Source organism: Rhodococcus sp. 15-725-2-2b (genome assembly GCF_002259075.1).
Taxonomy (GTDB): Bacteria; Actinomycetota; Actinomycetes; order Mycobacteriales; family Mycobacteriaceae; genus Rhodococcoides.
The window spans coordinates 1-112,700 of record NZ_NPFL01000028.1 but is presented as its reverse complement, the minus strand read 5'-3'; the positions used below and the strand labels follow the sequence as shown (position 1 = coordinate 112,700).

Genomic DNA, 112,700 nt, shown 5'->3' with positions numbered 1-112,700 from the left:
CGTTGATGATCGTCGGAGAGGGAACCAACGAGATTCAGCAGGGTGTCATCGCAAAGCAGCTCGTCAGGCGTGGCGGACTCGCGATCTGATCACGTCCTCACCCCCCCCCACGACTGCCGACGATCGGCAGAAGTGGGGGGTCACGGACGCGGTTCGTGCTCGAATACTTTCAGGGACAGACACTTCCGCCCACCTTGGGACGCCGTGACGGTAACGGAACCGGCCTCGCGTCCGTCGATCTGGAAGTCGATCCGCTGACCGCAGTATGCGGGCGCGAGGAGCCGATAGCTGCTGAAGACGACATGACTTCCACTGTCGCGACGGGCAACTTCCAATCCCATCAGAGCGATCAGCGGACCGTGAACTACAAGTTCGGGATGCCCTTCCACCTCGGTCGTGTAGGTCCGGTCGTAATGAATGCGGTGGACGTTGTAGGTGAGCGCGCTGAACATGAACAGCAACCGCTCGTCGGGCAACAAACCTATCGACGCCTCCGGCGCAGGAACGCTGCGCGGGACAGTGGCAGTGCCTGCTTCGACGCCGGCAGGCAACCGGTACACGATGTCGCGTTCGTCGGTCACGCACAGCTGTCCGTCGACAAACAGCTGATGCCGTTCCGTCACCAGAAGCATCCAGCCGGAGCGCCCCTCGCGGATCTTCATCGAGTCGATCTCGCTGACGCGACGAACGCTGTCGCCGATCCTGATCGAACCTGTCACGGCGATGCGCCCGCCGCCGAACATCCTGCGGCGATTGGCGATATCGGGAACCAACATGTCCTGAGCAGGGTGGCCGTCGGGACCGAGTTCCGCGGCAGTGAGTGCCGGTCGCAAATAGACCTCGTGCCACAACGGCGGGAGGACGTCGCCCTCTCCTACCGAAGGAGACCCCAGGAGTGCCGCCAGTGCCACCGCCGGCCAGGGACCGAGGACGCCATCGATCACGACTGGTTTCGGCTCCCAGGAACCGACCACTTTCCGAAAAACCGACGGGGCTTCACTCGTCGTCATGTTCACAATCCCTCGTTGGTTAGGCACCTACCACTGATAAAAATATAGTATATAGAATAGGATCAACCGTGACCGCCGACTGAGGAACCGACCCCACGCATGAACGACTCGACAATCAGTGACGCACGCACCCTCCTGTTCGTACCCGGCGACAAACCGGAGCGTTTCGACAAGGCCGTCCACTCGGGTGCGGATCTGACCGTTCTCGACCTCGAAGATGCAGTGGGATCCACCGACAAAGCGTCGGCCAGAGTCAACACCGTCCGCTACTCGTCCGGTGGGATCCACGTGGCTATTCGAATCAACGACGCGTCGACTCCGCACTTTCGCGACGACATGGACGCTGTCATGGCGCTCGAGTGCACCGTTGTTTTGGCCAAGTCGACCGCCGAGTCGGTGACCACCCTGACGAAAGCGCTTCCGACACACCGGGTCATTGCCCTGATCGAGACCGCCCGAGGCGTCCTGGACGCGGGTGCCATCGCCGAGACAGCCGGCGTCGCTCGACTCGCACTCGGTGCTATCGACCTCGCTGCCGAACTCGGCGTCGATCCGAACCGATCACCGCTGATCGACCGAGCGCGAAGCGACCTCGCATACGCCTCCGCCGCCGCGGGACTCCCAGGCCCGATCGACGGTGTCACACCCTCCATCGGCGACGATGCAGCCCTCGATCATGACATCGCGCGCGCGCAGGAATTCGGATTCACGGGCAAGCTGTGCATCCACCCACGCCAAATCGAGGCGACCCATTCCGCTATGGCTCCGACCGATGCCGAGGTGGCATGGGCACGTCGAATACTCGGCGAAGCGGCCGACCCGAGCAACGGATCGGTGTTCACCGTGGATGGATGCATGGTCGACAAACCGGTGATGGACCGCGCACGAGCGATCGCCGCACGAGCAGGAAGAACACGATGACCAAAACATCGCCATGACCTGTGAGATCCAGCAGACGACTGCGCTGGCATCACTCTCAGTCGGCGGCGACCGTGATTGTACGCGTTGATGTTTCGGACTCTCACATCGGATTCATCCGCCAGGGCCGTAGCCGTAAACCGCATGTGCGACCAGTTTGTCACCATCGTGAGCGACGTCGTGGGCGTCTCCGACGCCCCAGCGCTGCGCAGCCATCCTCCTGACCGGCGCACACGGAGTGCCTCGTCCGCTACCTGCCTCCTGCAATATCCCGGCTTACTTTCCTCGCTCGAGACGTTCAGACAGCACTGAGGCCCACCCAATCCGTCCGAGGTTCCCCGGATGGTGGACTCCGAGATAGCGAAACCGAGGGTTCCGTTGGAAGGATGCCTCATGTCCCGCACACGCAGGTCGTTCACGACCGAGTGCACGGTCGAGTCCGCCCGTAGAGTGATCGATTCCGGCCACACCATCGCCGAGGTCGCCCGTGAACTGGGCACTAACGAAGCTTCACTCTCAGCCCGGCCATCACCCGCCCAGTCCGAGCGCATCCACCTGCGTCCACACGAATGCTCACCGATGAGTTAGCAACGAGTTGTGACAGCTTGTGACATCGAGCAACATATCCTGCCCACGACCCGGCAAATCCCCAGGTCACAAGCGACACATAAACCCAGGTGGACGAACCGAGCTCGCACAAGAAACGAGCGGCCACAACAGGCCAAAAAGAGACGGCCCCAACCGTTTTCGCTGGTCAGAGCCGTCCGAAAGAGCCTCCTAACGGGATTGAACCGTTGACCGCTCGCTTACAAGGCGAGTGCTCTACCGCTGAGCTAAGGAGGCAGTGAAGCGAGGCAATCATATCCGTTCATCGGACGCTCAGTGTCAACAGGTACCTTGTCGGTGGATCACCCCAGCAACGTGTAAAGACGGTCATGACTTTCCTGCAAGACCTGACGGCTTCGCTGAGCCGTCTCACCGGTGAGCGTCGGGCCACCATCGATACACCGACCGCAGCACCGTCGCCCCTTCGTCCGATCGATCTGACCGACGATGCGTCGGTTGCGGAGGTCCTCGATCTCGCGGTTCGCGTCGGCGAAGTTCTGTTGGCCTCGGGCACGGCAGCGATGGATACGGCGACTCAGGTGCAGTTCATCGCCGCGACGTACGGCCTCGCTCGGTGCGATGTGGACGTCACGTACAACTCGATCACCCTCAGTGCGCACCGCGGCCCGACGCGTCCCCCGGCGTCGACGATGCGCATCGTGCATTACCGGTCGATGGATTTCACGCGGCTGGCCGAGGTCGACCGTCTCATCCGCGCCGTGCGCGTGAAGATGGTGCCGCCTAGTGCGGCGCTCGAGCGGCTCGACGAGATCACCAAGGCTCCGCACCCGTACAACCGGTGGATTGCGACTCTGGCGTGGTCTGGGATGGCCGCGGCCATCAGTGTGCTGCTCGGCGGTGGCGCGCTGGTTGCTGTGGTCAGCTTCCTGACGACGATGGTGATCGACCGCATCGGACGCGTACTCAACCGCGCGGGCCTGCCGTTCTTCTTCCAGCAGGTCGTCGGAGGCTTCGTGGCTGCGACACCGGCGATCACCCTCTACAACTTCCAGGACCAACTGAACATCGACATCTCGCCGTCGCAGATCATCGCGGCCGGTGTGATCGTGCTGCTCTCGGGTCTCTCGCTCGTCGGCTCGGTGCAGGACGCGATCACCGGCGCCCCGATCACCGCGGTGTCCAGATTCTTCGAGGTACTGATGATGACCGGCGGCATCATCGCCGGCGTCGCGACATCTCTGCGGTTGGCTGCGCTGATCGGCAGCGATCTACCGCAGATCAGCAATCTGGCCCCACCGGACATCCTGCAGGTCCCCACCAAGGTGATCGCCGGCGCGGCAGCGTCACTGTTCTATGCATTGGCCTGCTACGCAGAACGTCGTGCGCTGACGGCTGCATTCATGGGCGGCTTCGCGGGCTCGCTGGTGTATCTGCTCTCGCAGACTCTCAATGTGGGACCGATCATCGCCTCGGCCATCGCCGCTACCGTCGTCGGATTCGCAGGTGGTCTGTTGGCACGTCGTGCGCTGATTCCGCCGCTGATCGTCGCCGTCGCGGGCATCACTCCACTGCTCCCCGGCCTGGCGTTGTATCGCGGTCTGTACGCGATCCTCAACGACCAGCTACTGCTCGGCATCAGCTCGTTGTTCGCAGCGTTCGGCGTCGGCTGCGGTTTGGCCGCGGGTGTGACACTCGGTGAGTGGGGTGCCCGAACCCTGCGTCGACCACGCATTCTCGCGCGCACCGAGGAACTACTGCGCCCGACGCTTCGCCGCACAGAAGAACCGCGCCGACCGACAGTTCGTCGGCGGCGCGGTACGAGTCCTTCGTAGAAGGCGGAACTCAGGCCTCGGTGCTAGGGGTTCCCTCAGCGGATGCGCGTGCAGCAGCGTCGGCCTCCATGGCCTCACGCAGGCTGCGCGGACGCATGTCGGTCCAGTTCTTCTCGACGTACTCCAGGCACGCGGCGCGGGTGTCTTCACCGAAGACGACACGCCATCCCTGAGGGACCTCGGAGAACGTCGGCCACAGCGAATGCTGGTCTTCGTCGTTGACCAGCACGAAGAAGCGTCCGTCTTCGTCATCGAACGGGTTGGTACTCATCTCGCCTCACTCGTCGCGAACGTTTGGTTGGTAAGTCTGCACCGTGAGGTGCCACACGACCCTAGCAACGCAGGTCGGGCCGTGGTGCCGTCAGGCCTTCAAGAAGCCGAGCAGTTCGGCGTTGACGGCCTCGGGACGCTCGAGATATCCGTAGTGCCCGGCGTCCGCGATCTCCACGTACCGGGCACCGGGGATGGCGTCGGCCAACTCCTTGCCCAAGTAGGGCGGGATCATCCGATCGTCGGCGAATCCGACCGACAGACACGGCACTGCCACCCCGCGATAGGCGGCAGTTCGATCGAAATCGTCGTCCATTCCCAGCTGAGCGCGCACTCCGGCGGACGGTGAGGAGGCAGAGAACTCGAACAGGTCCAGCCAGTCACGCGCCCCGCGAGAATCGCGCAACGTCGCAGGCGACAGGTTCATCACCGCGGTCACCGCGGCCGAGTAGGTGCCGGGAAGCTCCACGCGCTTGTCGTAGAGGGCTCGTTCACCCTGTGCAAGTGTTTTCTGGAACTCGTCGACCCGCGCGTGGCCGGCGAGGAACACCGCTTTGCGAACCAGGTCGGGCCTGCTCAGCGCGAGCTCCTGCGCGACGCGTGACCCCATCGACGTTCCGACGACGTAGGCCTTCTCGTCACCATTGCGGACGAGCTCGATCAGACCGGCGGTGTCGGCGACCATGTCCTTCATGGTGATGCCGTGTGTGCTCTCCGACGAGGGAGCGATGCCGCGATTGTCGAACGTGCACACCCGGTAACCCGCTGCTGTGAGCGCCGGCACCTGATGCAGCTCCCACACACGACCGGGGCTGCCGGTGCCCATGACGAGAACGACCAGGTCTCCACTGCCTTTGACCTGGTAATTGATGTCGATGCCGTTGATCTTGGCGATTGGCATACGTCTCCTTACTGCTGATTCGTCCGTCGGGGATCGTATCGTCCGATACCGACGTGGGGTTACTCGAACAGCCAGTGGGTACCTGGTGTTACATGACTGACGAGAACGTAGCGGGCGAAGCACGCAAGGGACTGCTCGACGGAATCAAGGGCAAGGCCAAAGAGGTCGCGGGTGCGGTGACCGGCAACGACTCGTTGACAGCCGAGGGCCAGTTGCAGGCCGCGCAGGCCCGCGAGCGCAAGGAGGCCAATGCCACGGAGCGGGTCGCCGAGGCGCAGGCCACCGAGGCCGCCGAGGAGCTGGCCGATGTGCGCACTGCAGCGGAGCGCCGTCGGGAAGCCGCAGAAGAGAACGCCGCGGTCACCGAAGCCAACGCCGATCGGGTTCGCCAGACTCAGCTCGCCGCCGCCGAACAGGAGAAGCGTGAGGCAGTGGCGCAGGAGCGCGCTGCAGCCGAGGTCGACGCGACCGCCGAACAGATCGAAGCCGACGAGGACCGTCGCATCGAGCAGGCCGCAGCCGATTCCGACGAGATGGTGGCCGCACAGAAGCACCAGGAAGCACTTCGTCAGGCCGAAGCCGATCGCAAGAAGGCCGAAGAGCTCCGCAACCAGGCCTGAACCACTACCTCATACCAGGAGTTTCGCTTCATGAGCGTTTTAGCCATACCACTGACCATCCTCCGCATCCAGTACAAGATCGCCCGAATTCCGTTGCAGCTCATCGAAACCAACGTCGTCGAGAAGATGAATGCAGAAGCACCCGCGCGCCTGGTGTACGAGCACACGCTCGGATCGCTGGACCGCGCCGTCGGAAACCTGTTGGGAGACAAGAGCCTCGCCGACCGCGGCGAGACCCTCGTCGACAGCACCGAGAACCGCGCCGAGGCAGCCCGTCTCGACGCCGAGGCTCGGGCCAAGAAGGCCGCGGCCGACGACGAACTGAAGGTCGCTCGCGAGACGGCCGAGAAGGATCGCCGCGCAGCCGACGCCGCCGCTCAGGAAGCCGCACGTGACGCCCGCCAGGAGGCCGAGCAGCGCAAGCGCGAGGCCGCTCAGGACGCCGAGCGCAAGGCCGCTGCGGACAAGAAGAAGGCCGACGAGCAGGCCGCTGCCACCGCGAAGGCAGCCGAGGATCGCAAGAAGGCTCAGCAGGCCCAGGTCGACAAGCAGGAGAAGCTGGCCGCTGCGCCGTCCGAGGCCGAATTGGCCGAGGCCGCCGAGCGTTCCGACGAAGCCGCCGCCAAGAAGGACGAGGCGGAGCGCATCGAGAAGCTGTTCATCGCGGAGAAGAACAAGGACTGACTTCGGTCTTGTCGGCGAATGACGTCGGCCGGTCCTATCTCCGACAGGACCTCACACCCTTTTTGCCGACTGCGCGGCCCCTACTCGCATAGAGTAGGGGCGCGCAGTCGTCGATCGGGGCGCGCGGTCCCACCATCAGTTGATCAATCGAGGACGCGAGCGAGAAACGCGGCGATGTTGTCTTCGACTGCTGCGGTTCGCGTCGGGACGTCGAAGTCCTCTTTGAACTGACGGCCCAGCGCCGGGGTCTTCTTCTTGCGTGCGTAGAGCGAGCAGGCGAGGTCCGAGCAGATGTAGGTGCCCACCGTGTTGCCGCGCCTGCCGGATTCGCCTGCTTTCGCGGCAGCCATCAGAGACACTCCGCCGTTGGCGTGCGTGGTGAGGCAGATGCTGCACATCTGCGCTGTGCGCGGACCACCGACTTTGTAGCGCAACGAGATTCCGCGCAGGCGATCCTCCGAAGGAACGACGATGTAGCTCCTCCCGGCGAGCTTGGGATCGACCCAACCGAAGAAGTCGAGATCGTCCCACGGCACAGCGTCGAACATGTCGGGAAGGGAGAGCCGACCGGCGTCGCCCTTGGACGAGTTGACGAACGACGACCTGATGTCGCGTTCGGAGATCGGTTCCATGTCACTGCCTCCAGTGCTGTAAGAGTGTGTCGATTCCGTCGAGGATGCGGACCCAGGACTGCTGCGAGTCGGGGGCACTGTGAGCGAACGAGCCGGCCGCATCGAGGCTCGCGTAGCCGTGAAAGACACTGCCGAGCAATCGAACTGCGTGGACCTGATCCTCTTCGCCGAGGTCGTACCCGCGGAGAATCGCCTTCATCATCGCCGAGTGACGCACGCCCGCACTCGCGAGAGCGGTCTCGTGATCGAGTGGAAACTGCGTCGCTGCATAGCGACCTGGATGTTCGCGCGAATAGTCGAGATACGCGTCGGCGACGGCAACCAGAGCGTCCTTGCCCGCTCGGCCTGCCAGGGCATCGGACACCCGATCGGCCAGTTCCTCCAACGCCAGCAGCGCGATCCCGACGTTCAACTCGTGCGAGTTCTTCAGATGCGAGTACAGGCTCGCAACCTTCACGTCGAAGCGTCTGGCTATCTCGCTGGCAGTCACGCGATCGAAGCCGACCTCATCGGCCAGATCCGCTCCTGCTGCCACGATGCGCTGCGCGGTCAATCCTGCGCGTGCCATGCCGGCCTCCTCGTCGATTCGAGGACACCGTAACCAAAACTAATAGCTTTAGGCAAATCCCTATATCGATCAGCGGCCCTGCCACGCCTCCCACAACTGTGCGTATCGTCCACCGGCCGCGACCAGCTCCTCGTGCGGACCCTGCTCCAGAATCCGGCCGTGCTCCAACACCACCACGCGGTCGGCCGCAGCGGCCTGCGTCAGGCGATGCGCGACGATCAATGTGCTGCGTCCCTTCGTGGCCGCCTCGGCGGCGGCCTCGAGATCGCGAGCACCGGAACTGCCGGCTTCCGCGGTGGCCTCGTCCAGCACCGCGACGGCGGGATCGGCGAGAACCAAACGTGCCAAGGCCAATTGCTGCGATTGTGCCGCGGTCAACTGGTGCCCGCCCTCCCCGACGGCGGTGTCGAGTCCGTTCTCGAGCGCCTCGACCCACCCCCACGCTCCGACGGTGCGCAGCGCGGCTTCGACGTCGTCGCGACCGGCAGCCGGTGCGGCGAGCCGCACGTCGTCGATCAATCGGCCGGCGAACACGTGGACCTCCTGGCTGACGATCGCCACATGTCGTCGTAACCCGTCGCTGCCCAGCGCATCCAGTGATGCTCCGCCGACACGAACCGTCCCCGCCGTCGACGCCATGGAACCGGCCGCGATCGCCGCGATCGTGGATTTGCCTGCACCGGTGGATCCGACGAGTGCGACGGTCTCGCCGTCACCGACCCTCAGGTTCACCCCGTGCAGCACCTCGTGCCCGGACTCGTACTCGTGCCGCAGATCGGTGACGTCCAATGTGGCGTCGGCGGGCACGGAACCGTCGCCGACGGGTCGCTCGTCGGGGATGTCGATGACTCCGACCAGACGCGCCAACGACGCACCGGCGGACTGGATGTCGTCGAACGTGAACAGCAGGGTGCCGATCGGATTGAACAGGCGATGGAACAGCAGTGCCGCGGCCGTCGTCTCGCCTACGGTGACGTAATCGCCTCGTACGAGCAGGAATCCGGCCAGCAGGATCACCGACAGTCCGACGCACTCGGCGCGGTTGCTCCGAGATCCGAAGCGGGTGAACAGGCGGAACACGTCGACGCCGATGTCTCGGGCCTTCGCCGACGCTCTGTCGATCTCGCTCAGGTGCGCCGACTCGAGTCCGTACGCACGAACGGTTTTCGCGCCCTGCATGCTGCTGACGAACGACTGTGCTCGCTCCCCCATCGCGACGCGTTCGGCCGCGTACTTCGGCGCCGAGCGCGGCAGATACCACCGCAGCGCGAGGACGTACATCGGCAGCGCGACGAGCCCCGCCAGGCCGAGCCGCCAATCGATGCCGAGCATCGTGATCATGCTCAGACACACGAGCAGGATCGCACCGACCAGCTGTGGGATCACCTCACCGATCGACTTGGCCATCACAGCGACGTCGTCGCCCACCCGGGAGAGCAAGTCGCCCTTGCCCACTCGCTCCAACGTGGCGACGGGCAGATGCAGCGCGCGGCGCACGACGGCCTCGCGCAGCGACGCCAGAATACTCTCACCGAGAGTGCTGATGAGATAGCCGCTGAAACCGGTGACGATGCCGCCGATCACCGCGGCCACCGAGATCACGACGACGACACCGATGATCGTCGACGTGTCGGCGCCGTCGCGGACACGGTCGACCAGAACACCCAGCACGTAGACGGGTACCAGCGACATGGCCGCGGCAACCGCGCCGAGCAGCAGCGTCACCGCGGTGCGAACTTTCCGCAGACGCAGCTGTTCGAGCAGCCACCGACCTGAGCGAGCACCGGTGGCGATGGGAAGAAGTTCGGGGGTGGTCATCGCAGCACCGCGTCCTTGTACTGCGCGTCCGAGGACGCGAGATGGTGGTGCGTGCCCTCGGCGACGACGCGACCGTCGTCGACGACGAGAACGCGATGGGTCACCGACAGCAACGCGGGGCTCGTGGTGATGAGGATCGTTGTCTGCGAGCCTCGTTCGGTATGTCGAAGTTCGGCGATGCCGCGGGCGATGGCGTGCTCGGTGACGGCGTCGACGGCCGTGGTGGGGTCGTGCAGCACCAGGACCGGGGCGTCGACCGACAGTGCGCGCGCCAACGCCACTCGCTGGCGTTGGCCACCGGACAGGCTGGCTCCGCGGTCGGTGACGGCGTGATCGAGACCGGCCTCGTGCAATTCGACGACGTCGGTGGCCGCGGAGGCGTGCAGCACGACGTCGAGTTCGGCGTCGGGCCGCTCCCGGCCTGCGGTGACGTTGCTGCGGACGGTTCCCGCGAACAGGTCGGTGATGTGGGGTTCGACGAGCACGGTCTCTCGGGCGCGTCGAAGATCGATCTCTCCCGCCGAAATACCGCCGATACGAACCGATCCGGTGTAGTCGGCGTCGGAGATCTGACCGGACAGCAGCGTAGCGAGCGCTTCCCCGTCCTGCGGCCGGTATGTGACCACGCCGAGCATCTCGCCCGGTTCTGTGTGGAACGTGAGACCGTCGAGCGATCGGAACCGAACGTCGTCGACGGCAAGATCTGTGTCTACCGGAACCGTTGACTCGGACTGCGGTAGAACGTGTTCCGCACCGAGTACGAGGGCGAGCCGATCGGCGGATCCGCGCACCATCGCCACCACGCCGGGGATCTTCGACAATCCGGTGAGAGGTTCGATGACGAACTGCGCGAGGCCGATGACGGTGATCAACTCGCCGACCGAGATCCGGCCCTGCAGCGCGAACCACCCGGCGGTACCGGCGATCCCGACGGCCAGCAACGCGTTGACCGTTGCCGACAGGCCCTGATAGACGTTGTTCGCGCGAGCGAGCTTCAGAGTCGCGGCCAACGCTGTTCGACTCGATGTCACGAATCGCTGCGTCGCGGCATCCTCGGCACCGATTCCGCGAAGCGGCCGGACACCGCTGACCAGATCGGTTGCCATACCCGACACCCCGGCCACCTCGGCCTGCTGCGCAGTGGCAGCACGGGTGAGCAACGGAGCGAGTCGTTGCAGCGCGATGAGGATGACCGGTGTCCCGATGACGACGGCGAGACCGAGCGGAACGTCGATCACGATCAGCGCGACGGCGGACGCGACGACCGCCACCGCGGACGCGAAGACCCGTGCGATCAGATCGAGAATCCAGGACTCCTTCTCGGCGTCGGACGTCGAGACCGTCAGCAACTCGCCCGCCGACAACTCGGTACGCACACCCCGCGGATCGAGGACGCGACCGGCGACCTCCACGCGCACCAGGTGCGCCTCCCGCTCGATGGCGACCACGATGATGCGGGCACCGATCCGCCACGCGTACGACAGGGTGACGAACAAGGCCGCCAGACCGACCAACGAGAGCACCATCGCGGTCACATCACCGGTGTCGATGGCCCGCGAGACGATCAGTCCGATCGCCACCGGGACCATCGTTTCGCACAGTTGATGTACCCCGAACAGCAGCGACGAGACGATCAGGCGGGTGCGATGCCGTCGAACGGTGCGACGCAGAATTGCGGAGCCGGTGGCCGGAGAGGGCACCTCCACCACTGTCCGAGCACGGCGGAGCGGCACAGAAACGGTCATTTGCTGCAGCCTAGGGCATCGGGAACTGGCGATGGGGTGCCACATTTACATAGAGTCGGGACCAACGAACACCATGTAAGCCCAGCAGAGAGTACGGAGAACACCATGCCTGCCAAGACCTCCACCGACAACGACATCGCCGACGAAGACATCGTCCCACTCGAATACGAGACGGCCAGCCAGGCTCAGCGCGTCGTCGCGGCCTACGCGACCGATGCCGACGAGTGCCGCATGTTGCTGTCGATGTTGGGTATAGATCCCGTAGCGAAGACCGACTGACGCTCTTCGCAGGACTGTTTACCCAAGGATCTACAAGCGGATTGGACAGTTGTGGCTGACGCCTCGCAGGGTTCGGATTTTGTCGTCGTAGCCAACCGGTTGCCGGTCGATCTGGAAAAGCTCCCGGACGGGAGCACACGATGGAAGCGAAGCCCTGGCGGGTTGGTCACCGCTCTCGAACCGATTCTGCGTGCCAACAAGGGCGCGTGGGTGGGGTGGGTCGGCGTCTCGGACGTCGACGTCGAGCCGTTCGTCGAGGACGACCTGCAGCTGCGGCCGGTGCCGATCAGCGAGAAGGAGTACACCCAGTATTACGAGGGCTTCTCCAACGCGACACTGTGGCCGCTCTACCACGACGTCATCGTCAAGCCGGAGTACGACCGCGACTGGTGGAACGCCTACGTCGAGGTGAACCGTCGCTTCGCCGAGAAGACATCCGAGGCCGCGGCACAGGGCGCGACGGTCTGGATTCAGGACTACCAGCTCCAGCTCGTCCCGAAGATGCTGCGGATGCTGCGCCCCGACCTGACCATCGGATTCTTTCTGCACATCCCGTTCCCGCCGATCGAGCTGTTCATGCAGATGCCGTGGCGCACCGAGATTGTCGAAGGACTGCTCGGTGCAGATCTGATCGGGTTCCACCTGTCCGGCGGTGCCCAGAACTTCCTCTACCTTGCCCGACGCCTCGCCGGGGGAACCACGTCCCGCGGAACCGTCGGAGTGCGGTCGAAGTTGGGCGTCGTGCAGGTCGGCTTCCGGACCGTGCGAGTCGGCGCGTTCCCGATCTCCATCGATTCCGGTGACCTCGACACCAAGTCTCGCTCCAAGGCCGTCCGTGATCGGGCCAAGCAATTGCGCAAGGACCTGGGCAACCCCAAGCGCATCATGCTCGGCGTCGATCGCCTCGACTACACCAAGGGAATCGACGTTCGGCTCAACGCGTTCCGCGAACTGCTCGAAGAGGGCCGCGTCGATCCGGCCGAGAACGTCATCGTGCAGTTGGCGACGCCCAGCCGTGAGCGCGTCGAGAGCTACGTCGCCATGCGCGGTGAGATCGAGCAGCAGGTGGGCCGCATCAACGGCGAGTACGGCCAGGTGGGCCACCCCGTTGTCCACTACCTGCACCGTCCCATCCCCCGCGACGACCTGCTGGCCTACTTCGTCGCCGCCGACGTCATGCTGGTCACCCCATTGCGCGACGGCATGAACCTGGTCGCCAAGGAGTACGTGGCCTGCCGCAGCGATCTCGGTGGGGCACTGGTGCTCAGTGAATTCACCGGTGCCGCAGCCGAATTGCGACAGGCATACCTGTGCAACCCGCACGACCTCGACAGCGTGAAGGACGCGATCATCGGAGCCCTCGAGCAGGACTCGGAGTCGGGCAAGCGTCACATGCGCGCCATGCGCAGGCAGGTTCTCGCCCACGACGTCGATCGCTGGGCGCGCTCGTTCCTCACCGCGCTCGCAGCGCCGGCGGAGGGCACCAACCTCACCCGATAAATTCGCTTTCCTTCGACCCGTCGACGGCTGTAACTTTGCCGTCGACGGTTTCTTTTTGTGTATTCCAACAGTGAGGAGGTGGGCATCGTGGCCACCTGGACGAGCGCACACCCGAGCCCACGTCACTCCTCTCCGGAGGAACCCTCGCATGTCCTCTCTACTTCACTACGGCCTCGATCGGCACTGGCTCGATGAGTTCGAAAAGCATTCTCAGGACGCAGTTCTCGCCCGCATAGTTCGCGTCGACCGCGGCGGATTCGACGCCGCCACCGAGAACGGAATCGCTCGATGTACGGGCGGTGCCGTCTGCACCGGGGATTGGGTGGCACTCGACGGAGAATCGTTCCGGCTGATCGCCATCCTGCCCCGCCGCACGGCCGTCGAACGCGCCTCCGCCGGAACCACATCCGACACACAGGTTCTCGCAGCCAACGTCGATACCGTCGTCGTCACGGTCGCGTCGGACACCGACCTCGACCTCGGTCGCGTCGAGCGCTACATCACCCTCGCCTGGGGCAGCGGCGCTGTTCCCGTCCTCGCGATAACCAAGACCGACAGCGGAAGCGTCGCCGAAGAAGTATTGTCGTCCGCCGCGCCGGGCGTCACCGTGTGCAGCACCAGTGCAGTCTCGGACGGCGGAATCGATTCGCTGGCAGCACATCTGCGCGGCACGGTCGCCCTGATCGGGCCGTCGGGATCGGGCAAGTCGACACTCGGCAACGCTCTGTTGGGCGGTGCGGTTCTCGCCACCGGGGCGACCCGCGAGGGCGACAGCAAAGGCAGGCACACGACGGTGCATCGGGAATTGGTGCCCATCCCGGAGAGAGAACTGGTGCTGCTCGACACGCCTGGACTACGTTCGGTGGGCGTCCAAGGATCGGAAGACGCTGTGGCGAGCGCCTTCTCCGACATCGACGAACTCGCCGCGTCGTGTCGATTCGCTGACTGCGCGCACGAACGCGAACCCGGGTGCGCGGTACTCGCCGCCGTCGACGCGGGCGAGCTCACCGAGAGACGGTTAAGCAACTACCGAAAACTGTTGCGAGAGAACGCCTGGGCCACCTCCAGGCACGATGCACGAGCACGCAGCGAGAAGCTACGCGAGTACAAGCAGATCTCGAAGTCGCTGCGCCAGAAGTACGCCGCCGACGGTAGAGGGCGGTAGGTCAGCTCTCGTCGAACAGTGAGGGGCTGTCGGTCTCCGTCTCGGCCTGCCGAGCCGAACCTTCACTGTTCGACGCCTTCCGCACCACCTCGACCGTGGTAGTGCGTACCGACAACCGATGACCGTCGTGATGCTCGAGCAACGCCAGACCCTGACGGATCTCGAGCACCTTCCACGGGCCGGCATGCCCGGACGCCTGAACCAGGTCGCCTGGTGCGATCTCGGAAGCCACTGTTGTTCTCCATTCAGCGAGCAATCGGGTTCGAGCAAGTCTGTGACACACACCCTATCGGGCCTGCCCGGCCCGCATCTCACTTGCTCGTCGAACAATTTAGGAGTACTCATGTAATAGTTGTAGATATACAAGCATTATCGTGGAGGTGAACGTGGCCGAGTTGACTCGACGACACCGGTATCTCGTGCTCGGCATCTGCTGCCTGAGCCTGTTCCTCGTCAGCACCGACAACACGATCGTCAACGTCGCGCTGCCGTCGATGCGCGCGGATCTGAACGCATCGGTCTCGGGTCTGCAATGGATCATCGACGCATACACGCTGGTCGTGGCATCACTGTTGATGCTCGGCGGCTCGATGGCCGACAAGTACGGCCGCAAGCGCTTCTTCCTGATCGGCACCGGAACGTTCGTCCTCGGCTCCCTGCTGTGCAGCATCGCACCGTCGCTCGGCTGGCTCGTCGCCTTCCGCATGCTCCAGGCAATCGGTGGCTCGATGATGAACCCCGTCGCGATGTCGATCATCACCAACACCTTCACCGATCCGAAAGAACGCGCAGGAGCGATCGGCATGTGGGGTGCCGTCGTCGGCATCTCGATGTCGGCCGGCCCCGCCCTCGGCGGCGTCCTCGTCACCGGTGCCGGTTGGCAGTCGATCTTCTGGATCAACGTCCCGATCGGAATCTTCGCGCTGGCGATGACACTGAAGTTCGTCCCGGAATCCAAAGCCGAACACTCACGCAAATTCGACCCTGCAGGCCAGTTCCTCATCTTCGCGTTCCTCGCGTCCCTCGTGTTCACCATCATCGAAGGTCCCGCGAAGGGTTGGGGATCCCCGCTGATCGTGTTCACCGGCGCCGTCGCCGTCGGCTCTCTCGTCGGACTACTGCTGGTCGAGTCGCGGATCGAGGAACCGCTCATCCAACTGAAGTTCTTCAGGAGCGCACCCTTCAGCGGAGCGACGGTGATCGCCGTGTGCGCGTTCGCATCCCTCGGCGGATTCCTGTTCCTCAACACCCTCTACCTGCAGGACGTGCGCGGATACTCACCACTGCACGCCGGTCTCTACACCCTGCCGATGGCGTTGATGACCTTGATCTTCGCGCCGATCTCCGGTCGCATCGTCGGCACCCTCGGAGCGCGCATTCCGCTGCTCGTCGCCGGAGTCGGCTTCGTGGCCTCGGCACTGATGCTCACCCGACTGACTCCGACGACGTCGTTCGCATGGCTGGCCGTCGCGTACGTGATCTTCGGAATATCCTTCGGCATGGTCAACGCCCCGATCACCAACACCGCGGTGTCCGGAATGCCGCGCAGCCAGGCCGGAGTGGCGTCCGCCATCGCATCGACGAGCAGGCAGGTGGGCCAGTCGCTGGGCGTGGCCGTCGTCGGATCCATCGTCACGGCGAGCATCGTCGGGGAGATCTCCGACGGCTTCACCGCCGCCGCGGTCCCTGCCTGGTTCGTCATCGCAGGCGCAGGCGTGATCGTCACCGCGCTCGCAGTGGTCACAACCGGCCGATGGGCACGCGCAACCGCCGATCGAATCGACCAACCGGTGCTCGTATGACCGGCGATGCAGCACACGTCTGGCGCGAGATGCGCGCACTGATGCTCGAGAAGCACGACACCCGACGAGCCGTCGCCGACGCCACCGGGATGAGTTTCCTGCGAGCAAAGCTGCTGACCAAGTTGCTCACCGGCGATCGGACGATCACCGAGCTGGCCGAGATCCTCGCCTCCGACGCGCCGTATGTCTCGCTCAACGTCCGCGAACTCGAGAAGCGCGAGCTGGTTCTGCGTACCGAAGATCCCGAGGATCGCCGACGCCGCATCATCGGACTCACCGACACCGGACGTCTCCTCGCCGAGAAGGCCCGAGCGATCGCCGACGCCCCGCCGCCGGAATTCACGACAGTCTCTGCCGAAGACCTGGCGCATCTGCGTCGGATTCTGCGACTGCCCTGATTTTCAGAGGACAGTGCTCGAGCGACGGATGGTGTCGAGTGGGGTGCCGATTTCGACGAGCGCACGCACGGTCGCTGCTTCCATACCCGGTGAGCCGCAGACCAGGATCTGGCGATCCGGGAACGGCCCCTGCGTTGCGACGACGTCGGCCACACTGCCCTCCCAGCAATGCTCCGGCTCGAAGAACGATGCGCTGGAACCGATCTCGGCATGAATGCGGTCGTTCCATCGATCCGACGCCCACGGCTCGTGCAACTGATCGACCACGGGTACCACCGTCAACCACCGGAACTCCGCCGCCATCAGCCACAGCATGTCGCCCGCATACAGGTCACGAGGCGACTTACCGCCGACGAAGAGCGTCACGTTCGGCGGCTGCTCGCGACGTGTGAGGTCGAGCAGAATCGCGCGCAACGGAGCGAGACCGGTCCCACCCGCGATCATGACCACATCGCGCCCCGAATCGTCGACATGGAGACCACCCTGCGGATCGCTGATCTGCCACACATGACCGGGCCGCGTCTCGTTGACGATCGATCCGCTCACCCAACCGGCAGGCACGGCTCGAATATGGAATTCCAGCTTGCCGTCTCGAGAAGGCGGCAACGCAGGTGAGTACCGCCGCGTCAGAGCAGTGTTCTGAGGAACCGTGACCGACACCGACTGGCCCGCCCGAAACGGCACCGCGTCGCCCTCGAGTCTGATCACGGCGAGATCGTTCCGAAGACGGTGATACTGAACGACCGTCGAACTCCACGCCTGCATGCCGACCAGAATAGGGGTCGACGCCGGGGGTCTCGCAAACGCGCGCGCGTTTGCGAGACCCCCGGCGTCGACCCCTATTCTGGTCGGCATGCAGGCGTGGAGTTCGACGGTCGTTCAGTATCACCGTCTTCGGAACGATCTCGCCGTGATCAGACTCGAGGGCGACGCGGTGCCGTTTCGGGCGGGCCAGTCGGTGTCGGTCACGGTTCCTCAGAACACTGCTCTGACGCGGCGGTACTCACCTGCGTTGCCGCCTTCTCGAGACGGCAAGCTGGAATTCCATATTCGAGCCGTGCCTGCCGGTTGGGTGAGCGGATCGATCGTCAACGAGACGCGGCCCGGTCATGTGTGGCAGATCAGCGATCCGCAGGGTGGTCTCCATGTCGACGATTCGGGGCGCGATGTGGTCATGATCGCGGGTGGGACCGGTCTCGCTCCGTTGCGCGCGATTCTGCTCGACCTCACACGTCGCGAGCAGCCGCCGAACGTGACGCTCTTCGTCGGCGGTAAGTCGCCTCGTGACCTGTATGCGGGCGACATGCTGTGGCTGATGGCGGCGGAGTTCCGGTGGTTGACGGTGGTACCCGTGGTCGATCAGTTGCACGAGCCGTGGGCGTCGGATCGATGGAACGACCGCATTCATGCCGAGATCGGTTCCAGCGCATCGTTCTTCGAGCCGGAGCATTGCTGGGAGGGCAGTGTGGCCGACGTCGTCGCAACGCAGGGGCCGTTCCCGGATCGCCAGATCCTGGTCTGCGGCTCACCGGGTATGGAAGCAGCGACCGTGCGTGCGCTCGTCGAAATCGGCACCCCACTCGACACCATCCGTCGCTCGAGCACTGTCCTCTGAAAATCAGGGCAGTCGCAGAATCCGACGCAGATGCGCCAGGTCTTCGGCAGAGACTGTCGTGAATTCCGGCGGCGGGGCGTCGGCGATCGCTCGGGCCTTCTCGGCGAGGAGACGTCCGGTGTCGGTGAGTCCGATGATGCGGCGTCGGCGATCCTCGGGATCTTCGGTACGCAGAACCAGCTCGCGCTTCTCGAGTTCGCGGACGTTGAGCGAGACATACGGCGCGTCGGAGGCGAGGATCTCGGCCAGCTCGGTGATCGTCCGATCGCCGGTGAGCAACTTGGTCAGCAGCTTTGCTCGCAGGAAACTCATCCCGGTGGCGTCGGCGACGGCTCGTCGGGTGTCGTGCTTCTCGAGCATCAGTGCGCGCATCTCGCGCCAGACGTGTGCTGCATCGCCGGTCATACGAGCACCGGTTGGTCGATTCGATCGGCGGTTGCGCGTGCCCATCGGCCGGTTGTGACCACTGCGAGCGCGGTGACGATCACGCCTGCGCCTGCGATGACGAACCAGGCAGGGACCGCGGCGGCGGTGAAGCCGTCGGAGATCTCCCCGACGATGCTCGCCGTGACGATGGATCCGACGACGGCCACGCCCAGCGACTGGCCCACCTGCCTGCTCGTCGATGCGATGGCGGACGCCACTCCGGCCTGGCTGCGCGGCATTCCGGACACCGCGGTGTTGGTGATCGGGGCGTTGACCATGCCGAAGGATATTCCGAAGATCACGTACGCGACGGCCAGCCATGCGAACGACGTCGTCGGAGTCAGTCGGGTGAGCATCAGTGCCGAGGCCACGAAGCCGACTCCGGCGACGAGCAGCGGAATGCGCGCTCCGAGGGTGCCGACGATGCGACCGGAGATCGGCGCGAAGATCAAGGTCATCAACGCCATCGGCAGGGTGTAGAGACCGGCGTGCAGTGGTGAGTATCCGCGCACGTCCTGCAGGTAGAGGGTGTTGAGGAACAGGAATCCGCCGAGGGATGCGAACGCGCACACGGCGATCACCGTCGCTCCGCTGAAGGGTGCGCTCCTGAAGAACTTCAGTTGGATGAGCGGTTCCTCGATCCGCGACTCGACCAGCAGTAGTCCGACGAGAGAGCCGACGGCGACGGCGCCGGTGAACACGATCAGCGGGGATCCCCAACCCTTCGCGGGACCTTCGATGATGGTGAACACGAGGGACGCGAGGAACGCGAAGATGAGGAACTGGCCTGCAGGGTCGAATTTGCGTGAGTGTTCGGCTTTGGATTCCGGGACGAACTTCAGTGTCATCGCCAGCGCGAAGATTCCGATCGGGACGTTGATCCAGAAGATCGACTGCCAACCGGCACCGGTGACGAGGACGCCGCCGAGGGCGGGGCCGGCCGACATCGAGATGCCGACGACGGCACCCCACATGCCGATCGCTCCTGCGCGTTCTTTCGGATCGGTGAAGGTGTTGGTGATGATCGACATCGCGACGGGGTTCATCATCGAGCCACCGATTGCCTGGAGCATGCGGAAGGCGACGAGCCAGCCGAGCGACGGTGCGATGCTGCACAGCAGGGAGCCGAGGACGAACGTTCCGGTGCCGATCAGGAAGAAGCGCTTGCGGCCGTACTTGTCGGCCATCGAGCCGCCGAGCATCAACAGTGATGCCACGACCAGCGTGTATGCGTCGATGATCCATTGCAGACCCGAGACCGATGCGTTCAGATCCGCGCGCATCGACGGCAGCGCGACGTTGACGATCGTGTTGTCGGTGCTGACGAGGAACAGGCTCAGGCAGCAGATGCCGAGCACGAGATACCGGTGTCGTCGAGTCAACTCGGCCACGTTCACCTCCACGATAATGCTTGTATATCTACAACTATTACATGAGTACTCCTAAATTGTTCGACGAGCAAGTGAGATGCGGGCCGGGCAGGCCCGATAGGGTGTGTGTCACAGACTTGCTCGAACCCGATTGCTCGCTGAATGGAGAACAACAGTGGCTTCCGAGATCGCACCAGGCGACCTGGTTCAGGCGTCCGGGCATGCCGGCCCGTGGAAGGTGCTCGAGATCCGTCAGGGTCTGGCGTTGCTCGAGCATCACGACGGTCATCGGTTGTCGGTACGCACTACCACGGTCGAGGTGGTGCGGAAGGCGTCGAACAGTGAAGGTTCGGCTCGGCAGGCCGAGACGGAGACCGACAGCCCCTCACTGTTCGACGAGAGCTGACCTACCGCCCTCTACCGTCGGCGGCGTACTTCTGGCGCAGCGACTTCGAGATCTGCTTGTACTCGCGTAGCTTCTCGCTGCGTGCTCGTGCATCGTGCCTGGAGGTGGCCCAGGCGTTCTCTCGCAACAGTTTTCGGTAGTTGCTTAACCGTCTCTCGGTGAGCTCGCCCGCGTCGACGGCGGCGAGTACCGCGCACCCGGGTTCGCGTTCGTGCGCGCAGTCAGCGAATCGACACGACGCGGCGAGTTCGTCGATGTCGGAGAAGGCGCTCGCCACAGCGTCTTCCGATCCTTGGACGCCCACCGAACGTAGTCCAGGCGTGTCGAGCAGCACCAGTTCTCTCTCCGGGATGGGCACCAATTCCCGATGCACCGTCGTGTGCCTGCCTTTGCTGTCGCCCTCGCGGGTCGCCCCGGTGGCGAGAACCGCACCGCCCAACAGAGCGTTGCCGAGTGTCGACTTGCCCGATCCCGACGGCCCGATCAGGGCGACCGTGCCGCGCAGATGTGCTGCCAGCGAATCGATTCCGCCGTCCGAGACTGCACTGGTGCTGCACACGGTGACGCCCGGCGCGGCGGACGACAATACTTCTTCGGCGACGCTTCCGCTGTCGGTCTTGGTTATCGCGAGGACGGGAACAGCGCCGCTGCCCCAGGCGAGGGTGATGTAGCGCTCGACGCGACCGAGGTCGAGGTCGGTGTCCGACGCGACCGTGACGACGACGGTATCGACGTTGGCTGCGAGAACCTGTGTGTCGGATGTGGTTCCGGCGGAGGCGCGTTCGACGGCCGTGCGGCGGGGCAGGATGGCGATCAGCCGGAACGATTCTCCGTCGAGTGCCACCCAATCCCCGGTGCAGACGGCACCGCCCGTACATCGAGCGATTCCGTTCTCGGTGGCGGCGTCGAATCCGCCGCGGTCGACGCGAACTATGCGGGCGAGAACTGCGTCCTGAGAATGCTTTTCGAACTCATCGAGCCAGTGCCGATCGAGGCCGTAGTGAAGTAGAGAGGACATGCGAGGGTTCCTCCGGAGAGGAGTGACGTGGGCTCGGGTGTGCGCTCGTCCAGGTGGCCACGATGCCCACCTCCTCACTGTTGGAATACACAAAAAGAAACCGTCGACGGCAAAGTTACAGCCGTCGACGGGTCGAAGGAAAGCGAATTTATCGGGTGAGGTTGGTGCCCTCCGCCGGCGCTGCGAGCGCGGTGAGGAACGAGCGCGCCCAGCGATCGACGTCGTGGGCGAGAACCTGCCTGCGCATGGCGCGCATGTGACGCTTGCCCGACTCCGAGTCCTGCTCGAGGGCTCCGATGATCGCGTCCTTCACGCTGTCGAGGTCGTGCGGGTTGCACAGGTATGCCTGTCGCAATTCGGCTGCGGCACCGGTGAATTCACTGAGCACCAGTGCCCCACCGAGATCGCTGCGGCAGGCCACGTACTCCTTGGCGACCAGGTTCATGCCGTCGCGCAATGGGGTGACCAGCATGACGTCGGCGGCGACGAAGTAGGCCAGCAGGTCGTCGCGGGGGATGGGACGGTGCAGGTAGTGGACAACGGGGTGGCCCACCTGGCCGTACTCGCCGTTGATGCGGCCCACCTGCTGCTCGATCTCACCGCGCATGGCGACGTAGCTCTCGACGCGCTCACGGCTGGGCGTCGCCAACTGCACGATGACGTTCTCGGCCGGATCGACGCGGCCCTCTTCGAGCAGTTCGCGGAACGCGTTGAGCCGAACGTCGATTCCCTTGGTGTAGTCGAGGCGATCGACGCCGAGCATGATGCGCTTGGGGTTGCCCAGGTCCTTGCGCAATTGCTTGGCCCGATCACGGACGGCCTTGGAGCGAGACTTGGTGTCGAGGTCACCGGAATCGATGGAGATCGGGAACGCGCCGACTCGCACGGTCCGGAAGCCGACCTGCACGACGCCCAACTTCGACCGCACTCCGACGGTTCCGCGGGACGTGGTTCCCCCGGCGAGGCGTCGGGCAAGGTAGAGGAAGTTCTGGGCACCGCCGGACAGGTGGAACCCGATCAGATCTGCACCGAGCAGTCCTTCGACAATCTCGGTGCGCCACGGCATCTGCATGAACAGCTCGATCGGCGGGAACGGGATGTGCAGAAAGAATCCGATGGTCAGGTCGGGGCGCAGCATCCGCAGCATCTTCGGGACGAGCTGGAGCTGGTAGTCCTGAATCCAGACCGTCGCGCCCTGTGCCGCGGCCTCGGATGTCTTCTCGGCGAAGCGACGGTTCACCTCGACGTAGGCGTTCCACCAGTCGCGGTCGTACTCCGGCTTGACGATGACGTCGTGGTAGAGCGGCCACAGTGTCGCGTTGGAGAAGCCCTCGTAATACTGGGTGTACTCCTTCTCGCTGATCGGCACCGGCCGCAGCTGCAGGTCGTCCTCGACGAACGGCTCGACGTCGACGTCCGAGACGCCGACCCACCCCACCCACGCGCCCTTGTTGGCACGCAGAATCGGTTCGAGAGCGGTGACCAACCCGCCAGGGCTTCGCTTCCATCGTGTGCTCCCGTCCGGGAGCTTTTCCAGATCGACCGGCAACCGGTTGGCTACGACGACAAAATCCGAACCCTGCGAGGCGTCAGCCACAACTGTCCAATCCGCTTGTAGATCCTTGGGTAAACAGTCCTGCGAAGAGCGTCAGTCGGTCTTCGCTACGGGATCTATACCCAACATCGACAGCAACATGCGGCACTCGTCGGCATCGGTCGCGTAGGCCGCGACGACGCGCTGAGCCTGGCTGGCCGTCTCGTATTCGAGTGGGACGATGTCTTCGTCGGCGATGTCGTTGTCGGTGGAGGTCTTGGCAGGCATGGTGTTCTCCGTACTCTCTGCTGGGCTTACATGGTGTTCGTTGGTCCCGACTCTATGTAAATGTGGCACCCCATCGCCAGTTCCCGATGCCCTAGGCTGCAGCAAATGACCGTTTCTGTGCCGCTCCGCCGTGCTCGGACAGTGGTGGAGGTGCCCTCTCCGGCCACCGGCTCCGCAATTCTGCGTCGCACCGTTCGACGGCATCGCACCCGCCTGATCGTCTCGTCGCTGCTGTTCGGGGTACATCAACTGTGCGAAACGATGGTCCCGGTGGCGATCGGACTGATCGTCTCGCGGGCCATCGACACCGGTGATGTGACCGCGATGGTGCTCTCGTTGGTCGGTCTGGCGGCCTTGTTCGTCACCCTGTCGTACGCGTGGCGGATCGGTGCCCGCATCATCGTGGTCGCCATCGAGCGGGAGGCGCACCTGGTGCGCGTGGAGGTCGCCGGTCGCGTCCTCGATCCGCGGGGTGTGCGTACCGAGTTGTCGGCGGGCGAGTTGCTGACGGTCTCGACGTCCGACGCCGAGAAGGAGTCCTGGATTCTCGATCTGATCGCACGGGTCTTCGCGTCCGCGGTGGCGGTCGTCGCGTCCGCCGTCGCGCTGATCGTGATCGACGTTCCGCTCGGTCTCGCCGTCGTCATCGGGACACCGGTCATCCTCATCGCGCTGCAACGACTCGCTCCGTTGCTCACCCGTGCTGCCACTGCGCAGCAGGCCGAGGTGGCCGGGGTGTCGGGTATGGCAACCGATCTGGTCAGCGGTGTCCGGCCGCTTCGCGGAATCGGTGCCGAGGATGCCGCGACGCAGCGATTCGTGACATCGAGTCGAACAGCGTTGGCCGCGACTCTGAAGCTCGCTCGCGCGAACAACGTCTATCAGGGCCTGTCGGCAACGGTCAACGCGTTGCTGGCCGTCGGGATCGCCGGTACCGCCGGGTGGTTCGCGCTGCAGGGCCGGATCTCGGTCGGCGAGTTGATCACCGTCATCGGCCTCGCGCAGTTCGTCATCGAACCTCTCACCGGATTGTCGAAGATCCCCGGCGTGGTGGCGATGGTGCGCGGATCCGCCGATCGGCTCGCCCTCGTACTCGGTGCGGAACACGTTCTACCGCAGTCCGAGTCAACGGTTCCGGTAGACACAGATCTTGCCGTCGACGACGTTCGGTTCCGATCGCTCGACGGTCTCACGTTCCACACAGAACCGGGCGAGATGCTCGGCGTGGTCACATACCGGCCGCAGGACGGGGAAGCGCTCGCTACGCTGCTGTCCGGTCAGATCTCCGACGCCGACTACACCGGATCGGTTCGTATCGGCGGTATTTCGGCGGGAGAGATCGATCTTCGACGCGCCCGAGAGACCGTGCTCGTCGAACCCCACATCACCGACCTGTTCGCGGGAACCGTCCGCAGCAACGTCACCGCAGGCCGGGAGCGGCCCGACGCCGAACTCGACGTCGTGCTGCACGCCTCCGCGGCCACCGACGTCGTCGAATTGCACGAGGCCGGTCTCGATCACGCCGTCACCGACCGCGGAGCCAGCCTGTCCGGTGGCCAACGCCAGCGAGTGGCGTTGGCGCGCGCACTGTCGGTCGACGCCCCGGTCCTGGTGCTGCACGACCCCACCACGGCCGTCGACGCCGTCACCGAGCACGCCATCGCCCGCGGCATCGCCGAACTTCGACATACCGAACGAGGCTCGCAGACAACGATCCTCATCACCACGAGCCCCGCGTTGCTGTCGGTGACCCATCGCGTTCTCGTCGTCGACGACGGTCGCGTCGTCGCCGAGGGCACGCACCACCATCTCGCGTCCTCGGACGCGCAGTACAAGGACGCGGTGCTGCGATGACCACCCCCGAACTTCTTCCCATCGCCACCGGTGCTCGCTCAGGTCGGTGGCTGCTCGAACAGCTGCGTCTGCGGAAAGTTCGCACCGCGGTGACGCTGCTGCTCGGCGCGGTTGCCGCGGCCATGTCGCTGGTACCCGTCTACGTGCTGGGTGTTCTGGTCGACCGTGTCCGCGACGGCGCCGACACGTCGACGATCATCGGTGTCGTCGTCGTGATCTCGGTGGCCGCGGTGATCGGCGGCATCGTCACCGGTTTCAGCGGCTATCTCATCAGCACTCTCGGTGAGAGTATTCTGGCGTCGCTGCGCGAGGCCGTCGTGCGCCGCGCGCTGCATCTGCCCGTCGCCACGTTGGAGCGAGTGGGCAAGGGCGACTTGCTCTCCCGGGTGGGCGACGACGTCGCTGTGATGGCCAAGTCGATCGGTGAGGTGATCCCACAGCTGGTCGGTGCGATCCTGCTCGTGTGTCTGAGCATGATCACGATGCTCGGCATCGATTGGCGGCTCGGCCTGGCGGGGCTCGTCGCGCTGCCGATGTACGTCCTCGCGCTGCGGTGGTATCTGCCGCGCTCGGCGCCGAAGTACGCGGCCGAACGCGTCGCGATGGGGGAGCGAGCACAGTCGTTCGTCAGCAGCATGCAGGGCGCGAAAACCGTTCGTGCGTACGGACTCGAGTCGGCGCACCTGAGCGAGATCGACAGAGCGTCGGCGAAGGCCCGAGACATCGGCGTCGACGTGTTCCGCCTGTTCACCCGCTTCGGATCTCGGAGCAACCGCGCCGAGTGCGTCGGACTGTCGGTGATCCTGCTGGCCGGATTCCTGCTCGTACGAGGCGATTACGTCACCGTAGGCGAGACGACGGCCGCGGCACTGCTGTTCCATCGCCTGTTCAATCCGATCGGCACCCTGCTGTTCACGTTCGACGACATCCAGTCCGCCGGTGCGTCGTTGGCGCGTCTGGTCGGAGTCATCGACATCCCCGACGAGCGACCCGTCGGCGACGGTTCCGTGCCCGCCGACGCCACATTGGACGTCACCGATCTGCGGCACGAGTACGAGTCCGGGCACGAGGTGCTGCACGGGGTGAACCTGAGGGTCGGTGACGGCGAGACCGTCGCACTCGTCGGATCCACCGGTGCAGGCAAATCCACGATCGCGGCGATCGCGGCCGGTTCCATGGCGTCGACGGCGGGGACGGTTCGTGTCGGCGGAGCATCACTGGATGCGCTGGGCAGCGACGGGTTACGACGACATGTGGCGATCGTCAGCCAGGAGGTCCACGTGTTCGCCGGCCGATTGATCGACGACGTGCGGCTCGCCGCACCGGCTGCCGGTCGCGACGACGTCGAAGCCGCGCTGCGCACCGTCGGAGCGTGGGGGTGGGTCGAGGCGCTCGAGAACGGACTCGACACCGCCGTCGGGGAGGGCGGGCACCAGTTGACCGCGGCACAATCGCAGCAATTGGCCTTGGCACGTTTGGTTCTCGCCGATCCCGCCGTCGCGGTGCTGGACGAGGCCACCGCGGAAGCCGGCAGTTCCGGTGCTCGCGATCTCGAGGCCGCCGCCGAGGCGGCCACGAAGGGACGCAGCACATTGATCGTCGCGCATCGCCTGACGCAGGCCGCTGCGGCCGACCGCGTGGTGGTGTTGGAGCACGGCCGGATTCTGGAGCAGGGTCCGCACGAGGAGCTGGTCGCGGCCGGTGGACGATACGCACAGTTGTGGGAGGCGTGGCAGGGCCGCTGATCGATATAGGGATTTGCCTAAAGCTATTAGTTTTGGTTACGGTGTCCTCGAATCGACGAGGAGGCCGGCATGGCACGCGCAGGATTGACCGCGCAGCGCATCGTGGCAGCAGGAGCGGATCTGGCCGATGAGGTCGGCTTCGATCGCGTGACTGCCAGCGAGATAGCCAGACGCTTCGACGTGAAGGTTGCGAGCCTGTACTCGCATCTGAAGAACTCGCACGAGTTGAACGTCGGGATCGCGCTGCTGGCGTTGGAGGAACTGGCCGATCGGGTGTCCGATGCCCTGGCAGGCCGAGCGGGCAAGGACGCTCTGGTTGCCGTCGCCGACGCGTATCTCGACTATTCGCGCGAACATCCAGGTCGCTATGCAGCGACGCAGTTTCCACTCGATCACGAGACCGCTCTCGCGAGTGCGGGCGTGCGTCACTCGGCGATGATGAAGGCGATTCTCCGCGGGTACGACCTCGGCGAAGAGGATCAGGTCCACGCAGTTCGATTGCTCGGCAGTGTCTTTCACGGCTACGCGAGCCTCGATGCGGCCGGCTCGTTCGCTCACAGTGCCCCCGACTCGCAGCAGTCCTGGGTCCGCATCCTCGACGGAATCGACACACTCTTACAGCACTGGAGGCAGTGACATGGAACCGATCTCCGAACGCGACATCAGGTCGTCGTTCGTCAACTCGTCCAAGGGCGACGCCGGTCGGCTCTCCCTTCCCGACATGTTCGACGCTGTGCCGTGGGACGATCTCGACTTCTTCGGTTGGGTCGATCCCAAGCTCGCCGGGAGGAGCTACATCGTCGTTCCTTCGGAGGATCGCCTGCGCGGAATCTCGTTGCGCTACAAAGTCGGTGGTCCGCGCACAGCGCAGATGTGCAGCATCTGCCTCACCACGCACGCCAACGGCGGAGTGTCTCTGATGGCTGCCGCGAAAGCAGGCGAATCCGGCAGGCGCGGCAACACGGTGGGCACCTACATCTGCTCGGACCTCGCCTGCTCGCTCTACGCACGCAAGAAGAAGACCCCGGCGCTGGGCCGTCAGTTCAAAGAGGACTTCGACGTCCCGACGCGAACCGCAGCAGTCGAAGACAACATCGCCGCGTTTCTCGCTCGCGTCCTCGATTGATCAACTGATGGTGGGACCGCGCGCCCCGATCGACGACTGCGCGCCCCTACTCTATGCGAGTAGGGGCCGCGCAGTCGGCAAAAAGGGTGTGAGGTCCTGTCGGAGATAGGACCGGCCGACGTCATTCGCCGACAAGACCGAAGTCAGTCCTTGTTCTTCTCCGCGATGAACAGCTTCTCGATGCGCTCCGCCTCGTCCTTCTTGGCGGCGGCTTCGTCGGAACGCTCGGCGGCCTCGGCCAATTCGGCCTCGGACGGCGCAGCGGCCAGCTTCTCCTGCTTGTCGACCTGGGCCTGCTGAGCCTTCTTGCGATCCTCGGCTGCCTTCGCGGTGGCAGCGGCCTGCTCGTCGGCCTTCTTCTTGTCCGCAGCGGCCTTGCGCTCGGCGTCCTGAGCGGCCTCGCGCTTGCGCTGCTCGGCCTCCTGGCGGGCGTCACGTGCGGCTTCCTGAGCGGCGGCGTCGGCTGCGCGGCGATCCTTCTCGGCCGTCTCGCGAGCGACCTTCAGTTCGTCGTCGGCCGCGGCCTTCTTGGCCCGAGCCTCGGCGTCGAGACGGGCTGCCTCGGCGCGGTTCTCGGTGCTGTCGACGAGGGTCTCGCCGCGGTCGGCGAGGCTCTTGTCTCCCAACAGGTTTCCGACGGCGCGGTCCAGCGATCCGAGCGTGTGCTCGTACACCAGGCGCGCGGGTGCTTCTGCATTCATCTTCTCGACGACGTTGGTTTCGATGAGCTGCAACGGAATTCGGGCGATCTTGTACTGGATGCGGAGGATGGTCAGTGGTATGGCTAAAACGCTCATGAAGCGAAACTCCTGGTATGAGGTAGTGGTTCAGGCCTGGTTGCGGAGCTCTTCGGCCTTCTTGCGATCGGCTTCGGCCTGACGAAGTGCTTCCTGGTGCTTCTGTGCGGCCACCATCTCGTCGGAATCGGCTGCGGCCTGCTCGATGCGACGGTCCTCGTCGGCTTCGATCTGTTCGGCGGTCGCGTCGACCTCGGCTGCAGCGCGCTCCTGCGCCACTGCCTCACGCTTCTCCTGTTCGGCGGCGGCGAGCTGAGTCTGGCGAACCCGATCGGCGTTGGCTTCGGTGACCGCGGCGTTCTCTTCTGCGGCTTCCCGACGGCGCTCCGCTGCAGTGCGCACATCGGCCAGCTCCTCGGCGGCCTCGGTGGCCTGCGCCTCGGCGACCCGCTCCGTGGCATTGGCCTCCTTGCGCTCGCGGGCCTGCGCGGCCTGCAACTGGCCCTCGGCTGTCAACGAGTCGTTGCCGGTCACCGCACCCGCGACCTCTTTGGCCTTGCCCTTGATTCCGTCGAGCAGTCCCTTGCGTGCTTCGCCCGCTACGTTCTCGTCAGTCATGTAACACCAGGTACCCACTGGCTGTTCGAGTAACCCCACGTCGGTATCGGACGATACGATCCCCGACGGACGAATCAGCAGTAAGGAGACGTATGCCAATCGCCAAGATCAACGGCATCGACATCAATTACCAGGTCAAAGGCAGTGGAGACCTGGTCGTTCTCGTCATGGGCACCGGCAGCCCCGGTCGTGTGTGGGAGCTGCATCAGGTGCCGGCGCTCACAGCAGCGGGTTACCGGGTGTGCACGTTCGACAATCGCGGCATCGCTCCCTCGTCGGAGAGCACACACGGCATCACCATGAAGGACATGGTCGCCGACACCGCCGGTCTGATCGAGCTCGTCCGCAATGGTGACGAGAAGGCCTACGTCGTCGGAACGTCGATGGGGTCACGCGTCGCGCAGGAGCTCGCGCTGAGCAGGCCCGACCTGGTTCGCAAAGCGGTGTTCCTCGCCGGCCACGCGCGGGTCGACGAGTTCCAGAAAACACTTGCACAGGGTGAACGAGCCCTCTACGACAAGCGCGTGGAGCTTCCCGGCACCTACTCGGCCGCGGTGACCGCGGTGATGAACCTGTCGCCTGCGACGTTGCGCGATTCTCGCGGGGCGCGTGACTGGCTGGACCTGTTCGAGTTCTCTGCCTCCTCACCGTCCGCCGGAGTGCGCGCTCAGCTGGGAATGGACGACGATTTCGATCGAACTGCCGCCTATCGCGGGGTGGCAGTGCCGTGTCTGTCGGTCGGATTCGCCGACGATCGGATGATCCCGCCCTACTTGGGCAAGGAGTTGGCCGACGCCATCCCCGGTGCCCGGTACGTGGAGATCGCGGACGCCGGGCACTACGGATATCTCGAGCGTCCCGAGGCCGTCAACGCCGAACTGCTCGGCTTCTTGAAGGCCTGACGGCACCACGGCCCGACCTGCGTTGCTAGGGTCGTGTGGCACCTCACGGTGCAGACTTACCAACCAAACGTTCGCGACGAGTGAGGCGAGATGAGTACCAACCCGTTCGATGACGAAGACGGACGCTTCTTCGTGCTGGTCAACGACGAAGACCAGCATTCGCTGTGGCCGACGTTCTCCGAGGTCCCTCAGGGATGGCGTGTCGTCTTCGGTGAAGACACCCGCGCCGCGTGCCTGGAGTACGTCGAGAAGAACTGGACCGACATGCGTCCGCGCAGCCTGCGTGAGGCCATGGAGGCCGACGCTGCTGCACGCGCATCCGCTGAGGGAACCCCTAGCACCGAGGCCTGAGTTCCGCCTTCTACGAAGGACTCGTACCGCGCCGCCGACGAACTGTCGGTCGGCGCGGTTCTTCTGTGCGGCGAAGCGTCGGGCGCAGTAGTTCCTCGGTGCGCGCGAGAATGCGTGGTCGACGCAGGGTTCGGGCACCCCACTCACCGAGTGTCACACCCGCGGCCAAACCGCAGCCGACGCCGAACGCTGCGAACAACGAGCTGATGCCGAGCAGTAGCTGGTCGTTGAGGATCGCGTACAGACCGCGATACAACGCCAGGCCGGGGAGCAGTGGAGTGATGCCCGCGACGGCGACGATCAGCGGCGGAATCAGCGCACGACGTGCCAACAGACCACCTGCGAATCCGACGACGGTAGCGGCGATGGCCGAGGCGATGATCGGTCCCACATTGAGAGTCTGCGAGAGCAGATACACCAGCGAGCCCGCGAAGCCGCCCATGAATGCAGCCGTCAGCGCACGACGTTCTGCGTAGCAGGCCAATGCATAGAACAGTGACGCTGCCGCGCCGGCGATCACCTTGGTGGGGACCTGCAGGATGTCCGGTGGGGCCAGATTGCTGATCTGCGGTAGATCGCTGCCGATCAGCGCAGCCAACCGCAGAGATGTCGCGACGCCGGCGATGATGCCGCCGGTCATCATCAGTACCTCGAAGAATCTGGACACCGCGGTGATCGGGGCGCCGGTGATCGCGTCCTGCACCGAGCCGACGAGCGAGAGACCCGAGAGCAGCACGATCACACCGGCCGCGATGATCTGCGACGGCGAGATGTCGATGTTCAGTTGGTCCTGGAAGTTGTAGAGGGTGATCGCCGGTGTCGCAGCCACGAAGCCTCCGACGACCTGCTGGAAGAAGAACGGCAGGCCCGCGCGGTTGAGTACGCGTCCGATGCGGTCGATCACCATCGTCGTCAGGAAGCTGACCACAGCAACCAGCGCGCCACCGCCGAGCAGCACACTGATGGCCGCGGCCATCCCAGACCACGCCAGAGTCGCAATCCACCGGTTGTACGGGTGCGGAGCCTTGGTGATCTCGTCGAGCCGCTCGAGCGCCGCACTAGGCGGCACCATCTTCACGCGCACGGCGCGGATGAGACGGTCGACCTCGGCCAGCCGCGTGAAATCCATCGACCGGTAATGCACGATGCGCATCGTCGACGCCGGGGGACGCGTCGGGCCGCGGTGCGCACTGAGGGTGATCGAGTTGTACGTGACGTCCACATCGCACCGAGCGAGGCCGTACGTCGCGGCGATGAACTGCACCTGAGTCGCCGTATCCATCGCTGCCGTGCCCGAGGCCAACAGAACTTCGCCGACGCGAACCGCGAGATCGAGGACCTCCGCAACCGACGCATCGTCGGTCAGATCGATCGGACGAAGGGGCGACGGTGCTGCGGTCGGTGTATCGATGGTGGCCCGACGCTCACCGGTGAGACGGCTCAGCGAAGCCGTCAGGTCTTGCAGGAAAGTCATGACCGTCTTTACACGTTGCTGGGGTGATCCACCGACAAGGTACCTGTTGACACTGAGCGTCCGATGAACGGATATGATTGCCTCGCTTCACTGCCTCCTTAGCTCAGCGGTAGAGCACTCGCCTTGTAAGCGAGCGGTCAACGGTTCAATCCCGTTAGGAGGCTCTTTCGGACGGCTCTGACCAGCGAAAACGGTTGGGGCCGTCTCTTTTTGGCCTGTTGTGGCCGCTCGTTTCTTGTGCGAGCTCGGTTCGTCCACCTGGGTTTATGTGTCGCTTGTGACCTGGGGATTTGCCGGGTCGTGGGCAGGATATGTTGCTCGATGTCACAAGCTGTCACAACTCGTTGCTAACTCATCGGTGAGCATTCGTGTGGACGCAGGTGGATGCGCTCGGACTGGGCGGGTGATGGCCGGGCTGAGAGTGAAGCTTCGTTAGTGCCCAGTTCACGGGCGACCTCGGCGATGGTGTGGCCGGAATCGATCACTCTACGGGCGGACTCGACCGTGCACTCGGTCGTGAACGACCTGCGTGTGCGGGACATGAGGCATCCTTCCAACGGAACCCTCGGTTTCGCTATCTCGGAGTCCACCATCCGGGGAACCTCGGACGGATTGGGTGGGCCTCAGTGCTGTCTGAACGTCTCGAGCGAGGAAAGTAAGCCGGGATATTGCAGGAGGCAGGTAGCGGACGAGGCACTCCGTGTGCGCCGGTCAGGAGGATGGCTGCGCAGCGCTGGGGCGTCGGAGACGCCCACGACGTCGCTCACGATGGTGACAAACTGGTCGCACATGCGGTTTACGGCTACGGCCCTGGCGGATGAATCCGATGTGAGAGTCCGAAACATCAACGCGTACAATCACGGTCGCCGCCGACTGAGAGTGATGCCAGCGCAGTCGTCTGCTGGATCTCACAGGTCATGGCGATGTTTTGGTCATCGTGTTCTTCCTGCTCGTGCGGCGATCGCTCGTGCGCGGTCCATCACCGGTTTGTCGACCATGCATCCATCCACGGTGAACACCGATCCGTTGCTCGGGTCGGCCGCTTCGCCGAGTATTCGACGTGCCCATGCCACCTCGGCATCGGTCGGAGCCATAGCGGAATGGGTCGCCTCGATTTGGCGTGGGTGGATGCACAGCTTGCCCGTGAATCCGAATTCCTGCGCGCGCGCGATGTCATGATCGAGGGCTGCATCGTCGCCGATGGAGGGTGTGACACCGTCGATCGGGCCTGGGAGTCCCGCGGCGGCGGAGGCGTATGCGAGGTCGCTTCGCGCTCGGTCGATCAGCGGTGATCGGTTCGGATCGACGCCGAGTTCGGCAGCGAGGTCGATAGCACCGAGTGCGAGTCGAGCGACGCCGGCTGTCTCGGCGATGGCACCCGCGTCCAGGACGCCTCGGGCGGTCTCGATCAGGGCAATGACCCGGTGTGTCGGAAGCGCTTTCGTCAGGGTGGTCACCGACTCGGCGGTCGACTTGGCCAAAACAACGGTGCACTCGAGCGCCATGACAGCGTCCATGTCGTCGCGAAAGTGCGGAGTCGACGCGTCGTTGATTCGAATAGCCACGTGGATCCCACCGGACGAGTAGCGGACGGTGTTGACTCTGGCCGACGCTTTGTCGGTGGATCCCACTGCATCTTCGAGGTCGAGAACGGTCAGATCCGCACCCGAGTGGACGGCCTTGTCGAAACGCTCCGGTTTGTCGCCGGGTACGAACAGGAGGGTGCGTGCGTCACTGATTGTCGAGTCGTTCATGCGTGGGGTCGGTTCCTCAGTCGGCGGTCACGGTTGATCCTATTCTATATACTATATTTTTATCAGTGGTAGGTGCCTAACCAACGAGGGATTGTGAACATGACGACGAGTGAAGCCCCGTCGGTTTTTCGGAAAGTGGTCGGTTCCTGGGAGCCGAAACCAGTCGTGATCGATGGCGTCCTCGGTCCCTGGCCGGCGGTGGCACTGGCGGCACTCCTGGGGTCTCCTTCGGTAGGAGAGGGCGACGTCCTCCCGCCGTTGTGGCACGAGGTCTATTTGCGACCGGCACTCACTGCCGCGGAACTCGGTCCCGACGGCCACCCTGCTCAGGACATGTTGGTTCCCGATATCGCCAATCGCCGCAGGATGTTCGGCGGCGGGCGCATCGCCGTGACAGGTTCGATCAGGATCGGCGACAGCGTTCGTCGCGTCAGCGAGATCGACTCGATGAAGATCCGCGAGGGGCGCTCCGGCTGGATGCTTCTGGTGACGGAACGGCATCAGCTGTTTGTCGACGGACAGCTGTGCGTGACCGACGAACGCGACATCGTGTACCGGTTGCCTGCCGGCGTCGAAGCAGGCACTGCCACTGTCCCGCGCAGCGTTCCTGCGCCGGAGGCGTCGATAGGTTTGTTGCCCGACGAGCGGTTGCTGTTCATGTTCAGCGCGCTCACCTACAACGTCCACCGCATTCATTACGACCGGACCTACACGACCGAGGTGGAAGGGCATCCCGAACTTGTAGTTCACGGTCCGCTGATCGCTCTGATGGGATTGGAAGTTGCCCGTCGCGACAGTGGAAGTCATGTCGTCTTCAGCAGCTATCGGCTCCTCGCGCCCGCATACTGCGGTCAGCGGATCGACTTCCAGATCGACGGACGCGAGGCCGGTTCCGTTACCGTCACGGCGTCCCAAGGTGGGCGGAAGTGTCTGTCCCTGAAAGTATTCGAGCACGAACCGCGTCCGTGACCCCCCACTTCTGCCGATCGTCGGCAGTCGTGGGGGGGGGTGAGGACGTGATCAGATCGCGAGTCCGCCACGCCTGACGAGCTGCTTTGCGATGACACCCTGCTGAATCTCGTTGGTTCCCTCTCCGACGATCATCAACGGCGCGTCCCGAAAGTATCGTTCGACGTCGTACTCGGTCGAGTAGCCGTATCCACCGTGAACGCGAACGGCGCCGAGCGCAATCTCCATGGCGGTTTCGGACGCGAACAGCTTGGCCATGCCGGCTTCCATGTCGCAGCGCTCGCCGGAGTCCACACGTTCGGCGGCATCGAAGAGGAGGCTGCGTGCGGCATACAATTTGGTTCCCATATCGGCCAAAAGGTTTCCGACCGACTGATGCTGCCAGATGGGCTTTCCGAAGCTTTCGCGTTCCTGCGCATATCGAAGCGCATCCTCGAACGCTGCGCGTGCCACGCCGGTTGCACGCGCTGCTACCTGCATCCGGCCAACCTCGAGACCTTTCATCATCTGGGCGAAGCCCTTGCCTTCTTCGCTGCCGAGGAGCGCGTCGGCAGGCACCCTGCAGTCGGTGAAGTTCACCTCGCAGCTCTCCACGCCCTTGTAGCCCAGCTTGGGAAGGTCCTTGGAGACGGTCAAGCCGGGAACCTTCTCGACCAGCAGAATGGAAACTCCTCGGTGCGCCGGTTCGGCCGACGGATCGGTCTTGCACAACAGGGCGATCAAGCCGGCGCGACGGGCATTGGTGATCCATGTCTTGCTTCCGTTGACGACGTAGCCGTCACCCTCGGGTCTGGCGACGGTACGCATCGCCTGCAGGTCCGATCCTCCGCTCGGCTCGGTGAGCGCCATCGTGGCTCGCAATTCCCCAGTTGCCATGCGCGGCAGATACTTCTGCTTCTGTTCCTCGGTCCCGAACTGCACGATCAGCTTGGCCACAACAGTGTGTCCACCCATTGCGCCCGCCAGGCTCATCCACCCTCTGGCGAGTTCCTCGGTGACCTGCACGTAGCAGGGCATCGACACTGTGCCGTAGCCGTACGGTTCGGGGATCGCGAGACCGAAGATACCGATCGCCTTCATCGTGTCGATGAGTTCTTCCGGGTACTCGTTGGCGTGCTCCAGGTCATGCGCAGTGGGCTTGACCTGCTTCTCGACGAAGTCCTTGACGGTCTTGACCAAGGCGGATTCCTCGGCATTCAACGTGAACATTGGTGACCCTTTCAACAGAAAATATAATTTGCTCAGACATCGAGACCCGCTGTCTGGCTGTGGTTCGACGGTCATTTGGACGGAGGAGGCGACTCATCTGCCTCGAAACCTCAGTACGATTCTATACAATGTCGTACAGTACCGTTGCGTTCTCGAGTCGACCAGAAGGAGATTTCCTTGACGCTGTTCATAGTCACGTACGCGCACCCCGACCCAGAGGGCTGGCGACAACATCTCGCTCCACATCTGGAGTGGATAGCCGAACAAGTCAGCGAGGGAACTGTTCTGGCGTCGGGGCCGACACCGCCGGACGATGATTCGTCCCGCACTGCCGCGTTGCTGTTTCGCAGCGAGGACGAAGAAGCCCTCGATCGATTGCTTCGGACCGACCCGTACGTGATACGCGGACAGGTGGCGAATTTGACGGTAGTGCCTTGGGATCCCATCTTCGGCGTCTTCAACGACCTGTCGACCAGGGCAGGAGAATCTGCGAACGCGATCATCGAAAGCGTCGTCGATCAGTTCGGTCCTGAACATACGACTCGACCCGGGTCGAAGTAACTTGCCCAGCGCTCTCGCGCTCCGACCCATACAAGATCAGGAACTTTGACAATGCCTACCGACACCATGCGCCAGTTCTCCCTCGACGATCGCTATCTTCGCCAGGAAGGAGGTATCTACCTCACCGGAATCCAAGCTCTCGTACGCACACTTCGCGACCGTGCACTACTCGACAGTCGGCGCGGCCTGGTGTCCTCGAGCTTCGTTTCCGGGTACGAGGGCTCACCTCTGGCCGGATACGACCTCGAGATCATGCGACGACAGAAGTTCCTCGCCGACTCGCGAGTGGTGCATCGACCGGCCGTGAACGAAGAGCTGGCGGCGACATCCGTCGCCGGAAGCCAACTTGCACGACAAGCCGGTACGTTGAAAGTCGACTCCGTCACCGGATATTGGTACGGGAAAGCGCCCGGGCTCGATCGCGCCAGCGATGCCATTCGCCACGCGAACTTGATCGGGACCGATTCGAAAGGCGGCGTGGTCGCGCTCGTCGGCGACGATCCGGCAGCGAAGTCGTCCACCTATCCCTGCTCGTCCGAATCTGCTCTTGCGGATCTGTACATCCCTACGCTGTATGCGGCTGATTCCCAGGACATGCTGGACCTCGCCGTGCACTCGGTGTTTCTCTCTCGGTTCACCGGCCTGTGGTCGGCGCTGAAAGTTGCCACTGCGGTGGCAGACGGTGCCAGTACTGCAGATGTACATCCGCTTCGACTCGACCCCACCTTCGGCGAACTCGGTGCGAGCACCCATGTCCCATCGGCCAAGCTCATGGGCACAAACCTCGCGGCTCTGGAAGAGAGTCAGATCTCGACCAGATTGCCCCGAGCAGTCGAGTACGCGCGTCTGAACGACCTCAATCGTGTCGTCGTGAAAGGTGCCTCGGACCGAATCGGCATCATTGCCAGCGGCAAAACGTACCTCGATGTGCGCGATGCACTGACAATACTCGGTCTCGACGATGGGGCTCTGAACAAGTTCGGTATTCGCATTCTAAAATTGGGCATGATCTACCCACTCGATCCTCGAGTGGTCAGCGAGTTCGCCGACGGTCTCGACGAAATAATCGTGGTGGAGGAGAAGCGGTCCTTCATCGAAACGGGCGTCAAAGAGATTCTCTACGGTCGCGTGAACGCGCCCGCCATCACCGGCAAGATCGATTCCTCCGGTCTCACCCTCTTCCCTGCCAATGGTGAACTCGATGTCGACTCGGTGACCACCGGACTCGCCCGAAGGCTCGGCAAACAGTACGAGATCGAGCCGGTATCGAAGTGGCGGGACAGACCACGGAACCGCAGGATCATGCTGCCGATCATGAACCGGACGCCGTACTTCTGTTCGGGGTGCCCACACAACTCGTCGACCAAAGTCAATGAAAACACCATTGTCGGTGGCGGAATCGGTTGTCATGCAATGGTTCTGGTCATGGACGAGAGCCAGGCGGGCGACGTTCTCGGAGTCACCCAGATGGGTGGCGAGGGTGCCCAATGGATAGGGATGGCACCCTTCCTGGAAGAGGATCACTTCGTTCAGAACGTCGGTGACGGTACCTTCATGCACTCGGGAAGCCTTGCGCTTCGCGCCGCTGTCGCATCCGGAGTGAATGTCACCTACAAGATTCTGTTCAACGCCACCGTCGCCATGACCGGAGGTCAGGACCCCACCGGTGGTATGCCGCTGGATCGTTTGGTCCAGTTGCTTAAGGCCGAGGGCGTGTCGAAAATCGTCGTGACAACCGAAGATCGACGCCGAGTGAAATCCTTCAAGCTACCCAAGGACGTCGGTGTTCGCGATCGAGACGATCTCGCCGAGGTCCAACGCGAATTGGCGACGGTCAGCGGTGTGTCCGTACTTATTCACGATCAGGAATGCGCTGCTGAAAAGCGCCGTAAGCGTAAGCGTGGGACCATCGACACCCCGGCGGAACGCGTCGTCATCAACGAACGGATCTGCGAGGGCTGCGGCGACTGCGGCGCGAAGTCCAACTGCCTGTCCGTTCGACCGATTGCCACCGAGTTCGGCCGCAAGACCGAGATTCACCAGTCGTCCTGCAATCTCGACTTCTCCTGCTTGGACGGTGATTGCCCATCGTTCGTCACCGTCGTTCCGGGTGTGGCCGAACAGAAAGCACCGGTGGCCGACCTCGATGCAGGCCACCTTCCTTCACCCGAGCGCAAAGAGAAAATCGACGAATTCGACATGCGCATTATGGGCGTCGGTGGAACGGGCGTCATCACCGTGGCCCAGATTCTGGCCACTGCAGCCGTGCTGGACGGGCTCGATGTGCGGAGCCTCGATCAGACGGGTTTGGCGCAGAAAGGTGGTGCGGTGATCTCGGACATCAAGATGTCGGCGACGGCGCACGAACGCTCCAACAAAGTCGGTGCGGAATCGTGCGACCTGTATCTGGTGTGCGATTCTCTTGTCGGAACCGAACCGGGAAATCTCAAAGTGGCGTCGCGGCTGCGAACATCGGCCGTGGTCTCCACCACCGAGATCCCCACCGGTAAGATGATCGTAGACACGTTGGTGTCGTTTCCGGAGCAGTCGACCATTCGGTCGACAATCGAGAATGCCTGTGCGCGAACGTTCTACCTCGATCCAGGCACACTCGCAATCGAGCTCTTCGACGACGAGCAGTACTCCAACATGATTGCTGTCGGTGCAGCATTTCAAGCAAGCACGATGCCGTTGAGCACCGAGGCCGTGGAACAGGCGATCACCCTCAACGGTGCATCGGTCGCGGTCAATCTGCAGGCGTTTCGGCGGGGACGGCAAGCCGTTGCCGATCCGGATGCTCTGCGCCGTGATCTCGATGCTCGCACGCACAGCGCGGCTTCGAGCATCCCGATGGCGTTGTCGAATTTCGCCCTCGAGGCGATCGGCTCGATCACGCAGGAACGAACGGGTCCACTGGTCGATCTTCTGGAGGCCCGTGTCGATGATCTCGTGGCATTCCAGAACCATGACTACGCAACTCGTTACTGCACAACGATTGCGCAGGTACGCACCCTGGAGAACGCGGCCGTGTCTGGCTCGGAAGATCTGACCCGGGCCGTCGCCCGCTACCTGTACAAGCTGATGGCGTACAAGGACGAGTACGAGGTGGCGCGCCTGGCACTGGATCCACAGTTCGATGCCGAGCTTGCTGCCGGTTTCGGGCGTGGCAACAAGGCCGCCATCAGGCTGCACCCGCCCGTTCTTCGTGCCCTGGGAATGAAGAACAAACTCTCTCTCGGACGCAACTTCCGCCCGGCACTGCGAACGCTCGTCGCACTGCGACGCGTCAGAGGAACCAAGCTCGATGTGTTCGGCTACGCACACGTTCGGCGGCTCGAACGTGAACTCGTTGTCGAGTACACCGACACCGTGCTCGAGCTTGCTCGTCATCTCACCCCAGAATCGTTGGCCACTGCGGTCGCGATCGCCGAGTTGCCGGACATGGTGCGCGGATATGAAAGCATCAAGACCGACAATGTCGCGCGTTACCGAAGCGCCCGCGCAGAACTGCTCACGTCGCTCTCAACTTCCGTCCCTGCTCTGGCCGCTCTCGCCGCCGGCTGAGATGTACTTTCCGGCATCGAGCCCGCTCGCTGTGAGCAGCAAGCGGGCTCGATGCCGAAGAGATCGGATCAGAAGACTTTGCCCGGATTGAAAAGTCCGAGGGGATCCATGGCGGTTTTGATCGCGCGATGAATGTCCATCACTGGGCCGGGCAGCTCCTGCGCCAAACCGTCCTTCTTCAACAGCCCGACGCCGTGTTCACCGGTTACGGTACCCCCGAGCTCGAGCGCTTCGGTGATGATGTCGGAGAACGCGGCTTCGGCGCGGGTCCTCCCGTGTTCGTCACCGTGCCGAACCAACAGCATCGGATGAAGGTTTCCGTCGCCCGCATGGGCGACGTTCGCGATGACGGTGTCATGTCGCTGTGCGATCGCTTCGATCCTCGCCAACATGTCGGGCAACGCCATTTTCGGGACGCACACATCCTCGGTCATCACACGCCCCAACCGTTCCATCGCCGGGTACGCGAGCCGCCGCGCCTCGAACAGCGCCTCGGCTTCGTTGGGATCGGTGGACACCGCTGCCCAGGTCGCACCGGACTTCTCGAAGCACTCGAGTATCGCCTGTGCCTCCTGGTCTCCTTCGACTCCGGGAGTGTCGCTGCGGCCCAACAGGATAGCGTTTGTCTCGGTGGACAATCCCATCTTCTTCCACTCGTCGACGGCGACCAGGCATTGGCGGTCGATCAGTTCGAGCGCCGCCGGCGTCAGCCCTGAAGTCGCAATGGCAGCGACTGCGCGTCCTGCGTCGACCAGTGAATCGAAGTACCCCGCAACGGTGCGAGAGGGAGGAGGAGCCGGCAACAGCCGGACCGTCACCTCGGTGATGATGCCGAGCGTCCCCTCCGACCCCACCAGCAAACCCACCAGGTCGTACCCGGCAACGCCTTTCGCTGTTCGTCTACCGACGCTGACCACATCACCTGTACCTGTGACCATTCGAAGACTGAGAACGTAGTCACGGGTGACTCCGTATTTGACGCAGCAGATCCCGCCGGCGTTGGTCGCGACATTACCGCCGATGTTCGACCAGGCGGCACTCGCCGGGTCCGGCGGGTACCACAGACCTTGCTCGAGACATGCTCGACGTAGATCGTTGTTGATAACTCCGGGACCCACTACGGCCAGTCGCTCGTCGACGTTGATCTCTTTGATGTCGTCGAGTTTGTCCAGGACCAGCACGATGCATCCCGGTGTGGCGTTCGCGCCACCGGACAAACCCGTTCCTCCCCCACGCGGCACGATGGAAATCGAGTACTGCAGACACACTTTCACCGCCTGCTGTACTTCGAGTTCGGTGTGCGGGCGAACCACTGCCAACGGTGTCACGAACGGTGCCCACTGTGCTTCGTCGTGCGCGTAGGCGTTCATCACGTCGGCATCGTCGATGACGCGGCCGGCCGGCAGGGTTGCCGTCAGCGCATCGATCGCTTCTACGTCTCGAGCAACGTCGACGCTCATCGAAGGACACCGACTGTGTCTTCGTCAGTCTCATATGCCTGCGGTGGTGGTGGCACCGGGCAACCGAACGCAGCGAAGGCCCACGGTGAGGCTCCGACGAACAGTGGATCGTGCCCATCTCCTCGGGTAGAGGTGATCAGGCTGATGTCACCCGCCTCGGCGCGGCAGAGGTTCTCCGCATCGCGGATGTACGCCGCACCCGGTACTCCGGATCGATGGAACATCAGTGTCCATGCACGAGTGGGGAGACGACGTGTGCGATCCTCGATCCATCGTCGCAGTAAATCCCGATTCGCCGTTCGTTCGGCATTGGTGACGAATTCGATGGGGGCCGCCGAGTTCCCGTGAGGTTCCAGCACGGATTGCAGTGCGGCCCACTCGTGATCGTTCCGCACGTCGAGCGCCACCCACCCATCCTTGGTCCGGTATGCCCCTGCGGGGGCGTACTCGGCTCGCTCGCTGAGATTCGTCGGTTCCTCGGCACCCGCGAGCGCCGAGGCCATGGCGACCTGCTCGGCGAACAGTGCGGTACCGAGCATGGTGTTGGACACCGTGGTGCCATTGCCGGTGCGGGCGCTGTGAACCAATCCCGCGATCATTGCCACCGCGTTCATCGTTGACGTCAATAGATCGAGAAAGCCGTTGTAGCGCAGCACTTCCGGCGTGGATCCGCGTCCGTTCGCCGCTGCGAATCCGCTGAGCGCTTGAATGTGGCCGTCCGTTGCCCGCCGCTCGGTGAATGGTCCCTCGGTGCCGTAGCCGGTAGAGCTGAAGGTGACGATCCGAGGATTCAAGGCCACGATGTCGGCCGGGGTCAGACCGAACCTCGCCATGACACCTGGCCTGAAATTCTCGGTGATGACATCGGATTCCCTTATGGCGCTTTCGAGTGCCGCCAGGCCGTCGGCCGTCTTGAGGTCGAGAACTCGTACTCGTTTGCCGAGATTGAGCGCAGCGTAGGTGGTGCGGCGCCCGTTTTGGTCGGGTTCGACCTGCTGAATCATGTCACCGGACGGGGACTCGATCTTGACCACATCTGCACCCAGGTACGCGAGCAGCGTGGCACCCCAAGGGCCCACGCCCGCAATGCCGAGATCGATGACCTTCACGCCGGCAAGAGGCCCCCCGGCCCCCGCCGAATCGAGTGGCTCGGAACTCGTGTGTCTGCCGGATTCAACCGGTGCCGTCGCGCAAGCGCTGCGAATCGGCGTCTTGACGGCCACGCCCACTGAGTCGGTCGTTGTGTGAAAAGGCTTCAGGCACTGTACTTGCGCAACATCGGGAATGTGAGAGAGCTGGGTATACGGAACCGAGATACCCCTTGCCCGCTGGACCGCCAGACCCACGTCGTGTGCACTCATCGTCCCTATGGCAGCGTTGATCGCGTCCCGGTATCGAGTTGCATCGTCACCGAAGCCGGCAATGTCCGACGGTGTCAGATCGGTCATGTCGATGTCGAGCCCAAGCTCGCCTTCGAGCAGATCGTAGGCGGGCATCGACACGGCGCCCAGATCGAACGAGATCGGACCATCAGCGGCTCGATACGGAACTTGCACCGGTCCCGTCTCTGCGTTGCAGTGAAATCCGGTCCACGCGTCGGGACAATGTTGTGCTGCCCACGTCAACGATTTGATCGACGCGATCGATCGGGTAGCGGACACGTCGACGACGGTTCTGACTCCGGTCCGCTCTCGCGCGAACAGCGCGGCGAGGATGGCCTGGGCGGCGAACGACGCCACCGCCAGCGAGGCGACATCTGCACGTACGCTGCGGGGGGAGTCCTCCACCGAACCCAAGTACCCGCACAGGCCGGTTGTCGCCTGTATTCCGTTCTCTCCCAGTCTCGTCGTTTCCCCGAATGCGCCATCGTGGATGTCGCACAGCACCAGATCCTCACGGCTGCGAAGCCACGCGAGCGATGTCGGATCCTGATGGGACTGCGGATGGTCGAACACAGCATCCGCAGTGGCCGTTGCCGCTGTGACAGCATTCTGGTACTCGACTTCCGACCGCGTCGTCACGATCTCCTTGCCCATCGAGCAGTGGCGGTGGGCCAATGACACATCTTCGTGACGTGGCTCGAATCGGCGAAGCCAATCTCCCTGCGGAGGTTCGATCTTCACCACTCTCGCTCCTAGATCCACCAGTATTCGACCGCAGAGCGAACTTGCGAGCCCCTCTCCGAGCTCGATGATTTCGAGCCCTTCCAGCAGGCAATTGTCGGCGTGCAATTCGTTCATTTATCGGCCCGGCCTTCCATCAGCGGCGTCCACGCGGAAACGGCATGTGCCAGTCGTGTGACCCGTACCGACAAATCGGTCCGTGAAGTCAACGACGGCACTGTGTCTTGAATCACTACTAGAATGATACAATCATATAGAATCTAGCCCTCGCAACCCTGGAAGTGCCAGCTCTAACCCCGCAGAGGGTGAGCGTGTTGTCTAGTTTCTATACAACTCCCGAAAATCCCACACAGGAGGAACCATGTCCGCAACGTTCGACTCGACTGTCGAGACGGATCGCACCGCATTCTTCATCGACGGCCAGTGGGCCTCGCCGGCGTCGGACCGGTCGCACGTCGCTATCGAGGCCGCTACCGGCGATGCCTTGGGAACGGCAAGTCTCGGAACAGAATCCGATATGGACGCAGCCGTCGGCGCGGCGCGAGCAGCCTTGGACAACGGTCCATGGTGTAGAACCAGCGCTGCAGAGCGGGCCGCTGCGATGAATCGATTTGCAGACGCACTCGATGCACGTGCCGATCAGATCAGCGCCCTCGTCAGCCGCGAGAATGGAATGCCGATCGCACTGTCCTCGGCGTTCAATGGCGCAGCGCCCGCGGGACTTCTGCGGATGTACGCCGGTTGGATCACCGACTTTCCGCTCGAGGAAGTTCGGGTGAGTGCAGCCGGTTCGACGATCGTCCGGCGTGAACCTGTTGGCGTCGTCGCCGCGATCACACCGTGGAATTATCCTCAGATCCTGGCCATGACAAAGATTGCCCCCGCGCTGGCAGCCGGCTGCACGGTCGTCCTGAAGCCTTCCCCGGAAACAGCACTGGACTCCTACCTCCTTGCCGACGCCGCAGTCGAAGCGGAGCTGCCACCCGGCGTTCTGAACATCGTGCTGGCAGGCAGAGAAGTCGGAAGCTATTTGGTATCGCATCCGGGAGTCGACAAGGTCGCCTTCACCGGCTCGACTGCCGCAGGCCGAGTCATCGGAGCTGAGTGCGGTCGGCTGATCCGCCGTGTGACGCTGGAACTCGGCGGTAAGTCGGCATCCATCGTCCTCGATGACGCCGACCTCGGCACCTTCGTGCAGGGCTTGGATGGTGCGTCGTTCATGAACAACAGCCAGACATGCACCACGCAGTCCAGAATCCTCGCTCCCCGATCCCGCTACGAAGAGGTCGTCGATGCCGTCGCCGGCTACGCGTCTGCAATGACCGTCGGCAACCCCCTCGACCCCGCTGTCACCTGTGGGCCGATGGCGAGTGAGTCGCAATTGGCTCGCGTGCGGCACTTCATCGACGTGGGAATCGCCAGCGACGCTCGTCTGATCACCGGTGGCGGGACACCTCGCGGCGATGGCCGCGGTTGGTTCGTGGAGCCGACCGTGTTCGCAGACGTGCAGAACTCCGACGAGCTGGCTCGGGAGGAAGTGTTCGGTCCTGTGCTGGCGATCATTCCCTACGATGGCGACGACGAGGCGGTGAAGATCGCCAACGACAGCAACTACGGGCTTGCGGGCTCGGTGTGGACCACGGACGAAAGCCGTGGCCTCGACGTGGCCCGACGAGTACGTACCGGAACGATCGGAATCAACTACTACAGCCTCGATCTGGGTGCTCCGTTCGGGGGAATGAAAGACAGCGGTATCGGACGGGAGCTCGGTCCCGAAGCGCTGAGCAACTACCTCGAATACAAGTCGATCTTCGCCAGTTCGGCGATGGTCGGTCAGTGATGACCGACTCGACGACAATCGGACAAAATGGATGAACGGACAACGCTGATGGGCACGCTCGATGGTGTGAAGATCGTGGAGTTGGCGGGCCTCGGCCCGGTTCCCTTCGCGGCCATGATGATGGCCGACATGGGCGCGGACATCGTCAGAATCGATCCCCCGACCCAACCTCCGTCGGGGGACACCGAGGACATCGCGTGGATGGGAGACAAAGAAACCCCAATCTGGCGCGGTAGATCGGCTGTTCAACTCGACCTCAAGACCACTGGCGATCGAGAGCGCGCGATGGAACTCATAGCGAACGCCGACGTGATCCTCGAAGGATTTCGTCCGGGCGTCATGGAACGGCTGGGTATAGGACCGGACGACTGCCATGCTCGCAACGAAGGCCTGATCTACGCCCGCATGACAGGCTGGGGACAGACAGGACCGATGAAGGATGCTGCAGGCCATGACGTGAACTACTTGGCCCTCAGCGGGGTTCTCCGGTACATCGCTCGCGAGGGCGAGCGTCCGCTCCCACCACTCAACCTATTGGCCGATTTCGGGGGCGGCGGAATGCTGTTGACCGTCGGGGTGCTGTCCGCGCTGATCGAACGAAACCGATCGGGCATGGGACAAACGATCGACGCCGCGATGCTGGACGGGTCGGCACTGCTGATGACCTCGATCATGGGGTGGATGAATCGCGGTTCATGGGTCGAACCACCCGGCACCAACGTCATCGATACAGGGGCACCGTTCTACGAGGTGTACACCACCAAGGACAACCGCCACATGGCCTTCGGTTCGGTCGAGCCCAAGTTCTATCGGGAATTGGTGCAAGTGTTGGACATAGACCCCGAGGTGCTCTCACCTCAATTCGATCGATCGCGTTGGCCCGCAATGAAGCTCGTTTTTGCCAATGCGGTTGCACAACGAACCCTCGAAGAATGGACCGAAGCCTTTCAAGGGCACCAGGCCTGTGCGACAGGAGTGTTCGACATGAAAGAAGCTGCGGCACATCCGCACAACGTCGCTCGTGGTACTTTCCTCGAGATCGACGGTGTACTGCAACCGGCACCCGCTCCCCGGTTCGATCGAACGCCGAGCACGGTACAGCCGCCACGAACCGATGAAACAGTGGACACGGTGCTGTCACGGTGGTCCGAACACCGATAACGCTTCGGTGCGGGTTGCTCCGGCGAAGCAACCCGCACCGATAGCGCTTACCGTGGGAAGTGCGCCTCGATACGACCGAGGTCAGAACGGAACGAGAACAGCGCGACCGACAACGTCGGAATTCCCGATTGCTCTGTGCGCCCCGTCGGTCTGCGCCAGTGCGAACGTTCGGGTCACAGGCCGCACCGCCCCGGCGGCTACCAGATCCAGTGCCCGACGGAAGCTCGCCGTAGTGGTAGATGCGGACCCCGTGACAACCGCTTCCTTGAAGAACACAAACGCGGGATACAGCGAAATCTTCTCTCGTTCCAGTTGCCCGGTGAACACATACCGACCACGCCGGCGCAATGACCTGAAGCAGCCGTCGAAAACGTTCGCGAGTCCGACGTTGTCCAGAACCACCTCGGCACCCGCACCGCCGGTGAGTTCGAGCACCTGTTCTGCGATACCGGCAGACGCGACCACCACGTCGTCGGCACCGTATGCCGTGAGTAGGTCGGATTTGGCGGGGGAGGAGGTCACTGCAATCACCCGGGCACCGAGATGCCGTGCGATCTGCATGGCGTGCAGGCCCAGTCCACCCCCCGCGCCGGTGATCACGACTGTTTCACCCGGCTGCACACGGGCGACGTCCTCGAGCGCCTGGACACAACTTCCGACCGCGCAGGCCGAGACCGCAGCCGCAGCCATATCGACGCCGTCCGGGACCTTCATCAGGACGTCCTGTTCCAGCGCGACGTATTCGGCGTACCCGCCGTAGACGAAATTTGCTTCGGAGCAGGCCAATTCGTCTCCGGAGCGGCATTCCCGACAGGTGCGGCACGTATGATGCTGCTTGCCGGCCACGAGATCACCGGCAGTGAAACCACGGACAGCGGCGCCGGTTGCAACCACCTCTCCCGCAATTTCGTGACCGAGAACTACTCCCGCGCCCACTTTCGTCAAGCCGGCGCGGTCGGCCACGTCATGGCCGCAGACTCCGCAGGCCAACACGCGCACGACCACCTGACCGGGCGTGGGAGTCGGGTCGGCCACCGTGCGATAACTCAGCACATCCGGACCACCGTTACCGGTCATGACGACAGCATGCATGTCATCTCTCCCTTCATTTCTTCTTGGAGGCATGTTCTCGCTGGGAGGCAGATGTCAGCGCGACTGGTCGGCGGTCTGTCGACTGTCGACATGGCGCTCTCCGATCAACCGTTTGCTCACCTTGCCGGTCGCCGTCAACGGCACCTCGCCGGGTGCCATCACCACGAAGAGCCCTGGCACCTTGTAGGACGAAACGCGTTCGCGCAACCAAGACCGCAACATCGATTCTGCGCCCTCCGAGTCTCCAGCTTTCCCGCTCAGAACGACTGCGCAGCAGAGGGTTTGTTCGCTGTCCGACTCCAGGGTCCAGCCGAACGCGTAGGCTTCGTCGACCCATGGGTGGCTCTCGACGAACCCCTCCACCTCGGCGGGGGAAATGGTGATCCCGTTGATCTTGAGGACTTCTTTCAGTCTCCCGGCGAAGTGCAGGCGACCATCGTTGTCGATCCAACCCAGATCACCGGTTCTGAACCACCCGTCCGCCGAGAACGACGAAGAATTGGCGACGTCGTCGTCGAGGTAGCCTGGCGTGACACATCCTGACAGTTGGATCTCGCCCAGTAGCTGCGAGTCACCCGGCACCACCTCCATGTCGGTCACGGGATCGATGCAGCGAATCTTGTGTGTGGAGTTGATCGTGCCCTGAGTGTGCAGAACGACATCCAGAGGATCGCCGGGCTCGGTGACGTTGCAGTTCCCGTACGACTCTGTGAGTCCGTACACGCTGGAAGCGCCTGTGACGCCCAGAGTTTCGACTGCAAGGCGCTTGTCCTCCGCACTGAACCCCACCGGCCCGGTCCGCAACGAAGAGATATCGAATTTGTTGTGAGCGTCCGCGGCGACGAGGGCCCTGGTCATCGGCCCCAGCCCGTAGTACACGGTACATTTGTGGTCTTCGATGAACTGTGCCGATGCCGCGGCATCGAACCGCTCCTCCAGACACAACGGCACTCCGTGTGTCAGCGCCACCGGCAGTGCATTGACACATCCGAACCCGAAGAACATCGGAGCCGCGAACCAGATCTTGTCTTCGGGCGTCAACGTCCACCGGCGGCCCATCTGATACGGATTGGCAACCAGGCCGTCATGATTGACGACGACAACTTTCGGCTCAGCACTGCTGCCGCTGGTGAACACGTACATCGATACATCACCGGGTGACACCAGCGTCGAATGTTCCGGAGTCAGGCGCGGGAGCTGCTCGAACCCGTCGGGCAACTCACCCTTCGTCCAGAAGAATGTTCCGAGCCAGCCGTGGGAAACATCGGCTTCGAGTAGGTCGGCATCGGCCAACATCCCGCGATAGTCGGTGCCGTAGAACTCGGGTGACGCCACGATCGCCGTCAACTTCGCCTTCCGACGCGCTGTCGCGAGCTCCGCGGTTTTGTACCAGGTGTTCAGTGGCGCAGCAACGAGCCCTGCGTAATTCAAGGCCAGCATCGCCGCCGTCATCTTCCAGCCGTTGGGCATCAAGATGCCCACCGCCGAACCCCTCGGCAATCCCAAAGCGTGGAACGACGCGGCCAGGCTGCGGACGCTCTCGGCGAATTCGGCAGCGGTCATGGTTCGGTCCTTGGTCACCAACAGTGTGCGACCGGGGTACGCCCCCGCATACGCGTCAAGCACTGCAGGAAGGGTCGCCGACCTCGTGAGCTCGTACGGAGTCAGCGCCTCGCTGACGTGTCCGGTGTTCATAGTCGTCATCTTTCTGAAGAGATCGGTCAACGGATCACGCGCGGGAGGCGTCGTGCCGGGCCATCGGAAATCTGCGGGAAACTTCTTGGCTCCCATACTCAGCGATTCTATATAATAAAACCAGTTGCGAGGTCATTTTGGACATAAACCTCATCCAGTCCCGCTCAAAGCAGTGCTTGACAAGCATAGTGATACACACCACTATATAGAATCGTAGCTCCGAAGCGGCATTCACCTCCGGACCGCTGCCCTCCTCGACCTCGGCCAGCCGAGCATCATCTGCCACGAACCATCCTGCTCAAGGGGACCTCCTATGGGATCACAGCCACCGAATCCGCCCGCCACGACAGCAGACCGACGTCGACTGGTCGTAGCCGGGTTAGCAACAAGTACGATCGAGTTCTACGACTTCATGCTGTACGGAACCATGGCCGCGCTCGTGTTCAACCAGGTCTTCTTTCCGTCTTACAGCCCCGCGACAGGCACGCTCGCGGCATTCGCAACCTTCGCGGTCGGCTTTGTTGCGCGTCCGATCGGCAGCATTGTGCTCGGCCGGATCGGGGACCGTGTGGGCCGAAAGAAGACCGTCATGCTCACACTCCTGATGATGGGCGGTGCCACCGTCGCCATCGGTCTGATACCCAGTTTCGAGAGCATCGGCATCGCTGCACCACTGATCCTGGTGACGCTGCGGTTCATTCAGGGTTTTGCTCTCGGTGGCGAAGTGGCAGGTGTTGCTTTGCTTCTCGTCGAGCATTCGGGCAAGTCCACGCGCAACCTTCTTGGAAGCATCGTCCACATGGGCGCTCTCGGGCTCATCCTGTCATCGGTTGCAACCTCGTTCTTCTCCCACATATCCGGCGATGCATTTCTCGACTGGGGATGGCGCATACCGTTTCTTCTCAGTGCCGTTCTGTTCGGTCTGTCGTTCTGGCTCCGCCGGTCCATCAGCGACAGCCCACAGTTCATCGCGTCCAACACCGATTCGGTACAGCAGCCCCGCCTGAGCCTCTCCGCCACCTTCGTTCGATATTGGCAGCCAATACTGTTGGCCACAGGGATCACCGGAGCCGGTGGTGTCGTCTATTACACCGTCTTCACCTACAGCGTGGGATACGCAACGGGCTCACTGGGTTACGACAGAAACTCGATTCTCAATGCCCTGATCGTGGCTGCTCTGCTCTATACGATCGCCGTTCCCTTTGCGGGCTGGCTGGCCGACAGATCCAGCGCCCGCACTGTTGTCCTGTTCGGCCTGACGTTCTCGATCGTCTTCGTGTATCCATTCTTCCTGCTGTTCGAGGCCGGCCCGATCGGCGTGTTCGTCGCGATGTCGGTGTACCTCTGCTTCACTATGGCACCGGTCAATGCACCACAGTTCGCGTTGTATGCGGGACAGTTCCCAGCACTGTCGCGATACACCGGAACTGCGCTGTCTCAGGCTATTCCAGCCGCTGCTATCGCTGGAACCGCCCCATTCGTGGCGCAGTATCTGCTCGGAGTAACCGGATCGAATACCTCGGTTGCCTGGTACATCGCGTTTTTGTCGGTGATCGCCCTCGGATGCATATCGGTACTCGGGGGCCGCCCCTCGCATTTGGACGACGACCTCACCGCGTCGCCGGTGTCCGCGGCACGGGCAAACTCCAGGCGTGTTCGGATCGAATCCGGCGAAGCGGACGGTATCGCATGACGAATCGTGGACAACGGCAGACAATACTGGCGATCTGCTTTCTAGGGCTCGCGTTCGAGGGTTACGACCTGGTCGTGTACGGAACGGTCCTACCCCAGCTGATTGCATCCGACGAATGGAACATCGGCCCGACACAGGCCGGACTGATCGGCACCATGACCGTGATCGGGATGCTGATCGGATCCATCATCTCGGGCACTCTGTCCGACATGCTCGGGCGACGCAGGCTCACCATCGTCTCCTGCGTGTGGTTTTCGATCTGGATGCTTGCATCGTCCATCGCACCGAATGCGCAGGTCCTCGGCGGAATGCGATTCTTCGTAGGACTCGGAGTAGGGGCGTTCGTACCGTTGGTTGCCGCACTGGCCGTGCAGTGCGCGCCTGTAGGAAAAGGTAACCGCTACAGTGCGATCGCGTGGTCCGGCTACCCTGTCGGCGGTGTCATCGCCGCACTGATCGGCTATTTCGTTCTCGAACCCCTCGGTGCCCGATTCCTGTTCGCACTCGGAGGGTTGCCGTTGCTGACGATCGTTCCGCTGATGATTGCTCGCCTACCGAAAGGTGACGTAGCTCTCGGCGTGAGTCGCGAATTCGACTCCGGCGCAACCAAGCCCATATCGACGGTGGTGTCAGGCTTGTTCACCCGTACCGTCCGACTGCGTACCGCCTTGTTCGGCGCGGTCAGTGCAGCGGGTCTGATCCTGACCTATGGACTGAACACCTGGCTTCCGCAACTGATGCGCGCCAACGGGTACGAACTCGGTTCCGCCCTCACCTTTCTCATCGCACTGAACCTCGGCGCAGCGGTGATGCCACCCCTGCTCGCAAAACGTGCCGACATCTCCGGCCCGGGCATCGTGATAATCAGTGTTTTTCTGGCCGCGTCGGCCAGCATTCTGGCGTTGTCGATTCCCATGCCCATTCTGATCGTGTATTGCTTGGTGTTCATCGCTGGCGCGGGAACCCTTGGTGCACAACTCCTGTTGCCAGGATTCGTTGCCACCGACTACCCGCACTCCACACGCGTCGCAGCATTGTCCTGGATCTCGATCGCAGGCAGAATCGGCGCGTTGGGCGGTCCGACACTGATCGGATTTCTGATCGCCAGCGGCAGCAGCACATCCACGAGCTTCTTCGTATTCGCCGCGTTCGGAGTCGTGGGTGCATTCCTCACCGCCCTGCTGAGCCGCCGCAGGCAGCCCGCTGCCCGACAGGTCTCGGCAGTACCGGCGACAACCGACAAAAGGAGTAGCGCACAGTGAACACACCGACAACATCCACCACCGTCGTGAGCGGGTTCGCCTTCACCGAGTGTCCACGATGGCACGAAGACCGACTCTGGTTCGTCGACATGCATCTCGAACAAATCGTTGTCGCGGACGTGCGAACTGGTGTCCACACGGTCATCGAGGTGCCCGGATCACCCGGTGGGATCGACTGGCTCCCGGACGGTCGACTTCTGGTGGTGATGATGGAGCAACGGCAGATCCTTCGGCGCGAGAACGACGGCTGGGCTATCCACGCGGACCTGTCGGCCACCGTGCCGACCACGCTGAACGATATGGTGGTCGACGCTTCCGGACGCTGCTACGTCGGCGAAACAGGATTCGATCCCCACGACCATCTCTCCGGCCCCGACGACATCGCACGGGTATCGGCAGGCACCTTCGAATGTCCAGTCCTCAGTCGAGTGTTCGTGGTGGACCTGGACGGGAGCTACCGAGAAGCGGCGTCCGGAATCGCATTCTCGAACGGAATCGTCATCGATGATCGAACCCGACAGCTGTTCGTCGCCGAGTCGTTCGGTTCGCAACTGAGCAGGTTCGATATTGCGCCCGACGGGACTTTGATCGATAGGGTGCGTCTTCCGCTCGGGTTCGCTCCCGACGGCATCGGCCTGGACGGGTGGGGGTGTATCTGGGTGTCCGATGTCTTCGGCAATGCAGCCCAACGCGTCACCGCGGCCGGAACGTTACTCGAACGTGTTCCGACTCAACAGCTCTGCCTTGCTTGTGTGGTGGGCGGACCGAGCGGCAACGACTTGCTGTTGTGTAGTTCACCGACGCTCGACCGCACCGAATGCCTTGAGAAGCTCGAGTCACATATCGAGTCGACAACCATCGGGCCGCCCGAGACGGCATGAAGTCAGCTGCCGAGAATTCCCTTGTCGTCCAGAAATTTCTGGAGAACCACGCCCGAGCGCTCGATGTGGACGCGCATCGCGGCCGCTGCCCGCTCGGGGTCCCTGGTCTTCATCGCCTCGAGGATTTCGGTCCGCTCGTCGGTCGGTGGGTACAGTCCGGTCGTCTCGTAGAACCTGTTGGGGACGTAGGACAGAGCGACAGCGAGCAGCATGGCGATCTTCGGCGAGTCGGCACTGTGGTTGATGAGGCGATGGAAGTCGCTGTTGAGCCGTTGCACTGCGACCCCGTCGCTAGCGTCGACGGCGACCACGAGCTCGTCGTGTACCCGCGCGAGTTCGTTCACCTGCTCCCAGCTCAGACGCGTCGCGGCACGCCTGGCGAGCTCGGCGGCGAGATCCGCTTGCACGCCGAAGATGTCGTCGATGTCGGACCGGCGCAGCTCCAATACCCTGAAGCCCTTCCGTGGTTCGAGGCGAAGGAAACCTTGACCTCGCAGCGCCTGCAGCCCTTCTCTGACCGGCGTTTGACTGACACCCAAGTGCGCCGCCAGAGTCTCCGTTCGAATGTACCGGCCGGCCTCGAATTTCCCGGTCATGATCTCCTCGCGCACGAAGGCCTCGACCTCGGCGGAGAGTTGCTTCCTCCCACCCACCTGCGCTGCGGCGGGCGACACTTTCTCGCTGTTCACACTCGGCCTCCTCGGCGCTCCGGCGACACATTCTTCGGGCTTGCGCCATCGAAAGCGCGCTCAGGAGGCATTCTATACAAAAGGAGGGATCATCGCTCAAAGCTTCGCCGCAGGCTTCGAAAGGTTACGCTCCTGGGGATTATTATATATAATATTTTTACTGAGCTCCGTGATCACTTGGTCGGTCCGGTCGACTACGAGAGAAGAGATGCGAGAAAAATGACATCAGCCAACGGACCGAAGGGAACAAGCGCCATCGTTGGCGTCGGCACCACGCCCTTCGGCAAACTACCCGGATACTCCGCCGACGACCTCGGCAGCTGGGCTCTGTACGAAGCGCTCAGTGATGCAGCGTTGACGGTCAAGGACATCGATGGACTCATAGTGAACCGCGTGAGTTCATACGAGGCTGTCGCCGCCAATCTCGGCATCCAGCCCAGCTGGATGGCTCAACTCCCATCCGAGGGAAGGATGTCCGGCACGTCGATCGAGATGGCAGCCATGGCGATTTCTACCGGTCTGTGCAGGCGTGTTGCGTTGGTGTACGGCAACAACGGGCGGTCGGCAGGTGCCACCTACGGAGGCGTTGTCGGCGAAGCTTACGGAACGTCTGCGGATCTGACTGCCCCGTACGGCTTCACATCCCCCGGCGCGTTCTACTCCATGATGTACCAGCGTCACAAATACTTGTACGGCACCACCGACGATCAGCTGGCGACAGTGGCGATGACATTCCGTCACAATGCCTCACTGAACGAGAATGCCGTCATGCGGAGGCCGCTCAGTCTCGACGAGTACCACAATTCCCGCTATATCGTCGAACCCCTGCACGTCATGGACTATTGCCTCATCAACGACGGCGGCGTGGCCTTGATCATGTGCGCCGCAGACGAAGCCGCCGACTACCCGAACCCACCCGCTTATGTCCTGGGTTATGGACAGCAAGGGCAGCTGATCAATTCCGACTTCCCTCCCGGGGACAATTGGTGTGATGCCACCCGAGCCGTCGGGGAGCGCACCTACCGCATGGCGGATGTGAAGCGCGCCGACGTGGATGCATTGATGGTGTACGACAACTTCAGCCCCAATGTGTTGTTCGCGCTCGAAGGGCTTGGATTCTGCGAACAGGGCGAAGGTGGCGATTACATCCAGGGCGGCCGAATCGGTATCGGAGGCGAGCTACCTCTCAACACCAGCGGCGGCCATCTCTCCGAAAGTTATATGCAGGGATGGGGACTCACGGTCGAGGCAGTGCGTCAAATACGGCGGACGTGCGGTGCGCGTCAATTGGAACGGACCTCGATCATCCAGTACGTCTGCCCCTCGCCGGTCGTTTCCTCGATAATCTACGGATCGGATTATTAGAATGAATTCTCCAACAGTGCCTTTCACTCCGGCATCCAAACTGCTGAAACCGTACTTCGAGGCTCTCGATCGGCACGAACTGATGACCACTCGTTGCTTCGGGTGCGGGGTGACCCAGTTTCCCCCTCGGGCGGCCTGTAGCAGTTGCGGGGCTTTCGGTTCATTCGAGTGGATCGAATCGACAGGGAGAGGAGCGATCTGGACTTTCGGTGTATTTCACAAAATGTACTTTCCGAATTTCGGTCCGCTGCCGTACAACGTGGCCGTGGTCGAGCTCGACGAAGGAACCAAACTCATCACCAACATCGTCGGATTGGACAACACGGAACTGACGATAGGCATGCGTGTCCGCGCTGCATTCGTGGACATAGACGGCCACACGGCCGTCCGGTTCGAGCGCGACCAGGTTGGCACCGACCCCAAGGAAAGTAGGACCCGATGACGATGCAGGAAGCGCCAGCGTCGCTCGAACTTCCCGATGGCGCGATTGTGCTCGCAAGCGGTGTCGGATTCACCGAAGGACCGGTCAAGATCGACGACACCTCGATTGCGGTGACCAGCATCAATCGCGGTCACGTCTATCAGGTTCCCTTGGATGGATCCGGGCCCACACTGTTGTGCGAAACCGGAGGTGGTCCGAACGGACTCGCCCTTGGCCCCAGCGGTGAATTGTGGATCACCCAGAACGGCGGAACTGCGATGCCTTCGCGCTCGAAACTCCCGGCCGCGCCTTCGCTGCAGCGATGGGCAAACGGCACTCTGAGCGTCGAACTGTCGGGAACGGTGTCTGCGCCCAGCGACTGCGTTATCGGTCCTGATGGTCGACTGTGGTTCACCGACACCGCCGAGCATGCAATCGGCGAGGTCAAGCCCGGGCGGCTGCACGCATACGATCCGAAGACCGGCGATCTCGAAACGCAGTTCGATGGACTCATGTTTCCCAATGGCCTGGCTTTCGACAGCACCCGTGGCAAGTTGTACGTCGCCGAAACGGCAACCGACTCCGTTCGCCGTTACGACGTCACCGAGAAAGGATGCACGCCGGACGGATGGGCCGTTACCCTTGAGCGAGGCCGCCCGGACGGCATGGCAGTCGATTCCGCCGGTTGGCTCTGGATCGCCGGCAGCTCCGGCGACAACGTTGTGGCCGTTGATGATCAAGGCGAGATCTGTCATGAAATTCTGTTCGGCAACCGCGTGCTCGTGACCAGCGTGTGCTTCGCAGGCGCAGCGCTCGACCAGATGATCGTGACCATCGCAAAAGGCGGAACCGTCGTATCGATCCCTGCCATTCACACCGGCCTTCCGCTCCCGGTCACTGCACTGTGAGCGCCGACGATGTCCGCGGCAAAGTCGAACGGGTGTACGGGAGCGTCAGTCGGCAATGGGAACTGCTGATCGAACTGGACCTCGTATTCGCCGAGGCCTATGCCGAGTACCTGGACGCTGCGTTCTCGGCCGCTGAGCTCGATCCTCACATTCGCGAGCTTCTGCTGCTGGCCCACGACGCATCGATGACAGTGCTTGACCAGCACGGGGTCGACGAGCGAATTCGGAGAGCACTCCAACTCGGAGCGAGTCGACGCGAGATACTCGATGTCCTCGAGCTTCTTTCGATGATTTCCACGCACAGCCTCGCTATCGGCTTACCGCTCGCCTTCGACCCAGAGGACTACGGTGTTCCAGAATCGACGAGCGGAGGGTATTGGGACGCATTCGAGGCCCCATTTCCCGGTGTACACGGGATGATGAGCACGCACACTCCACGCCTGTTTTCTGCCTATCGCTCGATGGGAAAGGTGCTGTGGCGAAAGGACGGGCTCGCACCGAAGTGGCGCGAATTGACGTTGGTGGTTGCCGATCTCTCGACCACCCACTTGTACGGTGCCGGTGCGAAGCTTCACATCGACAATGCCCGACGCTATGGCGCTACAGATTCGGAAATCGTTGCTGCAGTTGCCCTTACCATTCCTTTTTCGGCCAACACCATCGAATTGGGTCTGCGCGCGCTGAGCAACGTCGAGAGCGCGGCTGCATCCGTGTCGAGCGTCGGTCCTGAGGATTGGTAACGCCGGAAAACGACGCTGAGGATCGTCCGAAGCCGCCACAGAAGTGTTCTGGGCAGTCTGCGACTCGCCATTTCCTGAGGTCGGTGCCGGGGTGTCGATGAGTTCGCGAATTTTCTTTACCCGGTCTATCAAACACTCGTCGTATTCTCGGTACCCGTTGTCGAGTCGACGCGGGCTGATCAGGCCCTGTTCTTGGTAGTAGCGAAGAATTCTCGGCGGGACGCCTGTCGTGCTCGCCAGCTCTCCGATGCGCATTGCTCCTCCTGACGATTTGACCTTCGCACTAATGGCACGTTGACGATGGGTGAGTCGGTAGTTGCGTGCGGGGTGGGGTCGCTGATGCCTTGCTCTTCGGTGTCACGAGCGTGTCACATGTCGGTACGAACGGACCTGGATTCGGGTGGTGCTGCCTGGACGATTGACACAGGTCAGAGCCTCTGTGGTGGTTCCATGCGGACGTATCCGGTTGTCTCGCAACATACTTGTGAGCGAGCGGTCAACGGTTCGATCCCGTTGGGAGGCTCCACTGCTCCGATCCCGCTGCTGGGGTCGGAGTTTTTGTCTGTGGTGGCCGGTGCGGACGGCTCGCGCGCACATACGCCCCTCGTGGGAATTCACGGTGCCTGTAGGAGGTGCGAATTCCGACGAGGGGAGTGGATTGCCGGCTACGCCGACCGTTTCGGTCAGGGCGTACGCGTGGCGGCCAGTCGATGCTGAACGATGGCGACCACAGCCACGACCGCAACTCCGACGGCGAAGAGGCCCGCGGCGGCGGGCCATTCGTTGCCGACAGCCAGCAGTTCTCTGTTCTCGCCCTGCCACGGCCACAGTGCACGCAACGACCCCAACAGCAGGCCGGCAGCGGCGACCATCGCCAGGTCGTGGTAGTTCGCCAGCAACCGTTCGAGCACTCGAACGAAGCTGACCAACCCCACCAGAGCACCTAGGGCGAACACGGCCAGGTACGTCAGGTTCCGCTCGTCGACGGCCGTGAGCGTCGGCGCATACAGGCCGATGACCAGCAGAAAGAACGAGCCAGATACACCTGGCAGCACGAGCGCACATATTGCGATCGTCGCGGCGAAGAACACCAGAATCAACGACGGATTCGACGCCTCGACCCCGGGTAGCGACGTGAGAACGACGACCGCGACAGCGAGAACGACGAACAGAACCACGGCGGACAGTCGGGACCTGATGGTGGGGAAAGCTCCACGACTGATCTCCATGAACGGGATCGCCACCGACATCGCGATCATGCCCATGAACAGTGCCTTCGAGTAGACGGGCTGATCCGTGACGAAATCCGCCATGATCCCCGCCACCGAGAACACCATCAACAGCATGCCGACGCCGACCGTGACGAGCAGCCACCAATCGACCTGGCGGACCTCGGCACGCACGTCGGACCGCGTGAGCACGGCCTTGGGGATGTCCGTCAGATGCTTCGCCGACGCGATAGCCCTGGTGTAGATCCCGGTGACCAGGGCGACCGTGCCGCCGGAGACCCCGGGAACCGTTTCCGCCAGACCGATCAGACCGCCGCGAACGACGTTGGCCGCCAATTCCGTCGCCGGCGGCCGCCCCCTGACAACGTCATCGAGTCCGGGTCGATCCTGCTCCTTGTCACCATGTTCGGAGGGCGTCTGCCGGTTCGTCGTCATGCCCGAATCGTCCCAAACGCCGCAATGCCGCTCGACACCGGCTCGACAAGCTCGGGTGTGATCGCACCCGCTTGCGAGCGTTCGACGGTTCGATCCGCCCTCCCCATACCGCCGTCACGAATCAGCTCCCCGTTCTTGTGAACCCGACGCCGATCGGAGTCGGGTATCCGAAACGGAGGAGCCGATCCGAGGTCGTCGGTCGCAGAGACGGCCTCCGCGAACATCGGCGTGGATCCGAGTATTCAGCGGACGATCAGCTCGTGCCAGAACCGATCACGTCCAGTCCAGTCGAGAGCGGTTGTCCCAGTACATCTCTGGCGATTCTGCAAGATCCGGATCGCTCGCTGCGATCAGTTCGCGGTCGATCGACAGAGCAGCGACATTCTGCTCGAGTTGTGCCGCTGTGGCCGCGCCGGAGAGCACGACATCGGCCCAGGGTTGGGCGAGTGCACGTGCCAGCGCCAGTGCGTCGCGGCCGATTCCGGCGGAGTCCGCGACGCGGGCGAGTGCAGAATCTTCGGCCACCAGTCGGCCGTTGGCCATGGCCTCTTTGACGACGACGAACCAGCCGGCTTCGTGTGCTCGTGCCAACGCCGGGCCGACGGACGGCTCGAGGGGGTTCCACGTCGACTGCACCGAGCTGAACACCCCGATCTCCAGCGCTGCATGCACCACGTCGGCTTGATGTGGCCCGCTGGTGCTGATGCCGATTCGGGTACCACTCTCGGCTAGGGCACGTAGGTCGTCGAGCAGGGCAGTGTCGCTCAGGGCTGGACTGTCCGGGGTGACGCTGTGGATCAGGTAGTGGTCCGGTGCACCGCCGAGGTCGCGCAGAGTCTGCGGCCACTGCTCGGCCAAGCGGGCAACCGAGTGCTCTTTCACTTCGTGCACCTCGGCACCCCGCTGGAAATCGGCGACGTACGCGTATCCCCATTTGGAGCCGATCACCAGCTCGTCTCGCCGAGAAGGGTGTCGCGACAACCAGCTGCCGAGGAAGCGCTCGGCAAAGCCGTAGGAGCGCGCGACGTCGAAGTGTCTGATTCCGCTGTCCCATGCGGCGTCGAGTACTGCGTGGCACAGCTGCTCGAGGGCTGCCGGATCGAATCGCCCGTCGACGGCATCGGAGTGCCCGACCGTCAGGTACTCGGGGCGTCCGAGGGCGGCAAGGCCGAGACCGAGTTGGGTCATGTCGTCAGTACTTTCGTTGTGCCGTGGCGGAAACAACCACCATATCTGCGATCGGACCGTGCTCGCGTGATCGATACCAGATGTTGCGAGGCAGGATCATCGAGCTGAGACTGTGAACTCGGGGCGCACTCGGTGTGCGCCTGCAGTACGGCCACGAAGGAGAGAGCTGTTGACCGATTTTTCAGGTAAGCCATTGATCGGCGAGATTCGGCTTGCACGAGCTCGAGCCGGATTGAGTTGGGCCGCTGTGGCCGAGGCCATCGACATGCCGGTGGCATGGACGGTGTCGGCACTCTACGGACAGCATCCCCTCAGCCTCGCCCAGGCCGACCTCCTTGCCGAAAAACTGGGCATGCCCGACGGTTCGTTGTTCGAGCTGACCCTGGCCCCCTATCGCGGGTCGCTCGGCATCTCCTCGGACCCCACGGTCTACCGATTCCACGAGGCGCTGCAGGTGTACGGCCCTGCGCTCAAAGAACTGATCGCCGAGGAGTTCGGCGACGGCATCATGAGTGCCATCAACTTCACGATGAACATCGAACGACGCCCGCACGAGGACGGAGATCGTGTCGTGGTGACGTTCGACGGGAAGTTCCTCGACTATCGATGGACCGAGTAGGCCGAAATCGACAGTCAGGGGGACGATTCGGAAGATGGGCCGACCAGTGCGCGTCGCATCCATTCGTACACTCTCTCGTCGTTGAGGAGGGTGAAGTGGTGTGCGCTGTTGATCGCCAGACCGTCGTCCGGACGAAGTCCTATGTCACGCAGCTTGTTCCGCCCTCCGGCGCTGTCCGTACGGACCAGGCCGTCGCCCACGAAGATTCCGATCGGGTGTCGCGGGTTTCCTGTGATGACGGCGGACGCGTGATGATGCCGCACCCCCTCCGGAACCGAGATGTCCGCGGCCGCTCCGACGTCGAATCCGTCGGCGTAGCTGGCATGTCCCTCGTCCTCGGTGATCGATCCGTGAATCAGGTCGCGGACTCCGGCGCTTCGACGCGCCAACAGGTTCGCGAACGGACGGGTCTCGGGCGCTATTGCCAGCGCTGCCGTGGCGACGTGAACGCCGCGCGCAAGCGGCGCACCCAGATGTGGTGTCCCCAGGGTGAATACGTCCGTCAACAGCTCCACCCATCGGCGGCCGCTCTCCGCAGCGTGGTGTGCGGCGCTGCGCGAGACCAGCCCGCCCATGGAATGACCGACCAGGGTGATGCGGTGAACCCTGACGGGCCAGGCCAGCACGAGCTGTTCCAACAGGTCCGACAGGTCGGCACCGTTGGTGGCAATTCGACGACCGGTGTTGTAGCGCAGAAAGATCGAGGTCGTTCCGGATTCTGAGTCCAGGCGCTCCCCGTACGTGGGTCGCCCACCGAGCCGCCATGCCGATTCGGTCTCCACGAGCCCGTGCAGGAACACCACGAGGTGCGCTCCCGCGTCGGGAAACGCCGTGGCCAGGGCGCGGTACTTGGTAACTACCGGGCGTCCGTCGACACGTATCGACATCGGGTAGGCGAGGACCCGGGAACTGCGCTCCATGTCGTCGCCGATGAGACCGTGCAGGACGGCGATGGTCTGAGCGCCGCGGGTGGTGTGCGACGGTGACGGCCGCGCATCGTCCTCGGTGACCTCGTCGCCGGTCACGTCGGAACTGCCGGTCAGTGCACCGACTGCTGTGGCTGCGCCGGTGCAGGCGGCTGTGATGGTCGCGTAGGTTCCGGCGGCGATCGCGTCGTGCATCAGCTGCGTCGGCACGGCGGCCGGCCCGACGCCGAGTTTCACGGCGGCAAATGTGCGTCGTGCAATGGCCGAGTGAACTGCGCGAACACCACCCGTGGCCGATGCCAGCTCGCGAAGCGCGATTTCTGCGAGTTCACCCAACTCCTGTGTGCGCTGAGTTCTCTTCCCCACTCGATTCAGTGTACGTGTGTCCACTGGATCCGTCAGGGCTGCGATGGTTGCGGTTGTCCCACGTCACCGTCGCTCGAAATACTCGTGGACCTGGCGTACCGACATCGCTCCTTCACCGACTGCGGATGCGACTCGCTTCACCGATCCGCTGCGGACGTCGCCCGCGGCGAACAGGCCGGGTCGGCTCGTTTCGAGCGTCCCGCACAGCGCTGCTCCGATCTGTAGGGCGCCGTCTCCACGAGCGAGAGCTGCGTCCGTACCGGTGACGACGAACCCGTGTTCGTCGAGTGCGATGGCGTCGGCAAGCCACCCCGTGTAAGGCGTCGCTCCGATGAACACGAACAGGGCGTGCGCTCTGATCGTGGCCTGTTCGCCCGTGCGGTTGTTCTCGACCACGACTTCGTCGAGGTACTTCTTGCCGCGGACCTCGCGAACCTCGGTGTGGCGGTGCACGGTCACGTGCGGGTGGTGCTCGATCTGGTCGACCAGGTAACGGGACATGCTCTTTCCGAGATCGTCATTGCGGATGAGCAAGTGGACGTCCGAAACATGTTCGGCGAGAAACACTGTCGCCTGGCCTGCGGAGTTACCGCCGCCGACGATGGCCACCGGGTCGGTCCCGCACATGCGGGCTTCCTGATGAGTGGCGGCGTAGTACACACTCGTGCCTTCCAGTTCCGCGATACCGGGAACGGTCAACTTGCGGTAGCGCGCACCGGTGGCGAGCACGATGGACCGGCCGCGAACCGTGCCGCCGTCAGAGAGCCGGAGCACGTGGTACCCGGCTTCGGACGTCAATCCGGTCACCTCTGCCGAGACCAGGATGCGGGCACCGAACTTGTCGGCCTGGATCACAGCCCGCTCGGCCAATTCGGATCCGGAGATTCCGGCCGGGAATCCCAGATAGTTCTCGATTCGGGAGGAGGTGCTGGCCTGTCCCCCTGCGGCGATCGTCTCCAGTGTCACCGTGTTCAACCCGTCCGACGCTCCGTATACGGATGCGGCCAGTCCGGCCGGTCCTGCACCCACGACGACGAGATCGAACACGTCCTGGGCAGCGTTCGGCACGGAAAGTCCGACGATGCGGGCGAGCTCTGTGTTCGTCGGATTGCGCAGTACCTTCTCGCCGTGCCAGATGACGACGGGAACGTCCTCGGGGGCGATGTCCAGGCTGCGCAACAGCTGCTCCGCCCGCTCGTCCCGCTCCAGATCGATCCATTTGTGAGGCAATCGATTTCGCATTGCGAATTCTCGAAGCCGCAACGTGTCCGGTGAATAGCAGGACCCGATGATCCGGAACCCCGAGCCGAGCCCGATCAGCAGGTGTCGACGCAGCAGGTAAGCCCGCAGGATCAGATCGCTCAGCACTGGATCGTGGGCAACCAGTTCGCGCACCCGTTCGGCGGGAGTGACGAGCAGCTCGCCGTCTTCGATCGCTTCGGCGGTGTAGAACGCCACCTGACCTTCGAGCAGTCCGAGCTCAACCAAGAAGCGGCCGGGTCCGTGCACGCGAAGTATTCGACGTTCACCGTCCCGGTCACCCTCGTCGAGAACGGCGACCTTGCCGGACAGAACGACGAAGAAGTCATTGCTGGGCGCACCCTCGCGTATCAGCACTTCTCCGGTACGAACCGATCGACGTGTGCCACCGACCTCGAGCACTGCGACCTGATCGTCCGTCAGCCGCGGGAACGCGCCGTGCTCGTCCGTGGTCTCGTCGACGACCGCTGGTCCGGCGTCCTCAGACGAAATTTCGGTCGACATAACACCACCTCCAATCTTCTCCGGGTTCCATCGACCGAACGATCGGATGACCGACGACATGTGCGTGCGCGCTCGCGTGTCTGCCCGGCGAGGAGTCGCAACACCCGACGTGCCCGCATGTCAGGCACAGCCTCAGGTGCACCCACGGGGTGCCGAGACGCAGGCATTCTTCGCAGCCCTGCGGAGTTCTGGGCACCACGGACCGGATTGCATCGACGTGCGGGTCCACTGGCACGAACGTCATGATGTCGCCTCCTTGCCTGCATTCTCCGAAAGCGCTCGATCGAGCCATGCGCGTAGCTGGGGTACCGGGGCTGCACCGGCCTGCCGAGCGAGGACCTCACCTCGATCCATCACCAGCAGGGTCGGCACGGCCCTGACGGTGAATCGTTCGGACGTCAGGGGTGCGGCATCCACGTCGACCTTGACCAGCTTGATCCGGCCCGCGCGTTCTCCGGCGAGCTGTTCGAGCGCCGGGCTGACCATGCGGCACGGTCCGCACCAGGTCGCCCAGAGATCGACGAGTACGGGCACCGAGGGGTGTTCGGCGATCTCCGCGAAGTCCTCGTCCCGTGCTGCGGCGATCCACGGCAGCGGCTCGTGGCAGTTCCCGCACCGGGGTGTCCCGCCCGCTGCGGCAGGCACCCTGTTGACCTTGCCGCAGTGCGCGCACTTCACCTTGTCCGATTCCATGGCGACATCTCCTCTCAGGCCGCCGCGACGGCGGGTTCCGCATACGCGACGACGAGTTCTCCGTCGACCACCGTGACGGTGATGGTGCCGCCTGGTTCGATGTCCCCTCGCAGTAACGCGCGACCGATCTTGGTCTCGACCTCGTGGGCGATGTACCGACGCAATGGCCGTGCACCGTAGACCGGGTCGAATCCGCGTTCGGCGACGAGCCTGCGCGCGTCCGGGGTGATGTCCAGATCGATCCTGCGCTCCGACAACCGGTTTCGAAGATCGGTGAGCTGCAACCCGACGATGTGCTCGATCTGGGGCAGGGTGAGTGGGGTGAACAGCACGATGTCGTCGACCCGGTTGAGGAACTCGGGACGGAAATGCCCACGCAGTTCCGCGAGAACCCGCTCGCGGGCGTTCGGCTCGATCTCGCCGTCGGGTGTGACTCCTTCGAGGAGATGCTGGGAACCGATGTTGGAGGTCATGATGATCACCGTGTTCCTGAAATCGACCTGCCTGCCTTGTGAATCGGTGATCCGGCCGTCGTCGAGCACCTGTAGCAGGGTATTGAACACATCTGCGTGCGCCTTCTCGATCTCGTCGAAAAGCACAACCGAGTACGGCTTTCGGCGCACCGCCTCGGTGAGCTGTCCGCCCTCGTCGTACCCCACGTATCCGGGAGGTGCCCCGATGAGCCGGCTCACCGTGTGCCGCTCCTGGTACTCGCTCATGTCCAGGCGCACCATGTTGTCTTCGCTGTCGAAGAGAGCGCCGGCCAATGTTTTTGCGAGCTCGGTCTTTCCCACGCCCGTCGGGCCCAGAAAGATGAACGACCCGATCGGCCGGCGTGGATCACGGATGCCGGACCTCGCCCGGATCACCGCGTCCGCGACCAGCTGCACCGCCTCGTCCTGACCCACGACCCTCTCGTGCAGAATCTCGTCGAGCTGCAACAACTTCTGTCGCTCGCCTTCCTGCAGCCGAGCGACCGGGATCGAAGTCCACGCAGCCACGATTTCGGCGATCTCGTCCTCGGTGACCACTTCGCGCAACAACGGGCTCCGGCCTTGTCTGGTGACCAGCTGCTCCTCTGCCGACTCGAGCCTGCGTTCGAGCTCGACGATCTCGCCGTAGCGCAACTCGGCGGCCCGATTGAGGTCGTAGGCGCGCTCCGCCTCCTCGGCCTCGTGGCGCAAGCGCTCGAGCTCACTCCGTAGCTCTTGCACCCGGCGGATCGCCTGTCGCTCCGCCTCCCACTGAGCGTGCCGGGCATCGGCCTCGGCCCGCAGATCGGCCAGCTCCTTGCGCAGCTCGTCGAGACGTGCCTTGCTCGCTCCGTCGGTCTCCTTGGACAGCGCGGCATCTTCGATCTCGAGCCGGGTCACCTTCCGGGTGAGTTCGTCGAGTTCGGCCGGCATCGAATCGATTTCGGTGCGTAACCGAGCGCACGCCTCGTCGACCAGATCGATGGCCTTGTCCGGGAGAAAGCGGTCGGTGATGTAGCGGTGCGAGAGGGTGACGGCAGCGACGAGAGCGCCGTCCTGAATCTTCACGCCGTGAAACACCTCGAGGCGTTCGCGGAGTCCGCGCAGGATCGAGATGGCATCCTCGGCGCTCGGCTCGTCGACGAGGACGGTCTGGAACCGTCGCTCCAGTGCCGCATCGGATTCGATGTGCTTGCGATACTCGTCGAGCGTGGTGGCACCGATCATGTGCAGCTCGCCTCGGGCGAGCATCGGCTTGAGCATGTTGCCGGCGTCGAGAGACCCCTCACCGCCCACTGATCCCGCACCGACCACGGTATGCAACTCGTCGACGAACAACAGAATCCGCCCGTCGGCTGCCTTCACCTCGGCCAGCACCGCCTGCAGACGCTCCTCGAATTCCCCGCGGTACTTCGCGCCGGCCACCAGGGAACCCATGTCGAGTGAGAAGATCGTTCTGTCGCGCAGGCCTTCCGGAACGTCGCCGCGGACGATCCGCTGGGCAAGGCCCTCGACGATCGCGGTCTTCCCGACGCCGGGGTCGCCGATCAGAACCGGATTGTTCTTGGTCTTGCGGCTCAGGATCTGCGTGACCCTGCGGATTTCGGCGTCTCGTCCGATCACCGGATCGAGTTTGCCCGCCCGCCCCTCGGCGACCAGATCGCGTCCGTACTTCTCCAGCGCGTCGTACGCACCTTCCGGGCTGGCCGAGGTGACGCGTTGATTGCCGCGCACCTTCGTCAGCGCTGTGAGGAAGGAGTCCCTGGTGATTCCGTGACGGGCGAGTACTCGCCCTGCCGCAGTGGCCGAACCCTCTTCGGCGAGGCCCATCAGGAGATGCTCCACCGACACGTAGGAATCCTTGAGCCGCTTCGCCTCTCGATCGGCGGCGTCGAGGAGCACGGACAAGCGTCGGGTGATCGTCACCTGACCGGTCCCGGCACCGGGGCCGCTGACCTTGGGCCTTCGCGAGAGTTCACGTTCCAGATCGGATTGCAGGGCATCGACCTCGGCACCGGCCTGCTCGAGCAATCGGGGCACCAAGCCATCCTGCTGACCGACCAAGGCGAGCAGTAGGTGCTCTCCGTCGACCTCGGTGTGACCCATTCTGGTCGCAAGGCTCTGGGCCTCCTGCAGTGCTTCGCGCGACTTCTCGGTCAGGTTGCTGATGTCCATGTGGTTGTCCTCCTTCTGCGGGAAGATGCTTCGAGTGTCTCGATTCGTTCCAGCAGGTCGAGCACGAGCCCGATTGCCGAGTAGTTCAGGCCGAGACCGGTCCGCAGTCGTCGAATGCGGGCTGCATGGGCCACTTCGGTTGATGCGAAGAACATTTCGCCACCTACGACGCGATCGGCGTCGAGCAGACCGAGGACCACGAGCTTCCGTGCAAGTTCCGGATGCAGCCCCGTACGTTCGGCGAAGGCGTCGGTCGACAATTCGGTGCGTCGAACCAGTACGTACCGGACCACCGGGTTCGGGTCGCTCATGTCTTTGTCCTCGGATCGAAGTTCGATTCTGCGGCCAACTGCTCGAACAGTGCGCGTTCGCGTGCTGTCGGTTTCGACGGCACCATCACCTTGATCTCGGCGTACAGGTTGCCGTTGGTGCCACGTGGATTCGGCATTCCTTCGCCGCGCAGTCGCAGCTTCCTTCCAGTCGACGAGCCCGGAGCCACTTTCACTTTCGCCTCGCCACCCGGGGTGGGAACGGCGACGGTCGCCCCGAGGACCGCCTCCCATGGCGATACCGGGAGGTCGACGTGAATGTCTCGGCCCTGTACTCGGAACCGGGAATGTGGCTCGATCCGCACCACGAGGTACAGATCCCCCGGCGGCGCGCCGCCGTTGCTCCGTCCGCCTTGTCCGGCCAACCGAATTCGCTGGCCGTCCACGACCCCGGCCGGAATGTCGACGTCGTACTGCCGTCCGTCCAGTCCGAGCGTGCGTGTGCCGCCCCGGTACGCCTCCTCGACCGTCAAGGCCAGTTCCGCTTCCTGATCGGCACCGGGAATCGGCCCGTACCCGCCACCGCCGCCGAACATCTGCCCGAAGAGGTCGTCGAGATCGACACCACCGTCGCCACCGGGACCGAAGTGCACGCGTCTGCTCCCGCGGTCGTATCCTCCGCCACTGTTCCCGCCACCGCGGTATCCACCCGAGTGGGTGCGGGTCCGTTCGTCGTAATCCTCGGGGACACGCCGAAAGTCGGCACCGAACCGGTCGTAGCGTTTCCGAGTGTCCGGGTCGGACAACACCTGGTAGGCCTCGTTCATCTCCTTGAACGTGTCTTCCGCTGCGGGGTCCTTGTTCACGTCGGGGTGATACTTGCGAGCCAGCTTGCGGTAGGCCTGCTGGATCTCGTCGGTGCTCGCACCCCGCGGGACTCCGAGCGATTCGTAGTGGTCACGCGCCATCGGTGCTCACCCCTCGGGGCGGCTGACGACCACCGACGCCGGCCGCAGTTGCCGTCCGTCCTCTCCGTAACCCGGACGGACGACGTCGATCACGGTCCCGGACGGAAGGTCGGGCCGGACCACCACGCTGACCACTTCGTGCAATTGCGGGGAGAACGGAACTCCGACCTCGTCGTGACGCTCGAAACCGAACCGTGACAGCACCTGCACCGCCTGATCGCGGATCGCCTTGACGCCGTCGACAACGGTCTGCGAATCGCTGTCCGCATGTGCCAACGCAAGTTCCAGATTGTCCAGTACCGGCAGCCACGCCGCGGACACCTTCGTCACCTCCGCGGCCCGTTCTCGCTCCAGGTCCTTGGCATACCGCTTGCGCAGGTTGTCCAGATCGGCAAGGGCTCTGCGCCAGCGGTCGTCGAGTCGAGCCTCCTCGGCACTCGTGGCGGCGTGATCCGGTACCGTCTCGGTTCGATCGCCTTCCGTGACGTCGGCCGCTGGTTCGGGTGTCGAATGATCTGCAGCCCTTTCCATCTCGTGCCTCAGCTTCGATCGAATTCGGCGTCGATCACGTCGTCGTCATCGGTCGAGGCCGCGTCCGCGCCACCGACCTGACGTCCGTCACCGCCGTCCTGTACCGGCACGAGCCCGTAGAGGAGCTGTTGGAGCTCGGAGGCGAGTGGTTGTACATCTGCAGGCGAAGCGCCGTCCTTCACTGCCTTTCTGGCATCGGCGATCAGCATCTCGGCCCGTGCCCTGTCGTGCGGTGGCGCGCTGTCACCGAGTTCGGCGAGTCGCCGTTCCACCTGATACGCAACGGAATCGAGTTCGTTGCGCGCGTCGACAGCTTTGCGCAGCGCCTCGTCATCGCCCCGATTCCGTTCGGCCTCGGCCAGCATGCGTTCGACCTCGCTCGGGTCCAGATTGCTCTGCTCACTGATCGTGATGCTCTGTTCCTTGCCGGTGTCCTTGTCCCTGGCCGTGACATTGAGGATGCCGTTGGCGTCGATATCGAACGTGACCTCGACCTGGGCGTCGCCGCGCGGTGCGGGCCGGATGTCTTCCAGACGGAAACGTCCGAGCGAACGGTTGTCGGCGGCCCGCTCGCGTTCGCCCTGCAGCACAACGACATCCACGGCGGACTGCTCGTCCTCCGCGGTGGAGAACACTTCGCTGCGGCGGGCCGGGATGGTCGTGTTGCGCTCGATGATCTTGGTCATCACCCCGCCCTGTGTCTCGACGCCGAGAGACAGCGGGGTGACGTCGAGCAGCAGCACGTCGGAGACCTCGCCCTTGAGCACGCCGGCTTGAACCGCCGCGCCGAGAGCCACGACTTCGTCCGGATTGACGCCCATGTGGGGGTCCTTGCCGCCGGTGAGCCGCCGAACCAGGGCTTGCACCGCCGGGATGCGCGTCGAACCACCGACCAGAATCACTTCGTCTATGTCGTTGGCGGTGACCTTGGCATCACTCATTGCCTGTTTCACCGGGTCGAGGCAGCGCTCCACGAGATCCGCCGTCAGATCCTCGAACTTCGATCGCATGACGGTGGTCGTGAGGTGCTTGGGACCGTCCGAATCGGCGGTGACGAACGGCAGGTTGACCTGGGCCTGGGTCACCGAGGACAACTCGACCTTGGCCTTCTCTGCGGCCTCGAAAAGGCGCTGCAACGCCTGTGCGTCCTTGCGCAGATCGATGTTCTCCACCTGCTGGAAGTCGTCGGCGAGGTAGTCCACCAGGCGTCGATCGAAGTCGTCCCCGCCCAGGTGAGAGTCGCCGGCCGTCGACCGAACCTCGACGACGCCCTCGCCGACGTCGAGCAAGCTCACATCGAAGGTGCCGCCGCCGAGGTCGAAGACCAGTACGGTTTCGTGGACCTGCTTGTCCATGCCGTACGCCAGCGCCGCAGCGGTCGGCTCGTTGATGATCCGCAGGACTTCGAGGCCCGCGATACGGCCGGCGTCCTTGGTGGCGTTGCGCTGCGCGTCGTTGAAGTACGCAGGAACTGTGATGACCGCTTCCTTGACCTTCTCGCCGAGAAACTTGCTCGCGTCGTCGACGAGCTTGCGCAGTACGAGGGCACTGATCTCCTCCGGCGCATACTTCTTGCCCCGCACATCGATTCGGGCCTCGCCGTTGTCACCGGCCACGATGTCGAAGCTGACCGCTCTTGCCTCATCGGAGATCTCGTCGTAGTGGCGTCCGATGAAGCGTTTCGCCGAGTAGATCGTGCCCTTCGGATTCAAGATCGCCTGCCGTCGGGCAAGCTGACCCACCAGCCGTTCTCCGCTCTCGGTGAAGGCCACCACCGACGGCGTCGTCCGCGCTCCCTCGATATTGGAGATCACCACCGGCTCGCCGCCTTGCCAGCTGGCGATGACGGAGTTGGTGGTGCCCAGGTCTATACCCACAGCAGTCGCCATGACTCGTTCCTTTCGATCGGTCCGGCCGGTGAGCATGTGGACAGCGGCGTCCGTTACCCCGACATCGGCGAAGACTTCGTAGTGAGGTGGTTGTACTGGTTGGTACGAGTCGAGATCGGCACGCCTGTTGGGAAATGCAGGTCGAGAAGGTGGCCGACGCACCCGCAGTGAAAAATGATGGGATGAGAACGAATGCGGCTGGTAGACAGCATTATTCACCGTACAACGGAGGTCGACCGCCTGAATCCCTGGTCGCGACTGTCGACGTCGGCCAGTGTCGGTCGTTCGATATTCTGTATCCGTGCAACAGATCGTGATGTTCGAGCCGATACGCGGTGTGGGCAGTTCGAAGCAGCACACTGAACTGACCGGTAACCCAAAATGTTGGCACATCAACATGTTTCGCGACGTGACCGAAATTCGGCCGGCGCTGCACCTGGCGTGCTTATTCCCTCTACCGGTCGAGTCTCCTCTCTCGGCTGCGAGATTACCAGGGGTAAAACCAAATTCGATCGCGCGCGGACTGCAGGCCCTTCCCTTTGCCGGTCCGAGGTGTGATGCTTGGCCGTGTCCACCACTTCGAACAGGAGAATCGTCATGGTCACCAAGGCACTGCTGGTCCGACTCGAAGCCAAGCCCGGCAAGGAAGATGCAGTCGAGGAGTTTCTCCGGTCGGCCCAACCGCTCGTCGAACAGGAGCCCGGCACCCGACCCTGGTTGGCGGTACGGTTCGGCCCATCGACGTTCGGCATCGTCGATGCTTTCCCGGACGACGCCGCCCGTGAAACGCATCTCAACGGACCGGTCGGCCAGGCTCTCGGCGAACGGGCGGACGAACTCTTCGCCTCGCCGCCTGAAATAAGCTACCTCGATGTACTCGCCGAGAAACTTTGACGGTTCCTCCGTCTGCGATGCAGCCCACCTCATTCGGAAGGGAGCGGTCGCATCGGTGCCGGTAGTGCCAGGGTCTGTTGCGCCACTACGGCAGCGTCGACCGATCCCATCGCATGGGGTCTCGGGCGAGCAGTCCGGTTCAGTCTCGGCGGCCGACCACCGGGTTCAGTTCGGAGGCCGCGAGGCCGCCGGGCTCGACACCGGGGAGGAACTCGCGCCACGTGCCACTGATCAGTGTCGGCGATTCCACGACCCGAGCCCCGTCGGCGAAATAGGTGGTGGCCAGTGCTCGGCGCGGCTGTGTCGTCCGATTCGGCCCGGCGGTGTGGAAGCACAGCGCGGAGTGGAACGACACGTCGCCCACTTCGAATGGCTCCGATGCCACCGCGACGCTGCGCTCGACGAAGCGCTGGGCGACGGCCTCGTCGTACGACGTGCCGACCTTGTCGAACTCCAGGTCTTCGACCTCGTCGAGCACGTCTGCTCCGCGCGCGAACGACAGCGGACCCATTCGGCCGGGGATGGCCGACATCGGCATCCACGCAGTGACCGCCTGGACGGTCTGCAGTGGGAAATGCTCCGCGTCGTGATGCCAGGGCGTGCGTCCACAGCCGGGCTCCTTGGACAGCGCGTTGTCGTGGTAGAGCCGCACGGCCGGTTCGTCCAGCAAGGCCGCGGCCAGGCCGCCGATCCGGGGCGAGAGTGCCACGGCACGCATCAGGTCGTCGTGGAGCCACATCTGCTCCAGTGCGGTGAACCGACCGGCAACGTTCTCGCCGTGCTCGGCGCGCAGTAGCTCCTCGAGGCGCTCGGCGAGGCGTCGTACCACGGCAGGGGAGAACACGGCGGGCAGCCGAACGAAGGCCTCCCGGGCGAAGGACCCGACCGCGGCCGGGTCGAGGTCGTACGGCTCGGCAAGCTCACGCTCGACCTGCTCGTCGGACGCTGCGTCGACGTCCGGCAGGCCCGGCCCGTCGACCAACTCGGCGGGCACCTGGTCGTTGGCAGCCAGAGTGACGTACCAATCCCACCAGTCCTGATCGTCGCCTGCCCAGTCCTGGTCGATACCGCCATCGCGATTCTGCTGGGGGAGCCGTTCGTTCGTCGGAGCCGCAGGTTCGTTCAGAGCCACAGCAGGGCCGCCTCGTGCGAGAAGGTGTAGGAACCCGACTCGTCGCGACAGGAGGCGAGGTAGTCGCCCAGCACCGGTGCAGCCTCCATCTCCTCCAGCGACACGGAGTCGTCGAAGGCGCAGCGCTGCAGAAAGCCCTCGGCGACAACACGATCGGATGTCCCGGTGGTGTACGTGACGCGCTGGTCGCGCACATCCGCGCCGGCTCGGATCAGCGCGTCGCGCACCTGCTCGGCCGTCGTGTACGGGGTCGCGTCACGCACGCCTGCCCGGAAGGCGTCGTAGAACGCCAGGTAGTGGGAGCTCGCCGTGGCCTGCGCGACCAAACCGAGGCCGCCGGGGGCCAATGCAGCCACGAATCGTTCGGCTGCGGCATCCAATTCTGTGGGCGGAAGGGCGTACAGCGCGTGGGTGGCCCACACGATGTCGTACCCGGTCCGATCCGCCGGCAGGTCCTGCAGGGTCATCACCAGGTCGTCTCGAGGCACGAACGGTGTGCCGAGGGCTCCGCGAGCCTCGGCCACCGAGAAGGCAGACGGGTCGAGCAGGTCGTAGGCCAGCTCGGGCACCGTCCACAGATCGGTGTAGCGGCGTAGAGCGGTGGGGAACTTGCCGCTGCCGCAGGCCACGTCGAGCAGCGACCAGCCGTCGCGGCTGTGCTCGGCGAGCAGGGCGGGCCAGTCGGCGGCCAGTGCCAGTTGGTGGTAGTCCTCCGTGGCCAGGGCGTAGAAGGCCTCCATGCCCGTGCGGCCGGCCTCGCTCCAGTGCTCGAGACTGCGCTCGGCCGTGTCTCCGTTGCTCATGGCACTCCTCTCGGGAAGCCAACCGCAACGCATTCCCGGGTGCGTCGTGGTTCACTCGATGTGGTGTCCAACATAGCTCCGTATCCGTCGAGCGACGCTGCAGCCGGGCTCCTCGACGCGTTACGCGCCCTGCGGCGTGACTCCGGGCCTCTGCCCGGTCTCGCGCCCGACTCCTACGCCCGAGACCACGCCGCTTTCGAGCGACTGTCCGACCAGCGCGGTCTGATCGCCGCGCACCTCGCCGCCCGGCTGGCAGCGATGGGGGATGGACCGATTTCGGTGCTGTCGGTGGGCTGCGGTGACGGGTCGCTCGACGTCCGGCTCGCCGCCGGTCTGGTGGAGCGGCTGTCCGGCGAACCGGTGCGGTACGTGGGTATCGACCCCTGGCCCGGGAGTGTGGAGTTGTTCACCGCCAGGATGGCCGCGCTGACGAACGCCGAGCTCAGCGTCGATGCGCACGTCGCGTCCTTCGGCGACGCCCCGGTCGACGAGACTTTCGACGTCGTGTTGTTCGTGCACTCGATGTACTACGTCGCCGACGTGGGGGCGACGCTGCGAAGCGCTCTCGACTTGCTGCGGCCCGGCGGTGAGCTGTGGGTGGCCGTTGCACCGTCGGCTGCGCTCAACGCTCTGGTGGGCGTTCTCGCCCCGCCGCTGGAGGGTCACCGGCAGTGGTTCAGTGCAGACGTCGAGAAAGCCTTCGTCGACGGCGGGATCGCAGTGGACGACGTGGCCACTCTGGACGCGTTGGTAGACCTCGCCTCTGCCGGCGACGAGGTACTCGACTTCGCAGTGCAGGCCCGGCTGACTCCCGAGTTGTACGGCACCGTGCGGGCCTATCTCGACGCGGTCTCGGTGCCGGGCACCGACGGCAGACTTCGGGTGCCGCACCCGGTCGACGTGTTCGCCGCAACCCGTCGTTGACCGGTCACGCAGGATCTGCGCCGACGATGTGCGGCCCTTCGCCGCGAATGAGCTCCGCGGGCCAGGAAAGTCGCCCCTCGTCCTGACCCACAGCGCGCGAACGGGGGGAATTGCCACCGGAGGCGCAAATCTCCGGTGACATATTGACACGAAGACGTTCCTAGTTGCATGGTGAACTGAGAACGGTGCCGTTCCTGTTTGGTGCCGATGACGGAACGTGGAGGTAAGTCATGGCAACGAACGCGGCACTGATGTCTCGGAAGTGGGTGACGGGGCGGGCGGTCGGTCGCCGGATCGAGGAACTCGACCCGGTTGTGGGCAACGAGGAAGCCACGCATCTGAGCCTCGAAGTGCGTTATGGCGACGCCATTTTCGCCCATGCCGCGTACACCGTGGCATTCGCTCGACAGGTGGCGGTTCCGTCGATCGCGCGAATTCTGTACCGGACCGGTACCGGCGACATGATGCACGACGTGCGCAGACGCAACGACGACACGCTGCTTTTCTTCGGCGAGATGCTCCATCACGGGCATTCCAGCGAATACGGCCGATCGATCATCGACCGCATGGAGCAGATCCACTCGCGGTTCGGTATCACCGACGACGACAAGCTGTACACATTGGGTTCGCTGGCCTTCGAGCCGGACCGCATCGTCGAACATCTCGGGTTGAGCGTCTTCACCGACAACGAGCGTGAAGCGCGTTTTCACTTCTGGCGTCAGGTCGGGGAGTACATGGGCCTCGATGTTCCGCAGACGCGAGAGCGCTTCTTGCGCTGGACCTTCGACTACGAGTCTCGGTACGAGCACACCGACGGTGCCCGCAAGATCGTCGATCAATTGTTCGTCGATTGGCAGGAGCGATGGTTCCCCGGTCGGACGAAGCGCTTCGCCGACGGCATTCTGCTGTCGGTGTTCACCGAAGACCTGCGTGCGATACATCGATTGCCCGAGCCGTCCCGAGGCCATCGGCATGTCGTGCCGCCGGCGATCGGTGCGTACCTGGCATTTCAGGGCGTTCGCCCGCATCGGCCCCACCGATCCTGGTCCGACCACTTCGGAACGCGGCATCCCAAGCCGCTGGACATTCCCACACTCGGCCACCGCAGGGCCGTCGGACGCACCGAGGGCCCGGCACTGGGAAGCCGTTGATGGACAACAGAGTCACGAGGACTCCGATGTACGCACGCGACGAGGCCGAAGTAGTCCCGACCGTCGGGCCCTCCAGTCGTTCGATCCCTCGCACGGCAGTGGACGAATCACGTTGCTCTGACAGATAGTGGTCCGATGGACACGCTGAATCCCGATGTACCCGACGACGTCTTCGCCGACGTGTTGAAGCAGGTCTCGCAGTTCGTGCGGTCGCGTGTCGTCCCGCGCGAACTCGAGATCATGAACACCGATGCCATCCCGGAGGATCTGCGCACGCAGGCTGCCGAGATGGGATTGTTCGGCTATGCGCTTCCGCAGGAGTGGGGTGGGCTGGGCCTGAATCTGATTCAGGATGTCGAGTTCGCGATGGAGCTCGGGTACACCTCGCTGGCGTTGCGATCGATGTTCGGCACCAACAACGGAATTGCCGGGCAGGTGCTGGTGGGATTCGGCACCGAGGAACAGAAGGCGAAATGGTTGCCGGGCATGGCGTCCGGTGACGTCGTTGCCTCCTTCGCGCTGACCGAGGACGGGGCCGGATCCAATCCGGCGGGCCTGAAGACCACCGCGACGGTCGACGGCTCCGGGTGGGTCATCAACGGCAGCAAGCGGTACATCACCAATGCGCCGATCGCGAACATGTTCGTCGTCTTCGCGAAACTGGACCCGAAACCGCTGAGCGGCAACGGTATTGCGGTATTCCTGGTTCCCGCCGACGCTGCGGGAATCGAGGTCGGTGTCAAGGACGCGAAGATGGGGCAGCAGGGATCCGGCACGGCCGACGTGAACTTCACCGACGTACGCGTCGAGGCCGACGCCTTGGTTGGCGGCAACAGCGATGCGGGAGTGGAGCCTGCGGAACGACTCATGATCGATATCGGCTACAAGGCGGCGATGACGTCGTTGGCGCGGGGGCGTGTACATATTGCGGCGCTGGCCGTCGGTCAGGCGCAGCGTGCGCTGGACGAATCGGTCTCGTATGCCGCGGCGTCCACGCAGGGCGGTGAGCCGATCGGGAACTTCCAACTGGTGCAGGCCATGATCGCCGATCAGCAGGTCGGTGTGATGGCGGGCCGGGCCATGGTCCGTGAGGCTGCGCGGGCGTGGGTGCAGGAGACCGATCGGCGTATCGCGCCGTCCGCGGTGAAACTCTTCTGCACCGAGATGGTGGGCAAGGTGGCCGATCTCGCCGTCCAGATCCACGGTGGTGCGGGGTACATGCGTGAGGTTCCGGTCGAGCGCATCTATCGGGATGTGCGACTGCTGCGCCTGTACGAGGGCACGAGCGAAATTCAGCGACTGATCGTCGGTGGCGGCCTGATCCGGGCCGAACAGAAGCGTAACTCGTAAGCGCGGTTCGGCTCGATGGAAATGCTCGGAGGGATACTGGTTTCCATGACTGACGCCACGTCCTTCAGAATTCTTCGCTCCGACCATGTCGGATTCTCTGTCGGGTCGCTCGATGACGCCCTTCGATTCTGGATCGACGGTCTCGGAGCAACCCTCGAACGGACGGCGGAGATGGGCGGGGAATTTCTGGGAGAGGTCACCGGAGCACACGGAGCGGCAGTTCGGATGGCGGTGGTCACCGTTGCGGGTCAGACGATCGAGCTGCTGGAGTACCGCGATATTCGCGGAGAGTCTGGGTCGTCTCGACCCTACGATCCGGGTTTCGCCCACCTTGCTTTCGAGGTCGACGACATCGATGCGGCCCTGACGCGCATAGCGGAGTTCGGGTGGACGGCGCAGGGAACTCCACAACCGATTGCCGGCGGCACCAAGGTGGGCACCCGAGTCATGTACGCAGTGGGCCCGAATGGAGAGACCATCGAATTCATGGAGCCGCCGCGGTGACGATCAGGCAGGTGCGCGCAGGAAGTCAGGTTCCGCAGTAGGTCCGAAAACCGGCACTGAAGTTCTCAGGAGCAGGCAGGGCGTAATCCGCCCGGTCATCGTGTCGGTCGAACGGCGATGTGACGACCTCGAGAAGACGCTCGAAGGGCCCGAGATCGCCGGTCGTCGCAGCCTGGAGCGCAGCGTCGACCAGGTGGTTCCGGGGAATGTATGCTGGGTTGACGCGGTCCATACCGTCGGCGACGGATGAAAAGTCCTGTCCCCGAGCCGAAACCGCAGTCCTCCAACTCTCGAGCCAACTCCTGGAGGCGTCGGGTGGGACGAGGGAGTCGAACGGCACCGAGTTTCCGCGTAGGTTCTCGGCGAGGGCGCGGAAAGTCAGGGTCCAGTCGGCGCGGTGATCCGTGAGCAACCGATGCAGATCGTCGACGAGAGCGCCATCGACTGCACCCTCGTCCAGGCCGAGTTTGGCGGCCATCGCGGCGCCGTAGTGCTGTCGGTAGCGATCCCCGTAGGTGTCCAGGACCGCGGTCAGGGCGGTGATCGCGAGATCGGGAGTCGAATTCACCAGTGGCAGTAGTGTTTCGCCGAATCTCGCCAGATTCCACCCGAGAACGGCGGGTTGGTTGCCGTAGGCGTAGCGGCCACCGTGGTCGATGGAGCTGTACACCGTGGCGGGATCGTAGGCGTCCAGAAAGGCACACGGCCCGTAGTCGATGGTCTCGCCGGAAATCGTCGTGTTGTCGGTGTTCATGACGCCGTGCACGAATCCGACCGACATCCATTGTGCGACAAGGGACGCCTGAGCATCGACGACGGCCTCGAAGAATGCGAGGTAGCGATCCTCGGGTGCTCGCTCGACGAAGTCGGGGTAGTGGCGGGCGATCGCGTAGTCCGCGAGGGTCTGCGCGAGTCCCTCTCGTCGGGCAGCGAACTCGAAGGTGCCCACCCGCAGATGGCTCGACGCGACCCTGGCCAGTACCGCGCCGGGCTGCGGACCTCCCTCTCGCACCACCTGTTCTCCGGTCGTGACGACGGCGAGTGAGCGGGTGGTGGGGATGTGCAGCGCATGCATCGCCTCGCTGATCAGGTACTCGCGCAGCATGGCTGCCACCACCGCACGCCCGTCACCACCGCGCGAGAACGGCGTGGCACCGGAACCCTTGAGATGCAGATCGACCCGACGGCCCTGATCGTCGCGAAGCTCACCGAGCAGCAGCGCTCGGCCGTCCCCCAGCAAGGGCTGGTAGTTGCCGAACTGATGACCCGCGTACGCCATCGCCACGGTGGCGGTCTCGGTCGGAGAAACGGATCCGGACAGCACGCCGGCCCCGTCCGGAGTGCGCAGCGACGCAGGGTCGAGCGCGAGTGACCGGGCCAGGCCGTCGTTGAGAATCAGCACGCGAGGGTCAGGTGCGTGGGCCCCCTGCCACGGCAGGGTGACGCCGGGAACCTCGTCGGCCAACGTCGACTCGAACCCGAATGCGGGCAGGCTCGTGGTCGACACTTCAGGCCTGATGGATTCGCTCATGGTTCAGGGGTACCACGAATCGTGGCACCCAATCCCCGGGGGACTGCAATCCGATGCCGATCAGAGGCGAGAAACCGCTGTCACGCTGGTGTCCTGCTTCCCATCGACGGTCTCGTACCCGGCCGCCGCATCGAAGCGGATGTGAACCCGTCCGTTCTCGTCGTCCACCGACACCCGCGCCCGCACTCGATACACCTCGGCGATGAGTTCTTCGGTCAGCACGTCCGCAGGTGCGCCACCTGCGACGACCTTGCCGTACTGGAGCACGAGCACCTCGTCGCAGAACATCGCGGCCAGATTCAGGTCGTGCAGCGCGACGATGCTGGTGATCGGCAGACGGGCGACGAGGGCCAGCAATTCGAGCTGGTGATGGATGTCGAGGTGGTTGGTCGGCTCGTCCAGCAACATCTCGCGAGGCTGCTGGGCGAGTGCGCGTGCAATGTGCGCCCGCTGCTGCTCACCACCGGAGAGCGTGCGCCACAACCGATCCGCTTTGTCGGTGAGTCCGGTCTGCGCGAGCGCGTCGTCCACTGCGTCGTCGTCGCGGTCGCTACCGCCGAACGCCCCGCGATGGGGGATCCGTCCCAGACGCACGACATCGCCGACCGTCACGTCGACGTCCGTGTGCGCGTGCTGTCCGACGACCGCGACGGCGCGAGCGATGTGCTTGCGTTTGAGCGAACCGAGCTCGGCACCGTCCAACTCGACGACGCCTGAGGTGGGCGACGCGGCCCCGGCCAGCAGGTGGAGCAGCGAGGACTTACCGGAACCGTTGGGCCCCAACAGGCCCACCGTTCGGCCGGGTGCCGGGTGCAGCGTCACTCCGTCGACCACGAGTGCGCCGCCGCGCTTCCAGGAGACGTTCGACGCGTGCAGTGTCATCGAATTCCTCTCTTGCGAGCCATGATTGCGATGAAGGCAGGGACACCGACCAGTGCTGTTCCGACGCCGACCGGCAGTGGGGTCGGGGCGAAGGCGACTCGGGAGACGGCGTCGACCCACACCATGAAGATCGCGCCGATGACGGCAGTGGTGGGCACGAGGCGGCTGTGGTTGGGCCCCACCAACAGTCGCGCCGCGTGCGGAAGAATGAGGCCGACGAAACCGATGGCACCGGCCACGCTGACGAGTGTCGCAGTGATCAGGGCGGTTCCGACGAGCAGTGCCAGGCGCACCTTCTTGACGTCGAAGCCGAGCGAGGACGCCACCGAGTTTCCGAACGCGAATGCGTCGAGCACGTACGCGTAGTAGCAACAGACCACTGCGCCGATACCGGCCACGGTCACACAGAGCACGACGTCGTTCCATCGGACTCCCTCGAACGATCCGAGGAGCCAAAACATCACGCCGCGGGTCTCGTCGGAGTCCGCGAACGCGAAGATCACGAAAGATGTCAGCGCCGAGAACAATTGAGTGGTCGCGACACCGGCGAGGATGACGCGGTCGTTTCCGCTACCGGACATGCGGGCAAGGAAGAGCACCAGCCCGAACGCAACGAGCGCACCGATGAACGCGCCGCCCGACAGACCGAGTGCGGCACCGCCGACACCGAGAACGCCGACCACCACGGCTCCCGTCGACGCACCCGAGGACACCCCGAGCACGAATGGATCCGCCAACGGATTGCGCAGAAGCGACTGCATGATGACGCCGCAGATCCCGAGCCCGACGCCACTGGCCGCAGCGACGAGTGCTCGGGGGAGCCGTTCCTCCCAGACGATCGCGTTCTTCGACACTTTCACCGGCACATCGGTGACGCCGAGATGGTTGAGCACCACATCGCGAACGTTGACCAGCGAGATGTTCGCGGGCCCGAGCGTGATGGCGACGAGAACAGACACCACACACAGCACGACACCGCCCAGCAGAGCCAACCCCCAACGCCACAGGTCGGTGTGCGATCGCTGGGCGGTCCGCCGCGGGGTGATGGTCGCGGTCAGGACGACAGTCCCAGGTCGCGCAGTCCGGCCGACACCTTTTCGACGCCGTCTACGGCCCGGATCGACGGGTTCATCTCCGCGCCGTGCAGCGAGATGTAGCGCTTGTCGCGGACGGCGGCCATCGTGCTGGTGACGGGGTCGGACTCGAGGAATGCGATCTTGTCGGCGAGCAGGTCACCGGGAAAACGGTTGCGGGCCAGATCCCCGAGGACGAGCACCGTCGGGTCTTTGTCGACCACGGTTTCCCACCCGACTGCGGACCAGTCGTCGTCGATCTCCGTGAACACGTTTGTCGTGCCGACGGAATCGGCCAGGAGGTTGGCCGAACCGCGTGTGCCTGCGACGTAGGGGCTCTTGGTGTCCGCGAACCAGAAGGCCACGGACACATCGGCATTTGCGGTTCGCGCGGTGGCGTCGGCCATGCGGGTCTTCAGTTCTTCGACGAATTCGGCACCGCGCTCGTTGACGTCGAAAATCGCCGCGAGTTCGGTGATCTCCTGGTATAGCGACTCCATCGTGAGTGGCGTCGTTCGGGTGTTGCCTCCGTTGACACTGCGGCCGGCGTCGCAGTCGGTGGGGGAAAGATACGTGGCGGCACCGGTTTCGGTGAAGCGCGAACGCTGCGCGACGCCGCCCTGCTCGAAGTGGCGTCCGAACGAGGCGGTGACGAGGTCGGGTTCGGTATCGACCACGACCTCGTAGGTGGGGGCGTTGTCGGCCAGTCGAGGAACCGAGGCGTTCGCGTCGGCGAGGTTCTCGCGGACCGGATCGGTCCAGGACGCGGTGCCCACCATCCGATCCTGCACACCGAGCGAGAGAAGGATTTCGGTGGAGTTCTGGTCGAGTGACACCACTCGCTGCGGGGCGGAGTCGAAGGTGACCGACTCGCCGCAGTTCTCGATCGTCAGCGGATACGACGTCCCTCCGTCGGTGGTCTCCGCGGTGGCGTCGGAGACCTCCTCGGATGCTCCGCAGGCGACGAGCGATCCGATCAGGGCGGCGGCGGCAGCGAGGGTGCCTGCGCGGCGACGAACGTTGAGCACGTGGAATGTCCTTCGGGTTCAGACAGCAACGAGCCGCCGGGGATTGCCCGACGGCGGCACACACCGAGGTATGTGTGAGCACAGGCTAACCTTTGTCTTGCGCCGATGGAAATCGTGGCATTCGATCGGGTCCGAAACGACGTGGTGGGCGGCATACTCGTCCTATGGCCGACTTCAACCAGATGATCATCGACGAGTTCCGGAGCAACGGCGGACACGTGTCGACGGCAGGGTTCGGTGATGCGCTCGTCGTGCTGCACTCCATCGGAGCCAAGAGCGGTGAGATCCGGTTGAACCCACTCATGGCGATTCCGGAGGACGACAGCTGGCTGATCGTGGGCTCGGCAGCCGGCTCACCGAAACATCCTGCGTGGGTGCACAACCTGCGTGCACACCCCGCCATCGACGTCGAGGTTCCCGGCGACGGTGCCGTCCGAACCATCGCGGTGACCGTGTCGGAACTCCCCGACGACGAGTGGGACGCGAACTGGCAGAAGTTCTTGGACGCGTCCGAGGGCTTCGCGAAATACGTCGAGACGGCGGAGGGTCGTCGGTTCCCGATCTTTCGGTTGACGCCGGCCTGACTCGATCACGCCGGTGCGGGCGCGGTGCTGATGTCGATCGCCGCGCTCGCGAAGCGCTCGGTTCGACCCAGTCCGCTCGCGGCACAGGCTCACGGCCGCGGAATCTTTGTCGACCTACAGGTGAACAGTCGGTGTGGTTGCGCTTGATTCCGGGTGCCGGTCTCGGTGGACGCCGTGTCGCCGCGCAGCGGATCCGCTGCCGCGCATGCCCGGGGGCACCGGAATTGTCGCGATAACCGTGGTTTCGCGGGTTTCGGATATCGGTTCGGGACCGTCGGACCGGAAGGTGCCGAATGGCTTCTGTTGGTGCACAATGCTTGTCGAACTGCACTGCTCGACGACGGGGACGAGATATGCACATTGTCGTGGGAACCACGTGTGTCGCCACAGTGGCGGCTCTTCGTCGGTTCGTGTCGCAGGCGTCTGCGCCGTTCGTCGACAGCTCGCGAAACATGATCATCTGCCGAACGTGACCGGCACCGGCACCAGACGGCGTGCTTCCCCTCGGTCGACCCGCGAAAAATCGTCGCGGACAATACTGCAACACAGAAGGATTCGACGTGGCCGCAACCGTGGAGCAAGCCTCCTATGTCTTTCGTGAGTGGCACAAGCGCATCGGGGATCGTGACGCGCCCGCTCTGTCCGAGTTGTACGCCGCAGGTGCGGTTCTCGAAAGCCCCTTGGTTCCGGTGCTGTTCGATCTGCGATCCGGAATAGTCGAAGGACGAATCGCACTCGACAGCTTTCTGCAGGAGACCACCCGACGGCGATCCGACGAGAACGAATCGCCGTCGCCGGACCGCGTGGGCATCTACACGTTCGACGGGCACCGTCTGGTCTGGGAACACCCGCGTCAGACGGCGAACGGCGACAAACTCGATCTCGTCGAGATCGTGGAGCTCGACGGACCCCTCATCTCGAGACATCGAATCTATTGGGATTGGCACGGCATCGGGCGCATCGATCCCGCCGAACGACCTCGAGTCACTCGACGGGATCGAATCGTTCGGAGCTGACGGTGCACTGCGCCGCACGTCGGTGGTGCTCTCCGGGCGCGGCCCTGCTCAGTGGGTGAGGGCCTTCTCGCGGTCGGCAATCCGGGCCGCCAGGGAGGTCGCGAGTTCGGCGACCTCCGCAGCGAGAGCGTCGGGGGTCTTGGTATCGGTTTCGTGCAGGAAAGTCGTCGACCCCACTGTGGCACCGCAGTATTCGACGATACCGCGTTCGATCTGCGTGCGGAATGCGTCGTACACGCCGTGGCGCTCGAAGCTGTCGGCGTCGTCGCCGGCAAGGGAGACCAGGTGGACGGTGAGTCGATCCAGCTTCTTGACGATGCCGTAGTCGGCAGTGAGATCGTAGGCCCATCCGCTGACGAAGACGCGATCGATCCACCCTTTGAGCAGGGCAGGCATGGACCACCAGTACATCGGGAAGACCAGAACCAGGTGATCGGCGCGGTCGATTCTGTCCTGTTCGGCCCGCACGTCCGCGGGCGTGTTTCCCTTTCCCCGAAACAGATCGAGGTCGCCATCGGCGAACCGTGGGTCGAAGTTCTCCGCGGCGAGATCGGCCGTCTCGACGGCGTCACCTGCAGTGCGGATTGCGTCGGTCACGGATCGGACGACGTGGTGGGTCAGTGAGTCGGGGTCGGAATGGGAGACTACGACGAGTGCGGTCATGGCTGGTTCCTTCTGCGAGGCGAAACGGCTATGTACCAACAGTAGGTTACTATTCGTACATAGCGCAAGGAGGTGCCCGATGGCCCGGACGCGACTGTCTCGCTCCGACCGATACGACCAGTTGGTGGCGGTCTCCTGGGCTCTCGTGCGAGCGGAGGGGGCCGACGCTTTGACGCTCGGCCGACTCGCCGAACATGCCGGCGTCGCAAAACCCGTGGTGTACAGCCACTTCGCCTCGCGTGCAGAACTGTTGGCCGCACTGTTCACAGAATTCGACGACCGACAAACGGTCATGCTCGAGGAATCGCTCCGATCCGCGCCCGACTCGTTGAACGGACGTGCACAGGCCATCGCCGACTCGTACGTCGGCTGCGCGTTGGCGCAAGGGCGTGAGCTGACAGGTGTGCTGGCGGCACTGGAGGGCTCGCCCGAACTCGAACAGGTCAAGAGAACGGCCGAACGGGCGTACTCCGAACGATGCCGGTCGATTCTCGACCCGTACAGCGGATCCGGGGGTATCTCGGCACCGTCGATCACCGCTATCTTCGGTGCAGCGGAGGCGCTCTCTCAGGCGGCGGTATCCGGCACTCTCGCACCGGAGGACGCGACCGATGAATTGACCGAGTTGATCATCGCCGTCGTGGGAAAGCTCTGACCCGCAGCTCACTCGGCGATGAACATCGGCCTACCGACAACCGGGTCGGCCACCACTCGGGCGCGGATCTCGAATACGACTTCGAGCAGCGTCGGTGTCACGATGTCGCGCGGATGACCGTCGGCGACGATGACACCATCGCGCATGGCCACGATTCGATCGCAATACCGCGCTGCTTGGTTGAGATCGTGTAGCACCATCACGACGGTCTTCCCCCGATTCGCGACCAGATCGACGACCAGCTCCATCACATCGATCTGATGACGCACGTCGAGGTACGTGGTGGGTTCGTCCAGTAGCAGTACTTCGGTTTCCTGCGCCAAAGCCATTGCTATCCAAGTACGTTGACGCTCCCCGCCGGAGAGCGAATCGACAGTTCGGTCGGCGAGGTGGAGGATTCCGGTCGAGGACATCGCTGTGTGCATGGCCTCGTCGTCGTGCCGTCTGAGCATCGACAGGGCACCGAGCCTCGGGTATCGACCCTGTTCGACGAGCTCTCGGACACGCAGCCCCTGCGGTGCGATTGCGGTCTGGGGCAGGATCGCGAGTCGTCGGGCTGTCTCGATCGACGACCGATCACGAAGAGGGGTGCCGTCCAGCCGTATCTGTCCGTGCCGAGGAGCCAAGACCCTGGCCAAGGCCCCATCAGCAACGTCGACTTGCCCGATCCGTTGGGGCCGACCAACGCGGTGACCGTTCCCTTCTCGATAGCGATGTCGAGGTGCTCCGAGACCGTCCGATTGCGATACCCGAGCCCGAGGTCGACGGCCTCGAGAATCGGTGTGGTGACGTAGCCCGTCATCGGGCGTCCTTTCTGATCAGCCAGATGAGATAGGGAGCGCCTACGAGTGCCGTCACGGCCCCGACCGGAAGCCCTGATACATCCGGTCCGCTGCCTGGGATGTCGATCGACGCGCTGAAGGCGAGTAGGTCTGCGGAGGACAGCAACACGGCACCGCCGATCGCGCTGACCGGAATCAATACTCTGTGGTCGCCGCCGAGCGCGGCCCGCGCGGCGTGAGGCGCGATCAAACCGACGAACGCGACGGCACCCGCGGCCGTGACGGCCGTTGCCGTTGCCAGTACCGCGATGGCGAGCAGCAACATTCGAGTCCTGTGGGGGCGAATCCCGAGGCCGGTGGACGTCGCGTCGCCCAGCATGAGCGCATTGGCGAGTGACGCACATAGAAGCCCGGCCGGTATCAAAACGATTGCCCAGGGCCACAGTCGATTCCAATCGTCGATAGTCCTGGCATTGAGAGAGCCGATCAGCCAGCGAAGGACCACCCCCATCGGTTGGGCATCGACGACGAGCAGCAGTGACGTCACCGCGGACAGGACAGCGCCGATCAGGATTCCCGCGACCGCCAGGGAGCGTCGGCCCAGGAGGTACAGAGCCAGTCCGGCGCCTGCGGCACCGAGTAGTGACGCCAGGGGCGCGGCACCGGAGGCAGGTAGCACCAGAATCGACAACACAACGCCCAGTGCCGCACCGGATCCCACGCCCGTGGTCGACGGTTCGGCCAGGGGATTGCGCATGACCGCTTGCAGCAACACGCCGGCCAGTGCCAGGAGTGCGCCGGCGACCAATCCGACGAGCACCCGTGGAAGGCGGTAGTTCCGGACGATGATCTCGTGTGCCCGTACCTCCGACGTGCCGGTCAGTACTCTGATCACCTCGGCCGCTCCGAGTTCGCTGCGCCCCGAGACGAGGTGAAGTATCACCAGGCCGGCGACGCACGTCATCGCGATCACCACGAGGTGACGAGCCTTCATCGCGTGGCGGCCTGTCTGTGCAGAGCGATCAGCAGTACCGGAACCCCGAGAAGAGTCGTCGTGATGCCTACGGGAATCTCGATCGGATACAGCATGATTCGCGACGCCAGATCGGCGGCAGCGAGCAGGAATGCGCCGATGACGGGCGTGAGCAGAAATACCCGCCGAGAACTGCTCGTGTGCAGAGCCCACCGAGCCAGATGTGGGGACAGCAACGCGACGTAGGCAACCGGACCGCACACCGATGCCACTGCGGCGGTGAGCGCAGCGGCACACACCAGTGCGATCAACCGGGTCGGTACCACGGAGATGCCAAGTCCCGCAGCCACATCGTCGCCGAGTGCAAGGGCAGCGACCCGATGCCGCATGAGCAGAGCGAGCGGGATGAAGACGGCGAGCCAGGGTGCCGCGACACCGAGATGGGTCCACCCCCGCTCACCGAGACTGCCGAGCAGATACCGAAAGAGCAGTGGCAGGTTCCCTTCGGTGCCCAGGCTGACCAGCGCGATGACCAGTCCCGACGCGAGAGCGCTGACCGCAGCGCCGAGCAGTACCACTCGGTGCGGGTCGCTGGTCGGTCCGACGGTGGTGATCACCGCGATGCCGGCGACAGCTGCGCCGCACAATGCCAGATAGGGAAGAGCTGTGAGCGGCAACGGAATGGCAAACACGGCAACGGCCGTCATCGCGACAGCTGCACCGGAGGACACGCCGAGAATCTCCGGACCGGCAATCCTGTTGCGCAGTACATCCTGCATCAATGCGCCAGCCAGGCCGAGGGCCGCACCGCTCACCAGGCCCAACAGCACACGCGGCAGTCGAACGAGCGCAACGTGCCGATGGAGGGCATTCGACGGGTCGAGCACGGCGTGCAGCGCGCGCGCCGGATCGAGAGTCGGCTCACCCAGGCACAGGGCCAGCACCATCACGGCGACGCAGGCGCAGGTGCCCGCAGCGTGGACCCCTTTATCGGTAATGGTTATCATTTCGGACACATCATTCTGCAAAGGAGTTCCCATGCGCAAGTTGTCCGGCTCTTCTCGATCGTTCGGCGCACTCGCACTCTCGGTGTTCGCGCTCGCAGCCTGCGGTACTGCCGATGCGGGCGACGTCGACGCGGCATCTGCGGTCACGGTCACCGACGACAGCGGGACGGTGATCGAGCTCGATGCACCCGTCGAGCGAATCGCGTGTCTGACGCTCATGTGTGTCGACGCGTTGAAGGAGGTGGGCATGACCCCCGTCGCCTACCGTGAGGAACTCGCGGCCGATCCCCGCTATGCCGGCCCGGATGCCGACATGCGCAAGATCACGGGCGGATTCGGTGAAGAGAGCGTCGAGGACATCGCGCTCTCGGAACCGGACCTCGTCATCGGACTCGGGGGAGTGCAGGACGGGTTGCGCGGTGCCGTCGAGGAAGTGGCACCGATGTACCTGGTGAACCCGACATCCTGGCGGGATTCGGTCGAATTCCTTCGCACCATAGGCCGTGTGACGGACCGGCAGCAGGAGGCGGACGCCGCTGCAGAGGCGTTCACCGCCGAGGTCGACGCGGCCGCGGGGAAGTGGAGTGGCCTCACGACGCTGTCGATGTACGGCGAACCGGGCAGTCTCGGAGTCGATTCCGTCGACACCCCCGTCGGCTCGCTTCTCGCGGAGGTCAGTGACTATCCGTGGCAGGCGGGAACCGATGCCTTCGCGACGGTATCGGTGGAGCAGATCGCGTCGGTGGATCCAGATGTGGTGTTCGCGCAGGCGTTTTCATCGGGCTCCGACAATGAGCCTCTCTCGGACCGGCTGGCGAGCAATCCGTTGTGGTCGGGTGTGGCGGCGGCCCGCAACGATCGGGTGATCGAGGTGGACGCCGGAGTATGGGCGACAGGGCGCGGAACGATCTCGTTGCGCATGGTGCTCGCCACTGTGACCGATGAGCTCGAAAGCTTGTAGTCCTTATTGAAAATCATTATCACTTGACGTAGGGTTGGACACCTCGACGATGTCGAGTCCATGGATCGGTTGCACCGCAACCGATTTGCCCATCGAAGAAGGAGAACCATGAACGACAACGAGCTGTTCCGTTCGATCCAGTCACCGGTATCCCTGGCGACGCACTCCGCGGGCCACAGCAACGCCCTGGTCGAGAATCCCTTCGAGGAAGCCGAGGACTGATCTCGGTGGGGTCTGCACACCACGATGTGCGGGCCCCGGCCGGGCCGTCGCCATGAAACTTGCACCCAGAACCGAACTGTACGAATCCGATTCGGGATTCGTGCTCCGCACCGCCGACGACGAACACTTCGCTCTTGCGCTCGACCGCGACGAATTCGACCAACTGGCACAAGCTTTGGCCGGCTCCGTGGCACCGGTGTCCGCGAAACCGAAGACGGCGCTGTCCGCGCTACTCACCGCAGGCCATGTCGTTCCCGATTCGTCGACCGAGGAGGTTGCGGTGCTCGGCTGCGGCTCTGTCGCGGCTGCGCTGGTGGGAATGCTGGGACGCGTCGGTAAGTCCACAGGGCATGCGGCGACTCGATCGATCTCCGTGAGTGACGACGGCGTCGAGTTTCTGGGGTCCGGTGGGTCGATCTCTTGTTTCCGTGACGGTAATCGTTACGTCGTTGTGCCCGAAGGGGTCCGGCTGACCGATGTGACGATGCGGCGCGCCGCCTCCCGTCGGAACAGGCAACGAATCGAGGACGGCTACGCCCCTCGCGCCGGCGGGCTGCGTCTGATCTCGTCGATCCATCCGGTGTCCGACGCGGCGGCCGAATTCGTGGCGGCTCAGGTTCTGGCGGAGGTCATCGATCCCACGGCCGACCATTGCGTGACGGCGATCGACCTCCGTACGCTCCGGGTGACTCGGCACCCGATTCTGCCTGTACCGGAACCGCCTCGATGACGGGGCGCGAGTACATGATCGGGGGACTTCGTACCTTCGTCGTGAAGGCGCGGAGTCCGCGTGCCGTGCTGTCGATTCGCACTCCGTACAACAGCGAAGCTCACCTCGCCGAGGCTGCGGGCTGGGCCGCGCGCGGATTCACCACCGTCGTCCAGGACGTGCGCGGCCGATACGGCTCCACCGGGTCGTTTCACCCGTATCACGGTGAAGGGGCCGACGGCTTGGCCTGCATCGAGTGGATCACCGCACAAGCGTGGTGGTCGCAGGCCCCCTTCCTGTTCCTCTACGGCACGTCCTACGGAGCGCACTGTGCCACCGAAACGGCTCTCGCTGCAGCTGAAGTCGAGGGAATTGCCGGCGTATCGGTCGTCGTGCCCGCTCTGGGGATGGGGGAGACGGCGCGAAATCGAGACCGGGCCTTCTACCTGCAGTCGCGCCTCGGCTGGTGGTGCGAGCACGGCGATGCTGCCCACTCTCGCGAGAGTTCGGCATCGGCGGATCTGCTGGAGACGCTGCCGGTGTCCGACATCGGAGGCTCGTCGAGCCCCCCGATACCCTCGTGGCTCTCGGTCCTGGAGGCCAGCAGGTCGGATGCGGAACGCAGGAACCACGCCGCAGCACTACACTGTCCGCTGCTGGCGCAGGGTGGGACTGCGGACTGGTTCGGCCAGGACACCGTCGACCTCTGGTCGTCGTGGGGTGGCCCGTCGGCACTCGCCCTCGGACCGTGGGATCACTCGATGCGGGGGTCGGGTCGCGCCGAGCGCATGAGCGCATGGCTGGGTGCGGCGCTCGACGGTCGGCCGTGGACCGGAGCGCAGCTGTACGGACACCCCGGTGGTCCGTTGCGGCTGGAGACGTGGCCCACTGCCCGAGCGACGATCGAGCTGCCCGGTGGCAGCTTCGTCGCAGATCCTCTGCAGCCCTTCCCTTCCTGTACACCCGGCACCGATGTTCGTGGACTGGCGACACGCTCGGATTGCCTTGCCCGTCCGGTGCCGTGGCGAGCCGGAGCCGTTGTCGGAACTCCCGTGGTGCGCGTCGACAGCGGCGACTGCGACCGGCACTGGGGCGCGATACTCGTCGCCCACCGGCGCGGCGGCGAGGTGGAGCAACTGACTCACGGCATGTCCCTCGACTCCGTCGTGCATCTCGCGCCGCTGTCCACACACATTCACGAGGGAGAGGAACTGACACTGATGATCTCGGCCCACGCCTTCCCGCGATATGCCCGCGATCTGCACACCGACGACGATCATCTGTACGGAACCCGAGCGGTGCCGATGCAACGTACCGTGCGCGGCATCGAGTTGGAGATGCCTGTATGAGCGATGTCTCCTTCCGCGTAGACGATCTGGTCGACCCCTTCACCGGATTGATCCGTGCGCTGCATCCGGTCGAGAGGCTCGACGGGATGCCGGAACGGTACGTCGGACTGACGGCGGAGATCGCCGATACCCGTGCGCTCGGACAGTGGCCGTGCGACTTGGTGTCGCTCGGTACCACCTTCGCGGATCCCGCAGGGGCCCGTATTGCGGCGATCGGCGAGGCAGTGGAACGGTACTGCGGAAACTACGTACCGAACACGCTGCGCTACGCAACTCCCGCAGAACTGCGCGCCGAGGGTGTTCGCCATTGGGGGATCGAGACATTCGAGTTCTTCGCGCCCTGGCAGCTGAACTCTGAAGGCTTTCCGTTCGAGCGTTTCACCGAGAACTCACGAGTCGCCTGGGTCGACGGGACATCGGACGACGGGGCGTGTGTCGCAGTTCCGGCCTCGTACGTGTACCTCAACTGGCGCGGCGGATCTCGCAGGAAGGACCCGTGGATTCATCATCTGAACTACGCCGGCATCGCCACCGGACAGGGGCTCGACGACGCGGCCACACGTGGACTGCTCGAGCTCGTGGAGCGAGATTCGCTGTCGCTGTGGTGGCACTTGAACCTGCCTGCGCGGGGTATAGATCCGGCATCGGTGCCTGGACTCACGGCAGACCTCGGCGATTCACGACTGCGGTGTCATCTCCTCGAGCTGCCATCGTACTTCGGAGTTCCGGTGGTAGCGGCCGTTGTTCACGATCTCGAACTCGGAATCGTCGCAGGCGGCTTCTCGGCGAAGCTGGACCCGGTCGAGACGGCACGCAAGGCCGTTCTCGAAGCGATCCACAGTTGGGTCTTCACCCGAGGGCTGGTCGAGGCAGACGGCTGGGTGTTCGGGTCGATGCGCGCCGGGGTGCTGTCGCCGGGTCTCTACCTGGACCACCGCGTCGATCGCAGCTACCTCGATGCCGCCGGAGCGCGCAGTGAACACGTCCGCGACCTGGGCGCACAAGCCCAGGTGTGGCTCGACCCCCGTACTCAGGCCGCGTATCTTCCCCGCTTCACGAATCCGGCGGAGACGGTATCGATAGACGAGCTTCCTCGCGGCACCGCCGACGGTATCCGGAGCGCGCTCGCGGTAGCGGGCCACGAGGTGGTCGTCTGCGACATCACCACCTCGGACGTGGCGTCGACGCCACTGAGGGTGGCCCGGGTCTGTGCCTCTGGCTTGATTCCCAACGCCCCGGCCGCATTTCCCTACTTCGGGCTACCCCGATGGCGCGACATCGCTCGGCGGCACGCGCCCGATTGCGACCCGACCGATCCGAACACGCTGCTGCTCGCTCCGCCTCCGAGCCTGTGACCGCCTTTCGACGCTTCGTCCTTGCGCGTGCAGTCGCCTGGATCGGCAACGCGATGTCCACGGTGGCCGTGCCGATGCTGGTCTATCAGCTGAGCGGCTCGCCGCTCCTCTCCGGTGTCGCCTTCGCAGTGGAGTCGTTGCCCTACCTGATGTTCGGACTGATCGCAGGTGCTCTCGCCGACAGGTACGACCGGCGCGCAGTCCTGCTCGCCGCTCAACTCGGCAGTGCTCTCGCTCTGGCCAGTATTCCGGCGGCCCACATGATCGCGTCGGTGACCGTTGCACACCTGATGATCGTTGCGTTCGCCGTGTCGACGCTGTTCGTCTTCTTCGATGCAGCGTCCTTCGGCGTCGTACCGGCCTTGGTGGGACGCCATCGAATCGCGGACGCGACAGGCACACTGGTCAGCGTCGGGACGGTGATCGGGATCGCGGGCCCGTTGCTCGGTGGTATCGCCGCGACGACGCTGGGGCCGCCGGGTGCCATCGCGATCGACGCACTGTGCTTTCTCGTCGCGACGGTGGTCACCTCGACGATCGCGATACCCGTGAGCGCCGCGTCGGCTCGGGGCGGTTCCGATCTCGGCAGGTCGATCGTCGAGGGTGTGGCATTCATTCGGCGGCACCGCGTGGTGCGGGCACTGACTGCGGTCGGCGTCGGGGTGAGCATCGCCAACGGTGTGGTGGTGGGACTGATGGTGGTCGTCGGCGTTCGGCAGCTCGGTCTCGCCGCCGAGGATGCGAGAATCGGATCACTTTATGCAGCAACGGCTCTCGGAGCATTCCTCATCAGTCTGGTCAGTGCACGAATTCAACGGGTGCTCGGGACCGGCGTGATCACGTGCCTCGGCTTGGTGGTGGCCTTCCTGTCGATGCTGGCGTGGTCCGTCACGGGCGCACTCGCTGTGTCTCTACTGCTCCTGATCGTCTATCAGGCCGCCAACACCATGATCGTCGTCAACGGCATCGTGGTTCGTCAGTCCGTCACGCCCGACCACCTGCAGTCCCGGGTGAACACCACGGCGCGGATGATCGCGATGGGTGGAACTCCCTTCGGAGCTGCGGCAGGCGGCGCCGTTGCCGATATGTTCGGCGTGACCGCGGCCGTCGTGCTCGGAGCGGGCGCGCTCGCTCTTGCGGGGGCGGTAGCCCTGCGGCTCGGGGTGCCGCGGCTACCGTTGCTCGCCGTCCTCGCCGAGTCAGCCGAGCGCGAAAGCCAGTAACGGAACGGACAGTCGGTCCAGGCGGAGCAAGTGCGAGAGCTCTTCGTCGTAGAAGCCCGAGATTGCACAGCACGCCGATTCGAGTGCAGTCGCGACCAAATACAGGTTCTGTGCGGCGATGCCGGCGTCGATGTGAAGGGTGCGATAGTGGCGTTCGCTGTATTTGATCAGGGTTCGGTCGAGGCGTCCGACGAGAATCACGACGAAGGGTGCCCGCTGCGCGAATTGTGGCTGCACGAGGCATGATTCGAGTGCGTCGACGCACGGTCCGGTGCCGGTTCTGCTCAGAACGTGTCGATGTGGATCGAAAAGGTAGGTCCCCGGACCGATCTCACCTGTACCGCGGAGGACCACGAGATGAAGGTCGATCGAATCGAGACCGCCTGCCGTCGGATTCATCCGGAAGGTGTGTGGCCTGCCGTCCGGCCGCTCGGTAGTTCGACCGGGCCCCGCTGCCGACCGGAGAAGAGTCGAGAGCCGCAGCGCGTCCATGTCCGCGAATCGGTAGTGCGACCGGCGGTCGCGCAGTGCTGTGCGGAGCGGCATCGGTGGGAGTGGCGGCGGCGACGGCAGAACACATGTCCCGTTGGCTGCGGGGACGGTCGGAAGGCCCGATCCGGTGCCGCGATCGACGAGGCGTCGGTGCACATCATGGACGCGCGCAACCGTGGAATCGAACGAATCTTCGGCCATGGAGCTGGACCCTAATCCAATACGGTAATCAGTGTCGATAAGGCGTCGAATGTTTCGATCGGCGGCCGTTCCTACGGGCGGTGCACGGCGGGGAATCGGTTGCGCAACGCATCGAGCTGGCGGTGCAGCTCGTAGAGCGACTGCTTCTGAGTCTGCGCCTCGTCGCTGTGCCACACGTGGCTGCGGGAATCGCCGACGCGCAGGGCTTTGCGGGCGAGTTGCTCGGAGTCCTCGATGCGACTCGACGCGGCCGCGATCTCGGCGGTCAGCATGTCGGCGAACACCCTCGCCTGAGCCGCGTCCGAATTCTCTGCCATGTGCGACCACTCTCGATCTCGCGGCTCGACCGTTGATCGTTCGAGTACCGATGATCAGGATAACCAACTGTAAAAAGACCGCTGGACCGGCTTTGGTGTAACGGAAGCGTCGCTGCCGTGCCCGAACTACTACTCGGTGTAGTCGGTAGTAAGCTCCCGTCCATGTCCGAGCCGACGGAAGGATTCGCGCCTCTGCGCGGTGCCTCCGTGGGCGGACTCTCGGCGCTGGTCACCGCCTGGGCGCACACCGTCGGCGGCGGGATGGCCCCGTCCGATGCGGCGATCGTGCTGCTGGCGCTGGTGTGCTCGGCCGTCGGATACGCAACCGCGGTGGCACCGACGGGGGCTGCACCGCGCACTCGACTGCTGGTCGTTCTCGCTGCGGCCCAGTCGATCGGCCATCTACTGCTCACCGTCGTCGACAGTCACCATCACGGTCCCATGATCACCGAGCAGATGTTCGCGGCCCACGTGGTCGCCATCCTGGTCGGTGCCCTGGCCATCAGGGGTGCAGAACTCGGCATCCGACGCGCGGTGACCTCGCTGGGCAGGGCTCTCCCACTACTGGCCGCCCTCGTCGTCGACGACAAGCGCATCGCCCCGCCACTGCCGGTGTACCGGATTCCGGGATCACCGCGACTTCTCGACCTTTCTGGCTGCGGAAACCGCGGGCCACCGGCTCGAACTGCCTGAGCACAACCCACCGTCACACCCGCCCTGCTCGTCAGGCGTCGGGTAGTGCGTTGTTGCCGCATTCGATCCTGTACTTCGCACTGTCGTCGATTCGCGCCGTCCGCGCACGGCTCGATCCGTCGTGCGATGCCACCTCGCGCACATCCGCGCGCCCAGTCATGCCTTCACGAAAGAAGTCCTCGTGTCCACACCGGAAATGGAACGCGTCGCCGATCCTTCCCCTCCCACCCGTCCGACCAGCCCCCGCAGTTGGCGTCCGCTGATCCTGCGGCTGCACTTCTATGCGGGCATCCTCGTCGCACCGTTCATCCTGATCGCCACCATCAGCGGCGGGCTGTACGCCGTCGCACCGACCATCGAACAACTCCTGTATCGGGACTACCTGCACGTCGACCCCACCGGCCCGGCCGTACCGGTGGCGGATCAGATCCGAGCTGCGCAGGCAGAACAACCCGACCTCACCGTCGCCGCAGTGCGACCGGCCACCGACTCCGGCGACACCACCCGGGTGATGTTCACCGACCCCTCCCTCGGTGAATCGAAGCGGCTGGCCGTCTTCGTCGATCCCTCGACCGCGACGTCCGTGGGCGAGTCGACGGTGTACGGCTCCTCCGGCGCGTTACCTCTACGCACCTGGATTTCCGAACTCCACCGCCACCTGCACCTGGGTGAGCCCGGTCGGCTCTACAGCGAACTCGCCGCATCGTGGCTGTGGGTGATCGCGCTCGGCGGGCTCTACCTGTGGGTCGAGCGCTACCGGCGCAACCGCGACAAAACCAGGCTGCTGACCTTCGATCGAAAATCCAAAGGCCGCAACAGGTCTTTGAACTGGCATGGTGTGGCGGGCATCTGGATCGCCGTCGGTCTGGTATTTCTCTCCGCCACCGGACTCACGTGGTCCACCTACGCGGGGGAGAACGTCACCGAGCTGCGTTCGGCATTGAGCTGGACCACACCCGCCATCACCGAGACCATCGGCTCTTCCGACGCCGCGACGCCCGATCATTCCGGTCACGGCGGGCATTCGATGGACATGGCGGCCGACGCGTCGACGACGAACAACAATGTCGGACGCATCGATTCGGTCCTCGACATCGCGAAGGCCAACGGTATCGACGGGGCCGTGGAGGCGTCGATCCCAGCGTCGGACGACGCAGCGTTCGTCGTCGCCGAAACCCGTCAGCCCTGGCTGATGTCGAACAATTCCATCTCGATCGACGGCAGCACCGGCACGGTTGTCGACACCCTGTACTTCTCCGACTGGCCGCTCGCGGCCAAGCTGGCTGCCTGGGGTATTCAACTGCACATGGGAACGCTGTTCGGTGTGGCCAATCAGCTGGCCCTGCTCGCACTTTCAGTTGCGCTGGCATCGGTCATCGTGCGCGGCTACATGATGTGGTGGAAGCGCCGGCCTACCAAGGCAACCGGTCTCACTGCGGGCCGGCCACCTCTGCGCGGCGGTCTTCGCCGTATCTCGCCGATCTCCGTCGCCGTCTTGGCGGTCGTCGCCGTCGCAGTCGGCTGGTTCGTCCCACTCCTCGGGCTGAGCCTGGTGGCCTTCCTCGCTGTCGACGTCGTGCTCGGCTCGATTCGTCGAGCTCGGACCAGAGCCGCCAAATCCGCTGCTTCCCAACATGAAAGCGAACTCGCATGAATATCACCCGTCGCACCTCGACGCTGGTGACCGCGCTGTCGGTCACCGGCCTGATGCTCACCGGATGCTCGAGCACCCAGCCGGCCGCCGCGGCGAAGGAGTCCGATTCCGTCGTCGTTCGCGAACAATGGGTCAAAGCCGCCGACTCCGGTATGACCGCGGCGTTCGCCGAATTGCAGAACACCGGCGACGCCGACGTGCACGTGGTCGGTGCGTCGTCGCCGGCGTCGAGCACAATGGAACTGCACGAGATGGCAACCGGGGCCGACGGAGCGATGGTGATGCGTCCGAAGGAGGGCGGCTTCGTCATTCCGGCGGGCGGCACGCACGTGCTCGCCGCGGGCGGCGACCACCTGATGCTCATGGACGTCACATCTCCGCTGACGCCAGGAGCCGACGCAGAGTTCACCCTCGAGTTCGAGGATGCGTCGACTGCGACGTTCACCGCCCAGGTCAGGGACTTCTCCGGGGCCCAGGAGAACTACGAGCCCGGCACCATGGGCATGAACACGGACGGGTCGGCAACCCCTGCCCCGACACCCGGTGGCTGACAACGACAACCGGTCACCACGCTCGCTGAGCCGGCGACGTCTCCTCGGTGGAGGCGTCGCCGCGCTCGGCGTCGCGGGCGTGGGAGCAGCGACCGGTTACGGAGTCTTCGGCAACCATGCGGCCGAGACGACCACCGGAGGTGACACGGTGCCGTGGCGTGGCCTGCATCAAGCGGGCATCGATACGGTTCCGCCGCAGGCACACTCGACGTTCGTCGGTCTGAATCTGCAGGATCGTGTCGGACGCGACGAGCTGATCGGGATTCTGAAGGTCTGGACCGAGGACATCGGACGGCTCACTGCCGGCGCACCCGCGCTGGCCGATACCGAGGCGGAATTGGCACTTCGGCCGGCGCGTCTGACGGTGACGGTCGGACTCGGCCCCGGTGTGTTCGATGCGATCGGTCTGCCGGATCGGCGCCCAACGTGGCTGGCGCCGCTTCCTGCGTTCGGAATCGACCGTCTGGAACCGGGATTCACCGGTGGAGATCTGTTGCTGCAGGTGTGCTCGGACGATCCTGTGACCGTTGCGCACGCAGTGCGGGTACTCACCAAGAATGTTCGATCGTTGGTGACGATCGCCTGGATGCAGCGCGGGTTCCGCCGTTCGCGGGGAACCGAGGAATCGGGCAACACGATGCGCAATCTGATGGGCCAGGTCGACGGCACGGTCAATCCGGCGGCCGGAAGTACGGACTTCGACGGTCTGGTCTGGGACGACGGCAGCGAGCAGCCCTGGATGCAGCACGGAACGTCGATGGTGTTGCGGCGCATTCGAATCGAGATGGATACCTGGGACGAATTGGACCGACCCGGCCGCGAGTTGTCGGTGGGGCGAACTCTCGACACCGGTGCGCCGTTGACCGGAACCGACGAGTTCGACGAGGCCGATTTCGACGTGACCGATCGATTCGGCATTCCGGTCATCCCACCGTCCTCGCACATCGCTCGGGCGCGGCACACTCACGACGGCGAGCGAATCTTCCGGCGGGCGTACAACTACGACGACCCACCTGCTCCCGGTTCGGTGTCGAACTCCGGGCTGCTGTTCGCGAGCTATCAGCGCGATGTGCTCACCCAGTTCCTCCCGATTCAGCGGCGCCTCGACGAATTCGATGCGCTCAACGAATGGACGACACCCATCGGGTCCGCGGTGTTCGCCGTGCTGCCGGGAGTGGTCGACGACGGCTATCTGGGCCGGAGTCTGCTCGAGTGACGGCCCGACACACGGGTGCGCTCAGAAAGAGGTCGCCAGGGCGACGCCGAGCGCGGTCAATGTGTCGACGAACTCCGTTTCGGTGAAGTCCAGATCGCCGCGAAGCCACCGGTCGAGTAGCTCGGTCGTGCCTGCCACCATCAGGACGGTCGCTGCCTCGGCCCGTGGGTTCGCGGGGTCGGCGTCGAGCACTGCTCGCATCAGCAGTGGTGTGAACGTGTCGACCATCTGTCGGCGTCGGGCCTCGAGTGCGGGATTGGCCGACGCCGAGGTGTACAGCAGGGACGACCGTGGATCGGAGGTGAGCGCGCGCACCAGAACGGCTGCAGTCTGGGCGACGCGGTCCGAGGTCGACCCCTGTTCCTGCACAATCTCTTCGAGAGCAGTTCCCACGGTGTCGATCACGTCGTCGAGAGCGCTCACCAGAATGGCGTCGCGGTCTCCGAAACTTTCGTAGAAGTACCTCTTGGACAGGCCGGCGCGCGCACAGATGCCGTCGACCGTGACGGCGGCGACACCGGACTCCGCAACGACGTCGAGGCAGGCGTCGAGCAGTTTCTCGCGGCGCTCGCGGCGACGTTTGTCTGCGGCGACACCTCGGTAGGGGCGAACGACCGGCGGCATGACTACATCTTGACACGGGGGTGTGCCCAGTAGTGTCGCGAGCCGAACAGTGCGGTGAGGCGAGGACGGGGGTGTCGGCGCTAGACGAGCGTCGGCGCGTTGTCCACGTTGGTCAACGCCAGACCCATGCTGGTGGTCATGCCGATCCCGGTCGTGACGGTGACGATGTGCACACGGTCGATGGGCTCTTCCAGCAGGAATTCCGAACCCGGTGCGGAGCAGTACGTTCCCTGCCATCGCTCGACGACGTCGATGCGGTCGACTCCGAACAGCGTTCTCGCTTCGCCGAGCAACACCTCGAAACCGTCTTCGCTCTGGAACGGCGAGGTGGTGATCTCGCGAACGTGGGTGTCGCCCAACAGGATCGACCCGTCCGGTTGTGGGGTGTACATCTGGTGCAGGTCGAGTTCGACGTAGTCGGGATACTCGGCCTGCAGGCGGGCAGCGACGTCTGCAACGGCGGGCAGGTTCTCGAAGCCCGAGTACCTCAGCAGCGACCAGCCGGTGAACAGCGGCGAGGGAAGCGGTGCACGCAGCGGCATGGTGGCTCGCATCATGTGCAGTCGGCACCGCACCAGTCCGCCGCGTTCGGCGCTCTCGGGAAACAGGCGATCGATGTCGTGGTTGACGGTGACGAACGTGGCACCGGCATGCAGGTCGCCGCGGGAGGTGCGAACGATTCCCGGCGCGAACGACGTTGCAGCGGTGCGCCAGTGGAAGTCCACCCCGGAATCGGCGAGCCAGCGTGCGACGGCCGGAGCGGCGGAGCGCGGGTCCACCTGGACGTCCAGAGGCAGGTACATGCCGCCGACCACATCGGTGTCGGCAAGGGGGAGTCGGTTCAGTACCTCGCTGCGGTCCAGCAGCTGTACCTGATCCTCGCCCCGTAGTTCGGCGAACTGCTCGAGCACCGCGAGCTCGTCCTCGTGCCGGGCGACGCAGTGCGTTCCCGATTCCGCTGCCCAGAAGTCGGCTCTTCGGGCGAGGTCGAGCCAGTGACTGCGGCCTGCTCGCGCGTACTCGAGTGCGGTCCCGGATTGCGCTGTGATGCAGGCGTGTCCGAAGTTCTGGACGGAGGCACCTGCGACACGATCGGCATGATCGATCACAGCCACGGTGAGTCCGCGCCGATGGGCGTGATACGCGTGTGCGAGGCCGACGATCCCGGCCCCGACGACCACGACGTCGTACGTCGATGTCATACGGAAAGTCTTTCTGCTGAGGTCATGTCAGGCGTCCATGACGGCGGTGAAGGTCATCCGGTCTCCGCGATAGAGCGACCGTCGGTGTTCGATGGGAACACCGTCCGTGTCGTAGGAGACACGGCCGAGCAGAAACATCGGTGTCCGAGTGTCGACGGTGAGCAGTGCGGCTTCCCTGGCATCGGGGAGGACGGTTTCGATGGTGTCGACAACGCGCCCGAACGTGACTCCCCGGGCTGCCAATTCGGCATAGAGAGACGTTCGGTGATCGAAACTGTCCTGTAGCCCCGGGATTCGATAGGCGGGAATGCGGGTCGTTTCCAGTCCGACTCGCACGTCGCCGGTGGTGAAGACGCGTTCGAGTTGCACCACCTCCGAACCGATCTCGATCGCGAGGAGTTCCGCCAGCACGTCGTCTGCTCGGAACACTTCCCAGCCGACCAGAATTCGAGTGGCGCTCATGCCCTTCTCGCGCGCGGCCTCGGTGTAGGAGCCGATCGCCAACGGCAGCACCACTTTGGGTTCGGCCACCACCGTCGCCCGGCCGCGACGTTCGATTCGACCGGCTACCAACAGTTCTCGGATGGCTTGACGCAGTGTCTCGCGGGACACGTCGTATCGATCGGCGAGATCGCGCTCGGACGGAAACGCGTCGCCCGCAGACATGCCGTCGAGCATCGCGTCGAGGCTTCTGCGGACGATCTGATGCTTGAGTACGCGAGGTTCGGTGTCCACGGCCATGGACCAACCATAGCATCAATTGGTCTAGACCTAATTGTCGTGCGACGTTCACGGTCCGTTCACTCACGTTCCACGTAATGGTCTATACCAAACGGCAGTCTCTTCCCCATGCCGAACTCCACCAGCCCGAACATCAGCACCCCCGTCGAGCTCGTCGTCCTCGACATGGCCGGAACCACTGTCACCGACGACGGTCTGGTACTCGAATCGTTCGATGCCGCAGCCACCGCCGTCGGACTTGCCGACGCCGGTCCGGAACGTGACGACGCCCGCCGCTATGTGCTCGACACGATGGGTCGGTCCAAGATCGAGGTGTTCCGCGCACTGTTCGGAACAGAGGACCGCGCTCAGGCCGCCAACCGCGCTTTCGAGTCGGCCTACGACGCCCGCATCGACGACGGGGTCTCACCCGTACCCGGTGCGGCCCAGGCGATCACGAAGCTTCGCGAATCCGGAATCACCGTCGTCCTGACGACCGGATTCTCTGCACCCACCCAGAATCGCATCATCGACGCGCTCGGCTGGCGGGATCTGCCGGACGCATTCCTCGCACCCGGGAGTGCCGGTCGTGGCCGTCCCCACCCCGATCTCGTGCTCTCGGCCGCCCTTCTCGCCGAGGTGACCGACATTTCCGCGGTCGCCGTCGTCGGTGACACGTCGAGTGACATCCTGTCCGGTCGCCGAGCCGGCGCAGCGCTGTTGGTCGGCGTCCTCACCGGAGCTCACTCCGAGACCCAGCTGCTCGAAGCGGGTGCCACCCACGTGCTCGACAGCGTCGCCGACCTTCCCCCCATCGTTCTGCCCTGAACACCTCCTTCGCCCGAACCTCACCGAACGGAAAATCTGCCATGATCACCACCTCACGCCGTCGCGCCGGAACCGCCGCGGCCGTGCTCTCTGCCGCGGCTCTCGTCGCAGCCGGTTGTTCGAGCTCATCCGAGGGAGCCACCACCGAGCAGGGATTCCCCGAAACCATCACACTCGCAGCCATTCCCGCCGAGAACTCCACAGACCTGAAAGCCAGCTACGACCCCGTCATCGAGCGGCTGGAGAACGAGACCGGAGCGAGCGTCGAGTTCATCCAGGCCTCGGACTACGCCGGCGTGGTCGAGGGCCTGATCGCAGGCAACGTCGACATCGCGTTCTTCGGCCCCTTCGCGTACGTCGTCGCGGGCATCAACGGTGCGGAGATGACACCGCTGGGTGCCGTCGTCCAGGACGAGGGAACTCCTCCCGGCTACCAGTCGTACGGGATCGCTCGTTCGGACAATGCCTCGGTGAACGGTCTCGCCGACTACGCAGGCAAGAAGGTCTGCTTCGTCGACCCGAGCTCCACCTCCGGATTCCTCTACCCGACAGCGGGACTCATCGAGGACAACGTCATTTCCTCCGGTTCCGAGGCCGACATCTCCGCCGCGATGACCCCGATCTACGCCGGCGGACACGATGCATCGGCGCTGGCCGTCAAGGCCGGAGACTGCGACGCCGGATTCGCGTTCGACACCATGGTCGACCGCACGATGATCGACAACGGTGAACTTGCACCCGGTGAGCTCAAGACCGTGTGGAAGTCCGAGATGATCGCCGGATCGCTCTTCGCAGCCAACAACGATCTCGGTGCCGACGCCATTGCCAAGCTCCAGGACGTCTTCAGCGAGGGCATGAACTCGGATGCCTTCGTGGCCGACGGCATCTGTGCCGAGGAATGCCGCATCACCGACGAGGACGCCTGGGGCGTCGTTCCCGCCCAGGACAGCGATTACGACGGCGTGCGCCACGTATGCGAGGTCACCGGCTCCGAGAAGTGCCAGGGCTGATGATGTCCGCACCGAGGGACCGGGGCGACGTGGTGGTCAGTGTTCGCAACGTCACCAAGACATTCGGATCCACCACAGCGCTCGAGAACGTGAATCTCGATGTGCATCAGAGTGAGATGTTGGTTCTGCTCGGGCTTTCCGGCTCCGGGAAGTCGACGCTGTTGCGGTGCATCAACGGCTTGCAGCCCGTGACGTCGGGGAGCGTCACTGCACTCGACATCCGGGTCGACCTGGCGAACCGCCGCCGTGTGCGCGAGCTACGCCGAGATGTCGGCTTCGTCTTCCAGCACTTCAATCTCGTGGGCCGGCTGAGTTGCCTCGAGAACGTACTCGTGGGAGGCATCGGCCGACTGTCGATTCCGCGCTACGGCGCACTCACCTACCCGAAAGCGATGCGAGAGGAAGCCCGCGCGTGCCTCGACCGAGTCGGGTTGGCGGACTTCGCCGAACGGCGTGCCGACACGCTGTCGGGTGGACAGCAGCAACGGGTGGCGATCGCACGCACCCTGATGCAGCGTCCGCGGATCGTCCTCGCGGACGAACCCGTCGCCTCGCTCGACCCCGAGAACGCGGGCGTGGTGATGGATCTGTTGCAGCGAGTGTGCAGCGAGGAGAAACTGACCGTGGTGTGCACGTTGCATCAGGTCGATCTCGCCCTCGGCTGGGCCCATCGCCTCGTGGGTCTCCGAGACGGTCGGGTGGTGCTCGATCGCCCCGCCGCCGGTCTCCAGCGTGACGACATCATGCCGATCTATCAACGGATCGCGCCCGACCCCGGGAGCATGACCACGGTGGCACCGACATGACCGTCACCGTCGAACCGAAGCCCACGAACACTGCAGGGCAGAAGGATCCGCAGCGGCGTCGATGGCTGTTCCCGGCACTGGGTGTCGTCGCGCTCGTTCTCACCGTGCTCTCGGCGGGCTACATCGACTTCGCGCCGACGACCTTGATCGACGGTCTCGAGGATGTGGGCAACCTGCTCGAGCGGATGCTGCCGCCGCGTGTCGACGACACCGGAAGGATCGTCTCCCTCGCGCTCGACACCTTGCTCATGGCAGTGCTGGGCACCGTGCTCGCAGCGGTCGTCTCGGTACCGCTGGCGTTCCTCGCGGCACGGAACACCTCGCCCCACCCGGCCCTGTACGGCATCGCGCGCGCCGTCATCACCTTCTGCCGGGCGATGCCGGATCTGCTGTTCGCGGTGCTGTTCGTCCGGGCGTTGGGAATCGGTGTGCTGCCCGGCATCCTGGCTCTGGCACTACATTCCATCGGCATGCTCGGCAAACTGTTCGCCGACGCCATCGAAGAGACCGATGTCGGACCGCGAGAGGCGCTCCGTGCCGCTGGAGCCGGCTACTACCGGGAGATGATCAATGCCGTTGTTCCGCAGGTCGTTCCGGCGTGGATCGGCGCTTTCGTCTATCGAATCGACATCAATCTGCGCATGTCGGTCGTGCTCGGCTTCGTCGGGGCAGGCGGCATCGGTTTTGCCCTGCAGGACGCTCTCCGCGGACTGATCTACCCGCGTGCTCTCGGAATCGTGTTGGTGATCCTGGTGATCATCGCCGCAATGGAATTTGTAGCGATGGCTCTGCGCCGCATGCTGCTGGTCCCGTCTGCGGCCGGCCCGCAGCGCGATCGACTGATGCGCCTCGGGGCGTCGGCTGTGCTCTTGTTCGCGATCGTGGCGTCGTTCGTGGTTCTCGAATTGGATCCGCGCTCGCTGCTGACCTGGATCGGACCGTCGATCGAGGTGTTCGGTCGAATGGTCCCACCGGATTTCTCCGCTTTGGGATCGGACCTGTTCGACGCCGCCGTTCAGACCGTCGCCATCGGAGTCGTGGCCACCGCAATCGGCATCGTGCTGTCGATTCCCGTCGGAGTTCTGGCTGCGCGCAACGCAACTCCGCATCCCGCGGTGTACTGGGTTGCGCGATCCTGGATTCTGTTGGTTCGGGCTGTGCCCGAACTCATCCTCGCCGTCGTGTTCGTCGCAGCGCTCGGATTGGGTCCGGTGGCGGGAACCTGCGCACTGGCCATCGGATCCGTCGGATTTCTCGGCAAACTCGTTGCGGACGCGATCGAGGAGATCGATCCCGGTCCCCTCGAAGCGGTGGCGTCGGTGGGTGGCGGTTGGTGGAACAGGACATTGAGTGCCGTTGTCCCTCAGGCCATTCCATCGATGGTCGGTTCGAGCTTGTATCTGCTCGACGTGAACATTCGTACCTCGACCATTCTCGGTATCGTCGGTGCGGGCGGTATCGGCTTCCTGCTCTTCGAGTCGATTCGTACCCTGAACTTCGACGTCGCCGGTGCGATCGTTCTCGTCATCTTCGTCGTCGTGTACATCGTGGAAAGGATCTCCGGATGGATCAGATCACTGCTGGTCTGACACCGGCCGCCGTCTGGACAGGGAGCGGGATCGAGATGTGGGACATCGAGATTCCCGCCCTCGAGTCGGGTGATCTGCTGGTGCGCGTCGATCTCGCCACGGTGTGCGGGAGCGATCTGCACACGGTGTCCGGTCGACGGCACGGAGCGTGCCCGTCGGTACTCGGGCACGAGGCCGTCGGTCGCGTCGTCGCCGTCGGTGATGCCACATCCCCTGCGGCGGTCGGGGATCGGATCGTGTGGTCGGTGACCGTGCCCTGCGGCCGATGCAGTCGATGCGTCCACGGGTTCACGGCCAAGTGCTCGTCCGTGCGCAAGGTGGGTCACGAATCTGCCGAGAGCCCATGGGTTCTCAGCGGCTCCTACGCCCGACACATCGTGCTTCCTCGCGGGACCGCAGTGGCCCGGGTTCCCGACACCATGCCCGATGCCGTCGCCGCACCGGCAGCGTGTGCGACGGCCACGGTGATGGCGGCTCTCGATGCCGCGGGTGCTTTGGACGGCCGACGGGTACTGATCGTCGGGGCCGGAATGCTGGGGGTCACCGCCGCCCCGGCGGCATGCGAGCGAGGGGCATCGGTGACGGTCGTCGATCGAGACCCGGAGCGACAGAGACAATCTCGTGCATTCGGGGCCGGTGAGGACGACGGTGCACGAACAGATGTGGCGATCGACTTCTCCGGATCGTCGGAGGCCGTGCAGTCGGCGTTGGGGCGACTCGACGTCGGTGGGCGGCTCGTGCTTGCCGGATCCGTCGCGCCGGGTCCGCCGATCACCGTCGACCCGGAAGCAGTGGTCCGGAACTGGCTGACCATCACCGGCATCCACAACTACGAGCCGCGGCACCTCCATCAGGCCGTTGCCTTCCTACGCGACACCGGCGCGAAGTATCCGTGGGAATCCCTCGTCGAGGCACCGGTGCCGTTGGCCGAACTCGCGTCGGTGTTGCGGCCGACGCCGTCGGGAATTCTCCGATCTTCGGTCGCGCCGTAGGTTTTGGGTCTGTCCACCAGCTCTGTCGTGCCCACGTCGGCCGGGGCGTGTCGCCGACAGCGTCGCCCTCGACGTAGCGAGCGACGATCAGATCCGGCCGATGCGGGCCCGGTGTTCGGATTGCGTTTCGTTCGAGCGGGATACCCGGAGGTCATGCCCGAAGGTGACACAGTGTTCGCATTGGCCGCGAGGTTGCGTCGAGCATTGGACGGCGCATCGTTGCGGGCCGGAAGGCTGCAGGTGCCCGCGCATGCAGTCGAGAATCTGGCCGGGCGAACCGTCGTCGCACACCGGACCCACGGCAAGCATCTGCTGACCGATTTCGACGACGGCACGACGCTGCACACGCATCTGCGGATGAGCGGATCGTGGACGGTGGTGCGGGCCGGTCGCTCGATTCCGCAGCGTGTCCGACCCGACGTGCGGGTGCGGCTCGCCGCGGTCGACGGGCCGACTGCCTACGGAATTCTGCTACCGGTCGTCGATTACGGATACACACCGGACATGAACGCGCTGATCGCACATCTGGGACCGGACCCACTGCACTCGACGTTCGACGCAGACCGGGCGGTTGCCAACATTGCCGCTCAGGGAACGCGGCCGATCATCGCGACGCTGCTGGACCAGAGGGTGATCGCCGGGCCGGGAAATCTGTGGGCGAACGAGCTCTGCTTTTTGCGCGGGCTGTGGCCGTGGACTCCGTCGACCGCCGTCGACGGACAGCGGTTGGTCGCGTTGCTCGAACGAGCGATGCGTCACTCGGCGACGGTCCCGGGTGCGATGCAGGTGACCACCGGGGACACTCGCCGGGGCAGCACGCATTGGGTCGCCGGTCGAGCAGGGAAGCCGTGCCTGCGGTGCGGAACATCGATTCGGGTGGTCGCAGAAGTGAACGGTGACCCGGACAGGCGTCGAACGTGGTGGTGTCCGAGCTGTCAACCGGAGCAATAGCGACGGGCGGTCGATCGCTGTTGTCTCAACGAGATAACCGCCCGCGGGTATCGCGTGTTGCCTGCCGATACCACTGACAGCCATTCCTCGCGAGCGGCGAATCGAAACCCCGTCGTCTCGTCAGAAGGTCGAGTCCGTCGGATGATCGGTCTCCACCAGATCACGGGCCACGAGGTGCAGAGGGAGGTTCTGTTGCTGTGACAGCTTGGCCAACAGCTCGAAGGCCTGCACCGCGTCGAGGTCGTAGCGTTCCATGATCATGCCCTTGGCCTGACCGATGATGTCTCGACTGGCCAGACCGGTTCGGAACTGCTCGTGGTCACGGGCGCTGAGCATCGCGATGGCAGCGTGGGCAGAAAGCGCTTCACCGATGGTCACCGCGTCGGCGTGGAATGCGCCGGGTCGGTCGCTGTAGAGCACGAGCGCACCGAGGTCGTCGGCGTTGCTGTAGAGCTGGAACGCAGCAAGTGATTTGAAACCCTCTTCAACGGCGGTGGCAGCGAATCGAGGCCACCGATCCTCGTCGGTCAGATCGGCGGCGACGACGACGTCGAAGTGATGAACCTCGGTGGAAATGGGTCCTTCGCCGAGCTCGTACTGCAGGCGACACAGCTTCTCCGCGACCGGATCGGTGGACGCGACCACCGTCCGCTCGCCCTTTTTCACCGTGGTGATGCATCCGGTGACTGCACCCGGGATCATCGTGATGGCAGTACGCAGAATCGCATCGAGTGTCTGCGGCATCGAGCGCCGAGTCTCACGCAAGGATCGGGCGAATTCGGCCAAGCTCGAGGCGTCCGCCGATGCGGCTGTGTTGCCTTCGATAGAAGAGTGCGGCATGCACACAGTCCTCTCGCATGGGACCCCTGCGGACTTCGTCGCAGAGATCCGAGATCATGCGCCTTCTGCTGGACGCTCGATTCGGCCGACGGTGTCGGCTCCGTGCATTTTATACGCTGCCTTCGGGACGGTTGTACGTAGAACCGTCGAGCATCGGCGGCGGCACCCGAAAACGCAGCGAGGGCCGCCGATCCGCAGATCGACGGCCCTCGCGGGTGCGACTTACTTGAAGGTGTCCTTGATGTTCTCGCCGACCTTCTTCACGCCTGCCGAACCCTGGTCCTTCTTGCCCTCGGCCTCGAGGTCCTTGTTGTTGGTGGCGTCGCCCACAACTTCCTTGGCCTTGCCGATGGCGTCTTCTGCTGCGTTCTTGGCCTTGTCGATGAAGCTCATGTGAGTCCCTTTCTCGTTTCGTGCGGTGTCAGTAGTTGGTCGATGCTCGAACCGGAAAGCGCACGCCGAACCTATGAGATCTGGGTCACATCGAACGCCGCGCTCGGTCGACGTTTCGAGGAGCGGCACGGCGGATACATTCGAGCGATGATGGTCGGCAAGGTGGACAGCTTTCAGCGCAGGCACCCGTCAGCGGGTTTCCCGCTCGCAGTTCTGTACAAGTTCCTCGACGATCGAGGTGGATATCTCGCGGCTCTCATCGCGTACTACTCGTTTCTCTCGTTGTTCCCGTTGCTGCTGCTCTTCACCACCGTGTTGGGAATCGTGCTGGCCGGCGACCCCGAATTGCAGAGTCGAATCATCGATTCCGCGATGAGCCAGATCCCGGTCATCGGTGACCAACTCGGTCAGCCGGACCGCCTCAGCGGCGGAACGACCGCCATCGTCATCGGCGTGGTGGGGTCGTTGTACGGCGGACTCGGAGTGTCACTTGCCGCGCAGTACGCGATGAACACCGCGTGGTCCGTCCCGCGAAACGAACAACCGGATCCGATCAAGGGACGCCTGCGAGGGCTGTTGCTGCTGAGCACCGTCGGCACGGCGATCATCGGACTGACCGTTCTCAACGGAGTCGCGTCCTCGGGTGTGTTCGGTTTTGCCGGCGGTGCGTTGGCGCTCGTCGGGGCCGTCGTCGTCAACGTCGTGGTCTTCACCGCCGCATTCCGTATCGGCACCGCCCGAGCCCTGACCGTGCGTGAGGTGCTGCCCGGCGCTGCGATCGCCGCGGTGATCTGGCAGGCACTGCAATCGTTCGGCGGGATCTACATTCGCTATGTCGTCGGCAACGCCAGCGCCAGCAACGGAATCTTTGCGATCGTCCTCGGCCTGCTCGGCTTTCTCTACGTCTCGTCGGTGCTCATCGTGCTGTGTATCGAAATCAATGCCGTGCGTGTCGACCACCTGCACCCACGGGCGCTGTTGACGCCGTTCACCGACAACGTCGAACTCACCGAGGGTGACAAGAACTCCTACACCGGACAGGCAGAAGCGCAGCGCAACAAAGGATTCCAGGACATCACGGTCACCTACGACGAGCCGGATTCGGTGACGGGGGAAGACGCGCCGACCAAGTGACCCGTGTGTCCACTATTTCTGCTCGCGAGCGGGATCCCGTGTTCGGATGCGAATCGTGGTCACTCCTGACGGCTCGAAATTTCTGACATGCATGGGAAAAATAATGCGTCAGTGCTAAAGTTGGGATCATGCCATCGCCCAAGGCGGACCGTCCCGAACCCACATTCATTCAGAACGCCCGTCGCGAACAGCTGATCCACTGCGCTGTCGATGTCATCGCGGAAGCGGGGGCGGAGAAGGCGTCGTTCGTCCGCATCGCCGAGCGCGCCGGAATCAGTCGCGGCGTCATCTCCTACCATTTCGGCACCCGCGAGGAACTCCTCGATGGCGTCGTCCAGCTCGTCTACGCACTCGGTGAACAGGAGGTCGGACCTCTCGTTCGTGCGGCAGGTTCGAGTCGAGAAGCGTTGCTGGAGTTCATCGGCGGCAGCGTCATGTTCTACGCTGCCTACCCTCGGCACATGAAGGCACTGTCGGCAATCTTCGCCACAGCTCCCGCTCGCGGTGAACGATCCGAGCACGGAGCCGAGATGCTCGAAGTCCACGGCCTTCTCGAGTCGGGGCAGCGGACTGGTGAGTTCCGGTCCTTCGACACCCGGATCATGGCCATGACGATTCGCGCTGCTCTCGACGCGGCCGTGTGGCAAGTAGGAGCTGGCGACGATGCGGTGAAGCTGGCCGACGAGCTGCGTCGAACATTCGATGCCGCAACACGATCGGACGGCCGATGAGGAAGTTGCCGGTCGCCCTCGCTACCGTGCTCCTGGTACTCGCCGGGTGCGCATCTACCTCGGATCCATCCGACAGCGCGCCCCTCGACGTCGCCACGACCACAGCTACCGTGCACGGGGTTGCTGCGCAGAACACGCGGCAATTTCTCGGCATCAGGTATGCGGAGCCTCCGGTCGGTGATCTGAGATGGTCACCTCCACAACCGCTTCCGGCATCCGACGACGATGCCGACGCCACTGCGCCGGGTTCGCAGTGTCCGCAGAGCTCGGCCGAGTCCGGTGGAACACCGACGACGGACGAAGATTGCCTCTTCCTCAATGTGACGACGCCGCTGGTGACGTCGAACGAGCCACTGCCGGTCATGGTGTGGTGGCACGGCGGCGGTTTCACGTCTGGAGCGGGCTCCGGATACGAAGCTCAGCGGATCGCTTCGGAGGGCAACGTCATCGTGGTGACGGTGAACTACCGACTGGGCATGCTGGGTTACCTGGGGCTCCCCGGCCTGGACGGGGGCGGCAACTTCGGATTCGCCGATCAGATTCAGTCCCTGCGGTGGGTGAACGACAATGCCGCAGCATTCGGGGGAGACCCCGACAACGTCACCGTGTTCGGGGAGTCCGCAGGCGGTATGGCGGCGTGTGCTGCGCTGACATCGCCTGCCGCGCAGGGGTTGGTGGACAAGGTGGCCATCATGTCGGGGTCGTGTGCGTTGAACTTTCCGACCGACTCGATCTACCCGGGCGTGCCCGAACAACGACCTTACGTTGCGCTGGCCGACAACGAGGCCACCGGAGCCGAAGTGGCGCAGCAACTGGGATGCTCGGGCTCGGGCGCGATCGAATGTTTGCGTGCGCTGCCCGTCGATGCTCTCGTAGCGCAGGGACAGAATTTCTCCAATCAACTCGCCTACGGTACCGAGCTGCTACCCGCCGATCCGGCGCGTGCTGTCGAAGCCGGTGCAGCCCTGAACGTTCCGGTGTTCTCCGGTGGCAACCGGGCCGAACAGAATTCGTTCGTCGGTGGGGCGCTGTTGGCGGATCCGACTTCGGTGACAGCCGATTCGTATCCCGCACTCCTCGCCGATGCATTCGGACCCGAGGCCGCCGGCGTCGCCGATCTGTATCCGCTGCAGAACTTTTCGTCTGCGGCGCTGGCATGGGCGTCGGCGACCACCGATGCCGGTTGGTCGTGCCCGACGTACCGAAACAACCGGGCTCTGGCAGTGAATGCGCCGGTGTATTCGTACGAGTTCGCCGATACCGGGACCGCTGACGTCAGTGGCGTCGGTGCGTCCGGCGTGCCACAGGATGCCGCACATGCGACGGATATGCCGTACTTCTTCGACATTGCGGGACACGATCTGCTGAAGACTCCGGCGCAGCACGATCTCGCCCGAACGATGATCGCGTACCTCACCTCGTTCGCCCACACCGGAACACCCAGTGCAGACAATGCACCGCCGTGGCCTCGTACCACCGCAGACGTCAGCCCCGTTCTGCAGTTCGTCTCCGACGACATCTCGGTGATCGACGCCGATGCCGAGCATCACTGCGACTTCTGGAATTCGCTCGCGCGCTGACAGATGGGTTCGGTCGACGGGCAAACGCGCGCGCATTCGTCAGGTGCGCGCGGAATTGCCGGGTGATCGGGCGCTGATTCGCGCGCGGATGGCAAGTGCGCGCGCGTTTGCGAGTGAACGGGGCAGGGGCTGGGGAGCGCTGCTGTCGCCGCGTAGGGATTGACTGCGGGGGACGAGTCGGGGGTCGGCCGGTTCGCTGGCCGATCGGGCTGAGGCAAACGCGCGCGCATTCGTCGGATGCGAGCGGAATTGCCGGGTGATCGGGCGCTGATTCGCGTGCGGATGGCAAGTGCGCGCGCGTTTGCGGGGCACGGGGGACC

113 protein-coding genes, 2 tRNA genes and 2 pseudogenes (1 of these 117 running past the window's edge) are annotated in these 112,700 nt (G+C 64.1%); 60 read left to right on the top strand and 57 right to left on the bottom strand.

Translation table 11 applies throughout. The annotated features are described in order from the left end of the window. Positions 1-89 carry the final stretch of an acyl-CoA dehydrogenase family protein gene (locus CH306_RS28310; protein WP_094648512.1) on the top strand. The gene continues 1,069 nt to the left of window position 1, outside the view, so the window shows 89 of its 1,158 coding nt (coding positions 1,070-1,158); its start codon lies beyond the left edge, outside the window; its stop codon occupies positions 87-89. Positions 90-140: 51 nt separating this feature from the next. Here CH306_RS28310 and CH306_RS28305 read toward each other — a convergent pair whose 3' ends face one another. After that, positions 141-1,010 carry a hypothetical protein gene (locus CH306_RS28305; protein WP_143544561.1) on the bottom strand — a complete coding sequence of 290 codons (870 nt, stop codon included), beginning with the start codon at positions 1,008-1,010 and terminating at the stop codon, positions 141-143. 99 nt (positions 1,011-1,109) lie between these two features. Here CH306_RS28305 and CH306_RS28300 point away from each other — a divergent pair, with 99 nt between their 5' ends. Continuing rightward, positions 1,110-1,931 (top strand): HpcH/HpaI aldolase/citrate lyase family protein, encoded by an 822-nt coding sequence (locus tag CH306_RS28300; RefSeq protein WP_094648514.1) that lies wholly within the window; start codon positions 1,110-1,112, stop codon positions 1,929-1,931. 339 nt (positions 1,932-2,270) lie between these two features. After that, positions 2,271-2,516 (top strand): transposase, encoded by a 246-nt coding sequence (locus tag CH306_RS28930; RefSeq protein WP_143545432.1) that lies wholly within the window; start codon positions 2,271-2,273, stop codon positions 2,514-2,516. Positions 2,517-2,699: 183 nt separating this feature from the next. Here the strand turns inward: CH306_RS28930 and CH306_RS28295 are convergent. Next, positions 2,700-2,771, bottom strand: a tRNA-Thr gene (locus CH306_RS28295). 92 nt (positions 2,772-2,863) lie between these two features. On the opposite strand from CH306_RS28295, the gene CH306_RS28290 reads away from it, so the two are divergent. After that, complete coding sequence (locus CH306_RS28290) at positions 2,864-4,327, top strand: threonine/serine ThrE exporter family protein (protein WP_032396059.1); 1,464 nt, start codon at positions 2,864-2,866, stop codon at positions 4,325-4,327. Between the two features lie 10 nt (positions 4,328-4,337). On the opposite strand, the gene CH306_RS28285 is transcribed toward CH306_RS28290, so the two are convergent. Both CH306_RS28285 and CH306_RS28280 read right to left on the bottom strand, forming a co-directional pair. Further along, positions 4,338-4,598, bottom strand: coding sequence for an MbtH family protein (locus CH306_RS28285; protein ID WP_008710007.1), 261 nt, complete (start codon positions 4,596-4,598; stop codon positions 4,338-4,340). 90 nt (positions 4,599-4,688) lie between these two features. Next, positions 4,689-5,498 (bottom strand): alpha/beta fold hydrolase, encoded by an 810-nt coding sequence (locus CH306_RS28280; RefSeq protein ID WP_094648515.1) that lies wholly within the window; start codon positions 5,496-5,498, stop codon positions 4,689-4,691. A gap of 92 nt (positions 5,499-5,590) precedes the next feature. Here CH306_RS28280 and CH306_RS28275 point away from each other — a divergent pair, with 92 nt between their 5' ends. Both CH306_RS28275 and CH306_RS28270 read left to right on the top strand, forming a co-directional pair. After that, positions 5,591-6,118 carry a general stress protein CsbD gene (locus tag CH306_RS28275; protein ID WP_094648516.1) on the top strand — a complete coding sequence of 176 codons (528 nt, stop codon included), beginning with the start codon at positions 5,591-5,593 and terminating at the stop codon, positions 6,116-6,118. Positions 6,119-6,148: 30 nt separating this feature from the next. Further along, positions 6,149-6,802 carry a hypothetical protein gene (locus CH306_RS28270; protein WP_094648517.1) on the top strand — a complete coding sequence of 218 codons (654 nt, stop codon included), beginning with the start codon at positions 6,149-6,151 and terminating at the stop codon, positions 6,800-6,802. A gap of 143 nt (positions 6,803-6,945) precedes the next feature. Here CH306_RS28270 and CH306_RS28265 read toward each other — a convergent pair whose 3' ends face one another. The 4 genes from CH306_RS28265 to CH306_RS28250 all read right to left on the bottom strand — a co-directional run bounded on the left by CH306_RS28265 (position 6,946) and on the right by CH306_RS28250 (position 11,565). Further along, the gene (locus CH306_RS28265; protein WP_094630303.1) at positions 6,946-7,434 is read right to left on the bottom strand and encodes an FBP domain-containing protein; all 489 of its coding nucleotides are present in this window, start codon (positions 7,432-7,434) and stop codon (positions 6,946-6,948) included. A gap of 1 nt (position 7,435) precedes the next feature. After that, positions 7,436-8,002 carry a TetR/AcrR family transcriptional regulator gene (locus CH306_RS28260; RefSeq protein ID WP_094648518.1) on the bottom strand — a complete coding sequence of 189 codons (567 nt, stop codon included), beginning with the start codon at positions 8,000-8,002 and terminating at the stop codon, positions 7,436-7,438. Positions 8,003-8,071: 69 nt separating this feature from the next. Further along, positions 8,072-9,820, bottom strand: a complete 1,749-nt coding sequence (locus tag CH306_RS28255) for an ABC transporter ATP-binding protein (RefSeq protein ID WP_094648519.1) — start codon at positions 9,818-9,820, stop codon at positions 8,072-8,074. After that, the gene (locus tag CH306_RS28250) at positions 9,817-11,565 is read right to left on the bottom strand and encodes an ABC transporter ATP-binding protein (protein ID WP_179272994.1); all 1,749 of its coding nucleotides are present in this window, start codon (positions 11,563-11,565) and stop codon (positions 9,817-9,819) included. Before CH306_RS28250 ends, CH306_RS28255 begins: the two co-directional genes overlap by 4 nt. Before the next feature lie 105 nt (positions 11,566-11,670). Between CH306_RS28250 and CH306_RS29325 the strand changes: the two genes are divergently transcribed. From CH306_RS29325 to rsgA (CH306_RS28240), 3 genes are all read left to right on the top strand, one after another. Next, entirely contained in the window at positions 11,671-11,844 is a 174-nt protein-coding gene (locus CH306_RS29325) for a hypothetical protein (RefSeq protein ID WP_008710019.1), read from the top strand. A 51-nt stretch (positions 11,845-11,895) separates the two neighbouring features. Next, a complete protein-coding gene (locus tag CH306_RS28245; protein ID WP_094648520.1) occupies positions 11,896-13,344 on the top strand; it encodes an alpha,alpha-trehalose-phosphate synthase (UDP-forming) in 1,449 nt (482 codons plus the stop codon). 148 nt (positions 13,345-13,492) lie between these two features. After that, positions 13,493-14,509 (top strand): ribosome small subunit-dependent GTPase A, encoded by a 1,017-nt coding sequence (rsgA, locus tag CH306_RS28240; protein WP_094648521.1) that lies wholly within the window; start codon positions 13,493-13,495, stop codon positions 14,507-14,509. A gap of 1 nt (position 14,510) precedes the next feature. Here the strand turns inward: rsgA (CH306_RS28240) and CH306_RS28235 are convergent, their stop codons facing one another. Beyond that, positions 14,511-14,741, bottom strand: a complete 231-nt coding sequence (locus CH306_RS28235; RefSeq protein ID WP_032396068.1) for a hypothetical protein — start codon at positions 14,739-14,741, stop codon at positions 14,511-14,513. A 154-nt stretch (positions 14,742-14,895) separates the two neighbouring features. Between CH306_RS28235 and CH306_RS28230 the strand changes: the two genes are divergently transcribed. Then, positions 14,896-16,311 carry an MFS transporter gene (locus CH306_RS28230; RefSeq protein WP_094648530.1) on the top strand — a complete coding sequence of 472 codons (1,416 nt, stop codon included), beginning with the start codon at positions 14,896-14,898 and terminating at the stop codon, positions 16,309-16,311. Beyond that, complete coding sequence (locus CH306_RS28225; protein WP_179272995.1) at positions 16,308-16,709, top strand: MarR family winged helix-turn-helix transcriptional regulator; 402 nt, start codon at positions 16,308-16,310, stop codon at positions 16,707-16,709. The genes CH306_RS28230 and CH306_RS28225 overlap by 4 nt, the downstream gene beginning before the upstream one ends. A 3-nt stretch (positions 16,710-16,712) precedes the next feature. On the opposite strand, the gene CH306_RS28220 is transcribed toward CH306_RS28225, so the two are convergent. Beyond that, the gene (locus CH306_RS28220) at positions 16,713-17,474 is read right to left on the bottom strand and encodes an FAD-binding oxidoreductase (protein WP_094648523.1); all 762 of its coding nucleotides are present in this window, start codon (positions 17,472-17,474) and stop codon (positions 16,713-16,715) included. Between the two features lie 88 nt (positions 17,475-17,562). Between CH306_RS28220 and CH306_RS28215 the strand changes: the two genes are divergently transcribed. Continuing rightward, positions 17,563-18,324, top strand: coding sequence for an FAD-binding oxidoreductase (locus CH306_RS28215; RefSeq protein ID WP_094648523.1), 762 nt, complete (start codon positions 17,563-17,565; stop codon positions 18,322-18,324). A gap of 3 nt (positions 18,325-18,327) precedes the next feature. On the opposite strand, the gene CH306_RS28210 is transcribed toward CH306_RS28215, so the two are convergent. Both CH306_RS28210 and CH306_RS28205 read right to left on the bottom strand, forming a co-directional pair. Further along, on the bottom strand, positions 18,328-18,729 hold the full coding sequence (locus CH306_RS28210) for a MarR family winged helix-turn-helix transcriptional regulator (protein WP_179272995.1): 402 nt from the start codon (positions 18,727-18,729) through the stop codon (positions 18,328-18,330). Further along, complete coding sequence (locus tag CH306_RS28205) at positions 18,726-20,141, bottom strand: MFS transporter (RefSeq protein ID WP_094648530.1); 1,416 nt, start codon at positions 20,139-20,141, stop codon at positions 18,726-18,728. Before CH306_RS28205 ends, CH306_RS28210 begins: the two co-directional genes overlap by 4 nt. A 154-nt stretch (positions 20,142-20,295) precedes the next feature. On the opposite strand from CH306_RS28205, the gene CH306_RS28200 reads away from it, so the two are divergent. Beyond that, on the top strand, positions 20,296-20,526 hold the full coding sequence (locus tag CH306_RS28200; RefSeq protein ID WP_032396068.1) for a hypothetical protein: 231 nt from the start codon (positions 20,296-20,298) through the stop codon (positions 20,524-20,526). Position 20,527: 1 nt separating this feature from the next. On the opposite strand, the gene rsgA (CH306_RS28195) is transcribed toward CH306_RS28200, so the two are convergent. The 3 genes from rsgA (CH306_RS28195) to CH306_RS29320 all read right to left on the bottom strand — a co-directional run bounded on the left by rsgA (CH306_RS28195) (position 20,528) and on the right by CH306_RS29320 (position 23,366). After that, positions 20,528-21,544 carry a ribosome small subunit-dependent GTPase A gene (rsgA, locus tag CH306_RS28195; RefSeq protein WP_094648521.1) on the bottom strand — a complete coding sequence of 339 codons (1,017 nt, stop codon included), beginning with the start codon at positions 21,542-21,544 and terminating at the stop codon, positions 20,528-20,530. A gap of 148 nt (positions 21,545-21,692) precedes the next feature. Further along, positions 21,693-23,141 (bottom strand): alpha,alpha-trehalose-phosphate synthase (UDP-forming), encoded by a 1,449-nt coding sequence (locus CH306_RS28190; RefSeq protein ID WP_094648520.1) that lies wholly within the window; start codon positions 23,139-23,141, stop codon positions 21,693-21,695. Between the two features lie 51 nt (positions 23,142-23,192). Next, on the bottom strand, positions 23,193-23,366 hold the full coding sequence (locus CH306_RS29320) for a hypothetical protein (protein ID WP_008710019.1): 174 nt from the start codon (positions 23,364-23,366) through the stop codon (positions 23,193-23,195). A gap of 105 nt (positions 23,367-23,471) precedes the next feature. Between CH306_RS29320 and CH306_RS28185 the strand changes: the two genes are divergently transcribed. The 4 genes from CH306_RS28185 to CH306_RS28170 all read left to right on the top strand — a co-directional run bounded on the left by CH306_RS28185 (position 23,472) and on the right by CH306_RS28170 (position 28,091). Then, positions 23,472-25,220, top strand: a complete 1,749-nt coding sequence (locus CH306_RS28185; protein ID WP_179272994.1) for an ABC transporter ATP-binding protein — start codon at positions 23,472-23,474, stop codon at positions 25,218-25,220. Then, the gene (locus CH306_RS28180) at positions 25,217-26,965 is read left to right on the top strand and encodes an ABC transporter ATP-binding protein (protein ID WP_094648519.1); all 1,749 of its coding nucleotides are present in this window, start codon (positions 25,217-25,219) and stop codon (positions 26,963-26,965) included. The genes CH306_RS28185 and CH306_RS28180 overlap by 4 nt, the downstream gene beginning before the upstream one ends. 69 nt (positions 26,966-27,034) lie before the next feature. Next, complete coding sequence (locus tag CH306_RS28175) at positions 27,035-27,601, top strand: TetR/AcrR family transcriptional regulator (RefSeq protein ID WP_094648518.1); 567 nt, start codon at positions 27,035-27,037, stop codon at positions 27,599-27,601. Between the two features lies 1 nt (position 27,602). Continuing rightward, complete coding sequence (locus tag CH306_RS28170; protein WP_094630303.1) at positions 27,603-28,091, top strand: FBP domain-containing protein; 489 nt, start codon at positions 27,603-27,605, stop codon at positions 28,089-28,091. Between the two features lie 143 nt (positions 28,092-28,234). On the opposite strand, the gene CH306_RS28165 is transcribed toward CH306_RS28170, so the two are convergent. Together CH306_RS28165 and CH306_RS28160 are read right to left on the bottom strand one after the other, a co-directional pair. Continuing rightward, positions 28,235-28,888, bottom strand: coding sequence for a hypothetical protein (locus CH306_RS28165; RefSeq protein WP_094648517.1), 654 nt, complete (start codon positions 28,886-28,888; stop codon positions 28,235-28,237). A gap of 30 nt (positions 28,889-28,918) precedes the next feature. Next, complete coding sequence (locus CH306_RS28160; RefSeq protein WP_094648516.1) at positions 28,919-29,446, bottom strand: general stress protein CsbD; 528 nt, start codon at positions 29,444-29,446, stop codon at positions 28,919-28,921. A gap of 92 nt (positions 29,447-29,538) precedes the next feature. Here CH306_RS28160 and CH306_RS28155 point away from each other — a divergent pair, with 92 nt between their 5' ends. Then, positions 29,539-30,348, top strand: a complete 810-nt coding sequence (locus CH306_RS28155) for an alpha/beta fold hydrolase (RefSeq protein WP_094648515.1) — start codon at positions 29,539-29,541, stop codon at positions 30,346-30,348. 90 nt (positions 30,349-30,438) lie between these two features. Then, complete coding sequence (locus tag CH306_RS28150; protein ID WP_008710007.1) at positions 30,439-30,699, top strand: MbtH family protein; 261 nt, start codon at positions 30,439-30,441, stop codon at positions 30,697-30,699. A gap of 10 nt (positions 30,700-30,709) precedes the next feature. Here CH306_RS28150 and CH306_RS28145 read toward each other — a convergent pair whose 3' ends face one another. Then, a complete protein-coding gene (locus CH306_RS28145) occupies positions 30,710-32,173 on the bottom strand; it encodes a threonine/serine ThrE exporter family protein (protein WP_032396059.1) in 1,464 nt (487 codons plus the stop codon). 92 nt (positions 32,174-32,265) lie between these two features. Between CH306_RS28145 and CH306_RS28140 the strand changes: the two genes are divergently transcribed. Next, positions 32,266-32,337: transfer RNA gene (locus CH306_RS28140), tRNA-Thr, on the top strand. Positions 32,338-32,520: 183 nt separating this feature from the next. On the opposite strand, the gene CH306_RS28925 is transcribed toward CH306_RS28140, so the two are convergent. Both CH306_RS28925 and CH306_RS28135 read right to left on the bottom strand, forming a co-directional pair. Beyond that, positions 32,521-32,715: a transposase gene (locus CH306_RS28925; protein WP_179272993.1), complete on the bottom strand. Its 195-nt coding sequence runs from the start codon at positions 32,713-32,715 to the stop codon at positions 32,521-32,523. A gap of 390 nt (positions 32,716-33,105) precedes the next feature. Further along, positions 33,106-33,927: an HpcH/HpaI aldolase/citrate lyase family protein gene (locus CH306_RS28135; RefSeq protein WP_094648514.1), complete on the bottom strand. Its 822-nt coding sequence runs from the start codon at positions 33,925-33,927 to the stop codon at positions 33,106-33,108. A gap of 99 nt (positions 33,928-34,026) precedes the next feature. Here CH306_RS28135 and CH306_RS28130 point away from each other — a divergent pair, with 99 nt between their 5' ends. Next, the gene (locus CH306_RS28130; protein WP_143544561.1) at positions 34,027-34,896 is read left to right on the top strand and encodes a hypothetical protein; all 870 of its coding nucleotides are present in this window, start codon (positions 34,027-34,029) and stop codon (positions 34,894-34,896) included. Positions 34,897-34,947: 51 nt separating this feature from the next. Here CH306_RS28130 and CH306_RS28125 read toward each other — a convergent pair whose 3' ends face one another. Next, the gene (locus CH306_RS28125; RefSeq protein WP_094648512.1) at positions 34,948-36,105 is read right to left on the bottom strand and encodes an acyl-CoA dehydrogenase family protein; all 1,158 of its coding nucleotides are present in this window, start codon (positions 36,103-36,105) and stop codon (positions 34,948-34,950) included. Positions 36,106-36,282: 177 nt separating this feature from the next. Here CH306_RS28125 and CH306_RS28120 point away from each other — a divergent pair, with 177 nt between their 5' ends. Both CH306_RS28120 and CH306_RS28115 read left to right on the top strand, forming a co-directional pair. Next, positions 36,283-36,666: a YciI family protein gene (locus CH306_RS28120; protein WP_179272992.1), complete on the top strand. Its 384-nt coding sequence runs from the start codon at positions 36,283-36,285 to the stop codon at positions 36,664-36,666. Between the two features lie 51 nt (positions 36,667-36,717). Next, on the top strand, positions 36,718-40,230 hold the full coding sequence (locus CH306_RS28115; RefSeq protein ID WP_179272991.1) for an indolepyruvate ferredoxin oxidoreductase family protein: 3,513 nt from the start codon (positions 36,718-36,720) through the stop codon (positions 40,228-40,230). A gap of 68 nt (positions 40,231-40,298) precedes the next feature. On the opposite strand, the gene CH306_RS28110 is transcribed toward CH306_RS28115, so the two are convergent. Further along, the gene (locus tag CH306_RS28110; RefSeq protein ID WP_094648510.1) at positions 40,299-41,690 is read right to left on the bottom strand and encodes an FAD-binding oxidoreductase; all 1,392 of its coding nucleotides are present in this window, start codon (positions 41,688-41,690) and stop codon (positions 40,299-40,301) included. Further along, complete coding sequence (locus CH306_RS28105) at positions 41,687-43,930, bottom strand: CaiB/BaiF CoA-transferase family protein (protein ID WP_094648509.1); 2,244 nt, start codon at positions 43,928-43,930, stop codon at positions 41,687-41,689. The genes CH306_RS28110 and CH306_RS28105 overlap by 4 nt, the downstream gene beginning before the upstream one ends. Before the next feature lie 244 nt (positions 43,931-44,174). Here CH306_RS28105 and CH306_RS28100 point away from each other — a divergent pair, with 244 nt between their 5' ends. Next, positions 44,175-45,653, top strand: a complete 1,479-nt coding sequence (locus CH306_RS28100; protein ID WP_094648508.1) for an aldehyde dehydrogenase — start codon at positions 44,175-44,177, stop codon at positions 45,651-45,653. Between the two features lie 27 nt (positions 45,654-45,680). Beyond that, positions 45,681-46,814, top strand: coding sequence for a CaiB/BaiF CoA transferase family protein (locus CH306_RS28095; RefSeq protein ID WP_094648507.1), 1,134 nt, complete (start codon positions 45,681-45,683; stop codon positions 46,812-46,814). An 81-nt stretch (positions 46,815-46,895) separates the two neighbouring features. Here CH306_RS28095 and CH306_RS28090 read toward each other — a convergent pair whose 3' ends face one another. Next, positions 46,896-47,906: an alcohol dehydrogenase catalytic domain-containing protein gene (locus tag CH306_RS28090; RefSeq protein ID WP_179272990.1), complete on the bottom strand. Its 1,011-nt coding sequence runs from the start codon at positions 47,904-47,906 to the stop codon at positions 46,896-46,898. 54 nt (positions 47,907-47,960) lie between these two features. Further along, positions 47,961-49,697, bottom strand: a complete 1,737-nt coding sequence (locus CH306_RS28085) for a class I adenylate-forming enzyme family protein (RefSeq protein ID WP_256981297.1) — start codon at positions 49,695-49,697, stop codon at positions 47,961-47,963. Positions 49,698-49,914: 217 nt separating this feature from the next. Here CH306_RS28085 and CH306_RS28075 point away from each other — a divergent pair, with 217 nt between their 5' ends. Genes CH306_RS28075 through CH306_RS28065 form a run of 3 tightly spaced genes read left to right on the top strand, consistent with a single transcriptional unit; the run spans position 49,915 to position 53,437 of the window. Next, positions 49,915-51,294, top strand: a complete 1,380-nt coding sequence (locus CH306_RS28075; protein WP_094648503.1) for an MFS transporter — start codon at positions 49,915-49,917, stop codon at positions 51,292-51,294. Next, positions 51,291-52,556, top strand: a complete 1,266-nt coding sequence (locus CH306_RS28070; protein ID WP_179272989.1) for an MFS transporter — start codon at positions 51,291-51,293, stop codon at positions 52,554-52,556. Before CH306_RS28075 ends, CH306_RS28070 begins: the two co-directional genes overlap by 4 nt. Then, a complete protein-coding gene (locus CH306_RS28065) occupies positions 52,553-53,437 on the top strand; it encodes an SMP-30/gluconolactonase/LRE family protein (RefSeq protein ID WP_094648501.1) in 885 nt (294 codons plus the stop codon). The genes CH306_RS28070 and CH306_RS28065 overlap by 4 nt, the downstream gene beginning before the upstream one ends. Positions 53,438-53,439: 2 nt before the next feature. Here CH306_RS28065 and CH306_RS28060 read toward each other — a convergent pair whose 3' ends face one another. Continuing rightward, on the bottom strand, positions 53,440-54,126 hold the full coding sequence (locus CH306_RS28060; protein ID WP_256981296.1) for a GntR family transcriptional regulator: 687 nt from the start codon (positions 54,124-54,126) through the stop codon (positions 53,440-53,442). A gap of 219 nt (positions 54,127-54,345) precedes the next feature. Between CH306_RS28060 and CH306_RS28055 the strand changes: the two genes are divergently transcribed. The 4 genes from CH306_RS28055 to CH306_RS28040 are packed head-to-tail and all read left to right on the top strand — an operon-like array spanning position 54,346 to position 57,560. Further along, positions 54,346-55,491: a thiolase family protein gene (locus CH306_RS28055; protein ID WP_094648500.1), complete on the top strand. Its 1,146-nt coding sequence runs from the start codon at positions 54,346-54,348 to the stop codon at positions 55,489-55,491. 1 nt (position 55,492) lies between these two features. Next, complete coding sequence (locus CH306_RS28050) at positions 55,493-55,933, top strand: Zn-ribbon domain-containing OB-fold protein (RefSeq protein WP_256981295.1); 441 nt, start codon at positions 55,493-55,495, stop codon at positions 55,931-55,933. Beyond that, on the top strand, positions 55,930-56,820 hold the full coding sequence (locus CH306_RS28045) for an SMP-30/gluconolactonase/LRE family protein (RefSeq protein ID WP_094648499.1): 891 nt from the start codon (positions 55,930-55,932) through the stop codon (positions 56,818-56,820). Before CH306_RS28050 ends, CH306_RS28045 begins: the two co-directional genes overlap by 4 nt. After that, the gene (locus tag CH306_RS28040) at positions 56,817-57,560 is read left to right on the top strand and encodes a carboxymuconolactone decarboxylase family protein (protein ID WP_094648498.1); all 744 of its coding nucleotides are present in this window, start codon (positions 56,817-56,819) and stop codon (positions 57,558-57,560) included. The genes CH306_RS28045 and CH306_RS28040 overlap by 4 nt, the downstream gene beginning before the upstream one ends. Positions 57,561-57,665: 105 nt before the next feature. Here the strand turns inward: CH306_RS28040 and CH306_RS28035 are convergent. The 3 genes and pseudogenes from CH306_RS28035 to CH306_RS28020 all read right to left on the bottom strand — a co-directional run. Beyond that, positions 57,666-57,815, bottom strand: a pseudogene (locus CH306_RS28035) (MerR family transcriptional regulator); the annotation flags it as partial. 428 nt (positions 57,816-58,243) lie between these two features. Then, the gene (locus CH306_RS28030) at positions 58,244-59,224 is read right to left on the bottom strand and encodes a DUF368 domain-containing protein (RefSeq protein WP_094648497.1); all 981 of its coding nucleotides are present in this window, start codon (positions 59,222-59,224) and stop codon (positions 58,244-58,246) included. A gap of 273 nt (positions 59,225-59,497) precedes the next feature. Then, on the bottom strand, positions 59,498-60,412 hold the full coding sequence (locus tag CH306_RS28020) for an aldo/keto reductase (protein ID WP_094648495.1): 915 nt from the start codon (positions 60,410-60,412) through the stop codon (positions 59,498-59,500). A gap of 169 nt (positions 60,413-60,581) precedes the next feature. On the opposite strand from CH306_RS28020, the gene cynS reads away from it, so the two are divergent. Then, positions 60,582-61,031 carry a cyanase gene (gene cynS / locus CH306_RS28015; RefSeq protein ID WP_094648494.1) on the top strand — a complete coding sequence of 150 codons (450 nt, stop codon included), beginning with the start codon at positions 60,582-60,584 and terminating at the stop codon, positions 61,029-61,031. 14 nt (positions 61,032-61,045) lie between these two features. Here cynS and CH306_RS28010 read toward each other — a convergent pair whose 3' ends face one another. The 9 genes from CH306_RS28010 to dnaK form a co-directional block, all read right to left on the bottom strand. Continuing rightward, positions 61,046-62,323, bottom strand: coding sequence for an esterase/lipase family protein (locus CH306_RS28010; protein WP_143545431.1), 1,278 nt, complete (start codon positions 62,321-62,323; stop codon positions 61,046-61,048). Between the two features lie 63 nt (positions 62,324-62,386). Beyond that, complete coding sequence (locus CH306_RS28005) at positions 62,387-64,087, bottom strand: FAD-dependent oxidoreductase (protein WP_094648492.1); 1,701 nt, start codon at positions 64,085-64,087, stop codon at positions 62,387-62,389. Further along, complete coding sequence (locus CH306_RS28000) at positions 64,065-64,331, bottom strand: ubiquitin carboxyl-terminal hydrolase 14 (protein ID WP_082898839.1); 267 nt, start codon at positions 64,329-64,331, stop codon at positions 64,065-64,067. Before CH306_RS28000 ends, CH306_RS28005 begins: the two co-directional genes overlap by 23 nt. Continuing rightward, positions 64,328-64,780 carry a thioredoxin gene (gene trxA / locus CH306_RS27995; protein WP_094648491.1) on the bottom strand — a complete coding sequence of 151 codons (453 nt, stop codon included), beginning with the start codon at positions 64,778-64,780 and terminating at the stop codon, positions 64,328-64,330. The genes CH306_RS28000 and trxA overlap by 4 nt, the downstream gene beginning before the upstream one ends. 14 nt (positions 64,781-64,794) lie before the next feature. Then, positions 64,795-67,428: an ATP-dependent chaperone ClpB gene (clpB, locus tag CH306_RS27990; RefSeq protein ID WP_094648490.1), complete on the bottom strand. Its 2,634-nt coding sequence runs from the start codon at positions 67,426-67,428 to the stop codon at positions 64,795-64,797. Continuing rightward, positions 67,410-67,739, bottom strand: a complete 330-nt coding sequence (locus tag CH306_RS27985) for a chaperone modulator CbpM (RefSeq protein WP_094648489.1) — start codon at positions 67,737-67,739, stop codon at positions 67,410-67,412. Before CH306_RS27985 ends, clpB begins: the two co-directional genes overlap by 19 nt. Continuing rightward, positions 67,736-68,665: a DnaJ C-terminal domain-containing protein gene (locus CH306_RS27980; protein WP_068055997.1), complete on the bottom strand. Its 930-nt coding sequence runs from the start codon at positions 68,663-68,665 to the stop codon at positions 67,736-67,738. Before CH306_RS27980 ends, CH306_RS27985 begins: the two co-directional genes overlap by 4 nt. A 6-nt stretch (positions 68,666-68,671) precedes the next feature. Beyond that, positions 68,672-69,196 carry a nucleotide exchange factor GrpE gene (locus CH306_RS27975; RefSeq protein WP_032396037.1) on the bottom strand — a complete coding sequence of 175 codons (525 nt, stop codon included), beginning with the start codon at positions 69,194-69,196 and terminating at the stop codon, positions 68,672-68,674. Between the two features lie 8 nt (positions 69,197-69,204). Further along, positions 69,205-71,085: a molecular chaperone DnaK gene (dnaK, locus tag CH306_RS27970; RefSeq protein WP_032396347.1), complete on the bottom strand. Its 1,881-nt coding sequence runs from the start codon at positions 71,083-71,085 to the stop codon at positions 69,205-69,207. 597 nt (positions 71,086-71,682) lie between these two features. On the opposite strand from dnaK, the gene CH306_RS27965 reads away from it, so the two are divergent. After that, positions 71,683-71,979 carry a putative quinol monooxygenase gene (locus CH306_RS27965; protein WP_032376247.1) on the top strand — a complete coding sequence of 99 codons (297 nt, stop codon included), beginning with the start codon at positions 71,683-71,685 and terminating at the stop codon, positions 71,977-71,979. Positions 71,980-72,118: 139 nt separating this feature from the next. Here CH306_RS27965 and CH306_RS27960 read toward each other — a convergent pair whose 3' ends face one another. Beyond that, complete coding sequence (locus tag CH306_RS27960; protein ID WP_094648488.1) at positions 72,119-73,111, bottom strand: phytanoyl-CoA dioxygenase family protein; 993 nt, start codon at positions 73,109-73,111, stop codon at positions 72,119-72,121. Then, the gene (locus CH306_RS27955; protein WP_179281807.1) at positions 73,102-73,914 is read right to left on the bottom strand and encodes a class I SAM-dependent methyltransferase; all 813 of its coding nucleotides are present in this window, start codon (positions 73,912-73,914) and stop codon (positions 73,102-73,104) included. Before CH306_RS27955 ends, CH306_RS27960 begins: the two co-directional genes overlap by 10 nt. A gap of 63 nt (positions 73,915-73,977) precedes the next feature. Here CH306_RS27955 and CH306_RS27950 point away from each other — a divergent pair, with 63 nt between their 5' ends. The 4 genes from CH306_RS27950 (at position 73,978) to CH306_RS27935 (ending at position 77,843) form a co-directional block, all read left to right on the top strand. Then, complete coding sequence (locus CH306_RS27950) at positions 73,978-74,838, top strand: class I SAM-dependent methyltransferase (RefSeq protein WP_143545430.1); 861 nt, start codon at positions 73,978-73,980, stop codon at positions 74,836-74,838. A 230-nt stretch (positions 74,839-75,068) separates the two neighbouring features. Then, positions 75,069-75,989, top strand: a complete 921-nt coding sequence (locus CH306_RS27945; protein ID WP_094648485.1) for an oxygenase MpaB family protein — start codon at positions 75,069-75,071, stop codon at positions 75,987-75,989. Between the two features lie 135 nt (positions 75,990-76,124). Continuing rightward, complete coding sequence (locus tag CH306_RS27940) at positions 76,125-77,339, top strand: acyl-CoA dehydrogenase family protein (RefSeq protein WP_094648484.1); 1,215 nt, start codon at positions 76,125-76,127, stop codon at positions 77,337-77,339. A 45-nt stretch (positions 77,340-77,384) separates the two neighbouring features. Further along, a complete protein-coding gene (locus tag CH306_RS27935; RefSeq protein WP_094630451.1) occupies positions 77,385-77,843 on the top strand; it encodes a VOC family protein in 459 nt (152 codons plus the stop codon). Between the two features lie 25 nt (positions 77,844-77,868). On the opposite strand, the gene CH306_RS27930 is transcribed toward CH306_RS27935, so the two are convergent. The 4 genes from CH306_RS27930 to CH306_RS27915 form a co-directional block, all read right to left on the bottom strand. Further along, positions 77,869-79,374: a protein adenylyltransferase SelO gene (locus CH306_RS27930; protein WP_094648483.1), complete on the bottom strand. Its 1,506-nt coding sequence runs from the start codon at positions 79,372-79,374 to the stop codon at positions 77,869-77,871. Between the two features lie 60 nt (positions 79,375-79,434). Continuing rightward, positions 79,435-80,256, bottom strand: a complete 822-nt coding sequence (locus CH306_RS27925; protein WP_094648482.1) for an ABC transporter ATP-binding protein — start codon at positions 80,254-80,256, stop codon at positions 79,435-79,437. After that, positions 80,253-81,218, bottom strand: coding sequence for a FecCD family ABC transporter permease (locus CH306_RS27920; protein ID WP_032396341.1), 966 nt, complete (start codon positions 81,216-81,218; stop codon positions 80,253-80,255). The genes CH306_RS27925 and CH306_RS27920 overlap by 4 nt, the downstream gene beginning before the upstream one ends. Positions 81,219-81,310: 92 nt before the next feature. Then, a complete protein-coding gene (locus tag CH306_RS27915) occupies positions 81,311-82,357 on the bottom strand; it encodes an ABC transporter substrate-binding protein (RefSeq protein ID WP_094648481.1) in 1,047 nt (348 codons plus the stop codon). Positions 82,358-82,521: 164 nt separating this feature from the next. Between CH306_RS27915 and CH306_RS27910 the strand changes: the two genes are divergently transcribed. Together CH306_RS27910 and CH306_RS27905 are read left to right on the top strand one after the other, a co-directional pair. Beyond that, complete coding sequence (locus CH306_RS27910) at positions 82,522-82,941, top strand: nitroreductase/quinone reductase family protein (protein WP_045196834.1); 420 nt, start codon at positions 82,522-82,524, stop codon at positions 82,939-82,941. A gap of 560 nt (positions 82,942-83,501) precedes the next feature. Next, on the top strand, positions 83,502-83,957 hold the full coding sequence (locus CH306_RS27905; RefSeq protein WP_094648480.1) for a hypothetical protein: 456 nt from the start codon (positions 83,502-83,504) through the stop codon (positions 83,955-83,957). A 48-nt stretch (positions 83,958-84,005) separates the two neighbouring features. On the opposite strand, the gene CH306_RS27900 is transcribed toward CH306_RS27905, so the two are convergent. Beyond that, the gene (locus CH306_RS27900) at positions 84,006-84,620 is read right to left on the bottom strand and encodes an NAD(P)H-dependent oxidoreductase (RefSeq protein WP_094648479.1); all 615 of its coding nucleotides are present in this window, start codon (positions 84,618-84,620) and stop codon (positions 84,006-84,008) included. 79 nt (positions 84,621-84,699) lie between these two features. Between CH306_RS27900 and CH306_RS27895 the strand changes: the two genes are divergently transcribed. Then, positions 84,700-85,275 carry a TetR/AcrR family transcriptional regulator gene (locus tag CH306_RS27895; RefSeq protein ID WP_094630367.1) on the top strand — a complete coding sequence of 192 codons (576 nt, stop codon included), beginning with the start codon at positions 84,700-84,702 and terminating at the stop codon, positions 85,273-85,275. Positions 85,276-85,283: 8 nt separating this feature from the next. On the opposite strand, the gene CH306_RS27890 is transcribed toward CH306_RS27895, so the two are convergent. The 4 genes and pseudogenes from CH306_RS27890 to CH306_RS27880 all read right to left on the bottom strand — a co-directional run bounded on the left by CH306_RS27890 (position 85,284) and on the right by CH306_RS27880 (position 88,037). Beyond that, complete coding sequence (locus CH306_RS27890) at positions 85,284-85,913, bottom strand: ABC transporter ATP-binding protein (protein ID WP_256981294.1); 630 nt, start codon at positions 85,911-85,913, stop codon at positions 85,284-85,286. 41 nt (positions 85,914-85,954) lie between these two features. Continuing rightward, a pseudogene (locus tag CH306_RS29715) lies at positions 85,955-86,077 on the bottom strand (hypothetical protein); the annotation flags it as partial. After that, positions 86,074-87,051: a FecCD family ABC transporter permease gene (locus tag CH306_RS27885; protein ID WP_094648478.1), complete on the bottom strand. Its 978-nt coding sequence runs from the start codon at positions 87,049-87,051 to the stop codon at positions 86,074-86,076. The pseudogene CH306_RS29715 and the gene CH306_RS27885, both read right to left, overlap by 4 nt. Further along, a complete protein-coding gene (locus CH306_RS27880; RefSeq protein ID WP_179272987.1) occupies positions 87,048-88,037 on the bottom strand; it encodes a FecCD family ABC transporter permease in 990 nt (329 codons plus the stop codon). Before CH306_RS27880 ends, CH306_RS27885 begins: the two co-directional genes overlap by 4 nt. Positions 88,038-88,068: 31 nt before the next feature. Between CH306_RS27880 and CH306_RS27875 the strand changes: the two genes are divergently transcribed. The 6 genes from CH306_RS27875 to CH306_RS27855 all read left to right on the top strand — a co-directional run bounded on the left by CH306_RS27875 (position 88,069) and on the right by CH306_RS27855 (position 93,856). Then, a complete protein-coding gene (locus CH306_RS27875) occupies positions 88,069-88,998 on the top strand; it encodes an ABC transporter substrate-binding protein (protein WP_179272986.1) in 930 nt (309 codons plus the stop codon). 108 nt (positions 88,999-89,106) lie between these two features. Beyond that, entirely contained in the window at positions 89,107-89,220 is a 114-nt protein-coding gene (amiA, locus tag CH306_RS29710) for a streptamidine family RiPP (RefSeq protein WP_254924168.1), read from the top strand. Between the two features lie 52 nt (positions 89,221-89,272). After that, positions 89,273-89,950, top strand: a complete 678-nt coding sequence (locus CH306_RS27870) for a hypothetical protein (protein ID WP_094648475.1) — start codon at positions 89,273-89,275, stop codon at positions 89,948-89,950. Then, positions 89,947-91,278 carry a CocE/NonD family hydrolase gene (locus tag CH306_RS27865; RefSeq protein ID WP_094648474.1) on the top strand — a complete coding sequence of 444 codons (1,332 nt, stop codon included), beginning with the start codon at positions 89,947-89,949 and terminating at the stop codon, positions 91,276-91,278. The genes CH306_RS27870 and CH306_RS27865 overlap by 4 nt, the downstream gene beginning before the upstream one ends. After that, positions 91,275-92,633, top strand: coding sequence for a YcaO-like family protein (locus CH306_RS27860; RefSeq protein ID WP_094648473.1), 1,359 nt, complete (start codon positions 91,275-91,277; stop codon positions 92,631-92,633). The genes CH306_RS27865 and CH306_RS27860 overlap by 4 nt, the downstream gene beginning before the upstream one ends. After that, entirely contained in the window at positions 92,630-93,856 is a 1,227-nt protein-coding gene (locus CH306_RS27855) for an MFS transporter (protein WP_179272985.1), read from the top strand. The genes CH306_RS27860 and CH306_RS27855 overlap by 4 nt, the downstream gene beginning before the upstream one ends. On the opposite strand, the gene CH306_RS27850 is transcribed toward CH306_RS27855, so the two are convergent. Further along, positions 93,833-94,549, bottom strand: coding sequence for a SagB family peptide dehydrogenase (locus CH306_RS27850; protein WP_094630376.1), 717 nt, complete (start codon positions 94,547-94,549; stop codon positions 93,833-93,835). The genes CH306_RS27855 and CH306_RS27850 overlap by 24 nt on opposite strands. Positions 94,550-94,620: 71 nt before the next feature. Further along, entirely contained in the window at positions 94,621-94,866 is a 246-nt protein-coding gene (locus CH306_RS27845) for a hypothetical protein (protein WP_045196818.1), read from the bottom strand. Between the two features lie 162 nt (positions 94,867-95,028). On the opposite strand from CH306_RS27845, the gene CH306_RS27840 reads away from it, so the two are divergent. Then, the gene (locus tag CH306_RS27840) at positions 95,029-95,559 is read left to right on the top strand and encodes a hypothetical protein (RefSeq protein ID WP_094648471.1); all 531 of its coding nucleotides are present in this window, start codon (positions 95,029-95,031) and stop codon (positions 95,557-95,559) included. A 31-nt stretch (positions 95,560-95,590) separates the two neighbouring features. On the opposite strand, the gene CH306_RS29705 is transcribed toward CH306_RS27840, so the two are convergent. Next, positions 95,591-95,719 carry a hypothetical protein gene (locus tag CH306_RS29705; RefSeq protein ID WP_254924171.1) on the bottom strand — a complete coding sequence of 43 codons (129 nt, stop codon included), beginning with the start codon at positions 95,717-95,719 and terminating at the stop codon, positions 95,591-95,593. 21 nt (positions 95,720-95,740) lie between these two features. On the opposite strand from CH306_RS29705, the gene CH306_RS27835 reads away from it, so the two are divergent. Genes CH306_RS27835 through CH306_RS27825 form a run of 3 tightly spaced genes read left to right on the top strand, consistent with a single transcriptional unit; the run spans position 95,741 to position 98,980 of the window. Further along, positions 95,741-97,213 carry a PepSY-associated TM helix domain-containing protein gene (locus CH306_RS27835; RefSeq protein WP_256981293.1) on the top strand — a complete coding sequence of 491 codons (1,473 nt, stop codon included), beginning with the start codon at positions 95,741-95,743 and terminating at the stop codon, positions 97,211-97,213. Continuing rightward, on the top strand, positions 97,210-97,764 hold the full coding sequence (locus CH306_RS27830; protein WP_094648469.1) for a copper chaperone PCu(A)C: 555 nt from the start codon (positions 97,210-97,212) through the stop codon (positions 97,762-97,764). Before CH306_RS27835 ends, CH306_RS27830 begins: the two co-directional genes overlap by 4 nt. Next, positions 97,757-98,980 (top strand): Dyp-type peroxidase, encoded by a 1,224-nt coding sequence (locus tag CH306_RS27825; RefSeq protein WP_094648468.1) that lies wholly within the window; start codon positions 97,757-97,759, stop codon positions 98,978-98,980. Before CH306_RS27830 ends, CH306_RS27825 begins: the two co-directional genes overlap by 8 nt. Before the next feature lie 21 nt (positions 98,981-99,001). Here the strand turns inward: CH306_RS27825 and CH306_RS27820 are convergent, their stop codons facing one another. The 3 genes from CH306_RS27820 to CH306_RS27810 form a co-directional block, all read right to left on the bottom strand. After that, a complete protein-coding gene (locus CH306_RS27820) occupies positions 99,002-99,604 on the bottom strand; it encodes a TetR/AcrR family transcriptional regulator (RefSeq protein ID WP_094648467.1) in 603 nt (200 codons plus the stop codon). Positions 99,605-99,684: 80 nt separating this feature from the next. Next, positions 99,685-100,806: a TIGR03364 family FAD-dependent oxidoreductase gene (locus CH306_RS27815; RefSeq protein ID WP_094648466.1), complete on the bottom strand. Its 1,122-nt coding sequence runs from the start codon at positions 100,804-100,806 to the stop codon at positions 99,685-99,687. Positions 100,807-100,833: 27 nt separating this feature from the next. Next, positions 100,834-101,547: a GntR family transcriptional regulator gene (locus tag CH306_RS27810; protein WP_032396017.1), complete on the bottom strand. Its 714-nt coding sequence runs from the start codon at positions 101,545-101,547 to the stop codon at positions 100,834-100,836. Between the two features lie 108 nt (positions 101,548-101,655). On the opposite strand from CH306_RS27810, the gene CH306_RS27805 reads away from it, so the two are divergent. The 6 genes from CH306_RS27805 (at position 101,656) to CH306_RS27780 (ending at position 107,702) form a co-directional block, all read left to right on the top strand. Next, positions 101,656-102,354 carry a phosphonatase-like hydrolase gene (locus CH306_RS27805; RefSeq protein WP_094648465.1) on the top strand — a complete coding sequence of 233 codons (699 nt, stop codon included), beginning with the start codon at positions 101,656-101,658 and terminating at the stop codon, positions 102,352-102,354. Between the two features lie 41 nt (positions 102,355-102,395). Beyond that, the gene (locus tag CH306_RS27800) at positions 102,396-103,364 is read left to right on the top strand and encodes a phosphate/phosphite/phosphonate ABC transporter substrate-binding protein (protein WP_094648464.1); all 969 of its coding nucleotides are present in this window, start codon (positions 102,396-102,398) and stop codon (positions 103,362-103,364) included. Beyond that, the gene (gene phnC / locus CH306_RS27795) at positions 103,364-104,170 is read left to right on the top strand and encodes a phosphonate ABC transporter ATP-binding protein (protein ID WP_179278606.1); all 807 of its coding nucleotides are present in this window, start codon (positions 103,364-103,366) and stop codon (positions 104,168-104,170) included. The genes CH306_RS27800 and phnC overlap by 1 nt, the downstream gene beginning before the upstream one ends. After that, positions 104,167-105,759 carry a phosphonate ABC transporter, permease protein PhnE gene (gene phnE / locus CH306_RS27790; protein WP_094648463.1) on the top strand — a complete coding sequence of 531 codons (1,593 nt, stop codon included), beginning with the start codon at positions 104,167-104,169 and terminating at the stop codon, positions 105,757-105,759. The genes phnC and phnE overlap by 4 nt, the downstream gene beginning before the upstream one ends. Next, positions 105,735-106,751 carry a zinc-binding dehydrogenase gene (locus CH306_RS27785; RefSeq protein WP_094648462.1) on the top strand — a complete coding sequence of 339 codons (1,017 nt, stop codon included), beginning with the start codon at positions 105,735-105,737 and terminating at the stop codon, positions 106,749-106,751. The genes phnE and CH306_RS27785 overlap by 25 nt, the downstream gene beginning before the upstream one ends. Positions 106,752-106,904: 153 nt before the next feature. Further along, a complete protein-coding gene (locus CH306_RS27780; RefSeq protein ID WP_094648524.1) occupies positions 106,905-107,702 on the top strand; it encodes a DNA-formamidopyrimidine glycosylase family protein in 798 nt (265 codons plus the stop codon). Positions 107,703-107,822: 120 nt separating this feature from the next. Here CH306_RS27780 and CH306_RS27775 read toward each other — a convergent pair whose 3' ends face one another. After that, on the bottom strand, positions 107,823-108,542 hold the full coding sequence (locus CH306_RS27775; RefSeq protein WP_032396011.1) for a GAF and ANTAR domain-containing protein: 720 nt from the start codon (positions 108,540-108,542) through the stop codon (positions 107,823-107,825). 222 nt (positions 108,543-108,764) lie between these two features. Beyond that, a complete protein-coding gene (locus CH306_RS27770; protein ID WP_027495724.1) occupies positions 108,765-108,935 on the bottom strand; it encodes a CsbD family protein in 171 nt (56 codons plus the stop codon). A 150-nt stretch (positions 108,936-109,085) separates the two neighbouring features. On the opposite strand from CH306_RS27770, the gene CH306_RS27765 reads away from it, so the two are divergent. The 3 genes from CH306_RS27765 (at position 109,086) to CH306_RS27755 (ending at position 112,380) form a co-directional block, all read left to right on the top strand. Then, on the top strand, positions 109,086-110,069 hold the full coding sequence (locus tag CH306_RS27765) for a YihY/virulence factor BrkB family protein (protein ID WP_094630639.1): 984 nt from the start codon (positions 109,086-109,088) through the stop codon (positions 110,067-110,069). Positions 110,070-110,197: 128 nt separating this feature from the next. Then, positions 110,198-110,800: a TetR/AcrR family transcriptional regulator gene (locus CH306_RS27760; protein ID WP_094648461.1), complete on the top strand. Its 603-nt coding sequence runs from the start codon at positions 110,198-110,200 to the stop codon at positions 110,798-110,800. Then, the gene (locus CH306_RS27755) at positions 110,797-112,380 is read left to right on the top strand and encodes a carboxylesterase/lipase family protein (protein WP_094648460.1); all 1,584 of its coding nucleotides are present in this window, start codon (positions 110,797-110,799) and stop codon (positions 112,378-112,380) included. Before CH306_RS27760 ends, CH306_RS27755 begins: the two co-directional genes overlap by 4 nt. The last annotated feature ends 320 nt before the right edge of the window (positions 112,381-112,700 follow it).

Bases quoted from the DNA above. Each gene is read 5' to 3' on its own strand.
- CH306_RS28115 (WP_179272991.1), top strand. From the start codon at position 36,718: ATGCCTACCGACACCATGCGCCAGTTCTCCCTCGACGATCGCTATCTT.
- CH306_RS28095 (WP_094648507.1), top strand. From the start codon at position 45,681: ATGGATGAACGGACAACGCTGATGGGCACGCTCGATGGTGTGAAGATC.
- CH306_RS27940 (WP_094648484.1), top strand. From the start codon at position 76,125: ATGGACACGCTGAATCCCGATGTACCCGACGACGTCTTCGCCGACGTG.
- CH306_RS27775 (WP_032396011.1), bottom strand. From the start codon at position 108,542: ATGCCGCACTCTTCTATCGAAGGCAACACAGCCGCATCGGCGGACGCC.
- CH306_RS28125 (WP_094648512.1), bottom strand. From the start codon at position 36,105: ATGTTCACGTTGAATGCCGAGGAATCCGCCTTGGTCAAGACCGTCAAG.
- CH306_RS27820 (WP_094648467.1), bottom strand. From the start codon at position 99,604: ATGCCGCCGGTCGTTCGCCCCTACCGAGGTGTCGCCGCAGACAAACGT.
- CH306_RS27865 (WP_094648474.1), top strand. From the start codon at position 89,947: ATGACGGGGCGCGAGTACATGATCGGGGGACTTCGTACCTTCGTCGTG.
- CH306_RS28270 (WP_094648517.1), top strand. From the start codon at position 6,149: ATGAGCGTTTTAGCCATACCACTGACCATCCTCCGCATCCAGTACAAG.
- CH306_RS28220 (WP_094648523.1), bottom strand. From the start codon at position 17,474: ATGCAGGCGTGGAGTTCGACGGTCGTTCAGTATCACCGTCTTCGGAAC.
- CH306_RS27800 (WP_094648464.1), top strand. From the start codon at position 102,396: ATGATCACCACCTCACGCCGTCGCGCCGGAACCGCCGCGGCCGTGCTC.
- CH306_RS29325 (WP_008710019.1), top strand. From the start codon at position 11,671: ATGCCTGCCAAGACCTCCACCGACAACGACATCGCCGACGAAGACATC.
- CH306_RS27850 (WP_094630376.1), bottom strand. From the start codon at position 94,549: ATGGCCGAAGATTCGTTCGATTCCACGGTTGCGCGCGTCCATGATGTG.
- CH306_RS27860 (WP_094648473.1), top strand. From the start codon at position 91,275: ATGAGCGATGTCTCCTTCCGCGTAGACGATCTGGTCGACCCCTTCACC.
- CH306_RS28300 (WP_094648514.1), top strand. From the start codon at position 1,110: ATGAACGACTCGACAATCAGTGACGCACGCACCCTCCTGTTCGTACCC.
- CH306_RS28225 (WP_179272995.1), top strand. From the start codon at position 16,308: ATGACCGGCGATGCAGCACACGTCTGGCGCGAGATGCGCGCACTGATG.
- CH306_RS28155 (WP_094648515.1), top strand. From the start codon at position 29,539: ATGCCAATCGCCAAGATCAACGGCATCGACATCAATTACCAGGTCAAA.
- CH306_RS27755 (WP_094648460.1), top strand. From the start codon at position 110,797: ATGAGGAAGTTGCCGGTCGCCCTCGCTACCGTGCTCCTGGTACTCGCC.
- CH306_RS28150 (WP_008710007.1), top strand. From the start codon at position 30,439: ATGAGTACCAACCCGTTCGATGACGAAGACGGACGCTTCTTCGTGCTG.
- rsgA (WP_094648521.1), top strand. From the start codon at position 13,493: ATGTCCTCTCTACTTCACTACGGCCTCGATCGGCACTGGCTCGATGAG.
- CH306_RS28305 (WP_143544561.1), bottom strand. From the start codon at position 1,010: ATGACGACGAGTGAAGCCCCGTCGGTTTTTCGGAAAGTGGTCGGTTCC.
- CH306_RS27985 (WP_094648489.1), bottom strand. From the start codon at position 67,739: ATGAGCGACCCGAACCCGGTGGTCCGGTACGTACTGGTTCGACGCACC.
- CH306_RS27980 (WP_068055997.1), bottom strand. From the start codon at position 68,665: ATGGCGCGTGACCACTACGAATCGCTCGGAGTCCCGCGGGGTGCGAGC.
- CH306_RS28110 (WP_094648510.1), bottom strand. From the start codon at position 41,690: ATGAGCGTCGACGTTGCTCGAGACGTAGAAGCGATCGATGCGCTGACG.
- CH306_RS28045 (WP_094648499.1), top strand. From the start codon at position 55,930: ATGACGATGCAGGAAGCGCCAGCGTCGCTCGAACTTCCCGATGGCGCG.
- CH306_RS28280 (WP_094648515.1), bottom strand. From the start codon at position 5,498: ATGCCAATCGCCAAGATCAACGGCATCGACATCAATTACCAGGTCAAA.
- CH306_RS28070 (WP_179272989.1), top strand. From the start codon at position 51,291: ATGACGAATCGTGGACAACGGCAGACAATACTGGCGATCTGCTTTCTA.
- CH306_RS28160 (WP_094648516.1), bottom strand. From the start codon at position 29,446: ATGACTGACGAGAACGTAGCGGGCGAAGCACGCAAGGGACTGCTCGAC.
- CH306_RS27805 (WP_094648465.1), top strand. From the start codon at position 101,656: ATGCCGAACTCCACCAGCCCGAACATCAGCACCCCCGTCGAGCTCGTC.
- CH306_RS27765 (WP_094630639.1), top strand. From the start codon at position 109,086: ATGGTCGGCAAGGTGGACAGCTTTCAGCGCAGGCACCCGTCAGCGGGT.
- CH306_RS28030 (WP_094648497.1), bottom strand. From the start codon at position 59,224: ATGACGACGAACCGGCAGACGCCCTCCGAACATGGTGACAAGGAGCAG.
- CH306_RS28250 (WP_179272994.1), bottom strand. From the start codon at position 11,565: ATGACCGTTTCTGTGCCGCTCCGCCGTGCTCGGACAGTGGTGGAGGTG.
- CH306_RS27770 (WP_027495724.1), bottom strand. From the start codon at position 108,935: ATGAGCTTCATCGACAAGGCCAAGAACGCAGCAGAAGACGCCATCGGC.
- CH306_RS27785 (WP_094648462.1), top strand. From the start codon at position 105,735: ATGGATCAGATCACTGCTGGTCTGACACCGGCCGCCGTCTGGACAGGG.
- CH306_RS27925 (WP_094648482.1), bottom strand. From the start codon at position 80,256: ATGACACTGCACGCGTCGAACGTCTCCTGGAAGCGCGGCGGCGCACTC.
- rsgA (WP_094648521.1), bottom strand. From the start codon at position 21,544: ATGTCCTCTCTACTTCACTACGGCCTCGATCGGCACTGGCTCGATGAG.
- CH306_RS28000 (WP_082898839.1), bottom strand. From the start codon at position 64,331: ATGACGTTCGTGCCAGTGGACCCGCACGTCGATGCAATCCGGTCCGTG.
- CH306_RS29320 (WP_008710019.1), bottom strand. From the start codon at position 23,366: ATGCCTGCCAAGACCTCCACCGACAACGACATCGCCGACGAAGACATC.
- CH306_RS27965 (WP_032376247.1), top strand. From the start codon at position 71,683: ATGGTCACCAAGGCACTGCTGGTCCGACTCGAAGCCAAGCCCGGCAAG.
- CH306_RS28175 (WP_094648518.1), top strand. From the start codon at position 27,035: ATGGCACGCGCAGGATTGACCGCGCAGCGCATCGTGGCAGCAGGAGCG.
- CH306_RS27875 (WP_179272986.1), top strand. From the start codon at position 88,069: ATGCGCAAGTTGTCCGGCTCTTCTCGATCGTTCGGCGCACTCGCACTC.
- CH306_RS27870 (WP_094648475.1), top strand. From the start codon at position 89,273: ATGAAACTTGCACCCAGAACCGAACTGTACGAATCCGATTCGGGATTC.
- CH306_RS28170 (WP_094630303.1), top strand. From the start codon at position 27,603: ATGGAACCGATCTCCGAACGCGACATCAGGTCGTCGTTCGTCAACTCG.
- CH306_RS28925 (WP_179272993.1), bottom strand. From the start codon at position 32,715: ATGTCCCGCACACGCAGGTCGTTCACGACCGAGTGCACGGTCGAGTCC.
- CH306_RS28285 (WP_008710007.1), bottom strand. From the start codon at position 4,598: ATGAGTACCAACCCGTTCGATGACGAAGACGGACGCTTCTTCGTGCTG.
- phnE (WP_094648463.1), top strand. From the start codon at position 104,167: ATGACCGTCACCGTCGAACCGAAGCCCACGAACACTGCAGGGCAGAAG.
- CH306_RS28265 (WP_094630303.1), bottom strand. From the start codon at position 7,434: ATGGAACCGATCTCCGAACGCGACATCAGGTCGTCGTTCGTCAACTCG.
- CH306_RS28135 (WP_094648514.1), bottom strand. From the start codon at position 33,927: ATGAACGACTCGACAATCAGTGACGCACGCACCCTCCTGTTCGTACCC.
- CH306_RS28105 (WP_094648509.1), bottom strand. From the start codon at position 43,930: ATGAACGAATTGCACGCCGACAATTGCCTGCTGGAAGGGCTCGAAATC.
- CH306_RS28255 (WP_094648519.1), bottom strand. From the start codon at position 9,820: ATGACCACCCCCGAACTTCTTCCCATCGCCACCGGTGCTCGCTCAGGT.
- CH306_RS27885 (WP_094648478.1), bottom strand. From the start codon at position 87,051: ATGAAGGCTCGTCACCTCGTGGTGATCGCGATGACGTGCGTCGCCGGC.
- CH306_RS28290 (WP_032396059.1), top strand. From the start codon at position 2,864: ATGACTTTCCTGCAAGACCTGACGGCTTCGCTGAGCCGTCTCACCGGT.
- CH306_RS28185 (WP_179272994.1), top strand. From the start codon at position 23,472: ATGACCGTTTCTGTGCCGCTCCGCCGTGCTCGGACAGTGGTGGAGGTG.
- CH306_RS28180 (WP_094648519.1), top strand. From the start codon at position 25,217: ATGACCACCCCCGAACTTCTTCCCATCGCCACCGGTGCTCGCTCAGGT.
- CH306_RS28260 (WP_094648518.1), bottom strand. From the start codon at position 8,002: ATGGCACGCGCAGGATTGACCGCGCAGCGCATCGTGGCAGCAGGAGCG.
- CH306_RS28075 (WP_094648503.1), top strand. From the start codon at position 49,915: ATGGGATCACAGCCACCGAATCCGCCCGCCACGACAGCAGACCGACGT.
- CH306_RS28145 (WP_032396059.1), bottom strand. From the start codon at position 32,173: ATGACTTTCCTGCAAGACCTGACGGCTTCGCTGAGCCGTCTCACCGGT.
- CH306_RS28050 (WP_256981295.1), top strand. From the start codon at position 55,493: ATGAATTCTCCAACAGTGCCTTTCACTCCGGCATCCAAACTGCTGAAA.
- CH306_RS28215 (WP_094648523.1), top strand. From the start codon at position 17,563: ATGCAGGCGTGGAGTTCGACGGTCGTTCAGTATCACCGTCTTCGGAAC.
- CH306_RS27895 (WP_094630367.1), top strand. From the start codon at position 84,700: ATGGCCCGGACGCGACTGTCTCGCTCCGACCGATACGACCAGTTGGTG.
- trxA (WP_094648491.1), bottom strand. From the start codon at position 64,780: ATGGAATCGGACAAGGTGAAGTGCGCGCACTGCGGCAAGGTCAACAGG.
- CH306_RS27930 (WP_094648483.1), bottom strand. From the start codon at position 79,374: ATGAGCGAATCCATCAGGCCTGAAGTGTCGACCACGAGCCTGCCCGCA.
- CH306_RS28055 (WP_094648500.1), top strand. From the start codon at position 54,346: ATGACATCAGCCAACGGACCGAAGGGAACAAGCGCCATCGTTGGCGTC.
- CH306_RS27830 (WP_094648469.1), top strand. From the start codon at position 97,210: ATGAATATCACCCGTCGCACCTCGACGCTGGTGACCGCGCTGTCGGTC.
- CH306_RS27945 (WP_094648485.1), top strand. From the start codon at position 75,069: ATGGCAACGAACGCGGCACTGATGTCTCGGAAGTGGGTGACGGGGCGG.
- dnaK (WP_032396347.1), bottom strand. From the start codon at position 71,085: ATGGCGACTGCTGTGGGTATAGACCTGGGCACCACCAACTCCGTCATC.
- CH306_RS27845 (WP_045196818.1), bottom strand. From the start codon at position 94,866: ATGGCAGAGAATTCGGACGCGGCTCAGGCGAGGGTGTTCGCCGACATG.
- CH306_RS27935 (WP_094630451.1), top strand. From the start codon at position 77,385: ATGACTGACGCCACGTCCTTCAGAATTCTTCGCTCCGACCATGTCGGA.
- CH306_RS29705 (WP_254924171.1), bottom strand. From the start codon at position 95,719: ATGACTGGGCGCGCGGATGTGCGCGAGGTGGCATCGCACGACGGATCG.
- CH306_RS27955 (WP_179281807.1), bottom strand. From the start codon at position 73,914: ATGAGCAACGGAGACACGGCCGAGCGCAGTCTCGAGCACTGGAGCGAG.
- CH306_RS28100 (WP_094648508.1), top strand. From the start codon at position 44,175: ATGTCCGCAACGTTCGACTCGACTGTCGAGACGGATCGCACCGCATTC.
- CH306_RS28130 (WP_143544561.1), top strand. From the start codon at position 34,027: ATGACGACGAGTGAAGCCCCGTCGGTTTTTCGGAAAGTGGTCGGTTCC.
- CH306_RS27975 (WP_032396037.1), bottom strand. From the start codon at position 69,196: ATGGAAAGGGCTGCAGATCATTCGACACCCGAACCAGCGGCCGACGTC.
- CH306_RS28005 (WP_094648492.1), bottom strand. From the start codon at position 64,087: ATGTCGACCGAAATTTCGTCTGAGGACGCCGGACCAGCGGTCGTCGAC.
- CH306_RS27910 (WP_045196834.1), top strand. From the start codon at position 82,522: ATGGCCGACTTCAACCAGATGATCATCGACGAGTTCCGGAGCAACGGC.
- CH306_RS28210 (WP_179272995.1), bottom strand. From the start codon at position 18,729: ATGACCGGCGATGCAGCACACGTCTGGCGCGAGATGCGCGCACTGATG.
- CH306_RS27880 (WP_179272987.1), bottom strand. From the start codon at position 88,037: ATGATAACCATTACCGATAAAGGGGTCCACGCTGCGGGCACCTGCGCC.
- CH306_RS28020 (WP_094648495.1), bottom strand. From the start codon at position 60,412: ATGACCCAACTCGGTCTCGGCCTTGCCGCCCTCGGACGCCCCGAGTAC.
- CH306_RS27840 (WP_094648471.1), top strand. From the start codon at position 95,029: ATGTCCGAGCCGACGGAAGGATTCGCGCCTCTGCGCGGTGCCTCCGTG.
- CH306_RS27815 (WP_094648466.1), bottom strand. From the start codon at position 100,806: ATGACATCGACGTACGACGTCGTGGTCGTCGGGGCCGGGATCGTCGGC.
- CH306_RS28090 (WP_179272990.1), bottom strand. From the start codon at position 47,906: ATGCATGCTGTCGTCATGACCGGTAACGGTGGTCCGGATGTGCTGAGT.
- CH306_RS27900 (WP_094648479.1), bottom strand. From the start codon at position 84,620: ATGACCGCACTCGTCGTAGTCTCCCATTCCGACCCCGACTCACTGACC.
- phnC (WP_179278606.1), top strand. From the start codon at position 103,364: ATGATGTCCGCACCGAGGGACCGGGGCGACGTGGTGGTCAGTGTTCGC.
- CH306_RS28085 (WP_256981297.1), bottom strand. From the start codon at position 49,697: ATGGGAGCCAAGAAGTTTCCCGCAGATTTCCGATGGCCCGGCACGACG.
- clpB (WP_094648490.1), bottom strand. From the start codon at position 67,428: ATGGACATCAGCAACCTGACCGAGAAGTCGCGCGAAGCACTGCAGGAG.
- CH306_RS28930 (WP_143545432.1), top strand. From the start codon at position 2,271: ATGGTGGACTCCGAGATAGCGAAACCGAGGGTTCCGTTGGAAGGATGC.
- CH306_RS28275 (WP_094648516.1), top strand. From the start codon at position 5,591: ATGACTGACGAGAACGTAGCGGGCGAAGCACGCAAGGGACTGCTCGAC.
- CH306_RS28165 (WP_094648517.1), bottom strand. From the start codon at position 28,888: ATGAGCGTTTTAGCCATACCACTGACCATCCTCCGCATCCAGTACAAG.
- CH306_RS27760 (WP_094648461.1), top strand. From the start codon at position 110,198: ATGCCATCGCCCAAGGCGGACCGTCCCGAACCCACATTCATTCAGAAC.
- CH306_RS27810 (WP_032396017.1), bottom strand. From the start codon at position 101,547: ATGGCCGTGGACACCGAACCTCGCGTACTCAAGCATCAGATCGTCCGC.
- amiA (WP_254924168.1), top strand. From the start codon at position 89,107: ATGAACGACAACGAGCTGTTCCGTTCGATCCAGTCACCGGTATCCCTG.
- CH306_RS27780 (WP_094648524.1), top strand. From the start codon at position 106,905: ATGCCCGAAGGTGACACAGTGTTCGCATTGGCCGCGAGGTTGCGTCGA.